Source organism: Bradyrhizobium neotropicale (genome assembly GCF_001641695.1).
Classification (GTDB): Bacteria; Pseudomonadota; Alphaproteobacteria; order Rhizobiales; family Xanthobacteraceae; genus Bradyrhizobium; species Bradyrhizobium neotropicale.
In genome coordinates, this window is record NZ_LSEF01000090.1 from 1 (window position 1) to 115,343 (window position 115,343).

The window sequence follows — 115,343 nt, forward strand, 5'->3', positions numbered from 1 at the left end:
CTAGTGGTTCATCACAGTGGTTTTGACTCTTTGGCGGCAACTGGATAGGCGCGACCGAGTTTGGCGCGGGCTTTGTCGGTTGTGAACATCCATTTGATGCGGTCTCGCGCCTTGTTTCGCTGCCGTTGCCATGCTGCGATTTCTTTTCGAAGCCTTTTGGGATCGTCGATGCGACGGCCGAGACACTGGCGCTGCAGCACGCTGATCTCGCACTCGACCATATTGAGCCAGCTGGCGTGTTTCGGGGTGTAGTGGAACTCGAGGCGGCGCAGGATGCGACGGGCCTCGGCAGGCGCAAATGCCTGATATAGCGCGCCGGCCGTATGAATCGACAGATTGTCCTGCACCACACGGATGCAGGCGGCATTGGGATAGTGGACGTCGACGAGTTCGCGCATGCAGTGCGCGTAGTCGACCGCGGCGCGGTGGTCTGTAACCTTGACATTGCGCCAGCCGCGATGCGGATCGAAGGTGACGAAGAGATTGACGGTACCGTTGCGGCGATATTCGTAATCGTAGCGCTCGCGCTGTCCCGGTTGGGCAGGGATCGGCTGGCGTACCTCGCCGATCAGCTGGACTGGGGTCTCGTCGAAGCAAACCAGGGGCCGCTCGGGATCCGGCGCCTCGGCGTAGAGATCGAGCACATCCTCCATCCGGGCGACGTATTCGCCGTCGACATGAGGAATGCACCACATATCCCGGCGCCACGGCTTGAGGTCGTTGTCGGCCAGCCGGCGGCGCACGGTCTCGCCCGACAGGCTGGCGTGATCGGTGAGCTTGACCATCGCGTCGGCCAGCAATGTCAGCGTCCAGCGTTTGCGGCCGGCGGGCGGCTTGGCGCATGCCGTCGCCACCAGCAGGGCCTCTTCCTTGCCTGTCAGCTTGCGTTCCGCGCCCGGACGCGGCTCCTCACTCAAGGCCCGCTCCAGATTGCCTTCTACGAAACGGCGTTTGGTCCGGCCGACGGTGGAAAGGCTGACCCGGACGGTTCGGGCAATCTCCGCGTCGCAGCTGCCTGAATCGGCCGCCAGCACAATCTGAGCCCGTTTGAGTTTGCGGGCGGAATGCGTGCCGCCGCCGAGCATTGCCGTCAGTTCGTCCCGCTCGGCTTGGCTCAATTCGACCCGATAACGTACATTCATGCTTCGCCTCCTTGTCGGAGGCCGGGACGAATCCAGCTATGAGTCAAAAATCAGGCGCGCACTTCACCGAGAAGCAGGGACACTATCTCGCTTTCATCCATACCTACTCGTACATGTTCGGACAGCCGCCCGCCGAGGCCGACATCCAGCGGCATTTCCGCGTCAGCCCGCCGTCAGTCCACCAGATGATCCTCACCCTCGAACGCAACGGGTTCATTCGTCGCCAGCCCGGCGTCGCTCGAAGCATCGAGATCCTCTTGCCACCCGAAAAGTTGCCTATCCTCGGATGGCTCGGTATCAAAACGTCAAAATCACTGTGATGAACCACTAGATTGTGACAAACAACAGGAGTGGCACATGAGCGATCCCGGTAGTCGCAAGGAACCTGCAACGCGGAGCACGAACACGCAGGGCGTGGACATGAAGCTCGAGGTGGCAGTGCTTCCCGTTTCCGACGTCGATCGCGCAAAACGCTTCTACAGCGAGCTCGGCTGGCGGCTCGACGCCGATTTCACCAGGGCGGATGGCTCGCGCGCGGTGCAGCTCACACCGCCGGGCTCGCCGGCCTCGATCCAGCTCAACTCCGCACCGCTATACTATCTCGTCGTATCCGACATCGAGGCGGCACGCGCCGAGCTCAAGGCGCGTGGCGTCGACGTCAGCGAAGTCTTTCATCGCGGCGCGAAAGGCCGCATCAGAGGTCCGGATCCGGAACGGCCGAGCTACGGCTCGCTCGCGACCTTCAGCGATCCCGATGGAAATGCCTGGCTGGTCCAGCAGGTCACGAAGCGGTTGCCTGGACGCGTGGACGGCGACACGACCTTTGCGTCGTCACGCGACCTTGCGAGCGCGCTCCGCCGCGCGGCGGCCGCCCATGGCGAGCATGAGAAACGGACCGGCAAGCACGATGACAACTGGCCGGACTGGTATGCCGACTACATCGTCCGCGAGCAGGCCGGACAGGACCTGCCCGAGTGAGCCGCGTCGCCGCGTGATCCTTCGTCACGCAAACTGCTCGATCAATAGCCGCCGCACGTCGCCCACGACCCTCGCCTCGTTTGGCCGCGGCGGCAGGATGGAGAACTCCGCCTCGCCCATCTGCGGCAGATCCTCCTGCGCGTAGCGCTGCGCGCCGGCGGGGACAGCCGAGGCGTTGAGACAGGTCACGCCGAGCCCGGCCGCGAGCGCCATGTGCAGGCCGGCCACGCCGGAAGCATTGAGCACGACGTCGAACTTGACCTTGTGCCTGTTCAGCGCTCGCACGATCGCTTTCTGCATCGAGCAGGTGTCGGGCAGGACGACCAGCGGCAGCCTTGCCGTCTTGGCCTTGGCGAAGGATTCGTGCGCGATCCAGATCAGCGGCTCGCGAGCGATCAGGATTTTGCCGTCGCTGCCTGCGCGTCCCTGCCGCTTGCCGTCGACGAGCCGCATCGAGATGCCGATGTCGAAATCCTCCGGATCCTCCTCGATCAGCGCGCTCTTGCGCACGGACACGTGGAGGCGCAGCCGCGGATAGCGCGCGCGGATCCGCGCCAGCACCTCGACGATCTCAGCGGGACGAAAATAGTCGGTGATTGCGAGCCGCAGCTCGCCGGCGATCTCGACGCCCTGGACGTCCTGATAGGCGATCTCGGACAGGCCGATGAGCTGGCGCGCATGCGCGAGCAACCGTTCGCCTGCGGGCGTCGGACTGACGCCGGCCTTGGCGCGCACAAGCAGCACGCGGCCGCACGTCTCCTCCAGCTTGTGCATCTGCTCGCTCAGCGCCGATTGCGAGCGGTGCAGCCGGCGCGATGCCGCGGTGAGGCTACCGGCGTCGCAGATGACGACGAAAGCATGCAGCAAATCGAGGTCGAGGCGCATGGTCGGTCTCGTCGAATGATCCATCGGATAGGCCGATGGATCATATCACATCTTCCGGCTTTTCCGATAGATTGCGCCGCCCTACCCTGGCCATGTCATCCAACAGCTATTCGGAGACCTCCATGCCCGGCATCCAGCTCACCATTCCGGGACACGCCGACCAGGCGCTGAACCGTCGCCTCGCCGCGGAACTGACCGCGCTCGCCTGCGCCGTGCTGCGCAAGAAGCCGGAGCGGACCATGGTCATGATCCGCAACATCCCGCACGAGCAGTGGTTCATTCACGCCAAGTCGCTCGCCGACCACGGCAAGAATTCGTTCCGCCTCGAGGTGACCATTACCGAGGACACCAACACCAAGGACGAGAAGACGCTCTACCAGAAGCGGGCCTTCGACCTCTTGTCCGAACTGATCGGCAATTTGCATCCGCACTCGAACGTGCACATCATCGATTGCAAGGCATCGTCCTACGGCTATGGCGGCCTCACCCAGGAGCATCGCTATCACGTGCAGGATGCGGCGGCATGATCGTGGCGATCGTGTCGTTCGACCTGCCGCCGCAGACCTCGCGCGAGGATGCCGTCGCGCTCTACAACAAGACGGCCCCGAACTGGCTCGCCAATCCCGACCTGGTCGAGAAGTATTACTTCTTCGATGCGGAGCGATCACTCGGCGGCGGCGTCTACATCTGGCGATCGCGCGAGGCCGCCGAGCGCTGGCATGGCGAGGATTACCGCAAGATGATCCGGTCGCGCTACGGATCGGACCCGCGCATCGACAATTTCGACGCGCTCCTCCATGTCGACCCGCGTCACGCGACGCTGACGCAGCTCGTGGCGGAATGAGGCCTGCATCGCGTGAATTTGATTCAATTGAGTCCATTGCCGTCAGAGAAGCGTTTCCCGTCGTCAACAAGCATCTTGACGGATTTAGCCGTCCTTAATGACTGGCGCTCGAAGGTGCTGACAAAACGGGAGCACGAGCATGCGTCTCTTGGTCTTCGGATTGGTCGCCGCCGCCGTCGTAGGTTTTGGTGCCTACGACCAGTACGACAAGAAGGCGAATTATCAGCGCGTCAATGCGCATATCAGCACCGTGACCGATCAGTGCTATCTGGAGAAGGTCGAGCGCGGCGTTCTCTCCAAGACGACCTCGACCTCCGACCTCGTTCGCTGCGATCTGGCCGCGATCCTGACGCGTGACCACCCGAAGTGGCAGGGGTATGAGATCAAGCACAAGATCGAAATCCAGTTCGCCTACATTTCTCCGGTCGACGGTGCGACGCATATGTCGAGCCTGAGGATGTCCGCCTTCCCCAATGGCCAGCCCTTGCGCATGGGGGACGTGCTTCAGGTTCTTGCGTCCAAGACCAAGGCGGACAAGACGCGCGCGGCCTGATCGGCGGAACGCTCGTCGTTCCACAGGCCTCCAGTCAGCTCTCCATAAAGGAGGGCAAAAAATCCGAGACGTCGTGTCGGACTGGCAACACCTCGTTCGTCCTCGGGGCATGATCGGGTAATCGACGTCAACGTCGGCCCATCAATGCAAGAGGATGAACGATTATGCCCAGCACTGTACGCCTGCACCGCGTTTTGGCGACCAGCCCGGAGAAGATCTATCGCGCCTTCCTCGAGGCGGATGCGCTGGCGAAGTGGCTTCCGCCCAATGGCTTTGCCTGCACCGTCCATCACCTCGAGCCCAAGGTCGGGGGCACATTCAGAATGTCCTTCCGGAACTTCACGACGGGCAACGGCCACGCGTTCGGCGGCGAATATCTCGAGCTCGTTCCGGGCGAACGGCTGCGCTACACCGACAAGTTCGACGACCCCAACCTGCCCGGCGAAATTCAGGTGACCGTGACGCTGAAGAAAGTCTCTGTCGGCACCGAGCTGAACGTCACACAGGAGGGCATTCCGGACGTCATTCCGCCTGAGGCTTGCTATCTCGGCTGGCAGGAGTCGCTGCGGAACCTGGCAAGGCTCGTCGAGCCTGAGATCAATCAGTAGCGTCCCAGGCGGAGCCAGCGCCTCGTCCTTCGAGACCGCTCCGCGGTCTCTTCAGGATGAGGCTAAGCGGCATCAGCGCCCGTCGAAACTGCGGCCACCGCACTCCGTCCTCATCCTGAGAGCCCGCCAAAGGCAGGCGTCTCGAAGGATGGCCGCAGAAGCGGTCTTCAAATCCGAAAGCCCTGTCCGCAATCGGGGCGAGCAATCGAGTCTGGTCTCATTGCGCTTACGCGCCTGCCCTCGATTTGACCCCGCCGGCTGCAGCCCAGCGGTCCGGGTCCGGACTGTGTCCGATCAGCGCGAGGCCGTAGGCGATCGATTCGAACTGGTCTCCCGACATCAGCCGTTCGTTGCCGAAGCGATCGGCGAACAGCCGCCGGACGGCGGGCACGAACGAGGTCCCGCCGGTCAGGAACACCTTTTCCACCTCGCGGGCGGTGATGCCCGCTTCGCCCAGCACCTTGTCGACGGTGGCCCCTAACCGAGCGATATCGTCGGCAATCCAGGCGTCGAAGTTCTTCCGTGTGATGGTCGAACCAATGTCGACCCCGCCGCCCTTGAAGCGGAAGTCCACCTGATCCTGCGCCGACAGCGCGACCTTGGCGTCGGACACCGCACGGTATAGCGAAAAGCCGAGGTCGAGATCGACGATGGTGATGAAATCCTCAAGCAGAGCCGGCTTCAGCGCGGTGCGTGAAAGCTCCCGCAGCTCGCGCAGATCGCCGTTGCTCTTCATCATCGCGAGCTGATGCCAGCGCGCGAGGTTGGTGTAGTGGCTGTTGGGAACCGGCAGCACCTTGTCGAACGAGCGGAAGCTGGAGCCCTTGCCCAACCGCGGCGAGACGACGTGGTCGACGATGCGGTAATCGAACGTGTCGCCCGCGATGCCGATGCCGGCATGGCCGAGCGGCTCGGCGCGCAAGGTGCCGCCTGCGCGCGAGAACCGCATCACCGAGAAATCGCTGGTGCCGCCGCCGAAATCCGCAACCAATACGGTGGCATCGCGCTCCAGCCGGCGGGCAAAGGAGAACGCCGCTCCCACCGGCTCATAGACATAGCGCGCGTGGCCGGCGCCAAGGCGTTCGAACGCGGCCCGATAGCGCTGCATCGCCAGCGCCTCGTCCGGATTGCCGCCGGCGAAGCGCACGGGACGGCCGACCGTGATGTTGGCCGTCTCGAAGCCGAACCTGTCTCCGCCATGGCGCGCCAGCGTCCGCAGGAACGCCGCGAGAATATCCTCGAACTTGTAGCGCTGCCGGAACACCTGGGTGGAATTGAAGCTGCTGCTCGCAGCGAAGGTCTTGAACGACTGGAGGAAGCGGTAGATGTGGCGTCCTTCGAGAAACTGCTCGATCGCCCACGGGCCACCTTCAGCCTGAGCGCCGGCTCCTGGCCGGTCCTCCCAGAAGCACAGGGCCGACACGTAGACGCTGTGCCGCTGTCCGCCATAATCGAAGCGAATGGCCTCGACCCGGCGGTCGTCCGACGCGAGCGCGATGACCGTATTGCTAGTTCCAAAATCGATGCCGATCGAGACGGCGGACGAGGCGCTCGACATGAACCACTCTGACAGTTGGTGGGAAAAAGGGGGCAGACCACTAGCGGCTTTGAATTACCCTGCCAAGACCCCGGTCCATTGCCGTCCGATCGGAACCCGCACCCACGGCGATGCCGGTTCACTTCAAGCGGCCCCCCCCTGCTTCCACGCCTTTCTGCGGCGGTGGACGGCATTTTGTAGCCCGAACACCCTTCATTTCGACAGCTTTCAGCAGCTTTATGCCCGAAATGGCCCTGTTAACGCATGATTATGCTGCAATGCGGGAGAGCACATGCTGCCATGCAATGGCATGCATGGACACTGGCATCTGGTATACATAGATTATCCCTTGAAATGAGACAGCAATGTTGGCTGTCTCCGAGAAAGGGAATTCCGATGTCCAAGTCCGCTTCCGTCGCCCTCCAGCCTTCCTCTTCGCTGCTCGCCCGCCTCATCGCCACCCTCGATCGCCTCCTGATGGCGAGCGCCGAGATCTCGAATCGCAACGGCGACCTGCCGCGCTTCGGCCTGTAAGCATTCGCTTTTCCCGCAATTCGGGAAGCGGCGCCGGTTTCAGACCCGTCAACATGCTACTTTTGATGAATGGCCCCGCACGACGGGGCCATCTCTATTTGTGCAGTCCCTGAGTCACTGCCGCGGGCCAGGAAAGTCCTGCGGCATTTGCGCACGGTGACCGGACCAGCGCTTGAACCTTGGCATAATGAATACAAGAATGCCGCTCCAGCGCTCGCATAAAAAATAGAGGCGCCACGGGAGGCTTTATGACGGACATGGTGCAGGCAACGGCCCCTACAGCCGCGCGCGTCAGCGATACGTATCGCTGGGCGCAATTGGCGATTGGTGTAGCGGCCATGGTGATGATCGCCAACTATCAATACGGCTGGACGTTCTTCGTCCCCGACATCCAGAAGACGTTCGGCTGGGATCGCGCCTCGATCCAGTGGGCCTTCACGCTGTTCGTCCTGTTCGAGACCTGGCTCGTGCCGATCGAAGGATGGTTCGTCGACAAATACGGCCCGCGCATCGTCGTGCTCGTCGGCGGCGTGCTCTGCGCGATCGGCTGGGTGATCAACGCCAAGGCCACCACGCTCAACGGCTACTATCTTGGCATGATCATCGCGGGCATCGGCGCCGGCGGCGTCTACGGCACCTGCGTCGGCAACGCGCTGAAATGGTTTCCCGACAAGCGCGGTCTTGCCGCCGGCATCACGGCGGCGGGCTTCGGTGCGGGCTCCGCGCTGACCGTTGCGCCGATCCAGGCCATGATCAAGGATAGCGGCTTCCAGTCCACCTTCCTCTATTTCGGCCTCGGCCAGGGCATCATCATCTGCATCCTCGCCTTTTTCCTGCTTGCGCCGAAGCCGGGCCAGGTGCCGAACGTGGTGGCGAATGCCGCGCTGGCGCAGAGCCGGCGCAACTACCAGCCGACCGAAGTTTTGCGTCAGCCGATCTTCTGGCTGATGTATTTCATGTTCGTGATCGTCGGCGCCGGCGGCTTGATGGTGACGGCGAACCTGAAGCCCATCGCGGTCGACTGGAAGGTCGACAGCGTCCCGGTCACGCTGATCGGCATGACCATGACGGCGGTGACGTTCGCTGCGACCATCGACCGCGTGCTCAACGGCCTGACGCGTCCGTTCTTCGGCTGGATCTCCGACATGATCGGGCGCGAGAACACGATGTTCATCGCCTTCGGCATGGAGGGCATCGGCATCTGGATGCTCTACCTCTGGGGCCACGACCCGGTCTGGTTCGTGATACTATCGGGCTTCGTGTTCTTCGCCTGGGGTGAGATCTACTCATTGTTCCCCTCGACCTGCACCGACACGTTCGGCGCGAAGTTCGCGACCACCAATGCCGGCCTGCTCTACACCGCAAAGGGCACCGCCGCACTTCTTGTTCCCGTGGCCAATTATGTGCAGCAGACCTCGGGCCATTGGGACAACGTGTTCATCATCGCGGCCGGCGCCAACATCCTGGCCTCCCTGCTGGCGATCCTGGTGCTGAAACCCTGGCGCAGGACGGTGGTCGCGCAATCGTCGGCATGATCCGTCTTTAGCCAGCCTTCGCGCGAAGCGCCCGGCCCGAGCGGCCGGGCGCTTTCGTTTTGGCCGAATACCATCCGATTCCACAAATCCGAAGGGAACCGCGCACTTTCTTTGCAGGCGGGCGCAGAATAGGGCTTGCATTCTGGGATATGGTATACCAAGCTGCGCGCCGCGCTTGCGACGATAAGCCACAATATTTGCGACATCAGGTCATCTTGGCAGCCTGCGTCGCCACCAGACAGGCGCTTTTGGGAGGTTGTTGATGATTTCCAGCACCGAGGGCGCCGTCACTGCTGCGCCCCTTCGTACCGGTTTCCGTTGGCTCCAGCTCGTCATGGGCATCGTCTGCATGGCGATGATCGCCAACCTGCAATATGGCTGGACGCTGTTCGTCGATCCGATCGACGCGGTCCACCATTGGGGACGGGCGGCGATCCAGCTCGCCTTCACCATCTTCGTCGTCACCGAGACCTGGCTCGTGCCGATCGAGGCGTGGTTCGTCGACAAATACGGCCCGCGCATCGTCATCATGTTCGGCGGCGTGATGATCGCGCTCTCCTGGGTTCTCAATTCCTACGCTGACTCGCTCACCGTGCTCTACGCGGCCGCGGTCGTCGGCGGTATGGGCGCGGGCGCGGTGTACGGCACCTGCGTCGGCAACGCACTGAAATGGTTTCCCGACCGCCGCGGCCTTGCCGCCGGCGCGACCGCCGCGGGCTTCGGCGCCGGCGCCGCGCTCACCGTGGTGCCGATCGCGAGCATGATCGTATCCAGCGGCTATCAGAACGCGTTCTTCACCTTCGGCATCGGTCAGGGCCTGATCGTCTTCGTGCTCGCCTTCTTCATCCAGCCGCCGCGGATTTCGATCCCGCCGAAGAAGAAGCAGCTCAACCTGCCGCAGACCAAGATCGACTTCACCCCGCCGCAGGTGCTGCGCGCCCCTATTTTCTGGGTGATGTATCTCGTCTTCGTCATGGTCGCCTCCGGCGGCCTGATGACCGCGGCGCAGATCGCCCCGATCGCGCACGACTTCAAGATCGCCAACACGCCGGTGACGCTCGCCGGCTTCCAGATGGCAGCGCTGACGTTCGCGATCTCGCTCGACCGCATCTTCGACGGCTTCGGACGCCCGTTCTTCGGCTTTGTCTCCGACACGATCGGCCGCGAGCACACCATGTTCATCGCCTTCGGCACCGCGGCGCTGATGCTGCTGACGCTATCGGCCTACGGTCACATCCCGGTGGTGTTCGTGCTGGCGACCGCCGTTTACTTCGGCGTGTTCGGAGAAATCTACTCGCTATTCCCCGCAACCTGCGGCGACACCTTTGGCTCGAAGTTCGCAACCACCAACAACGGCATGCTCTACACCGCCAAGGGCACCGCCTCGCTGCTGGTGCCGCTCGCAAGCGTGATCTCGGCGACCTACGGCTGGAAGGCCGTGTTCGTGGTCGCGGTGGCCCTGAACGCCACGGCCGCGCTGATGGCGCTGTTCGTAATCAAGCCGCTGCGTCGCTCCTTCATCCTCGGCAAGGAGGCCGAGAGTGCGAGCACTGCGACCGGCAACGCCAAGACCGAGACGGCGTAGCGGCCACACCTCTTGTGATCGGTCGGAAAGGGGCGCAGCATTGCGCCCCTTTTCTTTTTGGCCTGCATCGGCCGCGAGAAACGTCAGTATCGCTGCCGCAAGATTTTTCGGATCAGCCAAATCCAGCGCTTGACGATTGGCATAATGTATACCAGAATTTCACCCAGACGTTCACCCAGGGAGGTCGCAATGTTGGTCGGAAATATTCTGCGCAAGAAGACGTCGCGCGTTGTCACGGTGCGAATGAACGAAACGGTGGGTATCGCCGCCAAGCTGATGCGCGCCAACAACATCAGCGCGCTGGTGGTCAAGGACGTCGTCCGCTCCGAGGGCAACACCGCGGTCGGCATGTTCACCGAGCGCGACGTGGTGCGTGCCGTCGCCGAGCACGGCGCCAATGCCATCAACATCAAGGTCTCGCAGCTCGTATCGGTGCAGCAACTCGTCTCCTGCACGTCGACCGACACGATCGAGCACATCCGTCACCTGATGAACCGGCATCACATCCGCCACCTGCCGGTGATCGACGAGTACAGCCTGATCGCGGTCGTCAGCATGCGCGACATCGCGGCCGCCGTCGACGAAGCCACCAGTTCCACCCCGCAAGCGGCTTAAGGCAGCCGCACCATTCCCCTGCGACTTCCGGCCCCGGCTCGGACCTGTCCGAGCCGGACCGGGCCTTGTCGTGCCCAAAAAACCCGTTCCTGCTCCCCCGCGAGGATTTCATGAAGATCTGCATCTACGGCGCCGGCGCGATCGGCGGATATCTCGGTGTTCAGCTCGCGCGCGCAGGCGCCGATGTCAGCCTGGTCGCGCGCGGCGCTCATCTCGCTGCGATGCGCGAGCGCGGCCTGAGGCTGCTCGCCGGCGGAGAGGAGCACGTCGTCCATCCGCGCTGCACCGACAACGCCGCTGAGCTCGGCGTGCAGGACTACGTCATCATCACGCTGAAGGCGCATTCGATCACCGGCGTGATCGAGAAGATGCAGCCGCTGCTTGGACCGCACACCCGCATCATCACCGCGGTCAACGGCATCCCGTATTGGTACTTCTACAAGCACGGCGGGAGTTACGAGAACTCGATGCTGGAGAGCATCGACGCCGGCGGGCGGCAGTGGCGCGAGCTCGGGCCCGAGCGCGCCATCGGCTGCATCGTCTATCCCGCGACCGAGATCGAGGCACCCGGCGTGATCCGCCACGTCTACGGCAACAATTTTCCGCTCGGCGAACCCTCCGGCGAGATCACCTCCGACGTGCAGCGTCTCGCCGACCTCTTCGTCAAGGCCGGCATGAAGGCGCCGGTGCTCGACAACATCCGGGACGAGATCTGGCTGAAGCTTTGGGGCAATGTCTGCTTCAATCCGATCAGCGCCCTCACCCATGCAACCCTTGACGTGATCTGCACCGACCCCGCCACCCGTGCGCTGTCGCGCGCGATCATGCTGGAGGCGCAGACCATTGCCGAGACCTTTGGCGTCAAATTCCGCGTCGACGTCGAGCGGCGCATCGAGGGCGCTCGCAAGGTCGGCGCGCACAAGACCTCGATGCTGCAGGACCTCGAGCGCGGCCGCCCGATGGAGATCGATCCGCTCGTCACCGTAGTCCAGGAGATGGGCCGCCTGACCGGCATCGCCACGCCCGCGCTCGACTCGGTGCTGGCGATGGTCACCCAACGCGCCCGCATCGCCGGCCTCTATGACGGCGTCTCGGTGCCGGCCGATCCGCGCGCACTCGCGGTGGCGTGATGGCTGACGAGATGACCAAATGGCTCCGCTTCCGCCATGGCGGGGCAACCTCCTTCGGTACGCTGACGCCGTCAGGCATCAGCGTTCATGACGGCGAGATGTTCGGCCGCAACGCAGCCAGCGGCAGGACGCTGTCGCTGTCCGAGGTCGAACTGCTCGCGCCTTGCGCGCCCAGCAAGATCGTCGCGCTCTGGAATAACTTTCACGCGCTCGCGGCCAAGCTCAACCAACCCGAGCCGCCGGAGCCGCTCTATCTCTTGAAGGCCACGACCAGCATCACCGCGCCCGGCGCGGTGATCCGCCGTCCCTCCTATTACGACGGCAAGACGACCTATGAGGGCGAGCTCGGCATCGTCATCGGCAAGACCTGCGCCCGCATCTCGCCGGCCGAGGCCGACGCCTTCATCTTCGGCTACACCTGCGTCAACGACATCACCGCCAACGACATCCTGACGAGCGACCCCACCTTCGCCCAGTGGGCGCGGGCCAAGGGCATCGACGATTACGGCCCGTTCGGTCCGATGATCGCGACCGGCCTCGATCCCGCAAAGCTCATGGTGCGCACCATCCTCAATGGTGCGGAGCGGCAGAATTATCCGATCTCCGACATGATCTTCAGCGCGCAGGAGCTGGTCAGCAGGATCTCGCACGACATGACCCTGCTCCCTGGCGACCTCATTGCCGTCGGCACCTCCGTCGGCGTCGGCGTGATGAAGGAGCAGGTCAATACGGTGACCGTCGCCATCGACGGCATCGGCGAGCTGACGAACGAGTTTCGGCTGTAACGTATTTCTTGCGCGCCATCCCCTTCCCGTCATTCCGGGGCGCGACGAAGTCGCGAGCTATGATGCGCAATTGCGCATCTGAGAATCCATAACCACGACCGCGGATTGGGGCAGACATCGCGCGGCGCCGATCTCGCTCCGCAACCTCTGTCTGTGGCTATGGATTCCGGGCTCGGCGCTGCGCGCCGCCCCGGAATCACGACTGAGACTTGATGACGGGCGCCGAACAATTCAGGAAAACCCGGCAATCTCCAAAGGCGGTGCACCGATCGGTCGCTCTCGGCCGACTGTGGATCGCGCCTGCCGGAAACATCCCGCAAGCCGCGCACCCCTTGATCTCGGTTCCGCTCTCCAATAGCAACTACAGCGTTACTGGCGCCGCGTGAGGAATTCACGATGTGGCTGTTTTTCCTGCTTGCCTGGTTCACCCTGTTGGCCGTTATCGCGGTCTTCGCCCAGCAGGCGCTCGGTTACGACGTCGTCCACCTGCCGGCCATGTTCGCGGGCCTTCCCATACCGCAGCGCATCACGACTGGCGCGATCCTCGCCGGGGCGCTGGCGCTGATCGGCACATCGGCTTTCCGGATTTCGCGCCAGGACCGGCGTCTCCAGACGCTGCGCGACCGCCTCAAGAAGACGCGCGAGGACGTCGTCGCCGCCCACGCGCTCCAGAACCACCTCGACGCCACTGTCCAGCACCTGATCGAGAGCGATCCAAGGGAGGCGGTTTCCGCGCTGCACGGCAAGTTGGGGGAGACCGAGCAGCGGGCCCAGCTCCAGCAGGGCCGCAACGAATCCGCCGACATGCACGACCAGCTCGCCGAAATCCGCCGCCGCCAGCAGGGGCTGCGCGAGATGGTCGGCAAGGTCGCCGACCAGCGGCGTGCCGTCGAGCCGGTCTTCACCGAGATCCGCGACCGCCAGAACCAGCTCGAACGAGCCCTGCTCGATCTCGAGACTGACGACCGCAAGAACAACCTCGCCGACCGACTGAAGGACATCGAGCGCGACGTATCAAAGCTTCTGTCGCGGGTGAACTCGGTCCAGGACACGTTTGCGAGCTTAAACCAATTCAAGGAGGGCCTGGCGAAATCCCATGCCGAGCTCGCGCCGCTGCGCGCGCCCGAGACCGGCATCAACGCGCTGATCAGCGAGCTGAGCCTCAGCTACGACAGCCTCGCCAAGACCATCGACGAGCTCGAGACCAGCGGCGAGGCCCCACTCAGCGCGCGCGTCGAAACGCTCTCGAAGGATAAGCTCGAGGTCGAGCAGCGCATTGCCCGCATCGACGACAGCTTCAACATCCTCAAGGCGATCCGGCTCGATTTCGAGGAGCTCGGCCAGCGCCGGGCTCAGCTCGAACGCTCGCTGGCGGAGGTCGAAACCGATTCTGACGGCAAGAACCTCGCCGAACGTCAGAACGCGCTGAACGACTTCGTCATCAGGTCGCGTCAGCGCCTCGGCGCGTTGCAGCAGACCTTGGCGACGCTGAACGTCTTCAAGGCCGAGTTGACGAAGTCGCAGGCCGACCTCGTCCCGCTGAACGCTCCCGTCTTCGGTATCGAGGCCATGATCGCCGATGTCGGGGCCACCCACGACCTCCTCGCCAAGACGATCGGCGAGATCGAGGCCAATGGCGGCGTGCCGCTCGCATCGCGCGTGGAGGCGCTCTCTCAGAGCAAGCGCGAGGTCGAGGACCGGCTCGCCCGCATCTTCGACAACTTCAACGCACTCGATGGCCTGCGCAAGGACATCGGCGGCATCTTCACGACGATCAGGAACAGCCTGAACCGGATCGGATGAGGCGAGGTTCTCGCACGCCTCAAGCTCGAACCGGGATCGATATGCGGACGACCAACGTACGCACATTGAGTAACCTGGCTGATCTCGTTTCCCCACCCATGCGCTTCATCCTCGGATTCCTCTCCGCCCTCCTCGGCATGCTCGCCGGCTGGTCCGCGCTTGCAGCGCTGGTGGTCATGCTGGCCGGGCCGGACCGCGATGGCGGCATCGCCATGGGCGCCTTCTTCAACATCGGCCCGGTCGGCGGCGTCACCGGCTTGATCGCCGGCATCTGGCTGTTCATGCGCTTCGGCCTCATCCGAAACGCTGCGCCCCCCGCTGCGGAGGCCCCCGACGCTGCGCCTCACCCCAAGACGCGCCTGTCCATTCCCTTTGCCGTCACGGTTCTGCTCATCGCAGCAAGTCTCGCCTGGTGGGGCTGGTACGAATTCATCCGCTCGCCCAATCTCACGCACGGCTTCATGACGCTCGAGCTGCAGTTCCGGCTTCCCGCTGGCATGACCCTGCCGGACAACAGGGAGGACGTGCAGATCGAGGTCGAGGAAGCGCGGGGATATGCGACCGCCATGTTGCCGGCGAACTGGCGCGCGCATGATGGCGACCGTGCAGCGATCATCGCCACGGCGTCGTTGATGTACAAGACGCGCCACCGGGTCGTCAGCCTGACGCTCCCGGGCACTCCAACGCAAACCTGGCCGATCGATCTTCCTTCCGATCCGGATCCAACGCCCGGCTATTCACCCTGGCGCATTGCGAGCGAGCCATCGCCCGCGAAGATCGAGATGCATTTCCGCCTGACTGCCGACCGCTAGCTGCGGCGCGGTGGTGCAATGGCGGCAAATATCACACACTTTCCGCACGCCCGACATATGCCGCCAACTTGTCCCGCAGGCGCCGCACTGTGGACGCATTCCGACGCCCATCTGTGAGGTGGGTCTGGGGGCACGGCACTGCTGTGTTTGGACTAACCTTCAGGGGAATGACTGTGAAGAAGATTGTATTTGTCGTGGGCGCAACGCTTGCCCTGGTGACGGCCGCGAGCGCCGCGGATCTGCCGCGCCGGCAGCCCGTGCCCGTCTATCCGGCGGGACCGGCTCCGATCGGCAAGATGCCGATTGGCAAGAGCCCGATTGGCAAGGCCCCGATCGGCAAGGCGCCCGGCCCGGTCGTCTCGCGCTACTGACGCGCCGCATTCCAACGCTCAATCTGAGTGAACGGCCGACAGTCGAAGGGGCTGAACGTGACGAACAGATCTTATCAATCGGGATCCTGCCTGGTCGCGGGGTTCGCCCTTGCGGCCATGATCTCGTGCACGACGCCATCGGCTTCGGCCCACGAAGCGAGCAAGCGCATCGCCGATGCGAATGCGCTTGTCTCGAACGACGGCGGATCACGACCCGCGCCGCAATCGACGAGACGGCCTGTCGCGCGAGCGGAGAAAGGCCCCTACTACGTCGACTTCCGCGCCCGTACTGCGGCGAGCTGGGGCCACGCCTTCGTCTGGTACGGCAAAACCAGCGAGCGCGCCGTCGAGGTCGCGGGCCTCACGCCGGCCGGTGACACGCTCGCCTACGTGATCGGGCATCTGACCTGGGTGCCGTCCGAAACCGGCGCGAGCTACGGCGATCTCGATCCGGAATATCTGACCGCGAGCTACCGCGTCTATCTCAACGAGGCCGACGCCAAGCGCGTCTTCGCCTATATCAAGCAGTTGCAGGCAAACTCACCGGTCTGGAATGCCGAGACGACCAACTGCACCGGCTTCATCGGCGACATCGCCGAGTTCATGGGACTGAAGGTCCCGTATCGCTGGCAGCGCCCAGAAAACTTCGTCAACCGCCTCAAGGAAATGAACGGCGGCCGGCAGATGGTACGACTTTCGCCTGAGCAGTAGCTTTCGGACGCCTACGCCGCCCGGGGCAACACCGGCACCCACACTCGTCATTGCGTGCGTAGCGAAGCAATCCAGAATCTCTCCGCGGTGGCAGCCTGGATTGCCTTGCTGCGCTCGCAATGACGACGTCGACGCAGCGACTGAGAACGGGGAAACGGTAGCGCACGTCACACGCATCCCATCACCGAACACCGCACAGCCCCAAATTATCCGCCCCACGGAATCACCCCTATCCCCCTGCATGATCGCCCTGCCCGCACCGCACGGCGCCGCAATAGACTTTTGCCGACCCGGGCGGCATCCTGCCGCGGACATCAGCGATAACAGAGCCTGCGAAACGCACAGGCGGGGGAAACAGACCATGTTGCAGACCCGGTTCACGAAACTCGTCGGCGTCCAGCACCCGATTGTCCAGGGCGGCATGCAATGGGTCGGGCGCGCGGAGCTGGTCGCCGCCGTCGCGAACGCCGGCGCGCTCGGCTTCATCACCGCGCTGACCCAGCCGACGCCGGAGGACCTGACCAAGGAAATCGCGCGCTGCCGCGACCTCACCGACAAGCCGTTTGGCGTCAACCTCACCATCCTGCCCGCGATCAAACCGCCGCCCTACGCCGAATACCGCGCCGCCATCATCGAGAGCGGGATCAAGGTGGTCGAGACCGCCGGGAACAAGCCGCAGGAGCATGTCGACGAATTCAGGAAGCACGGCGTCAAGGTCGTGCACAAATGCACCAGCGTCCGCCATGCTCTCTCGGCCGAGCGCATGGGCGTCGACGCCATCTCGATCGACGGGTTCGAGTGCGCCGGACACCCCGGCGAGGACGACACGCCAGGCCTGATTCTGATCCCGGCCGCCGCCAACAAGATCAAGATCCCGATGATCGCCTCCGGCGGCTTCGCCGACGCCCGCGGCCTCGTCGCGGCGCTGGCGCTCGGCGCCGACGGCATCAACATGGGTACCCGCTTCATGGCGACCCGGGAAAGCCCGATCCACCAGCTCATCAAGGAGAAGATCGTCGCCAATGATGAGCGCGAGACCGAGCTGATCTTCCGCACCATGCGCAACACCTCGCGCGTCGCCAAGAACGCGGTCTCGACCAAGGTGGTCGCCATGGAGAAGGAAGGCGCCAAGTTCGAGGACATCCGCGAGCTCGTCGCAGGTGCCCGCGGCAAGATGGTCTATGCGACCGGCAATTCCGACGAGGGCATCTGGTCGGCCGGCCAGGTGCAGGGGCTGATCCAGGACATCCCGACCTGCGCCGAGCTCGTCTCCCGCATCGTGCGCGAAGCCGAAGCCATCATCAGGAACAGGCTGGAAGGCATGATCGTTAGCAAGCAACGTGAAGCAGCCGAGTAAGCCCTGCAACGATCGCGGAGCTTTCTCCCTTTCCCCGCCGGAGAGGTAAAGCGACATCACTCTTTGCTTGAACAAGTTTGTAACGCGCGCGAGGCCACACATGAAGGCTTACGTCTACGGTCCTGATGGAGCTAGGATTTCCGACGTTGCTCAACCAACACCTAAAGGCACGCAAGTGCTGGTCACGGTCCGCGCCTGCGCCCTGAACCGCGCCGACACCGGCATGCGCAAGGGCCACGCCCACGGCGCGGCCGGCGGCGTCGGCACCGTGCTCGGAATGGAATGGGCGGGCGAGGTCGCCGCGCTCGGCCCGGATGCAAAGGGCGTCAAGGTCGGCGACCGCATCATGGGCTCGGGCGCCGCGGCGTTCGCCGAATATACGCTGGCGGATCACGGCCGCCTGTTCCGCGCGCCCTCCAACATGAACTTCGAGGAAGCCGCCACCCTCCCCGTCGCGCTGGCGACCATGCACAACGCCGTCGTCACGGTCGGCGGCGTGCAAGCGGGACAAGCCGTGCTGATCCAGGGCGCAAGCTCGGGCGTCGGCCTGATGGCGATGCAGATCGCCAAGCTGAAGGGCGCAAAGCTCGTGATCGGCTCGTCGACAGACGCCCACCGGCGCAGCCGGCTGACCGACTACGGCGCCGACCTTGCGATCGACTCCTCCGACCCCGGCTGGGTCGACCAGGTGCTGAAGGCGACAAACGGCGAAGGCGTCGACCTGATCGTCGACCAGGTCTCCGGCAAGGTTGCGAGCCAGAACCTCGCCGCGACGAAGGTCAAGGGCCGCATCGTCAATGTCGGCCGGCTCGGCGGCACCCATGCCGATTTCAACTTCGACCTGCACGCCGCCCGCCGCATCAACTACATCGGCGTCACCTTCCGCACCCGCACCATCGAGGAGATCCGCGAGATTTTTGAGGAGGTTCGCAAGGACATCTGGAGTGCGGTGGAAGCGCGGAAGCTGCAATTGCCCATCGACAAGGTGTTTTCGTTCGACGACATCGACAAGGCGTTCGAGCACATGGAGGCCAACAAGCATCTCGGGAAGATTGTCGTGACGCTGTGAGGCGTGACCGTCATTCCGGGACGATCCACAGATCGGCGGTCTTGTAGGGTGGGCAAAGCGAAGCGTGCCCACCATAAGCGGTTGATTGAGAGACGTTGGTGGGCGCGGCGCTACGGCGCCTTGGCCCACCCTACGAGCTCATTCAATTCGGAACAGTTCGCAGCATATCCGCTCCTGCAACTCACTTGCGACTAGAGTTGTGAACTGCGGCTTGATGTTCGGCTGCGGCCTGCTAAATCCCCCGCCATGACCTCCCAGCACAGCAAGACATCGGTCGCTGCGATCTCGATCTTCGCCAGCGGCGGCATGGCGGCGGCCAAGTTCGTGGTCGGCTTTGCGATCGGCTCGCTCGCGCTGATCTCCGAAGCCCTGCACTCCTCGATCGACCTGGTCGCGACCATCATCACCTGGGCGGTGGTGCGGGTGTCCGACAAGCCGGCGGACGACGAGCATCATTACGGCCACGGCAAGCTCGAGAGCATCTCCGCGCTCGGAGTCACCGCCCTGCTCTACGTGCTGGCCGGCGGCATCCTGGTCGAGGCCTATAGCCGCCTGCGCGAGGGAACCTCGCCGCCGACGATTTCGGCCGTGCCCTTCGTCGTGCTCGTGATCGACATCGTCGTCAATCTCTGGCGTGCCCGGGCACTGCACCGGGCCGCGCGCGAGACGCGGAGCCAGGCGCTCGCCGCCGACGCGCTGCATTTCGCCTCCGACGTCATGGGCTCATTTGCCGTCATCGTCGGCCTGATCCTTGCCGGCCTCGGCTTCTGGTGGGGTGACGCCGCGGCCGCGGCCGCCGTGGCCGTGATGATCGCGGGGCTCGGCCTGCGCATGGCCGGCTCGACGGTGCAGACGCTGGTCGACCGCGCGCCGGAAGGTGCGCAGGACAAGGCCACGGCGGCGATCCGAAGCGTCCCCGGCGTGATCGACGTCGAGCGGCTGCGAGTGCGCATGGTCGGGGCCACCACGTTCATTGACGCCATCGCCAAGGTGCCGCGGACCTATCCGATCGACCGCGTCGAGGACATCAAGCGCAACGCCCAGGCCGCCGTCGGCAAGGCGTTCGGCGATGCCGACCTCACCTTCACCACCGTCCCCGTCGCCCGCAACAACGAGACCGTGCGCGACCGCATCATGGTGATCGCGCGCAATTCGGGCCTCGCCGTCCACCACGTCACGGTGCACGACCTCGGCGCCAAGCTGATCGTCGGCATCGACCTCGAGGTCGACGGCGAGATGCAGCTCGTGGCCGCCCATGATGTCGCCAACACGCTGGAGCGCAACATCAAGGAGGAATTCGGCGAGGACGTCGAGGTCGACGTCCATATCGAGCCGCTGGAGCCGGAACTGCCGTTCGGCGTCGACGCACCGCCGGAACGGGTGCAGACCATCGCAGCCGCGCTCGCGGGCTACGCGCGCGACGGCGAGATCCATGACATCCACAATGTCCGCGTCCGCAACACCGATGCCGGCGAGGTCGTTAACTTCCACTGCCGCGCGGTGCCCTCGATGAGCGTGATCAAGGTGCACGAGCAGGTCGACGCGATCGAGCGTGCGCTACGTCGCGCCTTCCCGAGCGTGAAGCGCGTGATCAGTCACGCCGAGCCGCCGCGCGCGTGAAGCAGAGCGTACGAAGAGTCACACGTTCTCGTTTCGGACTCGCCGCGCAGCTCAGTTTGCGTACGCGCGACGCGCCAACTCTCCATTGGATAAGAATTATTTCGCGTTAACGATTCGTTGACTCTCGACAGGCCGCGAAAACTGGATTCAAATCGCTGTGATTCGGAAGCGAGCGGGGGCTTCATTCCGAATTGTGGTGCAGCAATATCTCCTGGGGGCCTAAGGCATGGCGCGTGCTGACGCCGCGAACGCGTGCGCTCAATCCGATTCGATCAAGGGATTGGCGCAATCGATCGCGAAACCTGCCTACCACCGGCTGCTGATCGCCGAGCCGGCGCTGCGCCGCGCCGTGCCTACCCTCATCATCGCCTTCCTCATCACCATCTGCCTCGGCGCGTTCGTGCAGGTCGTCGACCAGACTCGCCAGAAGCGGCTGGTGATGCGCCGCGACATCTCCGCGCTCGCTGACCTGCTCGCCGAGCGCATCGACCGCCTCACCTCCGTCCGCATGGAGCGGCTGAAGAACATCGAGAACCTGCCGACGACGCTGCCCGATCTGATCCCGTCGTGGGGCACGGCCTCGGGCCGCCACGTCATCGTCACCTCGGCCGGCGTCGACCGCCGCATCCTCGCCCGCATTCCGGTCGACACCGATCCGGCCGGCAACGACCGCCTGCTCGATGCGATCACCACGGCGCAGCTGGTGGCGACGCCACCGCGCGACACCAACGTCTCCGACATGACGCTGCCGAACGGCAACGCCGCGATGGTGACCTCGCGCCCGATCCGGTCGCTGCCGGGCCTCGTCACCGTGATCCAGGAGCGCAACGAGCCGATCTGGGGCTCGGACGCGGCGCTCTCTGTGACACTGTCGGCGACCACCGGCTTCGTCGTCCTGATCCTCGGCTTCGCCTTCCACTGGCAATCGACCCGCGCCCGCGAAGGCGACCTGATCAACGACGCCGTTCGCGGCCGGATCGACACCGCGCTCAACCGCGGCCGCTGCGGCCTGTGGGACTGGGACTTGTCGCGCGGCCGAATCTTCTGGTCGCAGTCGATGTTTTCGATGCTCGGCCTCGACGGCCGCAACGAGCTCCTCACCTTCGGTGAGGTCAACGCACTGGTGAAGTCCGACGACATCGACCTGTTCGCGATCGCCGACCAGCTCATCTCGGAAAAGATCGACCACATCGACCAGACCTTCCGCATGCAGCATGTCGATGGCCACTGGATCTGGCTGCGCGTCCGCTGCGAAAAGGTGCGCGGGGCGACCGACTCCAGCGTGCATCTGATCGGCATCGCCGTCGACATCACCGAGCAGAAGAGCCTCGCCGAGAAAACCGTCGAAGCCGACCTGCGCCTGCGCGACGCGATCGAGACCATCCCGGAGGCCTTCGTGCTGTGGGACGCGAGCGACCGCCTCGTGCTCTGCAACTCGCATTTCCAGCGCCTGCACAAGCTGCCCGACAGCGCCGTCATCCCCGGCACGTCCTACGAGACCGTGCTCGAGGTCGGCCGCATGCCGGAAGTGCGCACCCGCCACAACGAGACCGCAAGCCAGGGCCCGGGCGCACGCACCTTCGAGGCGCAGCTCGACGACGGCAGCTGGCTGCACATCAGCGAGCGCCGCACCAAGGACGGCGGCTACGTCTCGGTCGGCACCGACATCACCCGCATCAAGGAGCACGAGCAAAAGCTCGTCGACAACGACCTGCGCCTGCGCGCCACCGTCATCGACCTCAAGCGCTCCCAGGCGGCGCTGGAGCGCCAGGCGGTCGAGCTCGCCGACCTCGCCGAGAAATATCAGCGCGAGAAGACCCGCGCCGAGGAAGCCAACCAGACCAAGTCGAAATTCCTCGCCAATATGAGCCACGAGCTGCGCACGCCCCTCAACGCGATCATCGGATTCTCCGAGATCATGGGCAGCGGCATGTTCGGCGAGCTGGGCTCGGAGAAGTATCAGGAATACTGCCAGGACATCCTGACCAGCGGCCATTATCTGCTCGAGGTCATCAACGACATCCTCGACATGTCCAAGATCGAGGCCGGCCGCATGAAGCTCGACATGGAGGAGCTCGACCTGTCGCGGGCACTCGCGGAATCGCTGCGAGTGGTCTCGGGCCGCGCGCAGGACAAGCAGCTGACGCTCGATGCCGACATCGCGAAGTCGATCTCGGTCGTCGCCGACCGCCGCGCCACCAAGCAGATCATCGTCAATCTATTGTCCAACGCCGTGAAGTTCACGCCTGATGGCGGGCGCATCGTGGTACGCAGCCGCCAGCTCGAGGACAGGATCGTGCTCATGATCGCCGACACCGGCATCGGGATCGCGCCGCACTCGCTGGCCCGGCTTGGACGCCCGTTCGAGCAGGTGGAGAGCCAGCTCACCAAGACCTATCACGGCTCGGGACTCGGGCTTGCGATCGCCCGCTCGCTCGCGCAGCTCCACGGCGGCTCGATGCGTCTGCGCTCGAAGATCGATGTCGGCACCGTCGTGCGCGTCACCCTGCCGCGCGATGCCAAGATCGCCGCACGGATTTCGGCGGCGGCGTGAAACCGCTCTAAACCTGCAGTCCCGGCGCCACCTCGCGCGCGACATTGACCAGCGCTGCGATCAGCGGCGTCATCGGGTCGCGCTGCGGGATCACCATGCCGATGCTGTAATTGACATCGGGGTCGACGATCGGGATCGAGCGGACGGTGTCGGACAAGCCGAGCGTCTCGGCAAGCTTGGCCGGCATCACGCTCGCCCAGCGCCCGGTCTTGACGTGGGTGAACAGCACGAGCAGCGAGTTCGAGGTCAGCGTCGGCGTCGCCTCCGCGCCGACCGAGCGCAGCGCGCGGTCGATGATGCGGCGGTTCTGCATGTCGGGCGTCAAGAGGCAGAGCGGCACCTGTCCAACCTCTGTCCATGTCACGGTCTCGCGGTCGCCGAACATCGCATCCGGCGCGGTCAGGAGGCGATAGCTCTCGTTGTAGAGCGGAATGGTGCGCACCTTGCCGATCGGCTCGTTCTCGATGTAGGTCAGCCCCGCATCGACCTCGAGATTTTCCAACAGCCCCAGCACTTCGGACGACGTGGTGGACTGGATGCGGAAGCGCACGTCGGGATGCCGCGCGCGGAACGGCGTCGTCAGCGAGGCGACCATGCCGAGCACGGTCGGGATCGCTGCGATCCGTATCTCGCCCGAGAGCTTGTCCTTCAGCGAGTTGATCTCCTGGCGCATCGCGCGCGCATCGCCCACGATCCGCCGCGCCCAGTCCAGCGCGCGCTCGCCTTCAGGCGTGAAGCCCTGAAAGCGGGAGCCGCGCTGGACCAGCATCACGCCCAGAATCTCCTCGAGCTGCTTCAGCCCGGTCGACATGGTCGGCTGGGTGACGCCGCAAGCCTCCGCGGCCCGTCCGAAATGCCGCTCCTTGGCCAGTGCCAGCAGCAGTTCAAGCTTGTCGATCAAGCGTCCGTCCCCTTGTCCGTCCCTTTGGGTTTGCGCGTGGCATCCAAGCTAGCACGCCCGGGCTGCACCAACACGCAAAAACCGGCAGCCAATACAAGTTTCATTACCATTCCGTATCGACCGATTACGCTCGTCAATCGATCCGAATTCCCGATCGCAGCATGAGACGGCTTTATTGATTTTCAAATGATTCCAAATACTCATGGGCTGTCGGACACCGAATTGAGAATGAAGAATGACAGCGGTTTACGAACCTTGGGATGAAACGCGCGGCGCCGAGATCATCGCCGAACACGCTCAGCAGGAGGGCGCGACGCTGGTCATCCTCCATGCCCTCCAGGAGGCGTTCGGCTACGTGCCGGAGGCCGCCATTCCGATGGTGGCGCAGGCGCTCAATCTGTCGCGCGCCGAGGTGCATGGCGTCTTCACGTTCTATCATGATTTCCGCCACAAGCCGGCCGGCCATCACGTGCTGAAGCTCTGCCGCGCGGAAGCGTGCCAGGCCGCGGGCGGCGATGCGCTGGCTGCACGCGCCGAGACGAAGCTTGGCGTATCGCTCGGCAACACCACGGCCGACGACCGCGTCACGCTTGAACCGATCTACTGCCTCGGGCTGTGCGCGACCGCGCCATCCGCGATGCTCGACGGCCGCCTCATCGGCCGGCTCGATGAAAAGCGTCTCGACGCGCTGGTTGCGGAGGCGCAGCGATGAAGATGCGGATTTTCGTCTCGCGCGATGCAGGTGCGGTTGCCGTCGGCGCCGACGAGGTCGCGCTAGCGCTGGAGCAGGCTGCGGCGAAGCGCGGCCTTGCTGTCGAGATCGTCCGGACCGGCTCTCGCGGGCTGTACTGGCTGGAGCCGCTGGTCGAGGTCGCGACGCCGCAGGGGCGCATCGCCTTCGGGCCGGTCACCGATGCCGATGTGCCCTCCCTGCTCGACGCACTCGCCAGCAACACGCCGCATCTGCTGCGGCTCGGCGCGACCGACGAGATCCCGTGGCTGAANCCCGCCTCACCTTCGCCCGCTGCGGCGTGATCGACCCGCGCTCGCTCGACGACTATCGCGCCCATGGCGGCTACCAGGGCCTGGAGCGTGCGCTGTCGCTCGGCGCGGACGCGATCCTCACCGAAGTCACCGCGTCCGGCCTGCGCGGCCGCGGCGGCGCGGGCTTCCCGACCGGCATCAAGTGGAAGACGGTCGCGCAAGCGAAGGCCGATCGCAAATTCATCGTCTGCAACGCCGACGAAGGCGACAGCGGCACCTTCGCCGACCGCATGATCATGGAAGGCGATCCCTTCCTGGTCATCGAGGGCATGACCATCGCCGCCATCACCGTCGGCGCGACCAAGGGCTACATCTACATCCGCAGCGAATATCCGCATGCGGTCGAGGCCATGAACGCGGCCATTATTGCGGCCAGGCGCGGCGGCTATCTCGGCGCCAATATCGGCGGCTCGACCCAGAGCTTCGATCTCGAGGTGCGGGTCGGCGCCGGCGCCTATGTCTGCGGCGAAGAGACTTCGCTGCTGGAGAGCCTCGAAGGCCGCCGCGGCATCGTGCGCGCAAAGCCGCCGCTGCCGGCGCATCACGGCCTGTTCGGCAAGCCGACGGTGATCAACAACGTGCTGTCGTTCGCCGCTGTCCCCTTCATTCTCGCCGAAGGCGCCAAGGCCTATGCGGATTTCGGCATGGGCCGCTCGCGCGGCACGATGCCGATCCAGCTTGCCGGCAACATCCGCTATGGCGGGCTGTTCGAGACCGCGTTCGGCGTGACGCTCGGCGAGCTCGTCGACGACATCGGCGGCGGCACGTACACGGGCCGTCCCGTTCGCGCGGTGCAGGTCGGCGGCCCGCTCGGCGCCTATTTCCCGCGCGCGCTGTTCGACACTCCGTTCGACTACGAAGCCTTCGCGGCGCGCGACGGGCTGATCGGCCATGGCGGCATCGTCGTGTTCGATGACAGCGTCGACATGCGCAAGCAGGCGCGTTTCGCGATGGAATTCTGCGCCGTCGAGTCCTGCGGCAAGTGCACGCCGTGCCGGATCGGCTCGACCCGCGGGGTCGAGACCATCGAGAAGATCATGCGCGGCGAGCGCGTCACGGAAAACCTCGCGCTCGTCGAAGACCTCTGCAACACCATGAAATTCGGCTCGCTCTGCGCACTCGGCGGCTTCACGCCCTACCCCGTGCTCAGCGCATTGAAGCATTTCCGGGAGGACTTCGTCCCGGCGCCGACCACGCTTCAGGCCGCGGAATAGGAGAACGACAATGTCTCTGATCGAAGAAATCGACTTCGGCACGCCGCGCTCGAAATCGGAAACCATGGTCACGCTGACCATCGACGGCAATCAGGTCACGGTGCCCGAGGGCACCTCGATCATGCGCGCCGCGATGGACGCCGGCCATCAGATCCCCAAACTCTGCGCGACCGACATGGTCGACGCCTTCGGCTCCTGCCGCCTTTGCCTGGTCGAGATCGAGGGACGCGCCGGCACGCCAGCCTCCTGCACCACGCCGGTGATGCCAGGCCTCGTCGTGCACACCCAGACCGAGCGGCTGAAGAAGCTGCGCAAGGGCGTGATGGAGCTCTACATCTCCGACCATCCGCTCGACTGCCTCACCTGCGGCGCGAATGGCGACTGCGAATTGCAGGACATGGCCGGCGCCGTCGGTTTGCGCGACGTGCGTTATGGCTACGAGGGCGAGAACCACGTCTTCGCCAAGTCCAACGGCGACGCGAACCCCGCTTGGATGCCGAAGGACGAGTCCAACCCGTACTTCACCTACGATCCCTCAAAATGCATCGTCTGCTCGCGCTGCGTGCGCGCCTGCGAGGAAGTGCAAGGCACCTTTGCGCTGACCATCTCGGGCCGCGGCTTCGACAGCCGCGTCTCGCCCGGCATGAGCGAGAGTTTTCTGGGCTCCGAATGCGTGTCCTGCGGTGCCTGCGTGCAGGCCTGCCCGACCGCGACGCTGACGGAGAAGTCCGTGATCGAGATCGGCCAGCCCGAGCATTCGGTCGTCACCACCTGCGCCTATTGCGGCGTCGGCTGCGCCTTCAAGGCGGAGATGCGTGGCGAAGAGGTCGTGCGCATGGTGCCGTACAAGGACGGCAAGGCCAATCGCGGCCATTCCTGCGTCAAGGGCCGCTTCGCCTGGGGCTACACCAACCACAAGGAACGCATCCTCAAGCCGATGATCCGCGAGCGGATCGAGGATCCCTGGCGCGAGGTGTCGTGGGACGAAGCGTTCTCGTTTGCCGCCACCAGGATGCGCGGCATCCAGAAGAAGTACGGCCGCGACGCCATCGGCGGCATCACCTCGTCACGCTGCACCAATGAAGAAACCTATCTGGTGCAGAAGCTGATCCGCGCCGGCTTCGGCAACAACAACGTCGACACCTGCGCCCGCGTCTGCCACTCGCCGACCGGCTATGGCCTCGCCACCACCTTCGGCACCTCCGCTGGCACGCAGGATTTCGACTCGGTCGAGGACACCGACGTGGTCGTCGTCATCGGCGCCAACCCGGCCTCTGCCCACCCCGTCTTCGCCTCGCGGCTGAAGAAGCGGCTGCGCCAGGGCGCGAAGCTGATCGTGATCGATCCGCGCCGCACCGAGATGGTGGAATCGCCGCACGTAAAGGCGCTGCACCTGCCGCTGATGCCCGGCACCAACGTTGCCGTCATGACGGCGCTGGCGCATGTCATCGTCACCGACGGTCTCGTCAACGAAGCCTTCGTCCGCGAGCGCTGCGACTGGAGCGAGTTCGAGGAATGGGCCGCGTTTGTCGCCCAGCCGAACAACAGCCCGGAAGCGACCGCGATCCTGACCGGCGTCGATCCCAAGGTGCTGCGCGAAGCGGCGCGGATCTACGCCACCGGCGGCAACGGCGCGATCTATTACGGCCTCGGCGTCACCGAGCACAGCCAGGGCTCGACCACCGTGATCGCGATCGCCAACCTCGCGATGGCGACGGGCAATATCGGCCGTCCCGGCGTCGGCGTGAACCCGCTGCGCGGCCAGAACAACGTGCAGGGCTCCTGCGACATGGGCTCGTTCCCGCACGAGCTGCCCGGCTATCGCCACATCGCGGGCGACGCCGTGCGCGAACAGTTCGAGGCGCTGTGGAACGTCAAGCTCAACCCGGAGCCGGGCCTGCGCATCCCCAACATGTTCGACGCCGCGGTCGAAGGCACGTTCATGGGCCTTTACGTGCAGGGTGAGGACATCCTGCAGTCCGATCCGAACACCTCGCACGTGGTGGCGGCGCTGTCCGCGATGGAATGCGTCATCGTCCACGACCTCTTCCTGAACGAGACCGCGAACTACGCCCATGTGTTCCTGCCCGGCTCGAGCTTCCTCGAGAAGGACGGCACCTTCACCAATGCCGAGCGCCGCATCCAGCGCGTGCGCAAGGTGGTGACGCCGAAGAACGGCATGGCCGATTGGGAGGTCACCATCGGCCTTGCCAAGGCCATGGGCTTCGAGATGAACTACAATCATCCCTCCGAGATCATGGACGAGATTGCGGCGCTGACGCCCACCTTCGCGGGCGTTTCCTACGCCAAGCTCGAAGAACTCGGCTCGGTGCAGTGGCCCTGTAACGAGAAGGCGCCGGAAGGCACGCCGGTGATGCATATCGACGGCTTCGTTCGCGGCAAGGGCAAGTTCGTCGTCACCGAATATGTCGCGACCGACGAGCGCACCGGCCCGCGCTATCCGCTGCTGCTGACCACGGGCCGCATCCTCAGCCAGTACAATGTCGGCGCGCAGACGCGGCGCACCGAGAACGTGGTCTGGCATGCCGAGGATCGGCTCGAAATCCATCCGCACGATGCCGAGCAGCGCGGCGTGCGCGACGGCGACTGGGTGCGGCTGAAGAGCCGGGCTGGCGAGACCACGCTGCGCGCGGAGATAACCGACCGCGTCGCGCCCGGCGTCGTCTACACCACCTTCCATCACCCTGACACGCAGGCCAACGTGATCACGACCGACTATTCGGACTGGGCAACCAACTGCCCCGAATACAAGGTCACGGCTGTGCAGGTCTCGCCGTCGAACGGCCCGTCCGACTGGCAGAAGGCCTATGATGCTCAGGCGCGGCACTCCCGCCGCATCGCGCCGGCCGAGGCTGCGGAGTAGCGCATGCACGTGCCGGTCCAGGCCATCGATCGCGAGATCTGGCGCGACGGCGCGCCCTCCGAAGGGGCGCGTCTGATCCCGGAGGAAACCCCGCTGGCGCTGACCTACAATGGCGGCACCTATGCCGTCATGATGGGCACGCCGCAGAACCTGGAAGACTTCGCCGTCGGCTTCAGCCTGAGCGAAGGCATCGTCAACTCCGTAGACGATATCCAGTCGCTCGAGGTGGTCCGCCTCGACGAGGGGATCGAGCTGCGCATGTGGCTGGCATCGGAGAATGCCGGGCGCATCAGCGAGCGCCGGCGGCACATTGCGGGGCCGACCGGCTGCGGCATCTGCGGCATCGAGTCGATTGCGGAAGCGGTGCGGCCCGCGGCTGTGGTGCCCGAGGGACAGAGCTTCACGCCCGAGCAGATCATGGCGGCGATGCAAGCCATCGCGCCGCTGCAATCGATCAACCTGCAAACCCGCGCCGTTCACGCCGCCGCGTTCTGGTCTCCTGCCGGCGGCATCGTCGCCCTGCGCGAGGACGTCGGCCGCCACAACGCGCTCGACAAGCTCGCCGGCGCGCTGGCGCGCAGCCGGACGAATGCGGGTGGCGGCATGGTGCTGGTGACGAGCCGCGTCTCGGTGGAGATGGTGCAGAAGACCGCCGCGATCGGCGCCCCGGTGATGGTCGCTGTCTCCGCGCCCACCGCGCTTGCGGTCCGTACCGCGGAAGCCGCCGGCATCACGCTGATTGCCATTGCCCGCCAGGACGGGTTCGAAGTGTTCACGCATGGCAGCCGGGTTGTCCCCCGCCATGCCACGGAGGTTGCCGATGTCGCCTAACCGCCTGATCTACATGGCCAACCAGATCGGCACGTTCTTCCGGAGCCAGGGCCATGACAAGGCCGTGCCGGGGATCGCCGAACACATCAAGAAGTTCTGGGATCCCCGGATGAAGCGCGCGATCTTCGCGCATCTGGACGCCGGCGGCGCGGGACTGGATCCGAACGTGCGCGAGGCGCTCACCTCGCTGAAGCAGGCTACTGCCGTTCCAGCAGCGCCGTAAACACGCGCCGCACCTCGCCTTGCGTCTCCTTCACGCGCGCCTCCAGCGATGAGAAATCCGGCGCATCGCCGGCCCGCGCCATCACGCGCTGAAGATCGACACCGGCCGTTTCCGGCTTGAAGCGGTCGCTGACGCAGAGCCGCAGGATTTGCGTCAGATCGTGATAAAGCCGCGCTGCGGCGCGCAGGATCTCGGCCTCCGATTGCGCGAGTACGCCGAGCTTCGCCGCATTGTCCAGCACCTGCATCGTGCTGACATCGAGAATCTCCGGCTTGGCGTGGGCGTGCACGAGCTGGAGATATTGCGCGATGAAGTCGATATCGACCATGCCGCCGGCGGCATATTTGAGGTCCCAATAGTCGGTCTCGCCCTTCTCCTGCGCGATCGCGCGGCGCATGTCGGCGACGTCGCTGGCGATGATCGCCACGTCGCGACGCCGCGCCAGGACCTCGCGGATGACGCGCTCGATCCGCTCGCGGAACTCGGGCGATCCCGACACCACGCGCGCGCGCGTCAGGGCCATGTGCTCCCAGGTCCAGGCTTCACTGGCCTGGTAGTCGGCGAAAGACGCGATGCTTGACGCAACCGGGCCGGCACGGCCTGACGGACGGAGCCGCATGTCGATCTCGTAGAGCACGCCGTAATTGGTGCGCGTCGTAAAGGCGCTGATCAGGCGCTGGGTGAAGCGCGCGAAATAATGCGCCCCCTGGAGCGATTTGGGTCCGTCGGAATCCGGATTTTCGCTGTCGAAATCGTAGAGCAGGATCAGATCGAGATCGGAAGACGCCGTCATCTCGCGGCCGCCGAGCCGCCCCATGGCGATGATCGCGGTCTCCTGGCCCTTGATCCGGCCGTGCTGGGCGGCAAAGCGATCGGCGACGAGGCCATGCACGGTGTAGACGATGCCCTCGGCAACGTCTGCGAACGCGGTGCTCGCCTGCTGCGCCGAGACGGTGCCAGAGAGAATGCGCGTGCCGATCAGGAACAGGCTCTCCTGCCCGAACAGGCGGAGGCGATCGAGGAACTCCTCGTAGGAATCGGCGTCCCGCACCGTCGCGGCGAGCCGAGCTGACAATTCCTGCTTGTCCGGCATGGCGCCGAAGAAGCGCGGATCGATCAGGCCATCCATGAGCTGCGGCTGCCGCGCCAGCATCTCGCCGAGCCGCGGCGCCGCGCCCAGCACCAGGGCCACGAGAGCGACGAGGTCACGGTTCTGACTGAGCAGCGTGATCAGCCGCCCGCCGCGCTGCAATGCCTGGAGGAAATGATCGAAGGCCGCGACCGCGCGGTCCGGCTCCTCGGCGTGCGCAAGGCCGTCGATCAGGGCCGGCACGAACTCGACGAAAGCGCTTCGCGTCTGTTCGTTGCGGAACACGCGATAGTCGCCGGTGATCCAGTCGCGCACGGTCTGCGCCACCGCTGCAGGCTTCTTGAAGCCGAGCCCTGTCAGGTGCTGCAGCAGGCGCGGATCTTCGGGACCGGCACGATAGTCGATGGCCGGCAGGTTTGCCGTGCCGTTCGAATCGTCGCCCTCGAACAGCTTTTCATAGTGCCCCTGCACGATTTCGAGCTGACGCAGGAGATCGCGGGCAAAGGCGGCGCGATTCTCATAGCCAAAGAACCAGGCGAAGCGCTCGACTGCCTCCTTGTCCTCGGGAAGCGCATGGGTCTGCTCGTCGGCGATCATCTGGAGGCGGTGCTCGACCCGGCGCAGAAATTCATACGCCGTGGTGAGCTCGTCGCGCGCCTCGCGAGTGATCCAGTTGCTGGAGGCGAGCACGTCGAGCGCCGCGAGCGTCGGCCGCACCCGCAGCTCCGGATGGCGGCCGCCGGCGATCAATTGCTGGGTTTGCGCAAAGAACTCGATCTCGCGGATGCCGCCGCGGCCGACCTTCACGTTATGGCCTTCGACCGCGATCTCGCTCTGGCCGCGATAGGTCTGCATCTGCCGCTTCATGTCGTGGACGTCGGCAAGCGCGGCGAAGTCGAGATGCTTGCGCCAGACGAACGGCGCGATTTCAGCCAGCAGCGCCTCGCCTGCCCTCGAATCGCCGGCGCAGGCGCGCGCCTTGATCATGGCGGCGCGTTCCCAGGTCCGCCCCTCCCGCTCGTAATAGTTCAGTGCGGCGTCGCGCGAGATCGCCACTTGCGTCGAGGACGGATCGGGGCGCAGGCGCAGGTCGACGCGGAAGACGTAACCGTCGTAGGTACGCTGCTGCAGAATGCGCGCCATCCCCTGCGTCACCCGGACGAAGAACGGCTGCGGCTCGATGTCGGGTGCCAGTGTCGTGGCCTCGGGATCGAAGAACACGATGAGATCGATGTCGCTGGAATAGTTCAGCTCGCCGGCACCCATCTTGCCCATCGCGAGCACGATCAGGCCGCAGCCCTCTTCCGGCGCCTCGGGATTGGACGGCGAAAGCTTGCCGCGTGCGGCTTCCTGTCGCAGCATGAACTGGAGCGCCGCCTGCACCGATGAGACGGCGACGTCGGTCAGCGCCGCCGTCACCCGCATCACCGGCCAGATCCCGCCGATGTCGCACAGCGCGATCAGGAGCGCCGTCTCCGCCTTCATGCGGCGAAGCACGCGCATGACCTCGGCTTCATCGGCCGCAGCAAACACCGCGCTCCTCGCCCCTTCGATCAGCGCGGCCAAATGCGCGTCGGGATCGCATTGCAGGAGCCGGATCAGGCGTGCCGGATCGGCGCGCACGAGATCGAACAGATAGGGCGAGAATTCGGCGATGCCGGCCAGAATGTCCTTCGCGAACGGACGGGCGAGCTGTGCCTCGATACTGGCCGATTGTGCCGGCTCGAGCTCGGCCAGCCAATTCGCGAGGCGTTCGTCGGTTGCGGAAGCGGCAATATGGGGGGCTTCCGCGAAGCGTGCGGCCAGCCTCTCACCATTCTTGTCCGCGTTTCCCGGCGCGGAGAGGTTCATGCCACCTTCTGTGGCACATCCTGCATTGGGGGAGCAACCCTGTCGCCGGCGCCAGCGCGGGCCGGCAGAACCAGCGTGGCGACGAGGCCTGGCTGAGCATCACCCAGCCGCAGTTCACCGCCATGCAATGTCGCTACCGCCGATGCCAGGCTGAGACCGAGCCCGGAGCCCGGCAAGGTACGGCTCGCCTCCAGCCTGACGAACCGTTCCACGACGTGCTTGCGGTCGGCCTCGGGGATGCCGGGGCCGCGATCGGCGACGCTGAGCAGAACGTGGTCGTCCTCGCGCCTGGCCTCGATGGTGATCTGCCGGCTGTCCATGCTGACCACGGTTCCCGCAGCCTGGGCTGCCGGCTTGCCGTATTTGATCGCATTCTCGACCAGATTGGCGAGCGCCTGGCTGATCAGTTCGCGGTTGCCGTGAATGGGCGCCGCCTCCGCCTTGACCTTCAAGGCCATGCCGTCGTCCTCGGCAAGCGGCTCGTAGAGCTCATGAATGCCATTGGCGACCTCGGCGGCATCGAAGTCGTCCATGTTGCCGCGCGCCTGGCCGGACTCGGCACGCGCGATCATCAGGAGGGCGTTGAAGGTGCGGATCAAGCCGTCGGATTCCTCGATGGTCCGCTCCAGCGCCGCGCGGTAGTCGGCCTCGCAGCCCGACTTCGCCAGCGCCTCCTCGGCGCGGTTGCGCAGGCGTGTCAGTGGGGTTTTGAGGTCATGGGCGATGTTGTCGGAGACCTCCTTGAGGCCCGCCATGAGCGCTTCGATGCGCTCCAGCATGGCGTTGAGGTTCTCCGCGAGCCGATCGAGCTCATCACCGCTGCGGCCCACCGGCAGCCGTTCGCTGAGATCGCCGGTCATGATGCGCTGGGCGGTGCCGGTCATCGCGTCGATGCGCCTCAACACGCGTCGCGCGACGAAGATGCCGCCGCCAAGGCCCAGCACGACGACGATCAGGATCGACCATTGCGCCGCCTTGGCCACGATGCCGAACAGCCGCCGCCGCTCGTCGAGATCGCGGCCGATCAGGAGGCGGAATCCGTTCTCCAGTTCGGTGACACGCACCAGCGCGCGATGATCGCGGTCGTCCGCATCCTCGATCCGCCGATAGGCCGTCTCGGACCAGCCGGGTGTCGCCATCACACCGGGCGCCAGCGAGCCGACATTGCCGGCAATCGCCTGCCCGGTCGGCGTGGTGACGAGATAGAGGTTTGCGCCCGGCCGTAGCGCGCGGTACTCGATCGCGAGCACGAGGCCGCGCAGGCCGCGGCGGCCATAGATCTCGTTGATCTCCGAGGTTTCGGCGTTCACCGTCTGCGTGATTTCCTCGGTGATCAGCCGCCGCGTATTCCAGGCGAAATAGGCAAGCAGCGAGGCCGCGAACAGCGCGAACAGCAGCAGATAGACCAGCGTCAGCCGGAATGCCGTGGTGCGGACGAGTTTACCGAATGCCGTCACGGATCATGTACCCCGCGCCGCGGATCGTGTGCAGCAGCGGCCGATCGAAGCCCTTGTCGATCTTGGAGCGCAGCCGCGAGATGTGCACGTCGATCACGTTGGTCTGCGGATCGAAATGATAGTCCCAGACGTTCTCCAGCAGCATGGTGCGCGTCACCACCTGGCCGGCATGCTTCATCAGATATTCGAGCAGGCGGAATTCGCGCGGCTGGAGTGTGAGCTCGTCCTTGCCGCGGGCCACGCGATGCGAAAGCCGGTCGAGCTCGAGATCGCCGACGCGATAGACCGTGTCCTCGGCCGGACCGCCGCGGCGGCGCGACAGCACCTCGACGCGCGCCAGCAGCTCGGCGAAGGAATAGGGCTTCGGCAGATAGTCGTCGCCACCGGCGCGCAGACCCTTGATGCGGTCATCGACCTGCCCGAGCGCGGAGAGAATCAGCACGGGCGTCGGGTCGCTCTTTTCGCGCAGCGCGCCGATCAGCGACAGGCCGTCGCGCTTGGGCAGCATGCGGTCGACCACCAGCACGTCGTAATCGCCGTTCTCGGCCATGGATAGGCCTTCCTCGCCGTCACCGGCGTGGTCGGCAATGTGGCCCACTTCGCGAAACGCCTTCACGAGGTAGTCGGCGGATTCGCGGTCGTCTTCAATGATGAGGAGGCGCATCGTGCGATCGGCGGCGGTCAAGGAGGTCAACCCTTTATGAACATGGCGCGAGCGGCACTCGCATGCAAGCCGAGCGAAACAGACTTGGGTCGAGAAAAAGGGGGGCGGTGAAGCTGGGGGACCTCACCGCCCTAGGCCCTTCCGACGGAGGGGGGCGTATTCCACCGGAAGGTAGATAGGGGGAGCAAGCATTGCGCTGCTCCCCGGAAGGGCGCCGACGGCGGGGGCGACTGATGCCGGCGACACCCTTCATTTCGTAAGCCTCCTGGGGTTAGCCCTTGGCGAGGGGCACCGCGACGAAGCGCGACTGGCCGCCGCTCTTCACGCGCATCAGGACGCTGTTCTTGTTGTCGGTCCGCGCCGCGTTGATCGCTTCGCGGACGTCGCCGGCAGTGCTCACGCTCTTGCCGCCGACTTCGAGAATCACGTCGCCTTCCTTGAAGCCGCGTTCGGCCGCGGCGCTCTTCGGATCGACTTCAGTGACCACAACGCCTTCCTTACCGGCACCGGCCACGGAGTCGGCGGGCGCAACGGTCATGCCGAGCTTGGGCACGTCGGTGCCGCGGCTCGCACCCTTGCCGCTGTCCTTGTCGGTGTCAGCCTTCGCCTCGACCGTGTTCGGCAGCTGACCGAGGGTGAGGTTCACGACCTTGTCCTGGCCCTTGTGCAGGACGTTGAGCTTCACGGTCGCGCCCGGCGCCATGCCGCCGATGGTGCGGGCGAGCTCGCGCGCGTCCTTGACGGATTCGCCGTTGACCGCAGTGATCACGTCACCGGACTCGATGCCGGCCTTCGCAGCCGGACCGTTGGCCTGCGGCTCCGCCACCAGCGCGCCTTCGGCCTTCTTCATGCCGAGGCTGTCGGCGATGTCGGACGTCACGGGCTGGATCTGCACACCGATCCAGCCGCGGCTAACCGAGCCCTTGTCCTTGAGCTGGGCGACCACGCTCTTCACGGTGTTGGCCGGAATCGAGAAGGCGATGCCGACGCTGCCGCCGGAGGGCGAGTAGATCGCGGTGTTGACGCCCATCACCTCGCCATCGGTGTTGAAGGCCGGACCGCCGGAATTGCCCTTGTTCACGGGCGCGTCGATCTGGATGAAATCGTCATAGGGGCCGTTGCCGATGTCGCGGCCGCTCGCCGAGACAATGCCTGCGGTGACGGTGCCGCCGAGGCCGAAGGGATTGCCAACCGCGAGCACCCAGTCGCCGATCCGCGGCTTGCCGTCGGCAAGCTTGGCGAACGCGAAGTTGGAGCCGCCCTCGACCTTGATCAAAGCGAGGTCGGTGCGCTGATCGGTGCCGATCACCTTGGCGGTATAGGTCTTGCCGTCGTCGGTCGTGACCTCGACCTTGTCGGCGCCGTCGACCACGTGGTTGTTGGTCACGGCAAAGCCGTCAGCCGAGATGAAGAAGCCGGAGCCCTGGCCCTGGACGACGCGGCCACGACCACCCTTCAGGCCGGGGAAGCCATCCGGACCGCCGAAGCGGCGGAAGAAGCGCTCCATCGGCGAGCCGGGCTGGAACGGCGTGGAATCGTCGCCGTCATCGTTGCTCGCGGTCTTCTCCTTGATGTTGACCTTCACCGAGATCACCGAGGGCTTCACGCGCTCGACGATGTCGGCGAAACCGACCGGCCGTTCGACCTTCCGGACCTCGTTATTGACCTGCGCATGCGCCGGGCTGGAGAACAGGTCGGCCGGCGAGTGCGTCGGGCTGAAGCCATAGACGGCGACGCCGAGACCGGCGACGACCGAAGCCATCAGCGCGATTTTGCGGGCCGAGAAGACCGACCGGCGCGGCTGCCGGTAGGACGGAAGGTTCGAAAGATCGGGACGGTCGTTCATGCAGAGCTCTCCAGGGCCTTGAAATCCTTGTGATGCCTGAGGGTGGCATCCTACGGTCCTGAAGATGGGGTCTTCCGCCTTACCGTGCGCTGGCGGCGGGGTTAAACTTTCGTAATGAAGGGCCGTGCGGATGCGGCAGTTTAACGCAGGCAAAAAAGCTATGCTTCCACAGGAACTTAGTCGGGTTCCTATAATCGGCGCCGAAGTGGCCTGCTCCGTCTCTTTAGCCCGCCCTGACGCTGACGATGAATTCGTCGACTTCGCGCTTCAAGGTTTCCGCCTGCTGCGACAAGTCGACAGCGGAATCGCGGGCCTCTGCGGCCATGCGCCCGGTCTCCGCCGAGGTCGAGGTGATCTGGACGATGTGATTGGAGACGTCGAGCGTCCCGTGAGCCGCATCCTGCGCGTTGCGCGTGATGTCCTGCGTGGCGTTGCGCTGCTGGGCGGTGTCGACCTCAATGCCGGACATGATCGACGAGATATCCGACAGCGTCCTCGAAATGCCGTCGATCGCGCCGCGCGTCTCGGCGGTGATGCCCTGGATGCTGGCGACATGAGAGGTGATCTCCTCCGTCGCCTTGCTGGTCTGGTGTGCGAGGCTCTTCACCTCGGAGGCGACCACCGCGAAGCCTTTGCCGGCCTCCCCTGCCCGCGCAGCCTCGATCGTCGCATTGAGCGCAAGGAGGTTGGTCTGCGACGCGATCGCCTGCACGAGTTGCACGACCTCGCCGATCTTGTCGGCGGCGTCCGTCAACGTGTGGATGGTGTCGCGGCTCTTCTCGGCCTGCGCTGCCGCACCCTCGGCGCGCTGGGTTGCATCCGTGACACGGCGGCTGATCGTGCCGATCGAATTGGTCATCTCCTCGGCGGAGCCCGCAACCGTCTGGACGCTGGCGCTGGCCTGGCTCGCGGCGCTCGCCACCGCGTTGGCCTTGCTACTGGTCTCGTTGGCCGCGCGCGACAAAGTCTCGGCATTGCGCTTCAGTTGCACGGCCGAGGACGCCACGCTGTCGACGACGCTGGCGACGAGCCCGTTGAAGCTCTTGATCCGGGCGTCGAGATATGTCGACCGCTCGGCCTGGTGCTGCGCCTCCTGTAACTGCTGCTCGGTGAGCCGGCGCCGCTCGATGCCGTTGGTCTTGAAGACCTCCAGCGCCCCGGCCAAAAGGCCGATCTCGTTCGAGCCGCCCAATCCCGGAACGGGCGTGTCGAACTTCTGGTCGGCGACCTCGCGCATGGCATGCACGATCGCCGCCAGCGGGCGCAGAATGCCGTTGCGCACGGCAAACCAGGTCGAAAGACAGATCGCGAAGGCGATGACCGCGATCGCGCCGCAGGCGACCAGGAAATAGGAGAACGCGGTCTGCGCCTGCTGATAGATCTGCATCGCGTGGTCCCGCGAGGGGCCGCTCAGCGCGGCGAAATCGGACGAAAGGCTGGTGATCTCGTTGTTGAGATAGAGCACCGCGACAAATCCGGTGCCTCCGCCGATACCCAGCAAGAACAATAATGCCGCGACGACGGCTCCAACCAGGAAACGGATCGTCAGGTTGCTGTTGGCGAACATCGGAAGGACTCTAAGTCTGGAATCGAATCTCGCGACAAGCTTCCAGACAAAGGTCAACAGAACATGAAACGCGCTACCTTGCGCAGCCTACGTATCATTGCGTAGCTAGCGCGACGTCGCATCGTCCGACATCAAGGCGGCAAGGCGCGACTTTTCGTCGGGCGTGAGCGGCGGCATTGGTATATCTGCACCACTCCGCGAGCGCCGCCGAATTTGCAGCCACAGCGCCAGACCGCCACCGCCGAGCAGAACCGGTGCGAGCAGCCAGAGCAGCAAGGTTTGTCGCTCGAAGCGCGGCTTGAGCAGCACGAATTCGCCGTAACGCGCGACCAGGAAGTCGAGCACCTGCGAATTGCTGTCGCCGGCCGCGATCCTCTCGCGCACGAGCAGCCGTAGGTCGCGCGCCAGCGGCGCATCGGAATCGTCGATCGACTGGTTCTGGCAGACCATGCAGCGCAGCTCCCGCGACAACTCGCGCGCGCGCGCCTCCTTCGCCGGATCGGCCATGATCTCATCGGGCTGTACTGCGCGGGCCTCCGGCATCCCCAGCAGCGCGAGCGCAATGAGCGCGACAAACATCCGACGCATGACGATCACTCCGCCGGCTGCAGGCTTTGCTTCGCCCGCGCCGGCTTCGGCGCACCGACGCGCAGGCGACGGTCGGACAGCGACAGCATGCCGCCAAACGCCATCAGCACCGGTCCCCACCAGATCAGCAGCACCAGCGGCTTGTGATAGATGCGCACCGCGACGGCGCCCTCGGCAGTGACGTCACCGAGCGAGATGTAGAGCTGGCTCGCGCCGCGGGTCAGCAGCGCGGCCTCAGTGGTCGAGGAGCCACGGGTGGTGAAGCTGCGCTTTGACGGCGTCATCACGCTGAGGGTCTCGCCGTCGCGGCTGACGTTGAACTCGGCGATCATCTCGCGGAAGTTCGGCCCCTGGCGCTGAAACAGCCCGTCGAGCTTCAGATCGTAGCCGGCGAGATGCGCGACGTCGTTCTGCTTCATCGTCGCGATGTATTCGCTGTTCCAGGTGGTCTCGCAGACGATCCCGAGCAGCGCGACGCCGAGGCCGGCATGCGCAAACGCGGCGCCCCAGGCCGAGCGCGGCAGGCCGCGTGCCCGGTGCAGCGTCGTCGCGAACGGCAGGCGGAACAGGCCGGTCCGTTCGGCGAGGTCCGTGACCGCGCCGGCGATCACGAAGATGCCAAGCCCGATCGCCAGCGGCGCGAGCGCACTGCCGCCGCGCGCCCAGCCCCACGCGACGGCGACGGCGACGAGTCCGGCGACGCCGGCCGCGAGCAGACGCTGGGTAACGCCGAGCAGATCGCCCCGCTTCCACGCCAGCATCGGCCCGAACGGCACGGCAAGCAGCAACAGCGCGAACAGCGGAACGAAGCTGAGATTGTAGAAGGGCGCGCCGACCGACATCTTGAAATCGGCCAGCACTTCCATTGCCAGCGGATAGAGCGTGCCGAACAGCACGACCGCGCAGGCCACCGTGAGCAGCAAATTGTTGAGGACCAGCGCACCCTCACGCGAGATCGGCGCGAACAGGCCCCCCTGCTTCAACGAGGTGGCGCGCCCCGCGAACAGCGACAGGCTGCCGCCGATGAAGAGACAGAGGATCAGCAGAATGAACACGCCGCGCGTGGGATCGTTGGCGAAGGCGTGGACCGAGGTGATGACGCCCGAGCGCACCAGGAAGGTGCCGAGCAGCGACAGCGAGAAGGTCAGGATCGACAACAGGATGGTCCAGACCTTCAGCGCGTTGCGCTTTTCCATCACCAGCGCCGAGTGCAGCAGCGCCGTGCCGGCGAGCCACGGCATCAGCGAGGCGTTCTCGACCGGATCCCAGAACCACCAGCCGCCCCAGCCGAGCTCGTAATAGGCCCAGTAGGAGCCCATGGCGATGCCGAGCGTCAGGAATATCCAGGCCACCAGCGTCCAGGGCCGCACCCAGCGTGCCCAGGCCGCGTCGATCCGGCCCTCGATCAGCGCCGCGATCGCGAAGGAGAACGAGATCGAGAATCCGACATAGCCGAGATAAAGCATCGGCGGATGCACCGCGAGGCCGATGTCCTGCAGCACCGGGTTGAGATCGCGTCCCTCGATCGGCGGATTGGCGATGCGCAGGAACGGGTTCGAGGTCATCAGGATGAAGAGGTAGAAGGCGCTGGCGATCCAGGCCTGCACGGCCAGCACATGCGCGCGCAGCGACAGCGGCAGATTGTTGCCGAAGATCGCGACCAGGCCGCCGAACAGCGCCAGGATCGATACCCAGAGCAGCATCGAGCCTTCATGGTTTCCCCACACGCCGGTGATCTTGTAGATCAGCGGTTTCATGGAGTGCGAATTCTCGTAGACGTTGGCGACGGAGAAATCCGAGCTCACATGCAACATGACGAGCGCCGCGAACGATGCACCGACGAACAGAAGTTGCGCAAGCGCGGTGGAGCGCGCGACGTTCATCAGGGCAGGATCGCGCAGGCGCGCACCAATCAGCGGCACGAAGGACTGGATCAGCGCGAGGCCAAGTGCCAGCACCAGCGCATAGTGTCCGGATTCCGCGATCACCGCACCGCTCCCTGCGAATTGCCCTGCGCGGTCGTCGCCGCAGGCTTGACACCATCAGAAGCTTTGGCGCCGTAATCGTCCTTCCAGTGGCCCTGCTTCTTCAGGGCATCGGCGACGTCCTTGGGCATGTAGGTCTCGTCGTGCTTGGCGAGCACCGTGTCGGCCTTGAACACGCCGTTGGCATCGAGCGCGCCTTCGGCGACGACGCCCTGCCCTTCGCGGAACAGATCCGGCAGGATGCCCTTGTAGGCGACCGGAAGCTTGGCGCTGCCGTCGGCGACCTCGAAGGTCACCGCGAGATTGTCGCCGCGCTGAAGCGAGCCGGGTTGCACCAGCCCGCCGAGGCGAAACCGCTTGCCGGGTGCGAGGTGCTTCTCCGCGACCATGCTCGGGGTCGAGAAGAACACGATGGAGTCCCGCAAGGCATTCAGCACGAGCGCGGCGGCGAGCGCGAGCACGGCGAGCGAACCGCCGATGATGGTCATACGTCGCTGCTTGCGCGTCATGGCGTGTCTCTTCTCCGCTCGTCCCGTCCCGCAATCATCATCCGTCGAGCCCGAGATTCTTCAGGCCTTCGTTGAGCTGGCGCAGCCGCTCGGCGTCATTGGCCACAGCCTGGCGGGCGTCGGTCGAGGCGCCCATCGCCTTGTCGCGATCGCCCATCACGAGATAGGCACGGACCAGGCGCAGCCAGCCGTCGACATCGTCGCCGTTCTGCTTGAGGCGGGTGGCCAGGCGCTCGACCATGCCGCGGATCATCGCGCTGCGATCGCCCTCGCTCATGTCCTTCGCGACCGCCATCGTCTCGTCCGACAGCGCCGGCACGGCGCTGCCGCCGCCGACCCGCGCCAGCGAGGATTGCACCAGGGACCGCCACGGCGCATCCGCCGGCGCCTTCGCAAGCAGCGCCCGCCAGATATTCGCCGCATCGTCCTTGCGGCCGTCCTGCTCGGCGGCGAGCCCGAGGAAGTAGTTCGCCTTGGGATCGTCGGCGTTCAGGCCATGCGCGCGTTCGAATTCGGTCTTGGCCTCAGCGGTCACGACGCCGCCGGCAGCGGCCGAGAGCGCTTCGCCGAGATCCGACCGGCGCTCCGCGCTCTCGCCATTGTAGGTGAGCGCGTTGCGATAGGCGCGCACCGCATCGTCGTAGCGGCCGAGCCGCTCCAGCACCGGCGCGAGCACGTTCCAGCCGCGACCATCGGTCGGATTCTTTTCCAGATGCTGCTCGACCTGCACGACGAGGTTCTCGAGCGATTGCGCCATTCCGGGCGCGCGGTCCCGCTGCGCCAGCGGAAAGTCGCGAAGCGCCGGCGAACCAAGCGGGATGTAGACCGCGATCGCAACCAGCGGCAGGCCAATGAGGGCAAGCACGGCCGCCGCGCGGCGCCATTTGACGCTCGATTTCGGTGCCGCCGCAGGCTCGCTGCCGGCAGCCGCCAGCAGCCTGCGGCTGATCTCGACACGCGCGGCCTCTGCCTCCGGAGCCGCGATCAGTCCGGTCGTAAGGTCACGCTCGATCTCGACGAGTTGGTCCTTGTAGACCGCGACCTCGCTGCCTTGATTTTCAGTGTCTTGCCGCTCAGCGCGACTGCCACGGCCGAGCGGCCAGAGCACGGCGAAAATCGCCGCGACCGTCATCAGCGCGAACACGAACCATAGTGTCATCAGGCAAGCTTCCGGCAGCGCGCAATCCGCGCCCATCGGTGGCTTTACACCACGGCTGGAGCATGCGGCAATTGACAATTGTCAATTTGGCGCGACGGTCGCAGTCCCGAAACAGTGAAAATCCAACAACTTAGCCGATTTCGAACTCTGCGCTCTGGGCGGCGTCCTCGCCGTGCCCGTTAAGGGCCTTCAGAAAGTATGTTCCCGGCTTGATGGTGTCGGGCAGCCTGATGCGCAACGCGCCGACGGGAACCGGGGATGCAATGGTCGTGACCGGATCCGGCAGTTGCTGGCCGCTCGCCTTCTCGACCAGCACCACCTTCGCCCTGACCATTAATCTCCGATAGGTCGCCGAGATCACGCGATTCTCAAGTTCAACAAAGCTGATAATCGGTTTCATGCGCCCACAAATAGAAATTCCCAAAATGTGCACGAAACCGTACGGCCCGCCACCGACAGCGTCAACTACAAATTGTGATTACAAAAATATGCGCCTAAATCAGCTCGCGCGCGACGATTTGCGCTCGCCGGTCAGCGCGTTTTCCGCGGCCCGGCTCATCAGCGACGCATAGTCGTCGCCGAACAGAACCTCGCAGAAGCGGATCGCGGCCTGAACCTGCTGCTGCCGGTAGGCGCGGACCTTGTGATCGGCGGCGCGCAGCGACTGCACCAGCGATTCCGTCGACCGCTCGACATATTGCTGGAGGTCGGAGAACGTGCGCAGCGTCACCTCGTTGATCGCGAGCTCGCTGGCATAGTTGCGGCAGGTGGCGACGAAATCGATCAACGCGGCCGCCTCCTCCACCTCGGTGCTGTCGACCCGCGCGCCCGGGGGAATGTCCTTCTCGGCACGCTGGCGCAGGATGCGGCGGACGCGGCCGGGAACGCTGTCGATCTCCGATTGCAGCGCGTTGGAGATATCCGCACGGATCGAGGTCAACTGCTTGCCCCAGGCGGAATCGTTGCGTAGGTCGAGCTCGGTGCGCAGGCCGCGCACGCCGTCGTGCAGCGCCTTCAGGTTGTCGGCGACGGTGTCGAAACGCCCACGCTTGATGTCCATGCGCAGGATGGCGGCAAGGCACGACAGGTCGTGCAGCGCGATGGTGACGGCCACGCCATACGGCGTGGCCGCGACGCGGATCTCGTCGTCGGAGGCGGCAATCTTGATTGCGAGGCGAATGATCTGCCAGGGCGCGGTCATCCGCTGGATCACCATCGACAGCGCGAAGGGCAGCATCTGAGGCGTCTGCAGCACGGGGATGTTGAGTGCCGCCGTCACCGAGGCGATCTGGGATTCGCCGAACGCGCGCAGGAAGCGCGGCAGTTTTTCGTTCAGCGTTACCATGGCCTCGCGGACGGTGAGCACCGCGCCGATCGAATAGAGATCCTCGATCACGCTGGGCGCGCCGACACGGGCGAGCGCGCGCGACTTGTCGCCGCCGCCGGGCCCGATCAGTTCGGCGATGGCGTCGGAGGCCGCCGCCTGCAGCTTCAGCGCGAGAGCTTCGACCTGGCCTGCATTGTCGGTCGGCAAGCGCGCCAGTGTCGCCTCGAATTCATTCAGCTTGGCCGGGGCGCCGTCGCGGCCGAGCCACTGCCAGATCGGGTGCAGCGAGGAGCGGCGGATCTGCCCGACCCGGATCGGCGCGCCGGCCTCCACGAGGAACGGTTCCAGCGGCTGGAACAGGAGCCGCGACAGGTCGTCAGTACGGGCGGGCGCGGCCTCCTCGGCCTCCGTCTTGCGCACGATCTTGCGCAGCTGCTCGAGCACGAGGGTGGCGACTGCCGTATCCTGGCCGCGCTCCAGCGCACGCTCGAACTCCCGCATCAGCAGCGCCTGCGACTGCGGCGGGAGCTGCGCGAGATACTCTCTCAGCCGCTCGATCGATGTCTGGCTCATACGCCCGGTAATGCACGGTAAAATGGCGGACGTGGGATGCGTCCGAGCGCGATCATAGGAGGTCGCGCCTTAAGAAGCCGTTTAGGAAGTTGGGTAGGACGTCCCGTCTTTCTCCAGGCTGGCCCCCGCCGAGACGAAAAAGCATGATAGGACAAGCACTAAATGCCGGGGAGCACCAGCTCCGCCCGCAAACCGCCGATCGGTGCGCTGCCGAGGGAGAGAGAGCCGCCGTAAAGCCCGGCCAGATCGACCACGATCGACAGACCCAGCCCCGATCCCGGCTTGGATTCGTCGAGCCGCTGGCCGCGCCGCGAGACCTGGGCGCGCTCGGTCTCGGACAGGCCGCGACCGTCGTCATCGACGAGGATGCGGAGACGCGGGCCCGCGCCGGACTGGTGTGGCGTCTCCACCAGGACCTCGATGAAGACCCGGGAGGCTGCCCATTTGCAGGCATTGTCGACGAGATTGCCAACCATCTCCTCCAGGTCCTGGCGCTCGCCGCGAAATTTCGCGGATGGGTCGGCCTTGGCCTCGACGATGATGCCGCGGTCGCGATGGATCTTCTCCATGGTCCGCCGCAACGCCTCGATGGCGGGCGCGACGTCGGTCACGGTGGCGACGACCGAGACCCTGGCCGCGATGCGCGCGCGCTCCAGATGATGGGCGACCTGGTCGCGCATCACATCGGCCTGCTCCATGACCTTGGCCGCGAACGGCTCGGCTGCGTGCACGCCGGCCTCGTTGACGATGACCGAGAGCGGCGTCTTGATCGCATGCGCGAGATTGCCGACATGAGTGCGCGCGCGTTCGACGATCTCGCGATTGGCATCGATCAGTGCATTGGTCTCACGCGCCAGCGGCGCGATCTCGACCGGAAACTCGCCTTCGAGCCGCTCCGCACGCCCGGAGCGAATGTCGGCGATCGCCTCCGATATCCGCTTCAGCGGTGCAAGACCGAAGCGGACCTGGAACACCGTGGTCAGCAGCAGCACGATGCCGAGCGCGGTGAAGGTGCCGCCGAGGTAGTAATCGAAGCTGCGTGTCTCGTCGAAGATCTCGGTCGCATCGCCCGCGACGCTGACCAGATATTTGCCGTCCGCGCCCAGATCGACCGGCCGCTCGACCATCCGCAAATTCTGGCCCTCGGGCCCGTCGACATAGGCGAGCCGGATGCCGGCAGCGGTGAGCTCGGCGCCCTGCTCTTCCAGCTTCGGCAGCTTCTTGTCCCACAGCGAGCGTGACGAGCGCACCTCCGGCTTCTCGGTATCGGTGCGCGTGATCTGCCAGTACCAGCCGGACAGCGGCAGCTCGAACAGGGGCTCGCCGAGCGACTGGAACTGGCGGTCCGGCGGCTCGTCGGGGGTGGCGACCTCGGCGATGAGCGTGCGGAGATAGAGATTCAGGCGGCGGTCGAAGGCGCGCTCGGTGGCGTTCTTGTAGACCGAGGACAGCGCGACGCCGGTGATCGCCAGGATCACCACGAGCCACGCGGTCGCCGACAGGAACAGGCGGTTCGCAAGCGAGCTAGCGGCCATCGGAATGGTCCCGGGAGGCGCAGGACGGCGAGTCGTCAGGGGTCATGGCCGAGCAAGAGCCTCGTTCCGCCGCCCGGTCAAGCCTCGGATGTTGCGAGCCCCAGGCTTCAGCTGCCGTTGGCTGCCGGCGGGGTCAGGAGATAGCCCAAGCCGCGGACGGTCTGGATGATGTCGACGTCGAGCTTCTTGCGGATGCGGCCGACGAAGACCTCGATCGTATTGGAGTCGCGGTCAAAGTCCTGGTCGTAGAGGTGCTCGACGAGCTCGGTGCGGGAGACCACGCGACCGGAATGGTGCATGAGGTAGGCCAGCAGCCGATATTCGTGCGAGGTCATCTTCACGGGATTGCCCGACACGCTGACGCGGCCGGTTCTCGTATCCAGCGTGACGGGACCGCAGCTGAGCTCGCTCTGGGCATGGCCGGTCGAGCGGCGCAGCAGCGCGCGAATGCGAGCCAGAACCTCCTCGAGATGGAAGGGCTTTGCGACATAGTCGTCGGCGCCGGCGTCGAAGCCCTGGACCTTGTCGCTCCAGCGGTCGCGCGCGGTGAGGATCAGCACCGGCATGGTTCGGCCATTGCGACGCCAGGCCTCCAGCACCGAGATGCCGTCCTTCTTCGGCAGACCGATGTCGAGCACCACGGCGTCATAGGGCTCGTTGTCGCCGAGATAGTGTCCCTCCTCGCCGTCGAAGGCGCGATCGACGACATAGCCGGCGTCGCTCAGCGCCTTGGTAAGCTGGCGATTGAGATCGGGGTCGTCCTCAACAACGAGCAGGCGCACGCTTCTCTCCAGCAATGGTTCGACGGGATCGACGGCAGAAGATCCACGTCAAGATGATCAATTCCGGCGTGAACTGAATATGAACGCCGGGAACCGGGAAACGTTACTTTTTCGTCATAAACGATTTTCACGCCTTGACGCGACTGCGCCCGCCAGGCCAGCGGACGANGCCGATGGCTTGGCGGGCGCAATTTGCCGCGTTACGCGGCGAGTCGGAAGGTCGAACCTCCTGTCGATCGCGGTCCCTCAGGTCCGGAAGAACACGAACCAGATGACGGCGAGGATCAGGATCGCCAGCCCGGTCGAGATGGCGAGCAACGCCGCCACGGACGGGCCAGGCTCGCCCTGGCGCGCCTCGGTCGGGGTTTCGATGATCTGATGTTGGTCTCGCGTGGTTGCCATGGTGACCTCGATCTCTGGCTGGCACGTCCGATTGCCGCGATCTCCTCGCGGCCTCAAGCCCTTGGGGGGCAACGCCCGATCGTAAACGATGTTCCGGGCGGACTGCCCTCGCCCGATGGCAACCAGAGCCGGCGCCCGCGGTTAACGTCGTTGCAAGATTCCGTGGCGCCGCTTGCTATGATTCGCGGAACAGCGATGGTATTCTTGTGGGCTGTCCCTGTTGCGTTTGGAGTAACCCATGGCCCCCCGAGCCAATTGGAAGGGTTTTTTGCGCCTCTCGCTCGTGACCTGCCCGGTCGCGCTCTATCCCGCCACTTCGGATACCGAGAAGGTCTCGTTCAACCAGATCAACCGCAAGACCGGCCACCGGATCAAGTATCTCAAGGTCGACGCCGAGACCGGTGACGAGGTGACCTCCGAGGACATCGTCAAGGGCTACAAGGTCGACACCGACACCTATATCGAGGTCACCAAGGACGAGCTCGACGACATCGCGCTCGACTCGACCCACACGATCGAGATTGACGAATTCGTGCCCAAGGCCGACATCGACAACCGCTATCTGATCCGCCCCTATTATCTCGTGCCGGACGGCAAGGTCGGCCACGACGCCTATGCGGTGATCCGCGAAACCATCCGCAGCATGAACAAGGTCGCGATCGGCCGCGTGGTGCTGACCAACCGCGAGCACATCATCGCACTGGAGCCGCTGGAGAGCGGCCTGATGGGCACGCTGCTGCGCTACCCCTACGAGGTGCGCAGCGAGTCCGAGTATTTCGACGACATCCAGGACGTGAAGCTCACCAAGGACATGCTCGACCTCGCCAAGCACATCGTCGAGAAGAAGTCCGGCGCATTCGAGCCTGAGCTGTTCGAGGATCATTACGAGACCGCGCTGATCGACCTCATCAACAAGAAGCGCAGCGGCATGCCGATCACGGCCAAGGCCACGCCGAAAGCGGGCGGCAATGTCATCAACCTGATGGATGCGTTGAAGAAGAGCCTCGCAAGCGAAAAGGAAGCGCCGCCCGCAGCCAAGGCCGCCAAGGGCAAAAAGCCGAAGAAGCGCGTCGAAGGCCAGCGCGAGATGCTGCTGCCGATCGCTGGTAAAGGCGGCAAGGAAGCTGCTGCGGCCAAGGAAGCCCCGAAGAAAGCCGAGAAGCCCGTTCGGACGACCGCGCGGACGAAGAAGGCCGGATAGCAGCAGCAGCCGAGGGGCAAAGCGCGTCGTGATATCTCCTGCGGACGGGCCGGCCTGACATGCCCTGGTCGGCGCCGTTCGATGATCCCATTTCCCTGCGAGGCGGGCGCAAGCTGCGGACGCTGCAAGAGGCGGCCGATCACATCATGCAACTTCCCGAGGACGCGCAGCACGCGAGCCACTGGCAGACCGCGATCGAGACTCTGATCAATGCGGCTGAGACCGGGGGCGGTTGGATGATGTTTGCCCGCATCGCGATGTTGCGGGCGCTGAACAAGGACGTTCCTCGCAAGTGAGCCCTGCCCGGCCGGCGCCGTTCTGCGGGGGCTGGCCGATATCGTGGCCCCTGGCCGCCCCCTTGAAGAACAGCCTCAACAATCCGTTAAGCGGCGCCGTCGTTTTGCGCGCCCGGCTTCACCATCGTGAGGCGCCACGTAGTCCTACGGAAGACAAAATTAACCGTCGGTTCCCGCCCAGCACAGCAAGGTCGCGCCGTTAATTGTGTCAAGGTTCGCATGCCGTGCAGCAGCAGAACACCAGAAAAAACTACATCGGCATCGTCAATGACGGGACCGAGGAAGAACGGGCCGCCGACAGTGCGGCGTGGTCGCAGCCACGTGTGATGAGCTATCTGGTCGACCGCCTCGCAGCGGCGCTGAGACGCCCCGGCAAGGGCACGCCGGGACACTCGATCACCTCCTGAGACGCCCCGAATCAAATCCACCCGAATTGGGTGACGAAGCCTTAAGCTAATCGATGGCAACATGTGCCGGAGCAGGCGGGGACGACCCGAACCTGCTTTTTTCACGCGCGCAAAAAAGTTAATGGATCAATTTACCTTTCCGAAAACGGCGCCAGCGTACGTTAGACGCACGAATAGGAGTTGACGATGCCTTTGCTCAGGTCCTTTTTTGCCGATGAAAGTGGTGCCACCGCCATCGAGTATTGTCTGATTGCCTGCGGTATTGCGCTCGCGATCGTTACGGTCGTGAACGGCACCGGAAGCGCGCTCCTGAACAACAAGTTCAACTCGATCAACTCGGCCACGAAGTAACCGTCGTAGCCGGCACTCCCCACTCTCGTCTTCGCGAGCGCAGCGAGGTAACCCAGAGTCATGCCGCAGAGGGATTCTGGATTGCTTCGCGGAGCCTGTCATCGAGCTGCGCTTCGCGCGGACCCGTTGGCTCGCAATGACGAAGCATAGGTAACGGCGCTTCTCTTTCCAGCGCGACCCCGCGACACGGCCCGCGCTCGCGAACCCGTGAACAGACTTCGTCAACGGCGCGGAACGAAACAATGGCGCCTCGGATCGAAGCCGCTTTCGAGCGACCACGAAGTCACCGGAAAACATCACCGAGCTACGATGCGAATCGTTCCGATTGGGAGAGGCAACAATGCGGTCGCATCAGGCTTTCGTCGCTCCGGTAGTCATCCTCAGTTTCTCGCTGCTGAGCATCGCCACCCTGGTGATGGTCGGGGCTTGGTAATCCTTGGGTCAAACGTCCATGCGTGAAGAATTCACATCGCTCGCTTTTCTGGCCGTGACCGTCGCAGGCGTCGCTCTGCTCGGGTCAGGCCTGCTCGCACTCGTCTTCGTGGGATAGGCCGCGCGGCGACCTGAAGCCGCGCATTGCGAGCCAGACCATCTGCAGGCTCGCGGCGCATAGCTGACCTACCGCAGCCCGCCCGCGCCCGCGCTTTACGCTTCTCCAGATTCCTGATCCTCTCTCCTCCAAATCGGCCGGACCAACCGGCCTGCCCAGGGAGAGAGACGCCATGAAGCTCGGCACTGCGATCGCGGAAATCATGAAGCGCGAGGGCATCGAGATCCTCTGCGGCTATCCCGTCAACCACCTGATTGAGCACGCGGCCAAGGCCGAGATCCGCCCCGTGATGGTGCGCCAGGAGCGCGTCGGGATCCACATGGCGGACGCGATCTCCCGCGTCACGTCGGGACGCAGCATCGGCGCGTTCTGCATGCAGCATGGCCCGGGCGCGGAGAACGCCATGGGCGGCGTCGCGCAGTGCTTTGGCGAGTCCGTACCCGTGCTGGTGCTGCCGATGGGCTATCAGCGCCGGCTGTCGCATATCGAGCCGAACTTCAACTCCAGCGAGGTGATGAAGGCGTTTGCCAAATCGTCCGAGCCGATCATCCTGGCAGCCGAGGTCGCCAACATTTTCCGCCGCGCCTTCACCAAGCTGAAGAACGGCCGTGGCGGGCCCGTCATCGTCGAGATTCCCTCCGACATATGGAACGAGGAGGTGCCGGAGCCGCTCAACTATACGCCGGTGCTGCGCACCCGCTATGGCGCCGATCCTGTTCATGTGAGTGAGGCGGCGGCGCTTCTCGTCAATGCGAAACGGCCAGTGATCTATGCTGGCCAGGGCGTCCACTATGCGCAGGCCTGGCCGCAGTTGAAGCAGCTGGCCGAACGGCTGGCGATTCCGGTCACGACCAGCCTCGGTGGGAAGTCGTCGTTTCCCGAAACCCATCCACTCTCGCTCGGGTCCGGCGGCCTCGCGGTGCCGCGCGCTGTGCCCAAATTCTTGGGCGAAGCCGACGTCATCTTCGGCATCGGCTGCTCCTTCACCGAGACCAGCTTCGGCATCGCGATGCCGAAGGGCAAGACTGTCATCCATTCGACGCTCGATCCGAACCATCTCAACAAGGATGTCGAAGCGAGGGTTGGCCTCGTCGGCGACGCCGGCCTCGTGCTCGATGCGCTGCTGGAGGAGATCGGCAGGACCGTCACATCGGATCGCGACGCCTCGGCCGTCGCCGCCGAGATCGCCGCCTCGCACAAGGAGTGGCTTGCGAAGTGGATGCCGAAGCTCACCGGCAACGACGCACCGCTGAGCCCCTATCGCGTGCTCTGGGACCTCCAGCACACCGTCGACCTCCACAACACCATCATCACGCATGATGCCGGCAGCCCACGCGATCAACTCTCCCCGTTCTGGAAGGCGGTCGAGCCCCTCTCCTATCTCGGCTGGGGCAAGACGACGCAGCTCGGCTACGGCCTCGGTCTTGCGATGGGCGCCAAGCTGGCAAAGCCCGACAAGCTCTGCATCAATGTTTGGGGCGATGCCGCGATCGGCTTCACCGGCATGGATTTCGAGACCGCGGTGCGCGAGCGTATTCCGATCATGTCGATCCTGCTCAACAATTTCTCGATGGCGATCGAGCTGAAGGTGATGCCGGTCTCGACCGAGAAATACCGCTCGACCGACATTTCCGGCGACTACGCCGCCATGGCGCGCGCCTTCGGCGGCTATGGCGAGCGGGTGACCAGGCCGGAGGACATCGTTCCCGCGATCAGGCGCGGCATCCAGAAGACGCAGGAGGGCGTGCCGGTGCTGCTGGAGTTCATCACCAGCAAGGAGACCGAGGTGTCGCGACCGGGCACCTGAGGCTTGCTTGAGGCCCCTTGGCCGCGCGAGCTTTTGGCGCTAAAGGCGCGGTCGTGGGACCGGCCGCATCGGACGATCAATGACAGCGCTTTCCGAGGACATGGCTGCCGCGCTGAAGCGCAGGATCGACGAGCTCGAGCAGCAGCTCAAGTCCGGCACGGCCGAGACCGCGCGGCTGGCCGACGAGAAGCGACAAGCTCTCGAACGGCAGGCCGCAACGGCCGACATCCTGAAGGTCATCGCCGCCTCCCCCTCCGATGCGCGACCGGTGTTCGAGGCGATCGCGTCCAGCTCCAAGCGCCTGCTCGACGGCTTTTCCGCCACCGTGCTCCAGTTCATCGGCGATGAGCTCCATTTGGTCGCCTACACACCGACGAGCCCCGAAGCCGACCGAGGATTGAAGGCGTCGTTCCCGCGACGGATCGCGGATTTTCCGACCTTCGAACTGGTTCGCGGCGGCGAGACGATCCAGTTTCCCGACAGCGAAGCCAACGACGTCCCGCAACTCAACCGGGATCTGGCGCGACTGCGCGGCTTCCGCAGCGTGCTGTTCACGCCGCTGATGAACCGGGGCACGCCGGTCGGCATGATCAGCGTCACGGGCGCCCAGCCAGGCGCGTTCGACGCCGAGCACGTGCAACTGCTCCAGACCTTCGCCGACCAGGCCGTGATCGCGATCGAGAATGCGCGGCTCTTCAACGAGACGCGGCAGGCGTTGGAGCGCCAGACCGCCACTGCCGACATCCTGAAGGTGATGGCGGCCTCGCCCGCCGATGTGCAGCCGGTGTTCGACGCCATCGCCGCCAACGCCAACCGCCTGATCGGCGGCTTTTCCACCGCGGTGCTGCGCTATGTCGACGGCGCCGCGCATCTGGCGGCTTTCACGCCGACCGACCCGGCCGGCGACCGCGTGCTGCAGGCATCGTTTCCGGTGCCCTTCGCAAAATTCCCGGCGTACCAGCTCGTGGCGAATGGCGCGGCAGCGCAACTGCCCGACACCGAGCTCGAACCGGCCGCGCGGAACATCGCGCGCGCCCGCGGTTATCGCAGCATGCTGTTTGCTCCGCTGATGAGCGAGGGCCAGGCCATCGGCGTCATCATCGCGACGCGCAAGGCCACCGGCGCATTCAGCGAGCATCATGTCCGCCTGCTGCAGACTTTCGCCGACCAGGCAGCGATCGCGATCAAGAACGTCGCGCTGTTCAACGCGACGCGAGAGGCGCTGGAGCGCCAGACCGCGACCGCCGACATCCTCAAGGTGATTGCAGCCTCGCCATCGGATGTCACGCCGGTGTTCCAGGCCATCTCCGACAGTGCCAAGGCGCTGATCGGGGGACATTCCTCCGCCGTCACCCGCGTCATCGACGGCATGCTGCACCTGGCCGCCTTCACCACCGACAATGACGGCGGCAACGAGGATCTGCTCCGCTCGTTCCCGGCACCGCTGTCCGCGTCCGGCATTCATAGCCGCGTCGCGACGAGCGGACAGTTCGCCTTCCGCACCGACATGCAGAGCGAGCCCGACCTCACCGTCGCGATGCGGGAGCTGGCGCGCACAAGAGGCTATCGCAGCATTCTGGTGGTTCCGATGCTGCGCGATGGCGTTGCGATCGGCACCATCGGCGTGACGCGACCCGAGGCCGGTCACTTCCCGGACAAGGCGATCAATCTGCTCAAGACCTTCGCCGACCAGGCCGTGATCGCGATCGAGAACACGCGGCTGTTCAACGAGGTGCAGGCGCGAACGCACGAGCTTACCGAGTCACTGGAGCAGCAGACCGCGACATCGGAGGTGCTCGGCGTCATCAGTCGATCGGCCGGCGATCTCGCGCCGGTATTCGAGGCGATGCTCAGCAAGGCAATGCAGCTCTGCGGCGCCAGTTTCGGCGTGCTCAATACCTACGATGGCACGCAGTTCAACTCGGCCGCCACTTACGGCCTGCCCCCTGCCTATGATGAATTCCGGCGCAAGGCGCCCCTCAACTATGGTCCGGCCACCGCGCCCGCGCGCCTTTTGAAGGGCGAACCGTTCGTCGAAATTGCCGACCTGCTGGAGTCGGACGCCTATCGCAGCGGAGAGCCGAACCGTCGGGCGCTGGTCGATCTCGGCGGCGCACGCTGCCTGCTTGCGGTGCCGCTGCTCCAGGACGAGCGCGTGGTCGGCAACGTCATGATTTTCAGGCAGGAGAACCGGCGCTTCTCGGAGAAGCAGATCACCTTGCTGAACCAGTTCGCGGCGCAAGCCGTGATCGCCATCGAGAACGCGCGGCTGCTCAGCGAACTGCGTCAGCGCACCGAGAATCTGACCGAGGCGCTGCAACAACAGACGGCGACTGCCGACGTGCTCAAGGTTATCAGCCGCTCGGCGTTCGACTTGCAGGCCGTGCTCGATACGCTGGTCGAATCGGCGGCGCGACTATGCGAAGCCGAGATGGCGGCGATTACCCGCAAGACCGGCAATGCCTATTTCCGGGCGGGCTCCTACGGCTTCCCAACCGAATTCGTCGAGTTTGTAAGAACTCTCCCGGTCCGTCCAGACAAGCGCACCATCACGGGCCGGACTTTGCTCGGCGACAAGGTGGTCCATGTCACCGATGTGCTCGAAGATCCCGATTACTTCTTTGAAGGCCAGGAATTGAGCGGCAATCCGCGTAGCTTCCTCGGTGTACCCTTACTGCGCGAAGGCAGCACGGTTGGCGCCATTGTCCTCGCACGTCGCGCAGTCCGGCCGTTCAGCGAAAAGCAGATCGAACTCGTTACCAGCTTCGCCGACCAAGCCGTCATCGCGATCGAGAATGTGCGCCTCTTCGACGAAGTGCAGGCCCGGACCAAAGAGCTTGCAAAGTCCCTCGACGATCTGCGCGCCGCGCAGGATCGCCTGATCCAGACCGAGAAGCTCGCATCGCTCGGCCAGCTCACCGCCGGCATCGCGCATGAGATCAAGAACCCGCTCAACTTCATCAACAATTTCGCCGCGCTCTCTGCCGAGCTCGCCGATGAGGTGAACCAGGTGCTCGCGGCCGTCACGACGGTCACGGGGGACGTTCGCGCCGACATCGACGAGCTGACCGGCCTCCTGAAGGACAACCTGCAGAAAGTGGTACAGCACGGCAAGCGCGCCGATTCCATCGTCAAGAACATGCTGCTGCATTCCCGCGGGGGCAGCGGCGAGCACGGGCCGGCCGACATCAACGCGCTGGTCGAGGAGAGCCTCAACCTCGCCTATCACGGCGCACGCGCGGAGAAGCCGCAATTCGATGTCACGCTGCAGCGCGATCTCGATCCCGAGGCCGGAACGGCCGAGATGTTTCCGCAGGAAATCGCCCGCGTGCTGCTCAACCTGATCTCGAACGGCTTCTATGCGGTGACGAAGCGCGGCAGCGAGGCCGGCGGGGGTTTCGAACCCACGCTCAGTGCCTCGACCCGCGACCGCGGCAGCCATGTCGAGATCCGCATCCGCGACAACGGCATCGGCATCCCACCTGAGGTGAAGGAGAAGATGTTCAATCCCTTCTTCACGACCAAGCCGGCCGGCGAAGGCACGGGGCTTGGCCTTTCCATCAGCCACGACATCATCGTCAAGCAGCACGGCGGCACGCTCGATATCGAGACCGAGCCCGGCGAGTTCACCGAGTTCACGATCCGGTTGCCGCGAAAGAGCATTTTTTCGGACAAGGACAGAGGATAGCCGTATCGTCGGGTCTGCGGGTTGAGGAAGATCGTCGCTCGATGGGTGCATTCAAAAATCTGGCTTGGCTCATTCGGCGGCAATTGCTCTCGCTGTCCGGCGTCGGCCTTATGCTGGGCGCCCTGTTCTTCGCGGCTGCGCTGACGCCGACGCTGATCCCGCGGAGCTATCTCACGCAAGGCGTCCTCGCCGGCGCCTGCTTTGCGATCGGCTACCTCGCCGGCATCGTCTGGCGCTGGCTGTGGCACTATCTCGAATTGCCCGAACCTTCGGCGCGCGCAAGAGCGATCGCCAATGCGCTGGTCGCGGCCGGCTGCCTGCTCGTCGTCATCATCTATCTGCGGCGAGCCTCCGAATGGCAGAACTCGATCCGCGCCGTCATGAACATGGCGCCGGTCGAGACCGCGCATCCGCTCAAGGTCTGCGGCATCGCCCTGGTCACGTTCGTCGTGCTGCTGATGCTTGCGCGGCTGTTCGCGCTTGTCGCTCGCTTCCTTGCCGCGCGCAAAGGGCGTTTCGTCCCGAGAAAGATCGCAAACGTCCTCGGCGTTCTCGTGGCGGCTCTGCTGTTCTGGATGATCGCCAACAACCTCCTCATCCGCACGGCCTTCCGCGCACTCGATTCGTCCTTCCGCGAATTCGACGCACTTCTCGAGCCCGAGCGGCCGCAACCGACGGCCCCCGGGAAGACGGGAAGTCTGGCGTCGCTGGTGAAGTGGAAGCAGCTTGGGCGTGCGGGGCGCGAATTCGTTGCCTCGGGTCCGACCGCAGCGGAGATCAGTGCCGTCACGGGGCGGCCCGCGCAGGACCCCGTACGAGTTTATGTCGGCCTCGGGGGCGGCAACACGGCGCAGGCGCGCGCCCGGCTTGCGCTCGACGAGCTCAAGCGCCAGCACGGATTTGAACGCTCGGTCCTGATCGTCATCACGCCGACCGGCACCGGCTGGGTCGACCCCGCCGCGATGAATACGGTCGAATATCTCCACCATGGCGACGTCGCGAGCGTTGCGGTGCAATATTCCTATCTCAACAGCCCGCTATCGCTGCTGTTTCAGCCCGAATTCGGCGCGGAAGTCGCGCGCGCGCTGTTCTCTGAAATCTACGGCTACTGGACGAGGTTGCCGAGGGACAGGCGACCGAAACTGTACTTGCACGGGCTCAGCCTCGGCGCCATGAACTCGGAAAAATCCGCGGAGCTGTTCGAAACGATAGGCGATCCGATTGCCGGCGCGCTGTGGAGCGGGCCGCCGTTCGAGAGCCGCATCTGGCGCTCGGTCACTGCGAACCGCAATCCGGGCTCGCCGGCCTGGCTGCCGGAATTCCGCGACAGCCGCTTCGTCCGCTTCATGAACCAGAACGGGCCGACGGTGCCGGCGGATGCGCCCTGGGGCGCGCTGCGCGTCGTCTATCTGCAATATGCCAGCGACCCGATCGTGCTGTTCTCCTACCGCGACGCCTACCAGGCCCCGGCCTGGATGGCAGCGCCGCGCGGGCCCGACGTGTCACCGGAGCTGCGCTGGTATCCGATCGTCACCATGCTGCAACTCGCGCTCGACATGGCGGTCGCGACCAGCACGCCGATGGGCTTTGGCCATGTCTACGCGCCCGAGCACTACGTTGATGCCTGGGTCGCGGTCACCGATGTGCATGACTGGTCCGCCGGCGCGCTGGCGCGGCTCAAGACCCAGCTTGCGGCGCAGGCGCGGAAGGCATCCGAGAGCAGCGCCGACGACAACCCCTATGCCGATCGTGGCGGTTGAGGCCCTACTCCGCCATCTCGACGGGCGGTACGCTGGTGGGCCCCGCCAGCGGCCGCTCTTCCATCAGAATCAGGCAGAGCGCGGCGGTGGCCATCATCGCCGCCGCGGCGCCGAAGACGTAGCGGAACGCGACCATCATGTCGGCCGAGGGAATCGCATTGACCGCAGCGTGATGCTCGCCTGCGAGCGGAATGTCTGCCCCTAGCGCGATCAGCAGGATCGCGGCGAAGGCCGCGACCGTGAACGAGGACATCAGCGAGCGGAAGAAATTCATCGCACCGGTGATGGTGCCGACTTGTGCGCGGACAACCGAGTTTTGCAGCGAGACGACGCACACCGGGAAGGTCGTGCCGAGCCCCAGCGCGAACGCGGCCATCAGCAGCAGAAGCCCCCACAGCGGCAACGTCAGGAACGTGAGGCCGAGGCCACAGATCGCGGCCCAGGAGGTGCCGACGACGGCGACGCGCTTGTAGTGCTTGGCGCGCGCCATGGTGCGGCCGGCGATGGCCGCGCCGCAGGTCGAGACCGCAGCGAGCGGGATCAGTGCGAGCCCCGCCTCGCTGGCGCTGAGGTGATAGACCGACTCGTAGTAGAGCGGGAGCTGAACCGTGAGACCGGTGATTGCGCCGAGCGCGCAGCCGCCGGCCGTCAGCGCATAGGGCGCGACCGTTCCGCCGAGCAGCGGCAGCGGCAGGAACGGCTCGTCCGCCCGGCGCGCGTGCCAGACGAAAGTGAACGCCAACGCGACCGCCCCACCCACCATCGCAAGAACGGTCGGCGAGAGCCACGGGAAGCGCGTGCCGCCCCAGGTCAGCACCAGCATGAAGACCACCGCGGACGCCATCAGCAGCACGCCGCCGAGCCAATCGACCTCGCGCCGGTGGTGGAACACCGGGATCTTGTTCATTTTCGGAAGCAGCAGCGCCAGCGCCGCGGCCGCGAGCGGCAGGTTGATCCAGAAGATCATCGACCAGTGCAGATGCTCGGCGAACACGCCGCCGATGACGGGGCCGAGGATGCCGCCGACCATCCAGACGCTGGAGAAATAGGCTTGGTACTGGCCGCGTTCGCGCGGTGAGACGACGTCGGAGATCACGGTCTGCACGACCGGCATGATGCCGCCGCCGCCGAGGCCCTGCAGGCCGCGCGCCAGGATCAGCATCGGCATGCTCGGCGCGATCGCACACAGGATCGAGCCAGCCACAAAGAGACTCAGCGAGGTGATGATCATGGCGCGCCGGCCATAGATGTCGCTCAGCGTCCCGAACACCGGTGCAACCGCGGTCGAGGCGAGCAGATAGGCCGTGATCACCCAGGAGAGGTTCGAGACGTCCTGGAACTGGCGCCCGATGGTCGGCAGCGCGGTCGCCACGATGGTCTGGTCCAGCGACGCCAGGAACATCGTCAGCATCAGGCTGATCACGATGGTCCGCACCTCGTCCGTCGGGAGCGGAACTGGCGGCGCGATGGAGGGCGCGTCGCTGACGCTGATGACCTCGGACGGAAGGCGGGAGAGCTCTTCGGCGATGTCGTCGGGCAACGCCTGGATGTCGGCAGATTGGCTCGTCTGCCGTTCGAACTTGTTCATGTCGGTCGGACGTCGGGTAGCGGCGCAACGCCGCGAAGGATTCGTTCTGCCCTGGTAATCTAGACAGCGAACTTCTTCTCGGGCAGGCGCTGCGGCGCATGGGTGCATCCCACCCCCTGGTCATCCCGAAGACGTGATCGCTTCACACCGCGGTTAGGCCTGAGACGTCGCTTTCAGTCCTTCGGACGTCGCTTGAGGCGTGCCCGTTTCGGCAGCTGCGCCGGCCACTCCACGATGTGGTCCTCGAGCTCCTCGTCCGGGATGTCCTCCTCGCTGCCCTCGACCCGGCCGCGCACGGAGACGCCGGCCTCATGAACGGTGTTGGGATCGCCGGAGACCAGCGGGTGCCACCAATAGAGGTCGCGCCCCTCCGCGACGAGCTTGTAGCCGCAGCTCGGCGGCAACCAGTTCAGGGTGCGGACGTTGGCAGGGGTCAGGCGGACGCAGTCCGGAACCTTGTCCGAGCGATTCGGATAGTCCTTGCAGGCGCAGGTCCCGGCGTCGAGCAGCTTGCAGCCGACATGGGTGAAGTAGATCTGGCCGGTATCCTCGTCCTCGAGCTTGTTCAGGCAGCAGCGGCCGCAACCGTCGCAGAGGCTCTCCCACTCAGCCTCCGACATCTCTTCCAACGTCTTGGTTTTCCAGAAGAATCCTTCCTGGTCTGAAGGTCGTTTGGGAGCTGCGGTCATGCGCCTCAACAAGATTCAAAAGAGCTACGGCCAATTCCATCTAGGGCGAGGGCCGATACGGCTGCAAGCAGCGCCCGCGCGGCCCCGTAAAGAAACGGGGTCAATTAGGCCTGTTGTTCAAAATCGCGAGCGTAGCCATTGGTTTATAGGCCCCGCTCGGTTAGAACAAACCCTCAAGTCCCCCTCGGACGCGAACCGGGCGCCTTGGGTTTGCCGCAACACTCCCGCAAGACGTCTCGATGCCGCCCCGGCCGGGTGCTTGAACGCTTTCGAACCGAGCCTCAAGGGTTCTAGGTGCGCCAGATCATACCACCGCAGTGGAAGACCAGGGTCCGGAATTTCTTCCTGGATCTCGATGCGCGCATCGACTCCTCGCTGTTCTCTTCGGCCAAGGGCATTCGCGAGCTCTATGAGCGCTACTCGACCTTCATGGATCGCTTCTATGTCGGGCGGTGGAAGCGCTGGGTGTTCATCGAGCCGCTGTCGGAAGCCGCAACCCTCGGGCTCGGCGGCCTGGTGCTGCTGCTCGCGCTCGCCATCCCCGCGTTCCGCGAGACCGCGGACGAGGATTGGCTGAAGAAGTCCGACCTCGCGGTGACCTTCCTCGACCGCTACGGTAACCCGATCGGCAGCCGCGGCATCAAGCACAACGACTCGATCCCGCTGGAAGACTTTCCGGACGTGCTGATCAAGGCGACCCTCGCCACCGAAGATCGCCGCTTCTACGACCATTTCGGCATCGACATCGCCGGCACCGCCCGCGCCCTCGTCACCAACGCACAGGCCGGCGGCGTCCGCCAGGGCGGCTCCTCGATCACCCAGCAGCTCGCCAAGAACCTGTTCCTGAGCAACGAGCGCACCATCGAACGCAAGATCAACGAGGCGTTCCTCGCGGTCTGGCTGGAATGGCGCCTGACCAAGAACGAGATTCTCAAGCTCTATCTCGATCGCGCCTATATGGGCGGCGGCACCTTCGGCGTCGACGGCGCGGCGCATTTCTACTTCAACAAGTCGGCGCGCGACGTGACCCTCGCGGAAGCCGCGATGCTCGCCGGCCTGTTCAAGGCGCCGACCAAATACGCACCGCACATCAACCTGCCCGCCGCGCGCGCCCGCGCCAACGTCGTGCTCGACAACCTCGTCGATGCCGGCTTCATGACCGAGGGCCAGGTGTTCGGCGCCCGCCGCAACCCGGCCTTCGCGGTCGACCGCCGCGACGAGGCCTCGCCGAACTACTATCTCGACTACGCCTTCGACGAGATGCGCAAGCTCGTCGACACCTTCCCGAAGTCCTACACCGAGCGCGTCTTCGTGGTCCGCACCGCGATCGACACCAACGTGCAGAAGGCCGCCGAGGAGGCGATCGAGAACCAGCTCCGCCAGTTCGGCCGCGACTATCACGCAACGCAGGCGGCGACCGTCGTGTCCGATCTCGACGGCGGCATCCGCGCCATGGTCGGCGGCCGCGACTACGGCGCGAGCCAGTTCAACCGCGCCACCGACGCCTACCGCCAGCCCGGCTCGTCGTTCAAGCCTTACGTCTACACCACCGCCCTGTTGAACGGTTACACACCGAACTCGGTCATCGTCGACGGCCCGGTCTGCATCGGCAACTGGTGCCCGCAGAACTATGGCCACTCCTATTCCGGCTCGGTGACGCTGACGCAGGCGATCACGCGCTCGATCAACGTGGTGCCGGTGAAGCTGTCGATCGAGATCGGCCGGCGGGAGCAGCCGAAGGCGCCGAATCCGGCCAAGATTGGCCGCGCCAAGATCGTCGAGGTTGCACGCCGCTTCGGCATCAAGGCGCCCCTGCCCGACACGCCGTCGCTGCCGATCGGCTCCGACGAAGTCACCGTGCTCGAGCACGCGGTGGCCTACGCGACCTTCCCGAACCGCGGCAAGGCCGTGACGCCGCACTCGGTGCTGGAGGTGCGCACCGGCGCCGGCGACCTGGTCTGGCGCTGGGACCGCGACGGCCCGAAGCCGCGGCAAGCCATTCCGCCGAACATTGCCGCCGATATGGCCGGCATGATGAGCCACGTGGTCAGCGAAGGTACCGCGCGCCGTGCTGCGCTCGACGGAATCCCGACCGCGGGCAAGACCGGCACGACCAATGCGTATCGCGACGCCTGGTTCGTCGGTTACACCGGCAACTTCACCTGCGCGGTCTGGTACGGCAATGACGACTACTCGCCAACCAACCGCATGACCGGCGGCTCGCTGCCGGCGCAGACCTGGCACGACATCATGGTCGCGGCCCATCAGGGCGTCGAGGTCAGGGAAATTCCCGGCATCGGCATGGGCCAGAAGCTGCCGCCGCAGCCGGCGGCCGCCAACGCGCAAGCCAATGCGGCGCCAAAAGTGCTGGAGACCAAGCCCGGTCCGCCGCCGGTATTGACCAAGCGCGGCGCCGATATCCTGGTGCGCGTCGAGAAGCTGCTCGACGACGCGGCCAAGACCGCGACAAAGACGACTTCCGACGACACGACGAAGACGGCCAAGCCGGCCTCGTCATCGAGCGCGCTCGCCTTCCCGCAAAATTATGCGGCGGAGGAGAATGCGAACTCGTCCGCTCCACGCAAGAACTGATCGTTTTCCCGTGCGGCTGATCATTATCACATTGACTGCGCTTCTGCTCGCGACCGTTGTCGGCGTCGGCGCCACCTGGATGACGACGACGCGCGGCACCGACATCGGCGCGCTGACCATCGGCGCCTGGACCGCGCGGCCCCGCACCGGCACCGCCGACGTCGACCCCTACTCGCGCGCCACCATCGTGCGCAACGGCGAGCTACCGATCGGCACCGGCGACGGCGTCGCCTTCACCGCGATTGCCGACGACAAGAAGAAGGCGCTCGACGGCCGCTGCGATGTGGTTGTCTCCGGCGTGACGCCGCCGGCGCGGTTCTGGACGCTGACGCTCTATGACCGCAAGGGCCATCTCGTCGCCAACTCGCTGCAGCGCTACGGCTTCACCAGCCAGGAGATCGTCCGCCAGTCCGATGGCTCGTTCGAGATCCGCATCGCCTCGCGCTCCCGCGCCGGCAACTGGCTGCCGACCGGTGGCATCGAGCGCTACGCGCTGATGCTTCGCCTCTACGACACGCCGGTGGGTGTTGCGACCCGCACCCAGCGCGATGCGCCGATGCCCACGATCACCACGGTGGGCTGCTCATGATCCGGCTGCTGTTCACCATCGTTGCCGGCATCCTCCTGGGCCTCGTGGTCCATCTGGTCAGCGTGCTAGCGCTGCCGCGGATCGCGACGCAGGACGCCTATTCGCGGCTGACGCCCATGACCAAGCTCAATGCGGTCACGCAGCTTCCTCTCGCCGACCCCAATACGTCGCCGATGCCGTTCATGGATCCGGCCTTTGCCCTGGCGATCTGCCGCTACGATCTGTCGGGCGGGCCGCTCAAGCTCACGGTGCCGGTAAGCCAGGCCTATACCTCGGTGTCGTTCTACACCCGCAACGAGATCGCCTATTACGCGATCAACGACCGTTCGGCGGGCAAGAAGGTGATCGAGCTCGACCTGATGACGGAAGCGCAGCACAACGAGCTGCCCGAGGACGAAGAGGTCACGGCAGCCGACCGCCTGATCATCGATTCTCCGAGCGCAACCGGCCTGATTGTGATGAAGGCACTCGCCGCCGAGCCCGGCCTCTTGCCGCAGGCGCAGGCTTCGCTGGCGGCCGCGACCTGCGCGCCCCAGACCGAGCCGCCTACCAAGGCCGAGACGCCGCGCAGCCGGCGCTGAGCGGACCGTCTCGCAGCGCTTGCCCGGAAATCCGCAAAACAACCCCATGCAAAGTAGAAGGGGCAGAAGAGCAGACCTATTTTGTTCGTTTGAGTTCGGTCGGGTTCGGACGGTCCCCGCCCAGCAATTCTCTCAGCTTCTGCACAAGTTGATTGGCCGCCTGCTCATCAACCAGAAAGTCATAGTGTCCTTTCTGCGTGACGAGGGTAACCGTTCCCAGAAGCTCATGAGGAGAATCCTGGGCTGGTTGGACCCCGCATTCCAATACGATGAGGTCGATAATGTCGTCGCTCATGTTCAGTGGCGGATCGCGCATCGTGCGAATTGTCCGATTTCAATGAGCCATGATGCAGCCAACTCGGCAAATCCTGGTTGCTCAATTGAGCATTCTCGGGTCGTGGCGGTCTCCGCACAGCAACTCTCTCAGCTGGTGGACGAGCTGACGAGCCGCTTCCTCGTCGACCAGGAAGTCATAGTGCCCTCTCTGAGTGACAAGGGTAACCGTCCCGAGAAGCTCATGAGGAGAATCCTGAGCCGCCAGGACCCCGCTTTCCAATACGATCAAGTCGACAATATCGTCGCTCATGTTGAGTAGCGGATTGGGCATAGCCGAATGTCCAATTTTGACGAGTCACAATGTATCCAACTCAGCAAATCATAGTGATGGCCGGCATCGAGCTTTTACAGGCCGGGTAGCTTGGGTCCGGATTCCTGTCGGATTTTTCCCGGACGCTTTCGACCTAGGAATCCGCGATCTCGCCCCGGCGTCCCAAGGCTCTTCGGAAGCCGAAACATGACCCGCGCAACTCTCAGATGTATCGCCGCGCCTGTTAGAAAAGGACAAGCGAGGATCGTCCGCAAGCGCAGAACACTGACCGTGGTCAGTAACCAGTGAGACTTTGTGAGAGTTATCAAGGGCTGACGTCGGTCGAGAGCCGCGAAAAAACTTCCAGGGATCAGCGAGACAGCTTCCCGACTTCCGCACGCGCGATTGCCGTGTTTGTCAGTCCGCGTCCGTGAGGTCACAGCCAGACCACGGATTGCACCGCTCTGGATCTGCGGCGCAAGCAGGACGGGCCTGCCTACGATGACCGCAACTTCTCCGCCGAGAAGGGCGGTGACGGACTGCGCATCGCCGCGATACGGCACATGCACGCGCAGCGGCGCATGTCGAAGCGAAACGCGCGCAAGGCTCCTAGCCGCGGACGCTGACGGAACGTCCGTAGGGCGGCTGCGCCGCGACCGGCGGATTGGCGGTCTGCGCGGCGAGTTCGCCGATCAGGCGGTCGGCATCGGCGGCCATGGGATCTGGCGCCTGGATCACCAGCCGCTCCAGACCCCAGCGATAGGACGAGACGCGCTGCTCCAGGCACTGCTGCACCCACTGGATGATCAGCGAGTTCTCCTGCATGCGCGCGATCGCGTCTTCCCTTTCCCTCGGCGAGAGCTCGGAGACACGCGCCATGCTGGCATTGCGCTTCTTGTCGAGGTCGATGACGCGGATCGCGCTGGCAAAGAACGGCTCGAAGCGGGTGATGTCGTTGCGCACGTCCTCGATGAGCTGCGCATAGCGCGAGGAGTGCGTGCGATGCGGCTCGTCGATCAGCGTGCGTCCGTACATGGTGCGGTCGAACACGACCTTCTGCCGCCAGGGCGACGGCAGCGCCTGGTAGTCGCCGAACACGCTCTTCCAGGCCGGGCGCGACAGCGGCGGCTCGATCAGGGGATAGGCGAGATCGCGAAGCTGACGTTCTTCCTCGGTGAGCTGGAATTGAGACGCTCTCAGTCCGACGCTGGAGGTGACTTCGGCGCCAAGCCAGCGATGCATGTCGTCGCTGCGCATGTCGGCACGGGTGCGGCCGAAATCGCCGCCGCTGCAGCCCGCAAGCGCGGCGCCGATCAGCGCGAGCAGCACGGCCGATGAGAGAGACCGGATCTGGCGGATTGATTCCGGCATTGCATGAATGCCGGATCTAGCGACGGCGACGACGGCGCCCCGGCGCTGTGCCCTGTTCCGGCCCACGACCGCCGCTGGTCTCATCCGTCTCGCGCTCGATGCGGATCACGGGAAGGATCAGGACCGTCCCCGTTTCCGTGCGCGGCGCCACTTCCCCCGACGAGGCGAGCCGGCGACCGGCCGGAAATTCGATGATGGTCCCCATGTCAGCTCTCTTCAATTGCGGCGCGACCGAAGGCGGTGCTGCAACATGGCGTCAATTAAGATCAGGACATGGTTAACGGGGTGTAAACATGGCGTTCGGACCGTAACCGCACGGGCATGCCGCACCGTCCCGTTGCGGCACGACAACACCTTGAATTGCGCGGGGCGTTTCACATCTCGTTTTCCTTAACGAGCCTTTAAAGGAACCCGCGATAGGCTTCGCCCCAAGGACCCTTCCAAGTTGCGTACGCCTCAATGACCAAGTCGCTGTTTCCCGGATTCGACGGGCTGATGACCCTCTCCCGTCGCGAGGGCGTCGATATCCGCCCGACGCTGCTGCGCGTGCTGACGGACCTCTATGTCCAGACGAGCCGCCACAACGACGACGAGGAGCGGCAGTTCGTCGAGCTCGCCACGCGCCTGATCGACCAGGTCGACGACGCAACGCGCGCCGCGGTCAAGGCGCGGCTCGCAATCTATCCCGCAACGCCCGCGCCGATCATGCAGAAGCTTGGCCTGACGGCCGCGCAGGAAGGCCGCCGGATCCCGCTTGCACGGGAGATCCCCGCGCCGCCGCAGGCGCCCGCGCCCATGCGCACGCCGACCGATGCGGAATTGCGCATGGCCTCGAACATGGCGATGCAGCCGATGGACGCCGCCGAGATCCACGACATGTTCTTCCGCGCCAGCGCTTCCGAGCGCGCCCTGGTCCTGCAGAACCTGGCGCAGACGCCGCTCAAGGCCGCGCCGCGGATTCCAACCGTGCGCGCCAAGCGCGCGATCCAGATCCTGGAGATGGCGGCAATCGCCAACGACGCCGAGAACTTCACCCTCGAGCTCGGTGACAGCCTGATCCTGTCTTCGCGCGTCGCGGCTGAGATCGTCGACGATCCCGGCGGCGAAGCGCTGGCGGTCGCCGCGCGCGCGCTCGACATGCCGAGCCCCAACTTCCAGCGCATCCTGCTGTTCTTCAAGCCGGAGATCGGAACGTCCGTGAACGCGGTCTACCGGCTGTCGCGGCTCTACGACCGCTTGAGCGACCGCTCCGCGCTGGTAATGTTAGCTGCCTGGCGCAGCTCGACGCTCGCCGTCACGCACGCCAAGTACCAATCCTCGCTGCATGACGGTGAACGCCAGCGTGCGCGTTCGAGCGCAAACCAGCCGCGGCCGGCCGTGCAGCCCGGCTCGAGCCCCGCGGCGCGGACCGGCACCGGCGGCTCGTTGGATCGCTGATTTGCTCGCGCCGGCTTCCGGAAGCGGTGGCGCTGAGTGTGGGACACGCGACGCGTCCCAAGCTCGTCATTGCGAGGAGCCCCTGCGACGAAGCAATCCAGAGTCCCTCCGCGGAGAGAGTCTGGATTGCTTCGCTGCGCTCGCAATGACGGTTGGCGCTAGTTACGCCTTCGCGAGCTCAAGGAAATGCCGCCCCGCGCGGTCCTCGGTCTCGACGATCCAGGCATCCGGGTCGAAGCGGATCTCCTTGGTCAGCCGCTCTTCGACGGCCTGCTCAGTCTGGGGCTGCGGAGCAACGGGCATGAAGAAGCGATCGACCGGCCGGCCGTCCTCATAGACGGTCTGCGGCGCGGGCGCGTACAGCATCGCATTGCCATCGAGCAGCGACACCTTCACGAACACCGCGCCCGCCTCCTCGGCGCCGCGACGACGCACCGCGCCGAACACGCCTTCGGTTTGGCACCGGCGCAAGTAAGCCGCCACCCAAATGCTGGATTTCAATCTCATGAGCATGAAGGATAGGCCAGCGCCGCGATCGACACCAGCCTCCGCGCAATGATGACGATTATTCGACGGGATGCCCGATCGCGGCCGCGAGCTCGCGCAGCAGGCGCTCAGACACCTGGCCGGTGACAGCCATGCGATGCTCGCGCTCGAACTTCTGGATCGCGGACTGGGTCTCCCCGCTCATCGTGCCCGTGACCTTCAGCTGGCCGTAGCCATATTCGGACAGCGCGCGCTGCACGCCGGCGATGCGACGTGCCGCAGGGCTCTGCTGCACCGGAATCGGCGCCGGGGGGCGGGCAACGGCGACGGCAGGCGGTGTCGGCGCAGACGTCGTGGCCTTCACCAGATTGGTCAGGGGATCGCCCGATCGCGGCGTCGACGCGGTTGCCTCGACCGGCTTCTCCGGCGCCTTCTCGGCGGGCTTCGGCTCGACGCGAAATTCCGTCGGCTTCGGCTCGAGCGGCGACATGTCGGCGCCGACCGGACGTGGACGCGGCAGCGGGCTCGACAGCGCGGCAGACGACGGCGCAGGCAGATTGATCACGGTGCCGAACATCGGCGCCGGATGCCGGCCGGTCTGCAGGAACAGCGCGTTGGCGACGATGGCGCAGACAGCGGCAACGGCGACGAAGCCGGCCAGCGTGTCCTTGGGGCTGTGCAGAAGGACCCGCATCACAAGATTGCGCTCGGTCTCGATATCGACAACCGCGGCCTTGGCGCCACGGCGGCGCGGAGCAGCATCGTCCTTTGCAGACTTTCTAGGCACTTTTCTTCACCAGAGCAGGTTGGTCCAGAGTTTGGTCTTGAATTTCCTGGCGCGGCGCCGGCGTCAACGTCGCGATCTTGCTCTCGGACGGCTTGACTTGCGGCGACGTGTAGACGAGCGGCAGCTTGACCGTGACGGCCGTTCCCTCGCCGAGCCTGCTTTGTACCGTCAATTCGCCGAGATGCAACGCCACGAGGCTCTTCACGATCGAAAGACCGAGGCCGGTTCCTTCATGGCGACGCTGATAGGTCTTGCCGGCCTGGAAGAACGGCGCGCCGATGCGCTTGAGATCATCGGGGGCGATGCCGACACCGGTGTCGCTGATGCGAAGCGTGAGCTGCGACGCCGACGCTGATGCGGCAACCATGACCTGACCGCCACGCTCGGTGAACTTGATCGCGTTGGCGACGAGGTTGAGCACAACCTGTTTGAAGGCACGCGGATCGCCGTCCATCATCGGCAGGTCCTGCGGCGCATCGGTGATCAGATCGATGCCGTTCTCCCGCGCTTTGAGCGCCAGCAGATTGCAGCAGTGAAGCAGCGCGGCGCGCGGCGCGAACGGCTCCGACGAAATCTCGAAATTGCCCGACTCCATCTTGGACATGTCGAGGATGCCGTTGACGACGGACAAGAGATGCTGGCCGGAATCATTGATCAGCTGCGCATATTCCTTGCGCTGGGCCGCCCCTAACATCAGCGTCTGCTCCTGCGCGATCATCTCCGAGAAGCCGATGATGGCATTGAGCGGCGTGCGCAGCTCGTGACTCATGGTGGCGAGGAAGCGCGTCTTGGCGGCATCGGCGGCTTCGGCGGCGCTGCGCGCCTCTTCGAGCGCCTGCTCCTGGGTCTTGCGATCGGTGACGTCGCGCATCACGGCAACGACCTCGGCTTCGCGCGCCATGTCGCGAGCGGACTCCTGCTCGAGCGGCCGGCAACGCATCTCGACCCAGACGAAATCGATTTGACCGCGCTCGGATCCAGCATGCTCGCGCCGCAGCCGGAACTCGACGCTGCGCACCTCGCCACGGGCGGCGTCCGACAATGCTGTCAGGTAGGCCGGACGATCGGCGACATGGACGCGGTCGAACAGGCCGTGGCCGAGCAGTTGCGCAACCGGCATCCCCAGCATGGTCTCGGCCGCGGGTGAGATGAACTGCACCGCGCCGTTGCGCCGATGCCGCGAGATGACATCGCTCATGTTGCGCGCGAGCAGACGGTAGCGCTCCTCTTCGCGCGACAGCAGCGTGACGCTGGTGCGCGCCAGCGACTCAGCACCGAAGGCGAGGCCCGCTGCGTAAAGGGTCGCCGAGGCGACGCCGAATGCCATGTAGACGCCGCGTTCGGCAACGCCCAACTCTGCCGGCGGCAGCCAGCCGAGCTGGCTGACGAGGATCAGTATCCCCGCGCAGGACAGCGCGAGCAGCGAGGCGAAGGCCGCGACGCGGCGCGAGGCCGACAGTGCGGCTTCGAGGGGAACCACGACCAGCCAGACCGCGGCAAAGGACTCAATACCACCGGTTGTGACCGCGACCGCCATGATCAGGCCGGCGAGCGCCAGCGACGACAGCACATGCGCGCCTTCGTAATGGCCCGTGCGCGACAAGAACCACGACAGCAAGATCGGCGCGATCAGCCACGCGAATGCGGCGGCCTCGATCGCGCTCGGCGCGCCGCGCATCGCAAGATAGACCGGAAAGGCGGCAAAGGCGGCCAGGCTGCCGAGCAGCCGCGGCGCCATGAAGGCACGATGGCGCGCTCGCGTCAGCGCATCGTAACGCGCGGAGGGATGCAGCAGCGCATCGAGACAATCGCGGATGATACTCAAAACTGTCACGGGTCTCGCGCTTCGGCTCATTCGTCGAAAAGACGCGCCGGAACGCCTCCTTGTCGTTGAGCCACCGTGTCAGAGTGACATTAAACGAACGCTAAGGCGGCCGCCCTCGCCGCCGAACACCGTGTCATCGCGGACATTTTTAGACGATTTGACGACGTCTTCCGTAGGGATGGTGAACGCGGGGTTTCGCGTCCGCCCTCATGGTTTCGAATTGGTGGACGCGCGAGCGCAGTGTGCCGCCGTCAATCGAAAATTTACGACACCGTCGGCGGCCAAGAAATTTGCGTCAATTCTCGAAGAATTAAGCTCAAGGCAATCACTTGCGATTTATCGAGGATTGCTAGGTCGAAACGCGCGCGGGCATCGCCGCGGGCGGGATCTAACATACAGGTCGCAAGATGCGCTTTCTGCTTCGCATCACATTCTGGCTCGGGCTGGTGCTGGTACTCCTGCCGCGGGACAAGACGCCCGAATCGGAGAAGCTGCCGCAGATCGGCGCTGCCGATGCCGTGCAGGCTGCGACCGCGGCTGTCTCCGACGCGACCCAGTTCTGCAAACGTCAGCCGGCGGCCTGCGAGGTCGGCGGACAGGCGGCGACCATCATCGGCCAGCGGGCGCAGGACGGCGCGCGCAAGCTCTACCAGATGATCAACGACAAGAAAGAGCAGATTACCAACGGCAAGAATGACAAGAACGAGAAGAAGGCGCCCGATCACACCGGCTCGATCGCGATGGCCGGCGAAGGCGATACGGCCGCGAGCGAGGCGCCGCGCGACACCCTGACCCAGGACGATCTCGCGCTGGAATGGCGGGGGCCGGGACCAGCGAATTAGCGCCCAAACCCTATCGATTTCGCTGCTTTGCGTCCCTATATTGGCGGGAACAGGGATTCACGGGCCGATATGACGACGATTGACGAGATCCGAGACAATTTCGAGATTCTGGACGATTGGGACGACCGCTACCGCTACGTCATCGAGCTCGGTCGTACTCTGGAACCGCTGCCGGAGGCGGAGCACTCGGCCGCGAACAAGGTGCAAGGTTGCGTCAGCCAGGTCTGGCTATCCAAGCGCATCGAACGCGGCAACGGCGCCCCGGTCCTGAAATATCTCGGCGACAGCGACGCGCATATCGTGCGCGGGCTGGTCGCGATCCTGCTTTCGCTCTATTCCGGCCGCACGCCGCAAGAGATCCTGTCGACCGACGCCATCGCGGTGTTCGACGAATTCGGCTTGCGCGACCACCTGACGCCACAGCGCTCCAACGGCCTGCGCTCGATGGTCGAGCGCATCCGGGTCGATGCGAAAGAAGCACTCGCGGAAGCTTCCTGAAGCGCGATGAACATCGCGCTTCAGGCTAGTGTTTGAGCATGATCTCGCCGGAAAACCGCGGCACACTTTTCCGGATCATGCTCTCGCAACGCTACTTCCGCTTCCGCTGCTGCTGTCCGAGCCCCATCTGCTTCGCCAGCTGCGAGCGCGCCACCGCATAGTTCGGCGCGACCATGGGGTAATCGGCCGGCAGGCCCCATTTCTCGCGGTATTGCTCCGGCGTCATGTTGTACTGGGTGCGCAGATGGCGCTTCAGCGACTTGAAGCGCTTGCCGTCCTCCAGACAGACCAGATAGTCCGGCGCGATCGACTTCTTCAGCGAAACCGCCGGCTTCGCCGGCTCGAGCGGCGCCTCGGTTCGGCCCGAGGAGACCCGCACCAGGGCGCCATGCACCTGGCTGATGAGGTTCGGAATCTCGCCGGCCGGCGTCGGGTTGTTGCTGAGATAGGCCGACACGATGTTCGCCGTCAGCTCGATGAAATTTTTGCCGCCGGCATCCGACATGGCTCGCCCCCTCCATAAAGCTGGCTTCGTCGCAGTGGATTGGCAACGTCCAAGTATTCTCTGTCAACAATACGTTCGGCTGAAATACGACGACTGGCGAATAAGGGCTGGTTACTGGTGGGCTGACACGAACTGCGGCGCTTTACTTGCTCGATGAAGAGCGTCAGGAGCGCTGGTCCAGATGGGCGCGCAGCTCGTCAATCGAGGCGAAGCGCATCATGCCTTCCGGCATCTGCGCTTCGATCGACCCGTCGGAATAGAGCGAATAGGCCATGCCGTCGACGATGCCGGACTTGAGCACGGTGACGGGCGGCTGCTCGGCCGGCGGTGGAGGCTCGGGCGCAGGCGGAGGCGTCGGGGCAGCAGGCTCGGTGAAGATCGAGGGCGTGCGCGGCGGTGGCGCCGGGCGACGCGACGCGGGAGGCTCCGGCGGCCGCATCCGGTCCGGCTTCGGCCAGGCATCGTCGAAGCTCGCGGGCGGCGTCTCCGGCGGAGCGGGGGTCGCGGGCTCCGCATGGGGGTACGGCGGCAGGCCTTCGGCAGCCTTCGCCTCCGCGCGCTCGCGCTCCTTGCGCGAGGTGGAGGCGAACAACAGATTGCGACGGCGCGGCGCCTCGGGCGCCACCGGCGGAGGCTCCTCCGGCGCCGCAGGAGCCTCGACGCGCGACCGCTCGCGTGCGGCAGCATCGTCCAGCCATGGCGGCGGCGCGGCAAATGGAGGCGGCGGCATCGGTTCGACCTTCATCGCCGGCGAAGGCGCGAGGTCTGGGGCAGCCGTTCCTGGAGGCACGAGTCCCGACGGCAGCACGGGCCGGACTCGAACGTCCAATGGCGCGACCGAGCCCGCGAGGCGCCGCGCGATTCCCTGCAGCTCCAGCACCACGACGTAGAGGCCGGCCAGTAACATTCCGGAGCAGACGCCAATCGTGCCGGCGATTATGAGGGTGCTGCCGAGGCTGAAATCCCTGACGGAGTAGCCAAAAAGGACCGTAAGGAGGCCCGCCAGGACGGCGAAGATCCCCGCGATCAACAATGCCAACGTCATCGAATACACCCCCGGCCGCGCACCGACGCGCGACAGCTAGGCCACGATACCGTCATATTGCGTTCCTCGCCAACGGCCAATTGCCGCCACCGTTCCTTAAAGGAAGGAAATCAGAGACTTATTCACATTCCCTTCAGCATCGGTTCGTTAGCTTCAAGGTGCTTCCAAAGTCAGGGATTGCTGCGTCGCATCAGGAATTTAGCCATAATGCCCAATTACTTGGTAATGGAACTGCGCTATAGGGATTCCGGGGAACAGGCCCGCGCGCACCAGCTGGGCCAAGAGGGGATTCCGGGTCACCAATAGCCATGACGTCCATTACGACCTCGGCGATCGATACGCCTGCGCGGCGCTCGATTGAACGGACTTGCGATGATCTCGCGATGCTGGTGCTGGCGATGGTCAGCGTCATCGCGGGCCTGACGTTCCGCGACTATGGGCTCGGCTGGGACGATTACACCCACGCCGAATATGCCGACCTCCTGCTGCGCATGTTCGGTTCCGGCTTCAAGGACACCGCGGCGCTGTCCTTCGCCAACCTTTATATGTATGGCGGCGGCTTCGACATGGCAGCCGCTCTCCTGCACAAGATCCTACCGCTCGAGCTGTTCGAGACGCGCCGTCTGGTCGGCGCGATCGTCGGCGTCATCGGACTTGCCGTGACATGGCGGCTCGGCCGCCGCATCGGCGGACCGCTCGCAGGACTTGCGACGCTGCTCCTGCTCGCGCTCTGCCCGATCTTCTACGGCCACATGTTCATGAACCCGAAGGATGCGCCCTTCGCGGTGGCGATGATCATCCTGATGCTGGGCCTGGTGCGGCTCGCCGAGGAATATCCGCAGCCCTCGCCGCGCACGATCCTGATCGTCGGCCTCGGGGCCGGCCTGTCGATCGGCACGCGCATTCTCGGCGGCCTCTCGCTCGTCTACGCGATGATCGGTTTCGTGCCGCTTTTCCTGGAAGAGCTGCGCATCGAAGGCGCGCGCGAAGCGGTCCGCCGCTTCGCCCATGTCGTCTATGTGCTGCTGCCCGGCCTCGTGCTCGGCTATCTCGTGATGGGCCTGATCTGGCCATGGTCCATCATGCAGCCCGGCAATCCCTTCGAGGCCCTGACCTATTTCTCGCACTTCTTCGAAAAGCCCTGGAAGGAGATGTTCGACGGCGCGATCGTGTCCGTGCCCGACATGCCCTGGTCCTATCTGCCGACGCTGTTCGCGCTTCAGCTTCCCGAGGTGATGCTGGTGCTGATGACCGGCGCCGTGATCGGCACCTTCGCCCTGCTGCCGCGCCGCGAGGTTCCTGCGCGCCGCAAGACCATTCTCCTGATGCTCACGCTCGCGGCAACACTGCCGCTGGCGATCGCGATGGTGAAGCGGCCGGCGCTCTACAACGGCATTCGCCATTTCGTCTTCGTGATTCCGCCGATGGCGGTGCTCGGCGGCGTCGCCTTCGCCTGGGCCATGGAACGCCTGCGTGCCAACCACCGCGCCTGGCAACCGGTCGTGCTCGCCACCTTCTGCTTCGGCCTTGCGCTGCCGCTCGCCGAGATGATCCGGCTGCATCCCTATCAATACACGCACTTCAACCACATCGCCGGCACCGTGCGCGCCGCCGACGACCGCTTCATGCTCGACTATTGGGGCCTTGCGCTGAAGCAGGCCTCGGACGAGCTGCGCGAGCAGCTGGTCGAGCGTCAGGAAGTGCCGCCGCGCAATCGCAAATGGAAGGTCGCGGTGTGCGGCCCGCAGCGGCCGGCGCAGGTCGCGCTCGGGCCCGATTTCACCATTGGCTGGGATTCCAATGCCGCCGATTTCGCGATGACGCTCGGCGAGTTCTACTGCAAGGGCCTCACCGCCCCCGTCATGGTCGAGATCAAGCGCGACGACGTGGTGTTCGCCCGCGTCTACGATATCCGCGGCCGCAGCATTTCCAGCCTGCTGTCGATCCCGGCGCCGTAGTATTTTTTTCCGATCGGCCGTTGCTGCAGATGGAACGTCATCCAGGCTTCCGCAGCCCGGCTGGAGCGAAGCGAAATCCGGGACAGCAGGACTCCCCGCATGCCGCTCCGCTCCATGCGGGCTACGCTGAACTGCCGCGCTCTGGGCGCCTTGCCGCCGACATCGGCCGCGACTACGCTCCCTCCCCGCAACAACGATGTTCGGAGAGACCAACCATGTCGCCAGCGGAAGCGCGCCTGAAGGAAGTGCCGTCGAACATGACGGAGGCCGAGTGGCAGCAACGGGTCAATCTCGCCGCCTGCTATCGCCTCGTGGCGCTGTACGGCTGGGATGATCTGGTCGACACCCACATCTCGGCACGGGTGCCGGGTCCCGACCATCACTTCCTCATCAACCCCTACGGGCTGATGTTCGACGAGATCACGGCGTCGAGCCTCGTCAAGGTCGACCTGCACGGCAACCAGCTCACCGAGAGCGAGTACAGCATCAACCCCGCCGGCTTCACCATCCATTCGGCGATCCACGAGGTGCGCGAGGACGCGATCTGCGTGCTGCATCTTCACACGCTCGACGGCACCGCGGTCTCCAGCAGCGCGGAGGGCCTCTTGCCGCTGAACCAGACCGCGCAGCTCGTCACCCACGACCTCGCCTACCACGACTATGAAGGCATCGCGCTCGATCACGACGAGCGGCCGCGGCTGCAGAAGGACCTCGGCGACCACAACCACATGCTCCTGCGCAACCACGGCACGCTGACGGTCGGCCGCTCGGTCGCCTCCGCCTTCGAGCGCATGTATCACCTCGAGCGCGCCTGCTCGATGCAGGTGCGCACGCGCGCGCTGGGCACGCCGGTCTATCCGGTCGACGAGGTCGCGATCGACAAGAACACCGAGCTGTTGTCCAACCGCGATCGCGCCGAGCTGCGCGCCACCAACCTCGTGTGGCCGCCTCTGCTGCGCAAGCTCGACCGCGTCAACCCGGGCTACCGGACTTGAGATTTTCGGGAATTGTTGTAGAGTAGCCTTCAACTACCTCTGCACGATTTGGAATGAAACGCCGTCCAATCCCGGGCGGCGTTTTTATTTTGTGCGCTCTTCGTAGGGTCGGCAAAGCGAAGCGTAACCCACTACTTTTGTCGCCGCGCGAGAAGAGGTGGGTTACGCCTAGCGGACTGCGCTTCGCGCAGCCGCAGGGCTAAACCACCCTACACACGGCGCCCTATTTCACATCCGCCAGCGCGGCGAGGATGCGGGCCCAGGAGCGGATACCCTTCTGGAAGCTCTTCAGGTCGTACTTCTCGTTCGGCGAGTGGATGTTGTCGTCATCCAGCCCGAAGCCGACCAGCAGCGAATCCAGCCCGAGCGTGCGCTTGAAGTCGGCGACGATCGGGATCGAGGCGCCTGAGCCCATCAGCACGGTCTCCTTGCCCCATTCGTCGGTCAGCGCCTTGCTGGCGGCGGCGAGCGGCTTCATGTTCCAGTCGAGCGCGACCGCGGGCGCGGCGGAATGGTCGCCGAACTCGACCTTGCAATCCCTCGGAATCCGCGCCGACACGTAATCGCGGAAGGCCTTGCGGATCCTCGCGGGATCCTGCCCCTGAACCAACCGGAACGACACCTTCGCCGACGCGTGCGACGGAATCACCGTCTTGGAGCCTTCACCGATATAGCCGCCCCAGATGCCGTTGACGTCGCAGGTCGGACGCGTGGACGCCTGCTCGACCAGGAGCCTGCCCTTCTCGCCGGCCGGGATCGACAGCCCAACCGGCTTGAGGAACGTCTCCGGCGTGAAGGCGAGCTTCTTCCACTGCTCCAGGACGTCCGGCGGCGTATCCTTCACACCATCATAGAAGCCGGGAATGGTGATGCGGTTGTCGTCGTCGAACAACCCGCCGAGAATTTTGGTCAGCAGGCGGATCGGATTCATCGCGGTGCCGCCGAACACGCCGGAATGCAGGTCGCGATTGGCGGCGGTGATCTTCACCTCTTCATAGAGCAGGCCGCGCAGCGACGTCGTGATCGCCGGCGTGTTCGGGTCCCACATGCCGGTGTCGCAGACCAGCACATAGTCGGCCTTGAACTCGTCCTTGTTGGCTTCGATGAACGGCACGAAGTTCTTCGAGCCGACCTCCTCCTCGCCTTCGATCAGGAAGGTGATGTCGATCGGCAGCGAGCCCGTCACCTTCTTCCAGGCGCGGCAGGCCTCGACGAAGGTCATCACCTGCCCTTTGTCGTCCTCGGCCCCGCGCGCGACGATGATCTTGCGGCCATCGGCGTGATCGGTGACGACGGGCTCGAACGGCGGTCGGTGCCAGAGATCGAGCGGATCGACCGGCTGCACGTCGTAATGGCCATAGAACAGCACATGAGGCCGCCCGCCCACCTTGCTTCTGCCGACAACGGCGGGATGACCGGCGGTCGGCCGGACCTCGGTCGCGACGCCGAGGCTTGCGATGTCCTTGGCCAGATGCTCAGCCGCGGCCTTGCAATCCTTGGCGAAGGCCGGATCGGCCGAGATCGACTTGATCCGCAGCAGCGCGAACAGGCGCTCGAGGCTGTTGTCAAAATCCTTGTCGATATGGTCGAGCACGGACTGGAGCTGCGCGTTGGACATTGGCGTGTTCCTGATTGCGGGCCTGCGGTTTTAGCCCTGCTGCGGCGCCGGGACCAGCGCAACGGGCGGATGGCGGATGTGCCAGGCGAGCGCACCAGCGAGAACAGAAGCTGCCACGAAATTGTTACCCCAGGCCTGGATCACCAACGGAAAGAGCGGCAGCGACAGCAGCATCAAGATTCCCGCAGCGCCCAGCGCGATCCAGGTTCCCAGCCTGACACTCGGCCTTTCGTCAAAGGCGGCGCGATGCATCAGCACCGTCATCGGGAAGAACAGCCACATGAAGTAGTATTGCCGCGCCAAGGGCGAGGCGACTGTCATCAGGCAGAAAAGGATGCCCAGCTCCTCGGCATCCGAACGCGCGGTTCGCCGCCGCTGCGACGGCATCACGGCGAGGAAGCCGAGCCCGAGCGCGACCGAGACCGCGAGCACGATCCAGTTCGCCGTCTTGTAGTCGACGTCGATGACATTCATCGTGCGCGGCGGCTTGGCGGGATCGTCCTGATTCCAGTTGATCGGTCGCACCAGCCGATGGGTCATCGCAATGACGGACTGGTTGACCCACGACCAGTTCTGCTCGTCGCGCTGGCCAAAACCCTTTTCGGAGCTCGAGCCGACCATGCCCTGATACCACGTCTTCAGTTCGGCCGCGTTGCGCTCGAAGCCGCGAATGGGCCCCGGCACGGCATAGAGAAGGATGCCGGTGAAGGCGATCATGCTGACAACGGCAGCCCACTGCCGCCGCCAGACGAGATAAGGCAGCACCGCGACCGGAAACACCTTGATGGCGGTGGCAAGCGCGAACATGAAGCCCGCGAGCCAGGACCTCTGGTGCTGCAGGCTCCAGAAGCCGTAGAGCATCATCGCCAGCAACAAGAGGTTCGGCTGGCCGAGATCGAACATGTCGAACACGAAGGTCACGGTGACGACAGCCGGCAGCGCCTCCAGCCAGCGGCCGGGCGTGCGGCCGGAGCCGGTCATGGCATTCGAGAATATCCCCGTGTACCACCACGCCACCGCGTTCAGGATCGACAGCACGACGTAGAGTGGAATCCTGCCGAACCAGCTCGGGATCGCGAGCAGGATCGCCGGCAGCGGCGGGTAGATGTATTCGAACGGCTGCGTGACGTCGGGATAGAGCGCCCCGCCCTGCAGCACCTGCTGGCCGGCCCAGTACCACAGCCCATAGTCCTTGGTCTTGCCGTGGCCGAATATCTCGGGGACCAGCACGTCGGCGGTCAAGAGGACGCAGCAGAACAGGAAAAGCAGATCGAGCGGAGCGCGTAGCGACGGACGTCTGAGCGCGCCAAGCTTATTGGGAGAATGGGTCGCGGTCACAATGCCTTCGATCTGCAGCCAGCAAGGTGTCGATATATGTCTATTAAAACTCCGGCCGCAAGTAGATCCCTCTCCCGGCTGGCGGGTAGAGGCGAATTACGGCGGCATAAGAGTCGCTTCAAAAAATGTCCGACCCTGCCTACCGGCGCAGCAATCCGCCGAGGGCACCGCGAACGAGCGCGCGGCCGACCGAGCTGCCGAGCTGGCCGCCAACCGACTTGCCGAGGTCGGCCACGACGCCGCCGACCACCTTATCGGTGACCGTGCGCGTCACGTCGCGCGCGATGCGCTGGCCGGCTGTCAGCCGGCCGCGTCCGGTGTTGGTGCCGAAGATGGTGCCGACGATCGAGCCGATCTGGCCGAGGATGCCGCCGCCCTCGCCTCCCGTGCCGTCCGCCGCCGGCGCGGTGCCGGCGATGCGCTTCTGCAGGATCTCATAGGCGGATTCGGAATCGATCGCGGTGTCGTATTTGCCCTTCACGGGGCTTGCATCCATGATCGTCTTGCGCTCCTCCGGCGTGATCGGTCCGATGCGCGCCGATGGCGGCCGGATCATCACCCGCTCGACCATCGCCGGCGTGCCATTGCCTTCGAGGAAGGACACCAGCGCCTCGCCCTTGCCGAGCTCCATGATTACCTTCGCGGTGTCGAGCTTCGGGTTGGGCCGGAAGGTCTGGGCGGCGGCGGCGACCGCCTTCTGATCACGCGGAGTGAAGGCGCGCAGCGCATGCTGCACCCGGTTGCCCAATTGCCCGAGCACGCGATCGGGCACGTCGATCGGATTCTGCGTCACGAAATAGACGCCGACGCCCTTTGAGCGGATCAGGCGCACCACCTGTTCGATCTTGTCCATCAGCGCCTTCGGCGCGTCATTGAACAACAGATGCGCCTCGTCGAAGAAGAACACCAGCTTCGGCTTGGGCAGGTCGCCGGCCTCCGGCAGCTCCTCGAACAGCTCCGACAGCATCCAGAGCAGGAATGTCGCATAGAGCCGCGGGCTCTGGAGCAGCTTGTCGGCAACGAGGATGTTGACCATGCCGCGTCCGTCGCGGTCGGTCTTCATGAAGTCCTTCAGCGTCAGCGCCGGCTCGCCGAAGAACTTCGTGCCGCCCTGGTTCTCGAGCACGAGGAGCTGGCGCTGAATGGTGCCGACGGTGGCCTTGGTGACGTTGCCAAAACCCTGGGCGGCTTTCCTGATGGGCGCGAGCGGATCCTCCTCCGCGTCCGGCCCCTTCTTGCCGCTGTCCGGCACGATCGCGTCCAGAAGCGCCCGCAAATCCTTCATGTCGATCAGGGCGAGCCCGTTGTCGTCGGCAACACGGAAGGCGACGTTGAGCACGCCTTCCTGCACGTCGTTGAGATCGAGCATCCGCGCCAGCAGCAGCGGCCCCATCTCGGTCACGGTGGCGCGGACCGGGTGGCCCTGTTCGCCGAACACATCCCAAAACACCGTCGAGAACTGGTCCGGCTGGAACGTCAGTCCCATGTCAGCGGCGCGCTTGAGAATGAAGTCCTTGGCCTCGCCGACCTCGGAGATGCCGGAGAGGTCGCCCTTGATATCGGCTGCGAACACCGGAACACCGGCGCGCGCAAATCCTTCCGCCATGACCTGCAGCGAGACCGTCTTGCCGGTTCCGGTTGCACCGGTGACGAGGCCGTGGCGATTGGCGAGTGCCAGCGTCAGCCAGGCTGGCTCGTTTCCCTTGCCGACGAAAATCTTGTCGTCGGTATCGCCGAGCTTGCTGTCCTGTGCCGTCATAAGTCTCTTGCCTCGTTTGCCTCGGCATGTTCGCGTATTGAAACGCAAACGCACCAGTTCCGTAGTTTAACGCATGTTGTGAGCCGATTAAAACGGTTCAACGCGCCGTTCGTATGCGACATTGTCGGAAGATGAGTGCATCTCATCCGCCAAAAGTCGGAATGACCAGTTCGCACCGCGGCAATTTTTCGCTGATTCCATCTCCGCTCTTGCATTGCTGCAACACTTTTCGCGCGATTGGAGATGAATCGCGACGCCGCCTGCGTTCGTCGCTTGAATTTCGCATCGCACCGGCTCAAGATCATTCCGGAAAATAAAACTCCGGCATGTGAACCGGCTGAGGGGCAGGCCATATGGACGAGCTGATCGGACGGCTGGCGACAAACGCCAGCATCGATAGTGCTGTCGCTGAAAAAACCGTCGGCATTATCCTGGGCTTCCTCCGCAGCGAGGGGCCTTCCGATAGCGTCCAGGCGCTGATCGAACAGATTCCGGGCGCAGAAGCGGCGATCGAGGCGTCCAAGAGCGGCGGCGGACTGTCGCGACTGATGGGCGGCGGCCTCATGGCGGTCGGCACGCGCCTGATGAGCCTGGGGCTCGGCATGTCCGACATCCAGAAGGTCGCCCGTGAACTTTTTCGCTTCGGCCGAGACAAAATCGGAGCGGATCAGATGGGCAAGATCATCGCGGGGACGCCGGGCCTCAGCCAGTTCGCCTGAAGCGCGCAGTGCATATCGAGTAGCATGACATATCCCATCTCCGATATTGAGGGTCTGCCGGCCTTCGCCGCCAGCAAGCTGAAGGCGCAAGGTATTCGCACCACCGACGCCCTGCTCGAAGCGGCCAGCACCGCCAAGGGCCGCAAGACGCTTTCCGCCAAGACCGGCATCAGCGAGCAGCAATTGCTGGAATGGGCCAACGTCTCCGACTACATGCGCATTCCCGGCATGGGCAGGGCCAAGGTCGGCCTGGTCCGCGCGGCCGGCGTCACCACCGTGCGCGAGCTCGCTTATCGCAACCCGGCAAGGCTGGCCCAGAGCATGCGCGAAGCGAACGAGAAGAAGAAGCTCGTCCGCATCCTGCCGTCGGAAAAGTCGGTCGGCGACATCATCGCCAAGGCCAAGAAGCTGGCGCCGAAGATTACATATTAGAGCCAACGCTCGCACTATACGAACGTGGGCAACGGCCCTCGCGATCGTCGTGAAGCACCCAAGCACCCCCAGCATCATGGCCGTGCTTGACGACGGAGCGTATGGCGGCAAATACCATCCAGATCGTCATTGCGAGCGCAGCGAAGCAATCCCGGGTCTTTCCGCGGTGAGTGTCTGGATTGCTTCGCTGCGCTCGCAATGACGGAGCCAGGGTACCCCATCCGTCTTGACTCCCCCTGCCCGACCGCGCAAATCGGGCCGCATGAACACCTCGCCCTCCCCATCCGTCGCGCCGGCCGCCTCTGCCGGGCTTGGTGTGCTGCGGACGCTGCTCGGACGGCCAATCCCGGCGGTGATGGGCGTGCTCAACGTCACCCCGGATTCCTTTTCCGACGGCGGGCAGTTCATCACGCCCGACCTGGCGCTGGCGCGGGCGCGGGCAATGATCGCTGATGGCGTCGACATCATCGACATCGGCGCCGAATCCACCCGCCCCTACACGGGTGCCCAGCCGGTGACCGCGGCGGACGAGCTCGGACGCTTGAAGCCGGTGCTGGCCAGGGTGGCGGCGCTCGGCGTGCCCGTGTCGATCGACAGCATGAAGGCAGAGGTCGTGGCTTTCGCGCTCGACCAGGGCGCTGCGATCGCCAACGATGTCTGGGGCCTGCAACGGGACGCCGGCATGGCGCCGCTGATCGCCGCGCGAAATGTCCCCGTCATCGTCATGCACAATCGCGACAGTGTCGATCCCGCCATCGACATCGTGCAGGACATGATCGCATTCTTTCAGCGCTCGCTCGACATCGCGGCGAAGGCCGGCATCGCGCGCGACATGATCGTGCTCGATCCCGGCATTGGCTTCGGCAAGACGCCCGAGCAGAGCATGACGGCGCTGGCGCGGCTCGACGAACTCGGCACGTTCGGCCTGCCGATTCTGGTCGGCGCCTCGCGCAAGCGCTTCATCGCCTCGGTGTCGCCGTCGGAGCCGCAGGAGCGGCTCGCCGGCTCGATCGCCGCCCATCTCCTTGCCGCACAGCGCGGCGCGAAGATCATTCGCACCCACGACGTCGCCGAGACCCTGCAGGCCTTGCGTGTCGCGGCCGCAATCGAGAGCAAGCAATGACCGATACGATCTTCGTCACCGGCCTGTCGATCCATGCCCGCCACGGCGTGATGGACCACGAAACCGAGGTCGGCCAGCGCTTTGTGATCGATCTCGAACTCTATACCGACCTGTCGGAGCCGTCGCGCACCGACCGGCTCGCCGATACGGTGTCTTACGCCGAAGTCGTGGCGACCACGACGGCAGCGTTCAAGAACACCAACTACAAGCTGCTGGAGCGCGCGGCCGGCGCGGTCGCCGACGCCATCCTGTCGCACTTCCCGCGCATCCGCGCGGTGAAGGTCACCGTGCACAAGCCGCATGCCCCGATCGCGGCGATCTTCGACGACGTCGGCATCATGCTGACGCGGTCTCGGCATCCCTGATGGCGAGCGCCCTGATCGCACTCGGCGGCAATGTCGGCGATGTCCGCGCGACGTTCAAGAAGGCGATCGCCCATATCTGCGGCATGGCGCAAGCCGCACTGATCGCCCGCTCGGCGGATTATGCGACCCCGCCCTGGGGCGACGCAGACCAGGATCCCTTCATCAACGCCTGCATTGAGATCGAGACGAGCCTCGATCCGCATGCGCTGCTGTTCGTGCTGCAGAAGGTCGAGCAGAAATTCGGCCGCATGCGGACCCGGGAGCGGCGCTGGGGGCCGCGCACGCTCGATCTCGACATGATCGCCTATGACGATGTGTCGCTGCAGACGCCCGACCTGACGCTGCCGCATCCGCGCCTGTTCGATCGCGCCTTCGTGCTGGTGCCGCTCGCCGAAATCGCGCCGGACCGCGTGATCGGCGGCATCCGTGTGCGCGACGGGCTGGCCAGCATCTCAACGCAAGGAATTGAGCGGCTTTCGGATACCGGCTAACAAGAAAACAACCGTTTGCAGGGACGGCTGGCCGTGGCAATTTCGCCGCCGAACAACAAGGATTTTTGGGACCTAATGACCTCCGTGACTGACGACCTGCCGCTTGCGGCCGAGTTTCCCAAGGCGCAGTACGAGGACTGGCGCAAGCTGGTCGATGGCGTGCTGAAGGGCGCGCCGTTCGAGAAGCTGGTCGGCAAGACCTATGACGGGCTCAAGATCGATCCGCTCTATCAGCGCGCCAAGGACGTGGCGCCCGTGCCAGGACGGCCCGCGGCGGCGCCGTGGCAGATCATGCAGCGGATCGATCATCCCGACGCCGTACTCGCGAACGCGCAGGCGCTCACCGATCTCGAGAACGGCGCCACGGGGCTCGCGCTCGCGTTCGCCGGCGGCAATGGCAGCTACGGCTTTGGCCTGGAACCGACCGCGGATGCCGTCGCAAAGGTCTTGAAAGACGTTCATCTCGATGCCGGCATCGGCATCGAGATCCAGGTCGGTCCGCAATCGCGGATGGCGGCGATCCATGTCGCCGAATACGTCAAGGGCAAGGGCATCGATCCCGCCGCCTGCGACATCCGCTTCGGGCTCGATCCGCTCGCGGCCGGCGCAGCGTGGGGCCACAGCCCCTACACCTGGGAGGAGATCGTTCCGGCCGTCACCGGCGCCATCAAGGGCCTCGCCGCGCTCGGCTTCAAGGGGCCGTTCGCATCAGGCGACGGGCGCGTGATCCATGATGCCGGCGGCTCGGAGGTCCAGGAACTCGCCTTCGTACTTGCCTGTGGCGTCGCTTACTTGCGCGCGATCGAAAGCGCTGGCGTTCCGCTCGAGCAGGCGCAGGGCATGGTCTATGCGCGGCTCGCCGCCGACGCCGACCAGTTCCTGACCATGGCAAAATTCCGCGCGCTGCGGCTGCTCTGGGCACGCATCGAGCAGGCCTGCGGTCTGACACCCAAGCCGCTGTTCGTCGCCGCCGACACCGCCTGGCGCATGCTGACGCAGCGCGATCCCTATGTGAACATGCTGCGCGCGACCATGGCGACATTCGCCGCGGGGCTCGCCGGGGCCAACGCGATCACGGTGCTGCCGCACACGCTGGCGCTTGGGCTACCCGATCCCTTTGCGCGGCGCGTGGCGCGCAACACGCAGCTTCTGCTGCTTGAGGAAAGCAATCTCGCAAAAGTCTCTGATCCCGCGGCCGGCGCCGGCGGCATCGAGACGCTGACGGCGCAGCTTAGTGAAGCGGCCTGGGCGCTGTTCCAGGAGAGCGAAAGAGCCGGCGGCGCCTTTGCCGCGCTTCAGCAAGGTCTTTTCCAGGGCAAGGTCGCGGCCGCGCGCAAGGCGCGTGAGGCCAACATCGCAAAACGCCGCGACGTGCTGACCGGCGCCAGCGAGTTTCCGAACCTGCATGAGAGCGTGACGGTCGTGCTCAAGGCTACGCCGGTCGCGCTGCCGCCCTATGGCGAGCAGAAATACAAGTTCGAAGCGCTGCCGCCGATCCGGCTGGCGCAACCGTTCGAAGCGCTTCGCGACAAATCGGATGCGGCGTTGAAAGCGCACGGCACGCGGCCGAGGGTGTTCCTGGCCAATCTCGGCACACCCGCCGATTTCACGGCACGCGCAACCTTTGCGAAAAGCTTCTTCGAAGCCGGTGGAATTCAGGCCATCGATAGCGAGGGCTTTGCCGATCCAGCCGAGCTTGCGACCGCCTTCAAGGCCTCCGGCGCCGGGTTCGTCTGCCTTTGTTCCAGCGACAAGGTCTATACGGGCCAGGCGGAAGCCGCGGCGCAGGCCCTGCAACAGGCCGGCGCAGCACATATCTATCTGGCTGGCCGTCCCACTGATGCCGAGGCGGCCGTGCGCGCGGCCGGCGTCAGCGGCTTCATCTTCGCAGGCGCCGATGCGCTTGCGACGCTGCAAGACGCCTATCGACGGATGGAACAGTGATGACCGAAGCAGGCAAACCAGTTCTCACCGGCGGCTGCCAATGCGGCGCGGTGCGCTTTGCGGTGACGGCGGCACCGACCCGGATCTCGATCTGCCATTGCCGCATGTGCCAGAAGGCGAGCGGCGCTCCGTTCGCCTCCTTTGCCGACATCAACAAGACCGATTTCGCCTGGACCAAGGGCTCGCCCTCGGCGTTCCGCTCCTCCTCGATCGCGGAGCGCGATTTCTGCCCGGCCTGCGGCACGCCGCTCAGCTTCCGTCGCATCGATGGCGACCGGGTCGAGATCATGACCGGCGCCTTCGACCACCCCGATCGGGTGGCACCGACGCGGCAGTATGGAACCGAATCCCGCCTCGGCTGGGTGGTTGGCATCGCCAATCTGCCGAGCCAGACCACGCAGCAGAATTACGGACCGGAGAAGATGGCGACCATCGTCAGCCATCAGCATCCGGACCATGATTAGCTTACGCGCTCACCTCTGATATGGTTGGAACCATGAGCCGCATTCCCAATTTCGCCGATGTCGCCTTCGAAAGGGCTGCGAGCGCCGCACCGACCGGCAGCGCCGAGCCCTGGCTGACGCCCGAGGGCATCCTGGTCAAGCCCGCCTATGGCGAGGCCGATCTTGCCGGCGTCGATTTCCTCGAGACGTTCCCGGGCGTCGCGCCCTACCTGCGCGGCCCCTACCCGACCATGTATGTCAACCAGCCCTGGACGGTCCGGCAATATGCCGGCTTCTCCACGGCGGAAGACTCCAACGCGTTCTATCGCCGCAACCTCGCGGCGGGACAGAAGGGCCTCTCGGTCGCCTTCGATCTCGCAACCCATCGCGGCTACGATTCCGATCATCCGCGCGTCGCCGGCGACGTCGGCATGGCGGGCGTCGCGATCGATTCCATCTACGACATGCGCACGCTGTTCGCGGGCATCCCGCTCGACCAGATGAGCGTGTCCATGACCATGAACGGCGCGGTGCTGCCGATCCTCGCGCTGTTCGTTGCGGCCGCGGGCGAACAGGGCGTGCCGCCGGAAAAACTCTCGGGCACCATTCAGAACGACATTCTGAAAGAGTTCATGGTGCGCAACACCTACATCTATCCGCCCGCGCCCTCGATGCGGATCATCTCCGACATCTTTGCGTACACCTCGCAGAAAATGCCGAAGTACAATTCGATCTCGATCTCCGGCTATCACATGCAGGAAGCCGGCGCGACGCAGGATCTCGAGCTCGCCTATACGCTGGCCGACGGCGTCGAATATCTTCGCGCCGGTCTTGCCGCAGGGCTCGACGTCGATCGCTTCGCGCCACGGCTGTCGTTCTTCTGGGCGATCGGCATGAACTTCTTCATGGAAGTCGCCAAGATGCGCGCCGCGCGGCTGCTCTGGGCAAAGCTGCTGAAACCATTCGGGCCGAAGGACCCGCGCTCGCTCTCGCTGCGCACGCATTGTCAGACCTCGGGCTGGTCGCTGACCGCGCAGGATGTCTTCAACAACGTGATGCGCACGACGGTGGAGGCAATGGCGGCCACCCAGGGCCACACCCAGTCGCTGCACACCAACGCGCTCGACGAAGCCCTGGCGCTGCCGACCGATTTTTCGGCACGCATCGCTCGCAACACCCAGCTCTTCCTTCAGCAGGAGAGCGGCACCACCCGCATCATCGATCCCTGGGGTGGGTCCTATTATGTCGAGCGCCTCACGCGCGACCTCGCCGCCAAGGCGTGGAGCCATATTCAGGAAGTCGAGGAGCTCGGCGGCATGGCGAAAGCCATCGAGGCCGGGGTGCCGAAGCTGCGCATCGAGGAGGCGTCCGCCAAGACGCAGGCGCGCATCGATGCCGGCAAGCAGGCGGTGATCGGCGTCAACAAGTACAAGCCTTCAGACGAAGTGCCGATCGAGATCCTGAAGGTCGACAACACCAACGTTCGCCGGCTCCAGATCGACAAGCTGACGCGGCTCAAATCCGAGCGCAGCCAGAAGGACGTCGACGCCGCGCTCGCCGCGCTGACGCGCTCGGCCGGCGAAGGCAACGGCAATCTGCTCGCGCTCGCGATCGACGCGGCGCGCGCGAAGGCGACCGTCGGCGAAATTTCGGACGCGATGGAGAAGGTGTTCGGCCGGCACCGCGCCGAGATCAGGTCCATCACCGGCGTCTACAAGCGGGAGGCGTCCAGCATGGGTAACCAGGTCGAGAAGGTGCAGGCGCTGATCGATGCGTTCGAGGAGGCGGAAGGCCGCCGCCCGCGCATCCTCGTCGCCAAGATCGGCCAGGACGGCCACGACCGCGGCCAGAAGGTGATCGCCTCCGCGTTCGCCGATATCGGCTTCGACGTCGACATCGGGCCGCTGTTCGCCACCGCCGACGAAGCCGCGCGACAGGCGGTCGAGAACGACGTCCACATCCTCGGCGTCTCTTCACTCGCGGCCGCCCATCTCACCGCCGTGCCGGAATTGAAGGCGGCCCTGAAGAAGCAGGGCCGCGACGACATCATGATCATCGTGGGCGGCGTGGTCCCGCCGCAGGATTATGACGCGCTCCATGCAGCCGGCGCCGAAGCCATCTTCCCGCCGGGCACAGTGATTGCCGACGCCGCCGAGGAGCTGATCCGCAAGCTCAACGCCCGGCTCGGGCACAGCGAGGCGGCGGAGTAGTTCACCGCCGCTCGGCACTCTGCATCAAACCGGCAGGCCCGTTGCCGCGACCAATCTTCACGACCCGGTGTTCGCACCGGGCGTTCTGCACCGGTTCATCCTGTGATGTTATGCCGTGGCAGATGTTCGGCCGCCGCCCTGGCGGCCTTTCGGAAGGCGCATGAAAATTCATGAATACTGATGTGACACACCATCGTGCAACTGCGCGCGCAGGGCTGCTCCTGCACACGATCGCGATCCTCTCGGCTATCGCTGCGATCTCCACAGCCTCCCCCACCTACGCCGCCGATCCCAAGCCCGACGCCGAGATCAAGACCAAGAGCATCGAGGCGCGCGTGCTGCTCGACGACAGGATCAAGGCGGATGCGGCGCTGGCGGCGGATTGCCTCGCCGAAGGCAAGAAATGGCTCGACAAGAACGCGACTGAATCTGCCGCCTCGCGCAAGCAGGACCCGCAGTTCTTCAAGGACGGCGGCTGGGATTTCGAGCGCAAGTACACCATCCGCTCGGTCGTCGCCGACCGCTATGTGAGCGTCCTGCGCCATGACTACATGGATACCCACGGCGCCCACCCCAATTCCGACGTGAACACGATCCTGTGGGACAAGACCGAGAACAAGCGCATCTCGATCCGCCCGTTCTTCACCGAGACCGCCGACAACGGCCCGACCATGAAGGCGATGGTGAAAGCCGTGATCGCCTCGCTCAAAATCGAAAAGAAGAAGCGTGACACCAGCGAGACCGCGACCGACGAGTGGTTCAAGGACGTCGCGCCGAGCCTGCTCAAGATCGGCGCGGTGACGCTGGCGCCATCGACTGAGGCAGGCAAGAGCTCCGGCCTCACCTTCCACTATCCGCCCTACGCCGTCGGCCCCTACGCCGAGGGCGAATATGTCGCCTTCGTGCCCTGGGAGACGCTGAAACCGTACCTTGCGGCGGATGGCGCGCGCATCTTCGGCGGCGCACGGCCGAAGGGCGATGAGGATGACGGTCAGTGACCACGCTTTGAGCTGCACGTTGTTGCTCACAAGGCAGTGGTAGCGCTACCTTGCGGCGGCGCTGCAAAGCCGACTAGAATGCCGCCATCGACAAGAGCGCCCGACATTACGGGCGCCGCTGGGAGGCATTCATGTCCAAGCTCACCCGCCGCGCTTTCGCGGCCTCGTCCGCTGCTGTCGCAGCATCCGCCGCTTTCGGTTTCAAGCCCGCGCTCGCGCAAGCCTATCCGGCACGGCCGGTCACCGTGATCGTGCCCTGGGGCGCCGGCGGCGGCACGGATGCCACCGCGCGCATTGTCGCAGCACTGCTGGAAAAGGATCTCGGCCAGCCCTTCAACGTCGTCAACCGCACCGGCGGGTCTGGCGTGGTGGGTCACACTGCGATCGCGACTGCCCAGCCGGACGGCTACACCATCGGCATGCTCACCGTCGAAATCTCGATGATGCACTGGCAGGGCCTGACCGACCTGACGCCGCGGAGCTACACCCCGCTGGCGCTGATGAACGAGGACCCGCCGGGTATCCAGGTCTCGTCCTCCTCGCCCTACAAGACGGTCAAGGACCTCGCCGACGCGATCAAGGCCGCGCCTCCCGGCAAGTTCAAGGCCTCCGGCACCGGCCAGGGCGGCATCTGGCATCTCGCGCTGGTCGGCTGGATGCAGGCGATGGGCCTGCCCGCCAACCAGGTGGCCTGGGTGCCCTCGAACGGCGCAGCACCTGCGATGCAGGATCTCGCCGCCGGCGGCCTCGACCTCACCACGTGCTCGGTGCCGGAAGCCCGCGCCATCATCGAGGCGGGCAAGGCGAGAAGCCTTGCCATCATGGCGCCCGCGCGCAATCCGATCTTCCCCGACGTGCCGACGCTGAAGGAGTCGATGGGCGTCAACTACGCCACCGGCGCCTGGCGCGGCATCGGCGCGCCGAAGAACCTGCCGCCGGAGATCACGGCAAAACTCACCGCGGCGCTGAAGAAGGTTTACGACTCCGCCGAGTTCAAGGATTTCATGAGCAATCGCGGCTTCGGCACGGTGTGGGGCGACGGCGGCCAGTTCGGCAGCTTCATGGACAAGGGTGACGCTCAGATGGGCGAAGCGATGAAGGCTGCCGGCCTGACGAAGGCGTAATCTCGCATCGGCTCACCGGCATGATCTCGGGCCCGCACACTCTGCTCACCTCTCCCCGCAAGCGGGGAGAGGGAGAACTTCTCTCATAGGACTCCTCCCATGCGTCTTCCCGACTCCGTCACGGGATCGTTTCTCGTCGCACTCGGCGCGGCGGCGGCCTATGGCGGCTGGATCCTGCCGCCGGTGCCGGGCCAGCCGGTCGGCCCCAACGTATTTCCGCTCGTGATCGGTGTGGGCCTTGCGCTGTGCGGGCTCGCGATCGTGTTCGGCATTGGCCATTCCTTCGAGGAGGAGGAAGAGCTGATCCCGATCGAGGACGGCCAGGCCGCCGCCGCGCCGCCACCGCAAAACAAGCTCTACAGCCTGCGCGCCTTGCTGCCGCCGGCACTCTTGCTGTTCTACGTCTTCGCAGCCGACCGGCTCGGATTCATCATCACCGCGGCGGTCATGGTCTACGTGACCTCGACCGCGCTCGGCGCGAAGTGGAAGCTCGCGCTGCCGCTCGCGGCGCTGTCACCCTTCGCCATCCATCTCATCTTCGGCAAGCTGCTGCGCGTGCCGCTGCCCGCCGGCCTGTTGCCGACGCCCTGGTGATCCATGCTGAAAACCCTGATTGATGCGTTCGCGCTGATCTCCACCTGGGAGGTCGTCATCGCGATGTTCGCAGCCTCCGTGTACGGGCTCGTCATCGGCTCACTGCCGGGCCTGTCGGCGACGATGGCGACCGCCCTGCTCGTCCCCGTCACCTTCTACCTGTCGCCGATCGCGGCGATCGCGACCATCGTCGCGGCGTCCTCGATGGCGATCTTTTCCGGCGACATCCCCGGCGCGCTCTTGCGCATTCCCGGTACGCCCGCCTCTGCCGCCTATGCGGACGAAGCCTACGCCATGACCCGAAAGGGCCAGGCCGAGCTCGCGCTCGGAGCCGGCGTGTGGTTCTCCGCGGTCGGCGGCATCGCCGGCGTGCTGTCGCTGATGATCCTGGCGCCGCCGCTGGCCGAGATCGCGCTGTCGTTCTCGACCTTCGAATATTTCTGGCTTGCCCTGCTCGGCCTGATGTGCGCGACGCTGGTGGCGCGCTCCTCGCCGGTGAAGGCGATCGCCGGCATGTTCATCGGCCTGCTCGTCTCCTGCATCGGCATCGAGAATCCCGGCGGCGTGCCGCGCTTCACCTTCGGCATCACCGATCTGTTCGGCGGCATCGAGCCGATCCCGGCGCTGGTCGGCGTCTTCGCGGTGGCGCAGGTGATGCGCGCGATGCTAACGCCCGAGCCGCCGCCGCTGCCGCGGCGAAAGTTCGGGAGCATCATGGCCGGCCAGTGGTCGCTGACCAGGAAATACCACTGGCAGATGACGCGCGGGAACATCGTCGGCATCATCATCGGCGTGCTGCCGGGAGCGGGCGCCGACATGGCCGCCTGGGTCTCATACGCGATGTCGAAGCGCTTCTCCAAGGAGCCGCAAAAGTTCGGCACCGGCCATGTCGAGGGCCTGGTCGAGGCGGGCGCCAGCAACAATGCCAGCATCGCCTCGGGCTGGGTGCCCTCGCTGCTGTTCGGCATACCCGGCGACACCATCGCGGCGATCGCGATCGGCGTGCTCTACATGAAGGGGCTCAATCCGGGCCCGACGCTGTTCACCGAGAAAGCGTCGAGCATGTACGCGATCTATCTGATGTTCATCATCGCGAACATTCTGATGATCCCGCTCGGCATCGCCATGATCCGGGTCGCGGCCTACATCCTGCTGGCGCCGCGCTCCACCGTGATGCCGATCATCATGCTCTGCTGCGCGGTCGGCTCGTTCGCGATCGGCAACAACATGTTCGGCGTCGTCACCGTCGCCGCCTTTGGCGTGATCGGCTACGTGATGGAGGCAAACGGCTATCCCGTGGCCGCCATGGTGCTCGGCATCGTCATGGGCACCATGGTCGAGCAGGCCTTCGTCACCTCGCTGATCAAGTCCGACGGCAGCATCTTGCCGTTCTTCGAGCGCCCGGTTGCCGCGATCCTCGCCGCCATGGCGATCGGCGCGCTGCTCTGGCCGGTGATGGTGTGGGTGTGGCGGAAGGTGAAACCGGCACAGACGGCGGCGGCAACATCGCGGTGATATGGGGCGAGCAGCCCTCGCCTGCCCCGCCGGGGCGTTGTAAAGCAGGGCATGACTGAGAAGAAGCCCTCGCTGGACACCCAATCCCTCGCACGCGACCTCCGCGCGGGTCACCGCGCCGCGCTGGCGCGCGCCATCACGCTGATCGAGAGCCGGCGCAGCGACCATCAGGCACTGGCGCGCGCGCTGGTGCAGATGCTGTTGCCCGAGACCGGCAAGGCGGTTCGCGTCGGCATCACCGGGTCGCCCGGCGTCGGCAAATCCACCACCATCGATGCGCTCGGCACCTACCTGATCGAGCAGGGCCACAAGGTCGCGGTGCTGGCGGTCGACCCGTCCTCGGCGCGCAGCGGCGGCTCGATCCTCGGCGACAAGATGCGGATGGCGCGGCTCTCGGCCTCCGACCACGCCTTCATCCGCCCCTCGCCGTCCTCCGGGACGCTCGGCGGCGTCGCTGCGAAGACCCGCGAGGCGATGCTGCTGTGCGAGGCGGCCGGCTTCGACGTTGTGCTGGTCGAGACTGTCGGCATCGGCCAGTCGGAAACGGCGGTCTGCGACATGACGGACTTCTTCCTGGCGCTGATGCTGCCGGGCGGCGGCGACGAGCTTCAGGGCATCAAGAAGGGCCTCGTCGAGCTCGCCGACATGATCGCGATCAACAAGGCCGATGGCGACAATCTCAAGCGCGCCAACATCACGGCCGCCGACTATCGCGGCGCACTGCACATCCTCGCGCCCCGCTCGGAGCACTGGCACCCGCCGGTCGTCACCTATTCGGCACTGACGGGCAAGGGCATCGCCGAGCTTTGGCAAAAGATCCTGGATCACCGCAAGGCAATGGGCGCATCCGGCGAGTTCGCGGCGCGACGGCGCGAGCAGCAGGTGAAGTGGATGTGGTCGATGCTTGAGCAGCGCATGCTGGCGCGGCTGCGCACCGAAGCATCCGTGCGCACGAAGGTCAGAAAGATCGAGGCCGAGGTCGCAGATGGTCATCTCACCCCGGCCCTCGCCGCCGAGCATATCCTGGAGTTGCTGCAATGAGCGCAAAGCTCCGCATCCTCCTCACGGGCTTCGGGCCCTTTCCCGGCGCGCCCTACAACCCGACCCAGCCGCTGGTCGCACGATTGGCGCACCTGCGCCGTCCGGCACTCGATGATGTCGAGATCGCAAGCCACATCTTCCCGGTCACCTATGCCGCGATCGACCGGCAACTGCCGGAGGTGCTCGCGAAGGTGAAGCCGGACGCGCTTCTCATGTTCGGCCTCGCAGCACGCACGCCCTTCCTTCGGGTCGAGACCCGCGCGCGCAACGCCGTCACGATGCTCTGGCCCGACGCCGCCAATACGCGCTCGCGCAAGCGTGCCATCGCCGGCAATGCGGACGCGATGATGTTCGGTCCGCACACGGCAAGGCTGCTGCGCGCTGCACGCTTCACCGGCATCGACGCGCGGTCTTCTCGCGATGCCGGCGCCTATCTCTGCAATTATCTGAGCTGGCGCGCGATCGAAGGCGTGAATGCCGGCGGGCCGCGGCTGGCGGCGTTCATCCACATCCCCCTGCTCGCGCGCAGCGGCGCGGTGCGGCGCAAGGGGTTTCCTCGCATCACGCTCGAGGAGCTCGTGGATGCCGGAGAAGCGATGCTGATGGAGATGGTGCAATTGGCGCGGAAGACGCGGAACACGCAGCCGTAGGGTGGGCAAAGGCGCGCTTGCGCCGTGCCCACGACGCATCCAGATCCGCGGCGACGACGGTGGGCACGCTTCCGCCTTCGCTCTTCGAGCTACGGCGGACAAGTCGCTTTGCCCACCCTGCGGCACTACGGCACCTCGCTTGCGTAAACATTTAACCCTACCTCGAACAATCCTTCCGGTCCCGGCCGCCCTGCCGCATTTCTGCGCTACCTAATTCGCGCGGACGCTTCCCGCGTCCGCCGGAGGACGCATCATGGACCTCAACCGCCGCCATCTCATCGGAGCTTCTGCCGCAGGCGTTGCGGGCGCGCTGGCCGTGCGTGCCGACGCCGCGCGCGCAGCGCCACTGACGTCGCTGCTCGGCCGCGACGCCACGCAATATGGGGTGCGGCCCGGCAGCGGCGAGGACCAGACGCGCGCGCTCCAGCGCGCGATCGACGAGGCCGCGCGGGCGCAAATGCCGCTCGCCTTGCCGCCCGGCGTCTACCGCACCGGCCTGTTGCGGCTGCAAAATGGTTCGCAATTGATCGGCGTCCGCGGCGCGACCAAGCTGGTCTTCACCGGCGGGGCCTCGGCCATCCAAAGCGACGGCTCCGATGCGATCGGCCTCACCGGCATCAGGTTCGACGGCGGCGGCATCCCGCTGCCGACGCGGCGCGGCCTGATCCACTGCCTCGGCGGACGCGACGTCCGCATCACGGATTGCGAGATCACGGGCTCGGGCGGCAGCGGCATCTGGCTCGAGCAGGTGTCGGGCGACATCTCCGGCAACATTTTCACCAACATCGCCGTGACGGCCGTGGTCTCGTTCGATGCGAAGGGCCTCAGCGTCTCGCGCAACACCATCATCGGCACCAATGACAACGGCATCGAGATTCTGCGCACCGCGGTTGGCGATGACGGCACACTGGTCGCCGACAACCGCATCGAGGACATCAAGGCCGGCCCCGGCGGCTCAGGCCAGTACGGGAACGCCATCAACGCCTTCCGCGCCGGCAACGTCATTGTGCGCGGTAACCGCATCAAGAATTGCGACTATTCCGCGGTGCGCGGCAATTCGGCCTCGAACATCCACATCACGGACAACAGCGTCAGCGACGTGCGCGAGGTCGCGCTCTATTCCGAGTTCTCGTTCGAGGCCGCCGTGATCGCCAACAACACGGTGGATGGCGCCGCCGTCGGCGTCTCCGTCTGCAATTTCAACGAGGGCGGCCGCATCGCCGTGGTCCAGGGCAACATCATCCGCAACCTGATTCCGAAGCGGCCGATCGGCACGGCGCCGGATGACGATGCCGGCGTCGGCATCTACGTTGAGGCGGATTCGTCGGTGACCGGCAACGTGATCGAGAACGCGCCGTCCTACGGCATCGTCGCCGGCTGGGGCAAATATCTGCGCGACGTCGTGATCTCGGGCAACGTGATCCGCAAGGCGCTCGCCGGTGTCGGCATCTCGGTCGTGCCCGGCGCAGGCACGGCGCTCGTCAACAACAACATGATCTCAGAGACCCCGCGCGGCGCCGTGGTCGGGCTCGACCATGCGCGCGTGGTGACGGGGGATTTGTCCGCGGACGGCGCCCAGCGCTTTGCGCAGGTGGTAATCGGCGGGAATGCGGTGCGGCGGTAGATGCGCAAGCAGTCTGCTCGCTGCGCCTTGGCGCGGCGGGCCGATGGCCGTTCATCCTTCGAGGCTCGCCCTGCGGTGCTCTGCACTGCAGGGCGAGCACCTTAGGGTGACGGGGCGAGAAACGGCGGTCTTCCTCCCGACGCTAAAACGCGTTGCGCAGCAGCGGGTATCTGGCTTCGATGCCGTCAAGGCTGAGGGTGAATTCGACGACGCGCTCCGGTGCTGCGACGACGTCGGCGGCGGGCGGCGAGAAGGTCGGCAGGAACGTCGCAATCCGCGCGCCCGGTGCGGTTGGAGCGGCCGGTGCGATGGGAGCGAGGGGTGCAATTGGAGCGATCGGGGCTTCGGTAATCTCGGCGAGCACGTCCGGCGTGGGGTCGAGTGCGACCGGCACGGCCGTTTCACGCGCGATGTGCACGGCCTTCGGCTGCACGGTCTGGGCCTGCTCGCGCGGAGCCATGCGCGGCATGGTGGCCGGAGACCAGCCGAACGCGGGCGTCACGCTCGCCGCGGCCGCCTGCACGTCCCCGCCAATCGCAATCGCGCGCCAAGTCTGGAGCGCGCGCTTGGCTTCCTGGATGTTTTCGAGGAATGCGAGCTCCGAGTGATAGCGGCGCCAGCGCCCGGTCTCGAACATTTCGGTGAGATGTCCCAGCCGCTGCTCGGCGAGCGCGCACCAGCGCTCTGCAACGTCGCGGCGGCAAGCCACGCCTTGGCGATGTGTCATGAACCAGCCCGTCAGGAGAAAATACGGACGCGGGGGACGCAACGCTCACGAATCAATTTAGACGCGACATGAATATTTTGTGGAAAAGTTTTGACTTGTCCAGCAACGACGCGGTCTTCGTCGTCAAACACCGTAGTCGTGCGGAGATTTTGTGTGATTTGGAGTCAAGCTTCACACAAGCATAGCGGTCTTGCGGCGTAGCGGCAGAAGCAACGACGAGGGACCGCCATCGCCAGCTCAACCAGAAGCTGACCGGAGCGGCGCTTCAAGAAAGCAACCCCCAAAAGAAAAGACCCGTCCGGGGGGACAACCGGACGGGTCGAGCCATATGGGCGCTTGGGGTGGATGGGCGCTCGCGCCTGATATGACCTATGGGGAGGGATGACCGCTCCCACATATTTTGGTCGTGGCAGCGGGCTGAACGTTCAACGCGGGGTTCGATTTTTTAACCTTCTCGCCGCGTGCAACTTTGTCGCAAGCGTCTATCGCGCTGCCGGCCTATCCGTCTGGGAAACCGTCGATTTATCGTCCGCGCTCGACAGCGATGGCTGCTCGATCGCGCGGATTCCAGGCTCCTCGCGACGCCCCTCGCCGCCTTCACGTTTTGTTGTACCGGACGCGGCGGCAACGGGGCTCGCATTGTCGGACGGAATGGCCGTCACAGCCGCGTAGGCGTCGGCCTCGCCGTCGCCGAACAGATCATCACGACCGGGTGAACCGAGGTCGTGCGCAGTCTTCGCGAGCGTCATGCGCAGCGCTTCCGGCTTCAGAGCGTTGTTGCGCTCCAGGAGCAGGGCCGCGACGCCGGAGACATAGGCAGCCGAGAACGAGGTGCCCGACGTCATCTGATACTTGCCGTCCGGCGCCGGCAGGAAGATGTCGACGCCGGGCGCCGCAAGCGCGATGTAGTTGCCGCGGTTGGAGGCGGTGAACAGCTTGTCCTGCTGATCCGTCGCACTGACCGCGATCACATTGGGATTGGCGGCGGGATAGAGCGGCGGCGATTTCGCACCGGCATTGCCCGCGGCCGCGACCAGGACGAGACCGCGTGCGGCAGTTGCCGCGATGGCGCGCTCGATCACTGCGTCCTTCGGACCGGCAAAGCTCATGTTGACGATCTGCGCGCCGTGCTCGGCGGCGTAGTTCAGCGATCGCAGGATGATGTAGGAAGAGCTCTCGGCGCCGCCCGTGGTGCCACCGAAGGCGCGGATGGCGATGATGCGCGCTTCCGGCGCGCTGCCCATCAGCCGCCCATGGGCGACGATGGCGCCGGCGATGCCGGTGCCGTGGACATGCGGGCCTTCGGAGCTGCCGAGCGCATCGAAATTGTCGGCGATGGAATTGGCGAGTTCGGGATGCTTCGCATCGATCCCGGAATCGATCACCGCGACCGTGACGTTGGCGCCGTGCACCAGCGCGTGGGCCTGCGGTAGCCGGAGCTTCGCCAGCGCATATTGCGCGGGATCGCCCTCGGTCGGCGCCGCCACCTTCTGGTCCTGGAGCAGGTAGCGATAGTTCGGCTGGAGCGAGCGCACGCTGCCGTCGGCGGCGAACTCGCGCCGCACCGTGTCATAGGGCCGGCCGTCGGCGATGCGGAAAAGGCCGACCGTGGCGCCAATCAGCGGGAAATTCTCCGAGGCGACGCGCCTCAAGCCGTGCCGCCGGGCCAGCTCGTCGGCCTCGGCCAGCGAGAGCGCGCCGTCGATCTCGGCGACGAACTCGTTGGCGAAGGTGCGCGGGTTTGCGGCGACGGGCGTGTTGTTGCCGCGCCCCTTGCCGGCGCTCTTTTTGCCCGACTTGCCGCTGCCGCCGCCATCCCCGTTCGACTGCGCGAGGCACTCGCCGTCGGCGTCACGATAGGGCGCGGTGCAGGCGGGATAGAGGTTCGGCGAGTAGCGCACATACGGCCGCACCGGGATCGGTCCCATCCGCGCCGACAGCCGGGGCGTGGTGCCGCCCCCGTTCGGGCCGCGGTCGACGCTCATGGCCCTTGCTGCAATGCCCGGACTGATGGTCGGCGTACGCGAGGGAACACTGATCGTGGGCGTGCGCATGATCGCCTGCGCATGGGCGACCTCGATGTCGAGCGAGGTGGCAAGGAGAAGCACGGCGCCCACGGATGATGCGCAGGCCCCTGCTCTCACCCCGCTCTCGAATTTGCGCGTCATCGGCTCGAGGGCGCCCTTAGGGCGCCGCAACGGCGAGGTTGACGAACTTCTCGCGCTGCATCCGGCCGAGCAGCGCGGTCAGCTCGTCCTGGCTCATCGCCTTGTCGAACTGAAGGCGGAACATGCCGCCCTTGGCACTGTCGATGATCGAGGCCTGGTAGCTGTCGAGCAGCGACGTGATGTCGGCCACCCGCGCCTCCGGCGTGAAGCGCACCAGCGCACGCGCTGGCGTCGCAGTGGATCCGCCGAGCTCGCGCGTAATCGGGGCGGTCGAGAGCGACGCCGTCTGGAAGGTTGAAGGTTGGGTCTTCATCAGCACCGCGCCGATGATGCCGGCTTGCAGTACCAGCGCAATCGCGCCGAGGCTCGCCGACCAGGCCAGAGTGCGCGGCGACAGGCCCGCGAAGAAGGTCGAGATCCGCGCCGACAGCGGCAACGAGCCGGTCGTGCGCGAGGGCTCGGCGTCGATCGCCGAGAACAGCTTCTGCATCGCGCGCGCCGACGGTGCGCCGAGGCTCTCGTTCAGATGGATCGTCTCTTCGTACTCGCCGCGGATCGCGGCATATTGCCGGGCGAGCTCGGGATCACGCGCGAGCGCTTCTTCGACGCGGCGGGCGTCGCGCGCATTCAGCGTGCCGGCGGCATGCCACGGCAGCAGCATTTCAATTTCACTGGGCTCTTGCTCCAGCATCTTCTTGCTCAAAGCCATCATGGCCAGCCTCGCTCAACGCCGGCTGCCTTCAGCAGTTCGGCCAGTTTCTTGCGCGCATAGAACAGGCGCGTCTTTACCGTGTTCTCCGGTATTCCGACGATCTCGGCCACCTCCTCCACGGACTTCTCGTGGTAGTAGACAAGATCGACGATTTCCCGATGTTCCGGCGAAAGTGACGTCAGGCACTCCCGCAACGCTTCACTGGTATCCTTCTTCTGCACCGCCGTTTCCGGATCGTCGGACGAATCCTCGATCGCGTTGGCAGCTTCGTCGTCCAACTCGAGGTCCTTCCTGCGCCGGAGCGCAGACAGGGCCTTGAATCGGGTGATTGCCAGCAGCCAGGTGGAAACAGCGGATCGGCCCTCGAACTTGCCGGCCTGACGCCAGACGTCGAGAAACACCTCGCTTATGAGGTCCTCCGCCACCTGTTCGTCGCGCACGAGCCTGAGCCCGAAGCGATACACCCTGACATGATGCCGCCCGTACAGCACCTGCATGGCGAGCCGGTCGCCTTGAGCGATCCTGGCGATCAGGACCTCGTCCGAAGCCGCCTGTGTCACGCTCAAAGGCCGTCTCGCAAGGTTGGTCGGGTCGAAACGGCGGACGGTTCGACGGGAGGCGCAAGATTCTTCAGCTTACCGCAGACATACGGGGCCCTGTGTGATCTACCCCACATACGCGTATTTTCCTTTCGCCGCCCGCGGCGGTTGGCCGCCCTGCTCCGTATCGGTAACATAATACTGAAAAACTTTCCTGCGGAGTGCCTGTCGGGCGCACGCGGCCCGACCAAAGCTCGATCCATGGCAGCAGCCCTGCACGACGTATGTCTCACGAACCCCTGCTTTGGCTCGACCGATCGTCAACGATCCCTAATCGCTCACTAAATTTCGTGTCGGATCAAGGCCATTTGCCAGCGCAACGAGCCCGGATTCGCAAGGCGAGGATACCAAACCTAAAGGCTTGCCACGTAGATTTTTGGACCGACACCCACCAACGGCGAGAGCATGAGCACGGCCGCGACGTCCCTCCCGGACCGGAATGCCGCAGAAGCCGCGGAGCTTGCGCGGGCGCCCGACGCGACGGCGCCGGAGGTGCGCGCGCGACGGATGCGGCAGCGGCGGCAGATGTATGTCGGCCAGGTCGTGAGCTATTCGCTCGGCGCGTCGGTCCTGCTGCTCTACGCCCATGACGGCGCGATTTCGATGGCCGTGCCATCGCTGTTCTGGTTCGGCGGCCTGATGATCATCGGCACGTTCGCCGTGCTGTCTGAATCCGGCTTCGGCGACCAGTTCGAGGACCATTACCTCACCGTCTTCCAGATCTCGGCGCATATGGCGCTGCAGATGATCTTCCTGCTCGCGGTGCCGACGGTCGGGGTCGCCTTCATCAGCGTGCTGTTCCTGATCTTCGCGTTCGGCACGCTGCGCATGACCTCGCGCCAGGCGATGCTCACCTGGAGCCTGGCGACCGCCGGGCTCGCATTCGTCTTCCTGGTCTCGGACCTGCCGATCGGACTGCCCGTCGCAACGCGTCTCGAGCGGACCGCCTCGATGCTGTGTTTCGTGCTCGTGATCGGCCAGTGTGCCTTCCTCGGCCTGTTCGGCAGCACGCTGCGCAAGATCCTGTACCGGCGCAGCATCGAGCTGAAGGCCGCCTATCAGCGCATCGAGGAGCTCGCCGAGCTCGACGAGCTCACCGGCTCCTATAACCGCCGCTGCATCATGCGGCTGCTCGACGCCGAGATCGAGCGATCGCGCGAGACGGCAAAATCCTTTGCGATCGCGCTGATCGATCTCGACTGGTTCAAGCGCATCAACGACGCCCACGGCCATCCCGTCGGCGACGAGGTGCTGCGCACCTTCGCGATCACCATTTTCGCCAATATCGGTCCGGAAGACCGCTTCGGCCGCTACGGCGGCGAGGAATTTTTGCTGCTGCTTCCGAACACGCGAGCCGACGCCGCCGCGCGGATGCTCGAGCGGCTGCGCGGGATCGTCGCCGATCTCGACTGGAATACATTCTCCTCCGGCATGAACGTGACGATTTCCGCCGGCGTCGCCTCGCTGCGCGACAACGATACTGCCGACTCATTTCTCGCGCGCGCCGACAGCGCGCTCTATTCCGCCAAGGCGCAAGGGCGCAACCGAATTGCAACGAGCTGACCATTCCATTGCCGCCGGTCGCGCAGAAGCCGCCGGACCAAACGCTCCAGGACAGGGCTATGAGATCCAAATCCGCCAAGCCTTCCGAAAACCTGCTCGATGAATTGCAGGCCGCGCTCTCGCACGGCACGGTCGCACGCCGGGTGGAGACGCTGCGCCGCGTCACCGACCTCTTCATCAACAACGCGGTGGATTATTCCGACCAGCACGTCCGCCTGTTCGATGACGTGTTCCAGTGCCTGGTCGAGCGGATCGAGACCTCGGCCAAGGCGCTGCTCGCCGACCGCCTCGCCCCGATCGGAGCTGCGCCGCCAAGGATCATCCGCACGCTGGCACTCGACGATGTCATCGACGTCGCCGGTCCTGTGCTGTCGAAGTCGGAACGGCTGGACGAGGCCACCCTGATCGAGATCGCGCGCAGCAAGAGCCAAGCCCACCTCAAGGCAATTTCGTTGCGGCGGGTGCTCTCGGACGCGCTCACCGACGTGCTGGTGGCGCGCGGCAACGACGACGTGGTGCAGTCGACCGTCGCCAATCCGGGCGCCCGGTTCTCCGAGGGAAGCCTTACGGACCTCGTCACGCGCGCCGAGCGTGACGACGACCTCGCCACCTGCATCGGCCTGCGGCCCGACCTGCCGCGCCATCATTACCTGAAGCTGGTCGCGAAGGCTTCGCTGAGCGTGCGCAGGAAGCTCGAGGCCGCCAATCCGGAGCTTGCCGGCGAAGTCGCCAGCGTGGTTCAGGAAGCGACCCAGCGCGTCCGCGCCGCCGCCATGACCAGGCAGACCGAGATGGCGCGCGCGCTGGTGAAGTCGCTGCACGAGGACGGCCGCCTCAACGAATACCAGGTCATGACCTTTGCCGAGCAGGGCAAGTTCGACGAGACCAACGCCGGGCTGGCGGCGCTCGCAGGCGTCGCGGTCGAGACCGCCGAGAACATGATGGTCGAGAGCCGCAACGAGGGTGTGATGATCCTCGCCAAGGTCGCGGGCATGTCGTGGTCGAGCGTGCGCGCGATCATCGCCATGCGCGAAAAGCTGTCCGGCGGTGCACAGACGGACATGCTGACGCTGCGGGATACCTACGATGCCTTGCGTAGCTCCACCGCGCAGCAGGTGCTGCGCTTCCATCGCATGCAGCAGAACACGACGTCGCTGGCCTGAGCCGGCGCGCTAGTAGCGCAAGACCTTCGATCCCGCGAGCGCGCCGACCGCGGTCACGAGCGCGGTCGCAATCGTGTACCAGGTCGCGACGAACAGCGGCGAGTCGTCGGTGCAGTGCGAGGCATAGAGCGTCGCGGCGAGCCCCGCCGACAACATGCCGGCCAGCGCGCCGGCGAGCGCGGGACGCGACGGTGCGCCGTGGCGCAATCCGAACAGCGCGCCGGCAAGCAGCGGCAACGACATCGCAGGGATCGCCGACAGGCAGACCCTGGAGTTCTTGCCCACCATCCGCAACGTCATCGGCATCGCAGGCGCCATCATCATCTCGCCGCCGATCGCGACCGCAAGCAGTCCGACGGGAAGCAGCAGCAGCCAGCCCCAGCCGCGCATCAAGGCTTCAGGACGCGACAGATGCAGGCTGATGATGATCGCGGGGATCGCGAGCGACAACGTCACCGCGAACTTCATGTCGAAGAACGGGTTATGCATCGCGCTCATCACATCGGGCCGCACGCCGAGGAAGGTCGCGAAGATCAGGATCGACAAGGGAGCCGCCACCAGCAGCGCCATCGTCAGCACCGCGCCGACGCGCGGCGCGCGATGGGCATTGTCGGCGGCGAGCGTGCGAATGAGTTGATCGGTATCCATGACTAACGGTCCCGCAGTTTGGCCGTGAGCGCGGCAAGGCCCCGATGCAGCGCGACGCGCACCGCACCTTCGCTCATCGAGAACTTTGCCGCCGTGTCCTTGATCGAGGCGCTATCGACCGCGATCGACTGCAGGACGTCACGCTGGCGCTGCGGCAGGGTGTTGAGTTGGGTCGCGACCTCGCTCGCCGAAGCCGTCTCCTGCGGCGCCTCGCCAGGCAGCGTCTCGGCGAAATCGTCGATGTTGACGAAGATGCGCCTGCCGCGTCGCCGGAGAGCGTCGATCAGCTTGTTGCGGGCGATCGCGAACAGCCAGGGGGCGAAGGGGGCCTCGCTATCCCAGGTGTGCCGCTTCAGATGCACCGCCAACAGAATGTCCTGCACGATATCCTCGGCCTGGTCGGGAGGCTGCCCGGCCCGCGCCAGGCCGCGCCTCGCGGCAGCGCGCAGCACAGGCGTGATCGCCCTCAACAGGCGTTGATACGCCGCATCATCGCCTGCCATGGCCGACCGCATCAGGCCGGTCCACTCGTCCTCACGTCCGCGCACGCGCGCCCCTCACCATGCAATTCGGCCGTTCTTTCAATTTGTTACGCCCGCACCTCACGATCACGAAGTCGTGATCGATGCGCCATCCCCGTCCGCAAAGGCCCGGGAGGCTCATAACACCGATCGCTCCCGCTGGCACCCGGCGGCAGCCCGCGAGGCGGCGGTTTGCCCCGTTTTTGCCCGGTGTAGCCCGAAGATTCCCATTTTCCGCCCCGCTGTGGTCACGCGCCGGCGTCTCTGTTCGCCCCGGGACGGGCCAATTGGGGAGATCGTCAACATGATGAAAGCCAGCGGGCGCGCGGCCTTGATTCTTCTGGCCGGACTTTTCTTGCTGTTCGGAGGCGCTGCACAGGCCGCGCCGGATGCGACCACCAAAACGGACAGCGCGAGCAAACAGGCCGACGAGGTCAAGCCCAGCAAGCACCGGCGCCACGCCTCGCACCGCAGCAGCAGCAAGACGGAAAAATCCGCCGACGACAAGGCCGACAAGAAGGACACGGCAAAGGCAGCCGATGCAAAGACCAACAGCGACGCGCCGGCCTCCAGCCAGATGCCGCCGACCGTCGCCAATGCCAACGCGCAGCTCGCTGCCGCCGACACCCCAACCGCCGCCGCGGCCACCGCGATGACCAACCGGGCCAACGACAATGTCCAGGCTGCCGCCGACGACTCAGCCGCCCCCGGTGCCGAGAACCAGGTGGTTGCGCCTGACCAGCTCAACGACGTCGATCGCGCCCTGCAACAGGACAACCCGCCCGCGCAGAAGGCGGTGATTGCCGCCACCGACGCGCAGCCGCGTCCGGCGCCGGTGATGGCCGCGAGCAGCCAGCAGAGCTCGGCCTGGGACCAGAGCTCCCTGATCGGCAAGATCTTCATCGGGTTCGGCGCGTTCCTGACGCTGGCGTCAGCCGCGCGCATGTTCATGGCCTGACGACCTGTTCCGGGCGCGCCACCCGCGCGTCCCGCCTTTGGCCCCTTGAAGCCCACCGCGCCAGCGGGCAAATTGCCCGCTCAATCAAAAGCGTGGGTGGAGCATGAGCACGTTCGAACACATCATCGTCGAAAGCAAAGGCGCGGTCGGCATCGTCAAGCTGAACCGGCCGAAGATGCTCAATGCGCTCTCGTTCGGCGTCTTCCGCGAGATCGCGGCAGCCGTCGACGATCTCGAGGCCGATGACGCCATCGGCTGCATCGTCGTGACCGGCAGCGACAAGGCCTTTGCCGCCGGCGCCGACATCAAGGAGATGCAGCCGAAGGGCTTCATCGACATGTTCTCCGAGGATTTTGCCGCGATCGGCGGCGACCGCATCGCGCGCTGCCGCAAGCCGACGATCGCCGCCGTCGCAGGCTACGCGCTCGGCGGCGGCTGCGAGCTCGCGATGATGTGCGACATCATCATCGCGGCCGACACCGCAAAGTTCGGCCAGCCCGAGATCACGCTCGGCACCATTCCGGGCATCGGCGGCACACAGCGCCTGACCCGCGCAATCGGCAAATCCAAGGCGATGGATCTCTGCCTCACCGGTCGGATGATGGACGCGGCGGAAGCCGAGCGCTCCGGCCTCGTCAGCCGCATTGTGCCCGCCGACAAGCTGATGGACGAGGCGATCGCTGCCGCCGAGAAGATCGCCTCGATGTCGCAGCCTGCCGCCGCGATGGCCAAGGAGGCGGTGAATCGCGCCTTCGAGACCACGCTCGCCGAGGGCATGAGCGTCGAGCGCAACCTGTTCCACGCGACCTTCGCGCTCGAAGACCGCTCGGAGGGCATGGCCGCGTTCATCGAGAAGCGCAAGCCGGTGAACAAGAACCGGTAGGGCAAGCACCGGCAAGGGAAGCACCGGTAAGGCTGGTGTAAGGCTTCAGCCGCTTCCTATGGAATCGCTGTGACGCAGCTGCAACAAGCACGGATTTCATGGGGGTATTGCCCGCGGCAGTTTGCCTGCGGGACCGGCGCTGGTTAAACAGGTATGAGGGCCGCCGTCGGCGGGGGCGGACAGCCGGGGTTTTGCGGGAATACATGATTGGGCATGCCGCCAGAGCTGGTCGCGTCGTGACGCGACATCGATCGGGCGTCGGTCCTGTCTTGGCGACATGGACCGCGCTGGCACTTTGCTGTGCCCTGCCCGCAACTGCCGGCGCAGAGGCCCTGCCCGAGGCCCTGGTCAAGGCCTACCAGACCAACCCGCAGCTCAATGCCGAGCGGGCCCGTCAACGCTCAACCGACGAGAACGTGCCGCAGGCGCTGGCCGGCTACCGGCCGCAGATCGTGGCGAGCCTGAGCGCCGGCCTGCAGACGGTGCGCAACCTGCTGCCCGACAATACCATCCAGACCGCGACGCTGAAGCCCTGGACCATCGGCGTCACCGTGACGCAGACCCTGTTCAATGGCTTCCGGACCGCCAACAACGTGCGGGTCGCAGAGCTCCAGGTGCAGTCGGGCCGCGAAGCGCTGCGCAATGTCGGCCAGGGTGTGCTGCTCGACGCTGTCACGGCCTACACCAATGTGCTCGCCAACCAGTCGCTGGTCGAGGCACAGCGCTCCAACGTCGCCTTCCTGCGCGAGACGCTCGCCGTCACCCAGCGCCGCCTCAATGCCGGCGACGTCACCCCCACCGACACCGCGCAGGCCGAGGCCCGCCTCAACCGCGGGCTCTCCGATCTCAACGCCGCCGAAGTCGCGCTTGCGGTAAGCCAGGCGACCTACGCGCAGGTGATCGGCAATCCGCCCGCGCAGCTTCGCCCTGCCGAGGTCGTCGACCGCTATCTGCCGAAGAGCCGCGAGGATTCGATGGCGATGGCGATCCGCGAGCATCCGGCGGTGATGGCCGCCGGCTTCGACGTCGACGTCGCCTCGACCAATATCCGCGTTGCCGAAGGCGCGCTGCTGCCCAGCGCCAGCATTCAGGGCAGCGCCAGCCGCAGCCGCGACGCCGACCCGTCACTCAGCACCTTTGCCACCGACCAGGCCTCGATAGTCGCCAACGTCACCGCGCCGATCTATGACGGCGGCACGGCCGCCTCACAAACCCGGCAGGCCAAGGAGGTCACGGCGCAAAGCCGGCTCGTGCTCGACCAGGTCCGCAACCAGGCGCGCACCGCCGCGGTCAGCGCCTGGGTCGCCAATGAAGGCGCCAAGATCGCGGTCTCGGCTTCCGAGTCCGAGGTGAAGGCGGCGACGGTCGCGCTGCAAGGCGTGCAGCGCGAGGCCGCCGGCGGGCAGCGCACCACTGTCGACGTTCTGAACTCGCAGGCCGACCTGATCCAGGCCAAAGCGCGCCTGATCGGCGCGCTGCGCGACCGCGTCATCGCCTCCTACACGCTGCTCAGCGCCGTCGGCCATCTCGACGTCAAGACCTTGAACCTGAGCACGCCGGACTACCTGCCCGAGGTGCACTACCACCAGGTCCGCGACGCCTGGCACGGGCTGCGTACGCCGTCGGGGCAGTGATTCATTAACTGCACTAGCAGTGCGCCTGCACTTTGCGGCTGGCTCGCTGCTCTACCTCCGCTAGAGTATCCGCCACATATTCGCGTCGGTCTGCCGAGGCCATTTGATCTCCAGAATTCTTCGCGGCGCGGCCAAACTGTGCCTGATCGTTGTGTTGCTGATCGTCGCCGCTATCGCGGCATTTCGGATTGCAGCGGCCGCGCGCGAGACGGCGGGCCGCGGCGATCTCGCGCCGTCGACCGGGCATTGGGTTGCGACCCGCTCCGGCGATGTCTTCATCCAGGAGAAGGGGCCCGCGAGCGGCACGCCGGTCGTGCTGTTTCACGGCACGGCCGCCTGGAGCGAACTATGGCGCGCGACGACCGATGCGCTTGCGGCCGCCGGCTATCACGTCATAGCGCTCGACCTCCCGCCGTCCGGCTTTTCGGACCGGCCCGGCAGCTACACGCGACAGGATCAGGCCGAGCGGGTGAACGACGTGCTGGCACGGCTCGATGCGCAGCCTGCCATCATCGTCGGACATTCCTTCGGCGCGGGAGCGGCGACCGAACTGGTGCTGCACTTTCCCGAGCGTGTGCGCGCGCTCGTGCTGGTCGACGCGGCGCTCGGCCTGATGGCGACGCCATCGGACGCGCCGGCGCTGCTGCAGCCGAAATGGCTGCGCGAAATACTGGTGTCGCTGACCGTCACCAATCCCTTTGCGACAAAGATGCTGCTGAAGTCGCTGATCGCGAAGAAGGAGCGCGCGCGGCCCGAATACGTCGAAATCCTGCAGCGTCCCCTCACCCGGCAGAACAGCACGTCCGACGTCGCCGACTGGCTGTATTATTTCGCTGGCTCGGATCGCGGCGCAGAGAGTGCCGACCGCAGCGCCTATCCACGGCTGAAACGGCCCGTCGCCATCCTCTGGGGCGAGATGGACACGGTGACGCCGCTCGAGCAGGCGCGCGATTTGAACGCCCTGCTGCCGCAGGCGCACTTAACCTTGCTGCCGGGGCTCGGCCACATCCCTCAGATCGAGGATCCCCAAACCTTCAACGACGCCCTGCTCAAGGCGCTTGTGACACTCTAGACTTGGAAAGATTCGAGAGGCCACCGGAGAGACCATGGACATCATCAGATTGTGCGCCTTTGGCTATGCGGCGCTGCTCGGCTTCGTGATCCTGACCGGTTACATCCCCCTTTTCATCGACCAGAACGACATGATCTTCGGTCTGTTCCGCCGCACCTGGTACGCCGATGGCTTGCATCTGGTCTCCGCGCTCTGGGCGCTGGCGGCAGCGCTGACCTCGCGCCGTGCATCCGAACTGTTCTTCCAGCTCTTCGGCGTCTTTTATTTCGCTGACGGCGTGCTCGGTCTCCTCACCGGCTCCGGCTATCTCGACTTCGGCATCCTCATAAATGGCGTCCTGAACCTGCCGCTCTCGACCCGGATCTTCGCCAACGCGCCGCATCTCGGCCTCGGCGGCGTCGCCATCCTGATCGGCTATCTGCTCGTCCCGCGCACGCGCCCGGTCCATGCTTAAGCGCCTGCGCCGCTTCATACTGACGCTGCTTGCGCTGGTCGCCGTCGCGATCCTCGTGCCGCTCGCCTATATCGAGGGGACCTGCCAGCCCACGTCGCAAGCTGCTCCAGCGGCGACGGCCGCGAGCGCGCTGCCGCCGATCACGGAGAAAGGCTACCGCCGGCCGCTCGACAACACCTATTTTACCTTCCCGGAATGGTACATCGTCTATTCCTTCGAGGATTTCGGCCGCTTCCTCGATCACTCCACCGAAAGCCAGTTCGGCTATCTCCGCCACATCCTCGGCTTCTGGCGCAGCTTCTGCACCATCAACCGTGCGATGCCGGCCGCAACGGAGTCCCGCTTCGACGTCAAGCTGATGATCTATGTGATCGGGATCAGCTACTCGACCGAATACGCCATCAAGGGATTTTACGAGAACACGGTCGGCCGCCTGTTCGAATGGATCCGCGGCGATCACCTGACGCCGCAGGACGAATATGCACGCACGGTGCTGCAGGACTACGCCGCGTTCCTCTACACCGTGCCCTGGTTCAAATATCCGTTTCGCGACAAGCTCGATGGTCTCGAGGCGATCTCGGCGCCGACGCCGAGCAATTGGCGCACCCGGGAGCGCGACTTCGCGCTCGGCACCGAATATTTCATCAAGATCGGCTACGCGCGCGCGATCCAGGCCGCGCTCGATGCCTCCGATGACGACGAGCCACGCGACATCATGTTCGTCGTGCAGACGCTGCCGCCGGAGACGCTGGCCGCGGAGCCGCGCATCACGCCGATCCGCAACCTCTCGCCCGACTGGCAATTGGTGCAGGCCCCACGCTACAAGGCCCTGACGGAAATCCTGAGCAAGCTGCTGGACGGCGGTCACGGCCTCGCCGAGATCGCCGGCAATCACGACATCCTCATCACGGTGATCGCGCCGAAAGATGCGGTGCTCGACGTTTCCGACACGACGGAACTATTTTCGCTGGATCTCGACGCCAAGCCCGGCTTTCGCCGGGCCGGCCTCAAGGCTAGGATCGACCGGCTGATCGAGATCAAGCGCGGGTTGACGGCGAAGGGTGTGAGCCTTGAGCACTTCTATGATTACTAGCCGGACAGGACTGCGCCCGCTCGGCAGGATCGCACTTGCGATCCCGCTCGTCGTCGCCGGCTGGCTCGTGCTCGTCGTCGCCCTCACCTTCGGAACTTCACCGGGCCGCTCGCTGGCCGTGATCGGGCCGCAGGCGCAGGCGATTGCGGCGGTCGCGAGGGCCAACGGGCGCGTGCTGGCGTCCAGCGCCTATGTCACGATCGCCAGCTCCGACGCCGCCGACTTCGTCAGCCGGCTCTACAATGCGGGCGCCCTGCTCGTGCTCGATGCCGAACAGGCCGGTGGCTGCAACGGGCTTGCGCCACGCCGCGAGCGAAGCTGACACACTCAGCTCACGAGGCGTATTTCTGGTACATCGTGTTGGTGAACAGCCCCGCCGGGTCATATTTGCGCTTGGCAGCAAAGAAGTCGTCGATCTGCGGATAGGACTTCTTGAGCTGCTCGCGCGAATAATAGAGCTGATACGGCAGAAAGAAACGCCCCTCATTGGCGATGGTGAGATCAATCAGCTCTTCCGTCGTCTTCTTCATGCGGCGGTTGCCCTCGTCGTCGGCGGGCTGATTGATATAGAGCACCAGCGAAAAGGCGGGCTCCGGGGAATAGGTCAGGAAGTTATCTTCCTTGTGGACGACACGCACAGATGCATTCAGCAGGTTGGTGTTGTTGGCGAGCATGATCTTGCGCATGCCGTCGACGAAGGCGACGAAGTTTTTGCGCGGGATGAAGTATTCGTGGAGAATGTCGGTCTCATCCGGCAGAGCGTTGCGCAAGTACGGCACGGAATCATGCATGGGATTGTTGCGGCTGACGAGGCAGGCTTCGCCCGACGCGATCGCCTGGGCGCGGGTTACCGTGCAGCTCTCCATCCGGTGCTCGATATGCTTCTCGGACAGCCACTTCAGCTCCTGGAAGAATGGCCCCTGCTTGGACAGGTTGATCGTGAGGCGCCTGAGCTTCGTGCTGCTGACCTCGCCCAGCGCCTCGATCGCGAAATCGCTGCCGTCGGCCTTGGTGTAGGTGTAGAGCAGCATTTCCTGCAAGAAACTGCTCGGCGCGGTCGAGAGGTGACCGTACATCAGGCCGATATTGGTGTCGTTCTCGATCTCGCCGGAGAACAGCGCGGGAAACGCCTTATAGTCGAGCACGCGGCGGCCGGTCTGATAGACTGTGTTGTCGGCGATATCGAGCTCGGCCTCGACGATGACGCCGAACAGGCCGTAGCCTCCGACCACGAGGTTGAACAGTTCCGTGTTCTCCGTCGGCGAGACGGTCCGGATCGAGCCGTCGGCCAGCATGACCTTCATCGCCTTGATCGAGCGCGCCAGCGCGCCAGCCTGGTGATCCATGCCGTGGGCATTGACCGAGATCGAACCGCCGACGCTGAAGATGTCGGTCGACTGCATGGCGCGCACGGCAAAGCGCGGATGCAGCGCGATCTGGATGTCGTGCCAGGTCGCGCCCGGCTGCACGGTGACGCTGCGCGCGGCCTCGTTGAGCGTGATGCGGTTGAACGCGCGCATGTCCAGAACGATGCCGCCCTTGCGGAAGGCCTGCCCGCCCATGGAGTGGCGCACGCCCGCCGTCGTGATCGGCAGCTTGTTGTCGCGGGCAAACGCCAGTGTCCTGGCGATATCGTCGACGCTGTGCGCCTCGACCACGCCATAGATTTCGGTGCGGTTGAGACAGCTCGCATCGTTGATGCTGCCGCCGAGCTGCGACCATTTCACGCCCGGAAGCGGCGCGATCGCCCTCACCTTGTCCAGATCGATCTTGCCCTGCTCGCCAATATCCTCCGCCGCCCGGCAATCCTTCGGCCCGGTGGGGTCGGCCGCCAGCGCCTGCAATTTGCGGAAGCCGTAGACGCCGAACAGCGCGACAAGCACGGCCGCGGCGGAGACGCCTGTTTTGAATTTTCCAAAAGATTTTTGCATGAAGTGATTCCGGTGGGAGGATGATGATCCGGGCGCGCGGATCATTAGTCAAACCGGCCGTCGCCGGGTTCAATGCCGCGATCCTGCCGGCCAAATCCTGAAGAACTCCTTGCAACGCTCACCAGCCATGCGGCGGCGAGACGAAGAAGGCCCCGAGCGGACGTGATAATCTCCCCAATCAGAACAATAAGCGGGGAGAGAAATCATGCTCAACCGACGCAGCGTCCTGCTTGCATCCCTTGCCGCCGGAGTAGCCATGACCAGCAAAGCCCACGCCAAGGCGGCGCAGCCCGCGACGCCGGTCAATTTCGACGTCCCGCTGCACGCCTGCGACTGCCACACCCATATCCATGGCGATCCCGAGAAGTTTCCGTTCTTTGCCGGACGCGTCTATACGCCGGAGCTGGCGTCGCCGGATGAGATGGCGGCGCTGCACAAGGCGCTGCGTATCGAGCGCGTGGTGATCGTGACGCCGAGCGTCTACGGCACCGACAACGCCTCCACCCTGTTCGGCATGAAGGCGCGCGGGGCGGCCGCACGCGGGGTGGCCGTGATCGACGACAAGACCACGGAAGCCCAGCTCGATGCGATGCAGCAGGATGGCTTCCGCGGCATCCGCATCAATCTTGCTACCGGCGGCATCAGCGATCCCAATGTCGGCCGGGCCCGCTTCACCGCGGCGATCGAGCGCATGAAGGCGCGCGGCTGGCACGTGCAGCTCTACACGACGCTGCCGATGATCACGGCAATCAAGGATCTCGTGCGGGCCGCCCCCGTGCCGGCCGTGTTCGACCATTTCGGCGGTCTCGAGGCCTCGCTCGGGCTGGAGCAGCCGGGATTTGCCGACCTGATCGAGCTCGTCAAATCCGGCAAGGCCTATGTGAAGATCTCCGGGGCCTATCGCTCGTCAAAGCTCGCGCCCGATTATCAGGACATGGTGCCCTATGCGCGGGCGCTGATCGCGGCGAATCCGGACCGCATCGTCTGGGGCACCGACTGGCCGCATCCGGATTCGAGTCGCGTCGAGGGGCGCAAGGCCACCGACATCGCGCCGCTCTACCAGATCGACGACGGCCGGCTACTCAACCAGCTTCCGATCTGGGCGCCGGACGCGGACGTGCGCAAGAAGATCCTGGTCGATAATCCGGCGCGGCTCTACGGGTTCTAACGCTCTCAGCGCGCGCGGCGCGAGAAGAAGGAGATCAGCACCGGCAACGTCACCAGGATGACGACCGGCGCCAGCATCATGCCGGTGACGACGACGACCGCCAACGGCTTCTGCACCTGCGAGCCAATGCCTTCCGACAACGCGGCAGGAAGGAGGCCGACGCCAGCGACCACGCAGGTCATCAGCACGGGCCGAAGCTGCAGCTCGCCGGTCCGGACCACCGCGGTCATGCGGTCCATGCCTTCTTCGATGAGCTGGTTGAACTGCGAGATGATGATGATGCCGTCCATCACGGCGATGCCGAACAGCGCGATGAAGCCGATCGCCGCCGAGACGCTGAACGCCGTGCCTGTGATGACGAGCCCGAGCACGCCGCCGAAGATCGCCATCGGGATCACGCTCATCGCCAGCAGCGTGTCGGTCATCGAGCTGAAATTGAACCAGAGCAGGATGGCGATCAGCGCCAGCGAAATCGGCACCACGATCGACAGCCGCCGAATCGCGTCCTGGAGGTTGCCGTACTCACCAACCCATTCCATGTGGGAGCCGGGCGGCAACTGCACCTGGTCGGCAATCTTCTGCTGCGCCTCGCGGATCGCGCTGCCGAGGTCACGCTCGCGCACCGAGAACTTGATCGGCAGGTAACGCTCCTGCTGCTCGCGATAGATGTAGGCGGCGCCGGAGACGAGGCTGATGGTTGCGACCTCGCTCAGCGGGATCTGCGTGACGGTGCCGTTCGGCCCGGGCGCGCCAATACGCAAATTCTGGATCGCCTCGGCGCTCTTGCGGTATTCCGGCGCAAGGCGGACGATGATCGGGAAATGGCGATCGCTTCCGGGCTCGTAGAGGTCGCCCGCGGTGTCGCCGCCGATCGCGACCTTGATGGTGGCGTTGATGTCGCCGGGCGCAAGGCCATAGCGCGCGGCCTTGGCGCGGTTGATGTCGATCTGGATGGTCGGCTGTCCGAGCGATGTGAACACCGCAAGGTCGGTGACGCCCTGCACGGTCGCCAGCACCGATTTGATCTTGTTGGCGGTGTCGGTCAGCGCCTTGAGATCGCTGCCGAACAGCTTGATCGAGTTCTCGCCCTTCACGCCGGAGACGGCTTCGGAGACGTTGTCCTGGAGATATTGCGAGAAGTTGAACTCGACGCCGGGGAAGCGGTCGTCGAGCTGCTTGAGCAATTGCGCAGTCAGCTCTTCCTTGTCATGCGTGCCAGGCCACTCGCTCGCGGGCTTGAGTGGCGCGAAGAACTCGGCGTTGAAGAAGCCGGCCGCGTCGGTGCCGTCATCGGGGCGGCCGTGCTGCGACACGACGGATTCCACCTCGGGCCGGCTGCGGATCAGCTTGCGCATCTCGTTGACGTAGGTGTTGCCCTCCTGGAGCGAGATGGTCGGCGGCAGCGTGGCGCGGATCCAGAGATTGCCCTCTTCCAGCTTGGGCAGGAATTCGAGGCCGAGCAGGCGGCTGAGCGCCAGCGTCATCACGACGATGCCGATCGCGCCGCCGAGCACGATGGTGCGGTTGGCGACGGCCCAGTTCAGCACCGGCATGTAAATCCGGTGCAGGAACAGCATGACCTTGGTCTCGGTCTCCTGGACATGCGCGGGCAGGATGATCGCGGACAGCGCCGGGGTCACCGTGAAGGTCGCGAGCAGACCGCCGGCGAGCGCATAGGCATAGGTGCGCGCCATCGGTCCGAAGATGTTGCCCTCGACGCCCGAGAGCGTGAACAGCGGGAGGAAGGCCGCGATGATGATCGCGGCGGCAAAGAAGATCGAGCGCGAGACGTCGGCCGCAGCGCTGAGGATGGCGTGGCTCTTCATGCCGAACAGCGTCTCGTTCGACACCTGCTCGAATTCGGACAGCGGCGTGGTCTGGGTCAGGCGGCGGAAGATCGCCTCCACCATGATGACGGTGGCGTCCACGATCAGGCCGAAGTCGATCGCGCCGACCGACAACAGGTTCGCGGATTCCCCGCGCAGCACCAGGATGATCACCGCGAAGAACAGCGCGAACGGAATGGTGGCGCCGACGATCAGCGCGCTGCGTAAGTCGCCGAGGAATATCCACTGCAGCAGCACGATCAGCAGGATGCCGACCACCATGTTGTGCAGCACCGTGTGGGTGGTGAGGTCGATCAGGTCCTTGCGGTCGTAGATGCGCT

Annotated in this window: 104 protein-coding genes and 3 pseudogenes (1 of these 107 running past the window's edge); 66 read left to right on the forward strand and 41 right to left on the reverse strand. The window is 65.2% G+C overall.

The features are described from left to right. Positions 1-11: 11 nt before the first annotated feature. Positions 12-1,142: an IS630 family transposase gene (locus AXW67_RS29140; RefSeq protein ID WP_063675747.1), complete on the reverse strand. Its 1,131-nt coding sequence runs from the start codon at positions 1,140-1,142 to the stop codon at positions 12-14. A 38-nt stretch (positions 1,143-1,180) separates the two neighbouring features. On the opposite strand from AXW67_RS29140, the gene AXW67_RS29145 reads away from it, so the two are divergent. Both AXW67_RS29145 and AXW67_RS29150 read left to right on the forward strand, forming a co-directional pair. Beyond that, on the forward strand, positions 1,181-1,462 hold the full coding sequence (locus AXW67_RS29145) for a LexA family protein (RefSeq protein WP_063675745.1): 282 nt from the start codon (positions 1,181-1,183) through the stop codon (positions 1,460-1,462). A 37-nt stretch (positions 1,463-1,499) separates the two neighbouring features. Next, complete coding sequence (locus tag AXW67_RS29150; protein WP_063680677.1) at positions 1,500-2,120, forward strand: VOC family protein; 621 nt, start codon at positions 1,500-1,502, stop codon at positions 2,118-2,120. Positions 2,121-2,144: 24 nt separating this feature from the next. On the opposite strand, the gene AXW67_RS29155 is transcribed toward AXW67_RS29150, so the two are convergent. Further along, positions 2,145-3,005 carry a LysR family transcriptional regulator gene (locus AXW67_RS29155; RefSeq protein ID WP_063680957.1) on the reverse strand — a complete coding sequence of 287 codons (861 nt, stop codon included), beginning with the start codon at positions 3,003-3,005 and terminating at the stop codon, positions 2,145-2,147. A 122-nt stretch (positions 3,006-3,127) separates the two neighbouring features. On the opposite strand from AXW67_RS29155, the gene AXW67_RS29160 reads away from it, so the two are divergent. From AXW67_RS29160 to AXW67_RS29175, 4 genes are all read left to right on the forward strand, one after another. After that, on the forward strand, positions 3,128-3,532 hold the full coding sequence (locus AXW67_RS29160; RefSeq protein WP_063680958.1) for a tautomerase family protein: 405 nt from the start codon (positions 3,128-3,130) through the stop codon (positions 3,530-3,532). Then, positions 3,529-3,849 (forward strand): hypothetical protein, encoded by a 321-nt coding sequence (locus tag AXW67_RS29165; protein WP_063680678.1) that lies wholly within the window; start codon positions 3,529-3,531, stop codon positions 3,847-3,849. The genes AXW67_RS29160 and AXW67_RS29165 overlap by 4 nt, the downstream gene beginning before the upstream one ends. Before the next feature lie 139 nt (positions 3,850-3,988). After that, the gene (locus AXW67_RS29170; protein ID WP_063680679.1) at positions 3,989-4,402 is read left to right on the forward strand and encodes a hypothetical protein; all 414 of its coding nucleotides are present in this window, start codon (positions 3,989-3,991) and stop codon (positions 4,400-4,402) included. 164 nt (positions 4,403-4,566) lie between these two features. Next, on the forward strand, positions 4,567-5,010 hold the full coding sequence (locus tag AXW67_RS29175; protein WP_063680680.1) for an SRPBCC family protein: 444 nt from the start codon (positions 4,567-4,569) through the stop codon (positions 5,008-5,010). 226 nt (positions 5,011-5,236) lie between these two features. Here the strand turns inward: AXW67_RS29175 and AXW67_RS29180 are convergent, their stop codons facing one another. Then, positions 5,237-6,568, reverse strand: coding sequence for an Hsp70 family protein (locus AXW67_RS29180; protein WP_063680681.1), 1,332 nt, complete (start codon positions 6,566-6,568; stop codon positions 5,237-5,239). A gap of 375 nt (positions 6,569-6,943) precedes the next feature. On the opposite strand from AXW67_RS29180, the gene AXW67_RS43350 reads away from it, so the two are divergent. The 14 genes from AXW67_RS43350 (at position 6,944) to AXW67_RS29245 (ending at position 23,028) form a co-directional block, all read left to right on the forward strand. Next, positions 6,944-7,081, forward strand: coding sequence for a hypothetical protein (locus AXW67_RS43350; RefSeq protein ID WP_198024658.1), 138 nt, complete (start codon positions 6,944-6,946; stop codon positions 7,079-7,081). Positions 7,082-7,329: 248 nt separating this feature from the next. Further along, on the forward strand, positions 7,330-8,616 hold the full coding sequence (oxlT, locus tag AXW67_RS29185; protein ID WP_063680682.1) for an oxalate/formate MFS antiporter: 1,287 nt from the start codon (positions 7,330-7,332) through the stop codon (positions 8,614-8,616). Positions 8,617-8,878: 262 nt separating this feature from the next. After that, the gene (gene oxlT, locus AXW67_RS29190; RefSeq protein WP_063680683.1) at positions 8,879-10,201 is read left to right on the forward strand and encodes an oxalate/formate MFS antiporter; all 1,323 of its coding nucleotides are present in this window, start codon (positions 8,879-8,881) and stop codon (positions 10,199-10,201) included. A gap of 189 nt (positions 10,202-10,390) precedes the next feature. Then, positions 10,391-10,816: a CBS domain-containing protein gene (locus AXW67_RS29195; RefSeq protein WP_063680684.1), complete on the forward strand. Its 426-nt coding sequence runs from the start codon at positions 10,391-10,393 to the stop codon at positions 10,814-10,816. Positions 10,817-10,926: 110 nt separating this feature from the next. Further along, positions 10,927-11,946, forward strand: coding sequence for a 2-dehydropantoate 2-reductase (locus tag AXW67_RS29200; RefSeq protein WP_063680685.1), 1,020 nt, complete (start codon positions 10,927-10,929; stop codon positions 11,944-11,946). Next, positions 11,946-12,731, forward strand: coding sequence for a fumarylacetoacetate hydrolase family protein (locus AXW67_RS29205; protein WP_082908093.1), 786 nt, complete (start codon positions 11,946-11,948; stop codon positions 12,729-12,731). Before AXW67_RS29200 ends, AXW67_RS29205 begins: the two co-directional genes overlap by 1 nt. 396 nt (positions 12,732-13,127) lie before the next feature. Continuing rightward, positions 13,128-14,534: a hypothetical protein gene (locus AXW67_RS29210; protein WP_063680686.1), complete on the forward strand. Its 1,407-nt coding sequence runs from the start codon at positions 13,128-13,130 to the stop codon at positions 14,532-14,534. A gap of 98 nt (positions 14,535-14,632) precedes the next feature. Further along, the gene (locus tag AXW67_RS29215; RefSeq protein WP_063680687.1) at positions 14,633-15,346 is read left to right on the forward strand and encodes a hypothetical protein; all 714 of its coding nucleotides are present in this window, start codon (positions 14,633-14,635) and stop codon (positions 15,344-15,346) included. Between the two features lie 167 nt (positions 15,347-15,513). After that, complete coding sequence (locus tag AXW67_RS29220) at positions 15,514-15,717, forward strand: hypothetical protein (protein ID WP_035683840.1); 204 nt, start codon at positions 15,514-15,516, stop codon at positions 15,715-15,717. A 117-nt stretch (positions 15,718-15,834) separates the two neighbouring features. Continuing rightward, positions 15,835-16,428 carry a hypothetical protein gene (locus AXW67_RS29225; protein ID WP_430648738.1) on the forward strand — a complete coding sequence of 198 codons (594 nt, stop codon included), beginning with the start codon at positions 15,835-15,837 and terminating at the stop codon, positions 16,426-16,428. A 361-nt stretch (positions 16,429-16,789) separates the two neighbouring features. Then, the gene (locus AXW67_RS29230; protein WP_063680688.1) at positions 16,790-17,785 is read left to right on the forward strand and encodes an NAD(P)H-dependent flavin oxidoreductase; all 996 of its coding nucleotides are present in this window, start codon (positions 16,790-16,792) and stop codon (positions 17,783-17,785) included. A 100-nt stretch (positions 17,786-17,885) separates the two neighbouring features. Beyond that, complete coding sequence (locus AXW67_RS29235; protein WP_063680689.1) at positions 17,886-18,854, forward strand: quinone oxidoreductase family protein; 969 nt, start codon at positions 17,886-17,888, stop codon at positions 18,852-18,854. A gap of 246 nt (positions 18,855-19,100) precedes the next feature. Continuing rightward, on the forward strand, positions 19,101-20,474 hold the full coding sequence (locus AXW67_RS29240) for a cation-efflux pump (protein WP_063680690.1): 1,374 nt from the start codon (positions 19,101-19,103) through the stop codon (positions 20,472-20,474). Positions 20,475-20,700: 226 nt separating this feature from the next. Beyond that, positions 20,701-23,028 (forward strand): PAS domain-containing sensor histidine kinase, encoded by a 2,328-nt coding sequence (locus tag AXW67_RS29245; RefSeq protein ID WP_027550514.1) that lies wholly within the window; start codon positions 20,701-20,703, stop codon positions 23,026-23,028. Positions 23,029-23,035: 7 nt separating this feature from the next. Here AXW67_RS29245 and AXW67_RS29250 read toward each other — a convergent pair whose 3' ends face one another. Further along, the gene (locus tag AXW67_RS29250) at positions 23,036-23,929 is read right to left on the reverse strand and encodes a LysR family transcriptional regulator (RefSeq protein WP_027550513.1); all 894 of its coding nucleotides are present in this window, start codon (positions 23,927-23,929) and stop codon (positions 23,036-23,038) included. 235 nt (positions 23,930-24,164) lie between these two features. Between AXW67_RS29250 and AXW67_RS29255 the strand changes: the two genes are divergently transcribed. The 6 genes and pseudogenes from AXW67_RS29255 to AXW67_RS29275 all read left to right on the forward strand — a co-directional run bounded on the left by AXW67_RS29255 (position 24,165) and on the right by AXW67_RS29275 (position 30,125). Beyond that, positions 24,165-24,641 carry a formate dehydrogenase subunit gamma gene (locus tag AXW67_RS29255; protein WP_063680691.1) on the forward strand — a complete coding sequence of 159 codons (477 nt, stop codon included), beginning with the start codon at positions 24,165-24,167 and terminating at the stop codon, positions 24,639-24,641. Then, a pseudogene (locus tag AXW67_RS44455) lies at positions 24,638-24,933 on the forward strand (formate dehydrogenase); the annotation flags it as partial. The gene AXW67_RS29255 and the pseudogene AXW67_RS44455, both read left to right, overlap by 4 nt. A 1-nt stretch (position 24,934) precedes the next feature. Beyond that, positions 24,935-26,187, forward strand: a pseudogene (locus tag AXW67_RS29260) (complex I 51 kDa subunit family protein); the annotation flags it as partial. A gap of 10 nt (positions 26,188-26,197) precedes the next feature. Continuing rightward, entirely contained in the window at positions 26,198-29,071 is a 2,874-nt protein-coding gene (fdhF, locus tag AXW67_RS29265; protein WP_063680692.1) for a formate dehydrogenase subunit alpha, read from the forward strand. 3 nt (positions 29,072-29,074) lie between these two features. Beyond that, the gene (gene fdhD / locus AXW67_RS29270) at positions 29,075-29,902 is read left to right on the forward strand and encodes a formate dehydrogenase accessory sulfurtransferase FdhD (protein WP_063680693.1); all 828 of its coding nucleotides are present in this window, start codon (positions 29,075-29,077) and stop codon (positions 29,900-29,902) included. After that, positions 29,892-30,125, forward strand: a complete 234-nt coding sequence (locus tag AXW67_RS29275) for a formate dehydrogenase subunit delta (protein WP_063680694.1) — start codon at positions 29,892-29,894, stop codon at positions 30,123-30,125. The genes fdhD and AXW67_RS29275 overlap by 11 nt, the downstream gene beginning before the upstream one ends. On the opposite strand, the gene AXW67_RS29280 is transcribed toward AXW67_RS29275, so the two are convergent. The 14 genes from AXW67_RS29280 to AXW67_RS43355 all read right to left on the reverse strand — a co-directional run bounded on the left by AXW67_RS29280 (position 30,100) and on the right by AXW67_RS43355 (position 47,460). After that, entirely contained in the window at positions 30,100-33,066 is a 2,967-nt protein-coding gene (locus tag AXW67_RS29280) for a bifunctional [glutamine synthetase] adenylyltransferase/[glutamine synthetase]-adenylyl-L-tyrosine phosphorylase (protein WP_063680695.1), read from the reverse strand. The genes AXW67_RS29275 and AXW67_RS29280 overlap by 26 nt on opposite strands. Beyond that, a complete protein-coding gene (locus AXW67_RS29285; RefSeq protein WP_063680696.1) occupies positions 33,063-34,523 on the reverse strand; it encodes a sensor histidine kinase in 1,461 nt (486 codons plus the stop codon). Before AXW67_RS29285 ends, AXW67_RS29280 begins: the two co-directional genes overlap by 4 nt. Continuing rightward, positions 34,507-35,187, reverse strand: coding sequence for a response regulator transcription factor (locus AXW67_RS29290; RefSeq protein WP_035683899.1), 681 nt, complete (start codon positions 35,185-35,187; stop codon positions 34,507-34,509). The genes AXW67_RS29285 and AXW67_RS29290 overlap by 17 nt, the downstream gene beginning before the upstream one ends. A 271-nt stretch (positions 35,188-35,458) precedes the next feature. Next, positions 35,459-37,033: a Do family serine endopeptidase gene (locus AXW67_RS29295; protein WP_027550504.1), complete on the reverse strand. Its 1,575-nt coding sequence runs from the start codon at positions 37,031-37,033 to the stop codon at positions 35,459-35,461. 223 nt (positions 37,034-37,256) lie between these two features. Further along, positions 37,257-38,600 carry a methyl-accepting chemotaxis protein gene (locus AXW67_RS29300; protein ID WP_063680697.1) on the reverse strand — a complete coding sequence of 448 codons (1,344 nt, stop codon included), beginning with the start codon at positions 38,598-38,600 and terminating at the stop codon, positions 37,257-37,259. Positions 38,601-38,705: 105 nt separating this feature from the next. After that, positions 38,706-39,188: a cytochrome c-type biogenesis protein gene (locus tag AXW67_RS29305; protein WP_063680961.1), complete on the reverse strand. Its 483-nt coding sequence runs from the start codon at positions 39,186-39,188 to the stop codon at positions 38,706-38,708. A gap of 5 nt (positions 39,189-39,193) precedes the next feature. After that, positions 39,194-41,176, reverse strand: coding sequence for a heme lyase CcmF/NrfE family subunit (locus AXW67_RS29310; protein ID WP_063680698.1), 1,983 nt, complete (start codon positions 41,174-41,176; stop codon positions 39,194-39,196). Continuing rightward, positions 41,173-41,682, reverse strand: a complete 510-nt coding sequence (gene ccmE, locus AXW67_RS29315; RefSeq protein ID WP_027550500.1) for a cytochrome c maturation protein CcmE — start codon at positions 41,680-41,682, stop codon at positions 41,173-41,175. Before ccmE ends, AXW67_RS29310 begins: the two co-directional genes overlap by 4 nt. Before the next feature lie 37 nt (positions 41,683-41,719). After that, a complete protein-coding gene (ccmI, locus tag AXW67_RS29320) occupies positions 41,720-42,841 on the reverse strand; it encodes a c-type cytochrome biogenesis protein CcmI (RefSeq protein ID WP_063680962.1) in 1,122 nt (373 codons plus the stop codon). 130 nt (positions 42,842-42,971) lie between these two features. Further along, a complete protein-coding gene (locus AXW67_RS29325) occupies positions 42,972-43,241 on the reverse strand; it encodes a hypothetical protein (RefSeq protein WP_063680699.1) in 270 nt (89 codons plus the stop codon). Between the two features lie 99 nt (positions 43,242-43,340). Next, positions 43,341-44,741, reverse strand: coding sequence for a hypothetical protein (locus AXW67_RS29330; protein WP_063680700.1), 1,401 nt, complete (start codon positions 44,739-44,741; stop codon positions 43,341-43,343). A gap of 158 nt (positions 44,742-44,899) precedes the next feature. Then, positions 44,900-46,276: a sensor histidine kinase gene (locus tag AXW67_RS29335; protein WP_063680701.1), complete on the reverse strand. Its 1,377-nt coding sequence runs from the start codon at positions 46,274-46,276 to the stop codon at positions 44,900-44,902. A 107-nt stretch (positions 46,277-46,383) separates the two neighbouring features. Further along, on the reverse strand, positions 46,384-47,058 hold the full coding sequence (locus AXW67_RS29340; RefSeq protein WP_027550495.1) for a response regulator transcription factor: 675 nt from the start codon (positions 47,056-47,058) through the stop codon (positions 46,384-46,386). Positions 47,059-47,304: 246 nt separating this feature from the next. Continuing rightward, positions 47,305-47,460 (reverse strand): hypothetical protein, encoded by a 156-nt coding sequence (locus AXW67_RS43355; protein WP_198024657.1) that lies wholly within the window; start codon positions 47,458-47,460, stop codon positions 47,305-47,307. A 238-nt stretch (positions 47,461-47,698) separates the two neighbouring features. Here AXW67_RS43355 and ku point away from each other — a divergent pair, with 238 nt between their 5' ends. The 7 genes from ku (at position 47,699) to AXW67_RS29375 (ending at position 57,520) form a co-directional block, all read left to right on the forward strand. Then, positions 47,699-48,661, forward strand: coding sequence for a non-homologous end joining protein Ku (ku, locus tag AXW67_RS29345; RefSeq protein ID WP_027550494.1), 963 nt, complete (start codon positions 47,699-47,701; stop codon positions 48,659-48,661). Positions 48,662-48,720: 59 nt separating this feature from the next. Further along, the gene (locus AXW67_RS29350; protein WP_027550493.1) at positions 48,721-48,957 is read left to right on the forward strand and encodes a hypothetical protein; all 237 of its coding nucleotides are present in this window, start codon (positions 48,721-48,723) and stop codon (positions 48,955-48,957) included. A 224-nt stretch (positions 48,958-49,181) separates the two neighbouring features. Further along, positions 49,182-49,364, forward strand: a complete 183-nt coding sequence (locus AXW67_RS29355; protein ID WP_063680702.1) for a hypothetical protein — start codon at positions 49,182-49,184, stop codon at positions 49,362-49,364. A 186-nt stretch (positions 49,365-49,550) separates the two neighbouring features. After that, positions 49,551-49,715 carry a Flp family type IVb pilin gene (locus tag AXW67_RS29360; RefSeq protein ID WP_063680963.1) on the forward strand — a complete coding sequence of 55 codons (165 nt, stop codon included), beginning with the start codon at positions 49,551-49,553 and terminating at the stop codon, positions 49,713-49,715. Positions 49,716-50,416: 701 nt separating this feature from the next. Next, positions 50,417-52,072: a thiamine pyrophosphate-requiring protein gene (locus AXW67_RS29365; RefSeq protein ID WP_283806471.1), complete on the forward strand. Its 1,656-nt coding sequence runs from the start codon at positions 50,417-50,419 to the stop codon at positions 52,070-52,072. A 79-nt stretch (positions 52,073-52,151) separates the two neighbouring features. Further along, a complete protein-coding gene (locus AXW67_RS29370) occupies positions 52,152-55,760 on the forward strand; it encodes a GAF domain-containing protein (RefSeq protein WP_063680704.1) in 3,609 nt (1,202 codons plus the stop codon). A gap of 41 nt (positions 55,761-55,801) precedes the next feature. Further along, positions 55,802-57,520: an alpha/beta hydrolase gene (locus tag AXW67_RS29375; RefSeq protein WP_063680705.1), complete on the forward strand. Its 1,719-nt coding sequence runs from the start codon at positions 55,802-55,804 to the stop codon at positions 57,518-57,520. 4 nt (positions 57,521-57,524) lie between these two features. Here the strand turns inward: AXW67_RS29375 and AXW67_RS29380 are convergent, their stop codons facing one another. Together AXW67_RS29380 and AXW67_RS29385 are read right to left on the reverse strand one after the other, a co-directional pair. Beyond that, entirely contained in the window at positions 57,525-59,108 is a 1,584-nt protein-coding gene (locus tag AXW67_RS29380) for an MDR family MFS transporter (RefSeq protein WP_063680706.1), read from the reverse strand. A 173-nt stretch (positions 59,109-59,281) separates the two neighbouring features. Then, a complete protein-coding gene (locus tag AXW67_RS29385; RefSeq protein ID WP_063680707.1) occupies positions 59,282-59,797 on the reverse strand; it encodes a YcgN family cysteine cluster protein in 516 nt (171 codons plus the stop codon). A gap of 294 nt (positions 59,798-60,091) precedes the next feature. Between AXW67_RS29385 and AXW67_RS29390 the strand changes: the two genes are divergently transcribed. Genes AXW67_RS29390 through AXW67_RS29400 form a run of 3 tightly spaced genes read left to right on the forward strand, consistent with a single transcriptional unit; the run spans position 60,092 to position 63,559 of the window. Continuing rightward, on the forward strand, positions 60,092-62,389 hold the full coding sequence (locus tag AXW67_RS29390) for a transglycosylase domain-containing protein (RefSeq protein WP_027550486.1): 2,298 nt from the start codon (positions 60,092-60,094) through the stop codon (positions 62,387-62,389). A 10-nt stretch (positions 62,390-62,399) separates the two neighbouring features. After that, positions 62,400-62,978, forward strand: a complete 579-nt coding sequence (locus AXW67_RS29395) for a DUF1214 domain-containing protein (RefSeq protein ID WP_027550485.1) — start codon at positions 62,400-62,402, stop codon at positions 62,976-62,978. Further along, on the forward strand, positions 62,975-63,559 hold the full coding sequence (locus AXW67_RS29400) for a DUF1254 domain-containing protein (RefSeq protein WP_027550484.1): 585 nt from the start codon (positions 62,975-62,977) through the stop codon (positions 63,557-63,559). The genes AXW67_RS29395 and AXW67_RS29400 overlap by 4 nt, the downstream gene beginning before the upstream one ends. A gap of 76 nt (positions 63,560-63,635) precedes the next feature. On the opposite strand, the gene AXW67_RS42285 is transcribed toward AXW67_RS29400, so the two are convergent. The 5 genes from AXW67_RS42285 to AXW67_RS29415 form a co-directional block, all read right to left on the reverse strand. Continuing rightward, on the reverse strand, positions 63,636-63,854 hold the full coding sequence (locus AXW67_RS42285) for a hypothetical protein (protein ID WP_145927951.1): 219 nt from the start codon (positions 63,852-63,854) through the stop codon (positions 63,636-63,638). Between the two features lie 81 nt (positions 63,855-63,935). Then, positions 63,936-64,166, reverse strand: coding sequence for a hypothetical protein (locus AXW67_RS42290; protein WP_145927952.1), 231 nt, complete (start codon positions 64,164-64,166; stop codon positions 63,936-63,938). Positions 64,167-64,240: 74 nt separating this feature from the next. Beyond that, the gene (locus tag AXW67_RS44460) at positions 64,241-64,714 is read right to left on the reverse strand and encodes a tripartite tricarboxylate transporter substrate-binding protein (protein ID WP_347336766.1); all 474 of its coding nucleotides are present in this window, start codon (positions 64,712-64,714) and stop codon (positions 64,241-64,243) included. Positions 64,715-64,754: 40 nt separating this feature from the next. After that, the gene (locus tag AXW67_RS29410) at positions 64,755-65,516 is read right to left on the reverse strand and encodes a hypothetical protein (protein WP_063680709.1); all 762 of its coding nucleotides are present in this window, start codon (positions 65,514-65,516) and stop codon (positions 64,755-64,757) included. Between the two features lie 16 nt (positions 65,517-65,532). After that, positions 65,533-65,721 (reverse strand): hypothetical protein, encoded by a 189-nt coding sequence (locus AXW67_RS29415; protein WP_027550481.1) that lies wholly within the window; start codon positions 65,719-65,721, stop codon positions 65,533-65,535. A 254-nt stretch (positions 65,722-65,975) separates the two neighbouring features. Here AXW67_RS29415 and AXW67_RS29420 point away from each other — a divergent pair, with 254 nt between their 5' ends. Beyond that, entirely contained in the window at positions 65,976-66,953 is a 978-nt protein-coding gene (locus AXW67_RS29420) for a DUF2336 domain-containing protein (RefSeq protein ID WP_063680710.1), read from the forward strand. A 162-nt stretch (positions 66,954-67,115) separates the two neighbouring features. Here the strand turns inward: AXW67_RS29420 and AXW67_RS29425 are convergent, their stop codons facing one another. The 3 genes from AXW67_RS29425 to AXW67_RS29435 are packed head-to-tail and all read right to left on the reverse strand — an operon-like array spanning position 67,116 to position 70,081. Continuing rightward, positions 67,116-67,460: a DUF1491 family protein gene (locus AXW67_RS29425; protein ID WP_027550479.1), complete on the reverse strand. Its 345-nt coding sequence runs from the start codon at positions 67,458-67,460 to the stop codon at positions 67,116-67,118. 58 nt (positions 67,461-67,518) lie between these two features. Beyond that, on the reverse strand, positions 67,519-68,226 hold the full coding sequence (locus AXW67_RS29430; protein WP_063680711.1) for a peptidoglycan-binding domain-containing protein: 708 nt from the start codon (positions 68,224-68,226) through the stop codon (positions 67,519-67,521). Next, the gene (locus AXW67_RS29435; protein ID WP_145927953.1) at positions 68,219-70,081 is read right to left on the reverse strand and encodes an ATP-binding protein; all 1,863 of its coding nucleotides are present in this window, start codon (positions 70,079-70,081) and stop codon (positions 68,219-68,221) included. Before AXW67_RS29435 ends, AXW67_RS29430 begins: the two co-directional genes overlap by 8 nt. A gap of 377 nt (positions 70,082-70,458) precedes the next feature. Here AXW67_RS29435 and AXW67_RS29440 point away from each other — a divergent pair, with 377 nt between their 5' ends. Beyond that, positions 70,459-70,893, forward strand: a complete 435-nt coding sequence (locus AXW67_RS29440) for a DUF5330 domain-containing protein (RefSeq protein WP_027550476.1) — start codon at positions 70,459-70,461, stop codon at positions 70,891-70,893. Between the two features lie 69 nt (positions 70,894-70,962). Beyond that, the gene (locus AXW67_RS29445; RefSeq protein WP_063680713.1) at positions 70,963-71,391 is read left to right on the forward strand and encodes a SufE family protein; all 429 of its coding nucleotides are present in this window, start codon (positions 70,963-70,965) and stop codon (positions 71,389-71,391) included. 91 nt (positions 71,392-71,482) lie between these two features. Here AXW67_RS29445 and AXW67_RS29450 read toward each other — a convergent pair whose 3' ends face one another. Then, the gene (locus AXW67_RS29450) at positions 71,483-71,896 is read right to left on the reverse strand and encodes a Ros/MucR family transcriptional regulator (protein WP_027550474.1); all 414 of its coding nucleotides are present in this window, start codon (positions 71,894-71,896) and stop codon (positions 71,483-71,485) included. A gap of 163 nt (positions 71,897-72,059) precedes the next feature. Beyond that, complete coding sequence (locus AXW67_RS29455; protein WP_063680714.1) at positions 72,060-72,941, reverse strand: hypothetical protein; 882 nt, start codon at positions 72,939-72,941, stop codon at positions 72,060-72,062. Between the two features lie 308 nt (positions 72,942-73,249). Between AXW67_RS29455 and AXW67_RS29460 the strand changes: the two genes are divergently transcribed. Both AXW67_RS29460 and AXW67_RS29465 read left to right on the forward strand, forming a co-directional pair. Further along, positions 73,250-74,899 (forward strand): glycosyltransferase family 39 protein, encoded by a 1,650-nt coding sequence (locus tag AXW67_RS29460; protein ID WP_063680715.1) that lies wholly within the window; start codon positions 73,250-73,252, stop codon positions 74,897-74,899. A 215-nt stretch (positions 74,900-75,114) separates the two neighbouring features. Further along, positions 75,115-75,894, forward strand: coding sequence for a class II aldolase/adducin family protein (locus AXW67_RS29465; RefSeq protein ID WP_063680716.1), 780 nt, complete (start codon positions 75,115-75,117; stop codon positions 75,892-75,894). Positions 75,895-76,117: 223 nt separating this feature from the next. On the opposite strand, the gene AXW67_RS29470 is transcribed toward AXW67_RS29465, so the two are convergent. The 3 genes and pseudogenes from AXW67_RS29470 to AXW67_RS29480 form a co-directional block, all read right to left on the reverse strand. Further along, a complete protein-coding gene (locus AXW67_RS29470) occupies positions 76,118-77,512 on the reverse strand; it encodes a M20/M25/M40 family metallo-hydrolase (RefSeq protein ID WP_063680717.1) in 1,395 nt (464 codons plus the stop codon). Beyond that, positions 77,460-78,850 (reverse strand): annotated as a pseudogene (locus tag AXW67_RS29475) (glycosyltransferase family 87 protein). Before AXW67_RS29475 ends, AXW67_RS29470 begins: the two are co-directional and overlap by 53 nt. 139 nt (positions 78,851-78,989) lie before the next feature. Then, positions 78,990-80,609 (reverse strand): helicase HerA-like domain-containing protein, encoded by a 1,620-nt coding sequence (locus AXW67_RS29480; RefSeq protein ID WP_063680718.1) that lies wholly within the window; start codon positions 80,607-80,609, stop codon positions 78,990-78,992. 353 nt (positions 80,610-80,962) lie between these two features. On the opposite strand from AXW67_RS29480, the gene AXW67_RS29485 reads away from it, so the two are divergent. From AXW67_RS29485 to AXW67_RS29555, 15 genes are all read left to right on the forward strand, one after another. Then, positions 80,963-81,328 carry a hypothetical protein gene (locus tag AXW67_RS29485; protein WP_027550468.1) on the forward strand — a complete coding sequence of 122 codons (366 nt, stop codon included), beginning with the start codon at positions 80,963-80,965 and terminating at the stop codon, positions 81,326-81,328. A 24-nt stretch (positions 81,329-81,352) separates the two neighbouring features. Continuing rightward, positions 81,353-81,760 (forward strand): DUF4332 domain-containing protein, encoded by a 408-nt coding sequence (locus AXW67_RS29490; protein WP_063680719.1) that lies wholly within the window; start codon positions 81,353-81,355, stop codon positions 81,758-81,760. Positions 81,761-82,022: 262 nt separating this feature from the next. Next, a complete protein-coding gene (folP, locus tag AXW67_RS29495) occupies positions 82,023-82,883 on the forward strand; it encodes a dihydropteroate synthase (RefSeq protein WP_063680720.1) in 861 nt (286 codons plus the stop codon). Next, entirely contained in the window at positions 82,880-83,248 is a 369-nt protein-coding gene (gene folB, locus AXW67_RS29500) for a dihydroneopterin aldolase (RefSeq protein WP_027550465.1), read from the forward strand. Before folP ends, folB begins: the two co-directional genes overlap by 4 nt. After that, positions 83,248-83,739: a 2-amino-4-hydroxy-6-hydroxymethyldihydropteridine diphosphokinase gene (gene folK, locus AXW67_RS29505; RefSeq protein ID WP_063680721.1), complete on the forward strand. Its 492-nt coding sequence runs from the start codon at positions 83,248-83,250 to the stop codon at positions 83,737-83,739. Before folB ends, folK begins: the two co-directional genes overlap by 1 nt. A 75-nt stretch (positions 83,740-83,814) precedes the next feature. Further along, positions 83,815-85,683: a methylmalonyl-CoA mutase family protein gene (locus AXW67_RS29510; RefSeq protein WP_063680722.1), complete on the forward strand. Its 1,869-nt coding sequence runs from the start codon at positions 83,815-83,817 to the stop codon at positions 85,681-85,683. Beyond that, positions 85,683-86,147, forward strand: a complete 465-nt coding sequence (locus AXW67_RS29515; RefSeq protein ID WP_027550462.1) for a GFA family protein — start codon at positions 85,683-85,685, stop codon at positions 86,145-86,147. The genes AXW67_RS29510 and AXW67_RS29515 overlap by 1 nt, the downstream gene beginning before the upstream one ends. 32 nt (positions 86,148-86,179) lie before the next feature. Beyond that, the gene (gene scpA / locus AXW67_RS29520; RefSeq protein ID WP_063680723.1) at positions 86,180-88,336 is read left to right on the forward strand and encodes a methylmalonyl-CoA mutase; all 2,157 of its coding nucleotides are present in this window, start codon (positions 86,180-86,182) and stop codon (positions 88,334-88,336) included. A 170-nt stretch (positions 88,337-88,506) separates the two neighbouring features. Next, positions 88,507-89,334 (forward strand): RsiV family protein, encoded by an 828-nt coding sequence (locus AXW67_RS29525; RefSeq protein ID WP_063680724.1) that lies wholly within the window; start codon positions 88,507-88,509, stop codon positions 89,332-89,334. Between the two features lie 131 nt (positions 89,335-89,465). After that, positions 89,466-90,458 (forward strand): tripartite tricarboxylate transporter substrate binding protein, encoded by a 993-nt coding sequence (locus AXW67_RS29530; protein ID WP_063680725.1) that lies wholly within the window; start codon positions 89,466-89,468, stop codon positions 90,456-90,458. 99 nt (positions 90,459-90,557) lie between these two features. After that, positions 90,558-91,052 (forward strand): tripartite tricarboxylate transporter TctB family protein, encoded by a 495-nt coding sequence (locus tag AXW67_RS29535; protein WP_027550458.1) that lies wholly within the window; start codon positions 90,558-90,560, stop codon positions 91,050-91,052. A gap of 3 nt (positions 91,053-91,055) precedes the next feature. Beyond that, positions 91,056-92,567 (forward strand): tripartite tricarboxylate transporter permease, encoded by a 1,512-nt coding sequence (locus tag AXW67_RS29540; RefSeq protein ID WP_063680726.1) that lies wholly within the window; start codon positions 91,056-91,058, stop codon positions 92,565-92,567. Between the two features lie 51 nt (positions 92,568-92,618). After that, the gene (gene meaB / locus AXW67_RS29545) at positions 92,619-93,608 is read left to right on the forward strand and encodes a methylmalonyl Co-A mutase-associated GTPase MeaB (protein ID WP_063680727.1); all 990 of its coding nucleotides are present in this window, start codon (positions 92,619-92,621) and stop codon (positions 93,606-93,608) included. After that, positions 93,605-94,258, forward strand: coding sequence for a pyroglutamyl-peptidase I (locus AXW67_RS29550; protein WP_063680728.1), 654 nt, complete (start codon positions 93,605-93,607; stop codon positions 94,256-94,258). The genes meaB and AXW67_RS29550 overlap by 4 nt, the downstream gene beginning before the upstream one ends. 253 nt (positions 94,259-94,511) lie before the next feature. Further along, complete coding sequence (locus tag AXW67_RS29555; protein ID WP_063680729.1) at positions 94,512-95,882, forward strand: TIGR03808 family TAT-translocated repetitive protein; 1,371 nt, start codon at positions 94,512-94,514, stop codon at positions 95,880-95,882. 142 nt (positions 95,883-96,024) lie between these two features. Here the strand turns inward: AXW67_RS29555 and AXW67_RS29560 are convergent, their stop codons facing one another. From AXW67_RS29560 to AXW67_RS29575, 4 genes are all read right to left on the reverse strand, one after another. Next, positions 96,025-96,591 carry a TIGR03809 family protein gene (locus tag AXW67_RS29560; protein WP_063680964.1) on the reverse strand — a complete coding sequence of 189 codons (567 nt, stop codon included), beginning with the start codon at positions 96,589-96,591 and terminating at the stop codon, positions 96,025-96,027. Positions 96,592-97,091: 500 nt separating this feature from the next. Then, positions 97,092-98,777, reverse strand: coding sequence for a S8 family serine peptidase (locus AXW67_RS29565; protein WP_063680730.1), 1,686 nt, complete (start codon positions 98,775-98,777; stop codon positions 97,092-97,094). Positions 98,778-98,793: 16 nt separating this feature from the next. Continuing rightward, a complete protein-coding gene (locus tag AXW67_RS29570; RefSeq protein ID WP_027550451.1) occupies positions 98,794-99,489 on the reverse strand; it encodes a hypothetical protein in 696 nt (231 codons plus the stop codon). Beyond that, entirely contained in the window at positions 99,486-100,055 is a 570-nt protein-coding gene (locus tag AXW67_RS29575; RefSeq protein WP_027550450.1) for a sigma-70 family RNA polymerase sigma factor, read from the reverse strand. Before AXW67_RS29575 ends, AXW67_RS29570 begins: the two co-directional genes overlap by 4 nt. A gap of 438 nt (positions 100,056-100,493) precedes the next feature. Here AXW67_RS29575 and AXW67_RS29580 point away from each other — a divergent pair, with 438 nt between their 5' ends. Together AXW67_RS29580 and AXW67_RS29585 are read left to right on the forward strand one after the other, a co-directional pair. Beyond that, positions 100,494-101,651 (forward strand): GGDEF domain-containing protein, encoded by a 1,158-nt coding sequence (locus tag AXW67_RS29580; protein ID WP_063680731.1) that lies wholly within the window; start codon positions 100,494-100,496, stop codon positions 101,649-101,651. 59 nt (positions 101,652-101,710) lie between these two features. Next, complete coding sequence (locus tag AXW67_RS29585) at positions 101,711-102,814, forward strand: DUF2336 domain-containing protein (RefSeq protein ID WP_063680965.1); 1,104 nt, start codon at positions 101,711-101,713, stop codon at positions 102,812-102,814. A 9-nt stretch (positions 102,815-102,823) separates the two neighbouring features. On the opposite strand, the gene AXW67_RS29590 is transcribed toward AXW67_RS29585, so the two are convergent. Both AXW67_RS29590 and AXW67_RS29595 read right to left on the reverse strand, forming a co-directional pair. Beyond that, positions 102,824-103,462, reverse strand: a complete 639-nt coding sequence (locus AXW67_RS29590; protein WP_063680732.1) for an NrsF family protein — start codon at positions 103,460-103,462, stop codon at positions 102,824-102,826. A gap of 2 nt (positions 103,463-103,464) precedes the next feature. After that, the gene (locus AXW67_RS29595; RefSeq protein WP_063680733.1) at positions 103,465-104,010 is read right to left on the reverse strand and encodes a sigma-70 family RNA polymerase sigma factor; all 546 of its coding nucleotides are present in this window, start codon (positions 104,008-104,010) and stop codon (positions 103,465-103,467) included. Positions 104,011-104,287: 277 nt separating this feature from the next. Here AXW67_RS29595 and AXW67_RS29600 point away from each other — a divergent pair, with 277 nt between their 5' ends. From AXW67_RS29600 to AXW67_RS29630, 7 genes are all read left to right on the forward strand, one after another. Continuing rightward, the gene (locus AXW67_RS29600; RefSeq protein WP_063680734.1) at positions 104,288-104,941 is read left to right on the forward strand and encodes a hypothetical protein; all 654 of its coding nucleotides are present in this window, start codon (positions 104,288-104,290) and stop codon (positions 104,939-104,941) included. A 103-nt stretch (positions 104,942-105,044) separates the two neighbouring features. Next, positions 105,045-105,824 carry an enoyl-CoA hydratase gene (locus AXW67_RS29605; protein WP_063680735.1) on the forward strand — a complete coding sequence of 260 codons (780 nt, stop codon included), beginning with the start codon at positions 105,045-105,047 and terminating at the stop codon, positions 105,822-105,824. A gap of 203 nt (positions 105,825-106,027) precedes the next feature. Next, positions 106,028-107,458, forward strand: coding sequence for a TolC family outer membrane protein (locus AXW67_RS29610; protein WP_145927957.1), 1,431 nt, complete (start codon positions 106,028-106,030; stop codon positions 107,456-107,458). 103 nt (positions 107,459-107,561) lie between these two features. After that, positions 107,562-108,530 (forward strand): alpha/beta fold hydrolase, encoded by a 969-nt coding sequence (locus AXW67_RS29615; RefSeq protein ID WP_161491308.1) that lies wholly within the window; start codon positions 107,562-107,564, stop codon positions 108,528-108,530. Positions 108,531-108,564: 34 nt separating this feature from the next. Next, positions 108,565-108,984, forward strand: coding sequence for a hypothetical protein (locus AXW67_RS29620; protein ID WP_027550441.1), 420 nt, complete (start codon positions 108,565-108,567; stop codon positions 108,982-108,984). Continuing rightward, positions 108,977-110,077: a hypothetical protein gene (locus AXW67_RS29625; protein ID WP_063680736.1), complete on the forward strand. Its 1,101-nt coding sequence runs from the start codon at positions 108,977-108,979 to the stop codon at positions 110,075-110,077. Before AXW67_RS29620 ends, AXW67_RS29625 begins: the two co-directional genes overlap by 8 nt. Then, on the forward strand, positions 110,067-110,399 hold the full coding sequence (locus tag AXW67_RS29630; protein ID WP_063680737.1) for a hypothetical protein: 333 nt from the start codon (positions 110,067-110,069) through the stop codon (positions 110,397-110,399). Before AXW67_RS29625 ends, AXW67_RS29630 begins: the two co-directional genes overlap by 11 nt. A 10-nt stretch (positions 110,400-110,409) precedes the next feature. On the opposite strand, the gene AXW67_RS29635 is transcribed toward AXW67_RS29630, so the two are convergent. Then, a complete protein-coding gene (locus tag AXW67_RS29635) occupies positions 110,410-112,008 on the reverse strand; it encodes an FAD-binding oxidoreductase (protein WP_063680738.1) in 1,599 nt (532 codons plus the stop codon). 205 nt (positions 112,009-112,213) lie between these two features. Here AXW67_RS29635 and AXW67_RS29640 point away from each other — a divergent pair, with 205 nt between their 5' ends. Then, the gene (locus AXW67_RS29640; RefSeq protein ID WP_063680739.1) at positions 112,214-113,176 is read left to right on the forward strand and encodes an amidohydrolase family protein; all 963 of its coding nucleotides are present in this window, start codon (positions 112,214-112,216) and stop codon (positions 113,174-113,176) included. 5 nt (positions 113,177-113,181) lie between these two features. Here AXW67_RS29640 and AXW67_RS29645 read toward each other — a convergent pair whose 3' ends face one another. Beyond that, positions 113,182-115,343 carry the 3' portion of an efflux RND transporter permease subunit gene (locus AXW67_RS29645; RefSeq protein ID WP_027550436.1) on the reverse strand. It continues 955 nt past the right edge of the window, so the window shows 2,162 of its 3,117 coding nt (coding positions 956-3,117); its start codon lies beyond the right edge, outside the window; the stop codon is at positions 113,182-113,184.

Coding starts and splice junctions, on each gene's coding strand:
- AXW67_RS29335 (WP_063680701.1), bottom strand. CDS start 46,276: ATGGCCGCTAGCTCGCTTGCGAACCGCCTGTTCCTGTCGGCGACCGCG.
- AXW67_RS29620 (WP_027550441.1), top strand. CDS start 108,565: ATGGACATCATCAGATTGTGCGCCTTTGGCTATGCGGCGCTGCTCGGC.
- AXW67_RS29180 (WP_063680681.1), bottom strand. CDS start 6,568: ATGTCGAGCGCCTCGTCCGCCGTCTCGATCGGCATCGATTTTGGAACT.
- AXW67_RS29280 (WP_063680695.1), bottom strand. CDS start 33,066: ATGAACCTCTCCGCGCCGGGAAACGCGGACAAGAATGGTGAGAGGCTG.
- AXW67_RS29210 (WP_063680686.1), top strand. CDS start 13,128: ATGTGGCTGTTTTTCCTGCTTGCCTGGTTCACCCTGTTGGCCGTTATC.
- AXW67_RS29555 (WP_063680729.1), top strand. CDS start 94,512: ATGGACCTCAACCGCCGCCATCTCATCGGAGCTTCTGCCGCAGGCGTT.
- AXW67_RS29530 (WP_063680725.1), top strand. CDS start 89,466: ATGTCCAAGCTCACCCGCCGCGCTTTCGCGGCCTCGTCCGCTGCTGTC.
- AXW67_RS29290 (WP_035683899.1), bottom strand. CDS start 35,187: ATGCGCCTCCTCATCATTGAAGACGACCGCGAATCCGCCGACTACCTC.
- AXW67_RS29510 (WP_063680722.1), top strand. CDS start 83,815: ATGACCTCCGTGACTGACGACCTGCCGCTTGCGGCCGAGTTTCCCAAG.
- AXW67_RS29605 (WP_063680735.1), top strand. CDS start 105,045: ATGAGCACGTTCGAACACATCATCGTCGAAAGCAAAGGCGCGGTCGGC.
- AXW67_RS29460 (WP_063680715.1), top strand. CDS start 73,250: ATGACGTCCATTACGACCTCGGCGATCGATACGCCTGCGCGGCGCTCG.
- AXW67_RS29540 (WP_063680726.1), top strand. CDS start 91,056: ATGCTGAAAACCCTGATTGATGCGTTCGCGCTGATCTCCACCTGGGAG.
- AXW67_RS29565 (WP_063680730.1), bottom strand. CDS start 98,777: ATGACGCGCAAATTCGAGAGCGGGGTGAGAGCAGGGGCCTGCGCATCA.
- AXW67_RS29640 (WP_063680739.1), top strand. CDS start 112,214: ATGCTCAACCGACGCAGCGTCCTGCTTGCATCCCTTGCCGCCGGAGTA.
- AXW67_RS29240 (WP_063680690.1), top strand. CDS start 19,101: ATGACCTCCCAGCACAGCAAGACATCGGTCGCTGCGATCTCGATCTTC.
- AXW67_RS29155 (WP_063680957.1), bottom strand. CDS start 3,005: ATGCGCCTCGACCTCGATTTGCTGCATGCTTTCGTCGTCATCTGCGAC.
- AXW67_RS29455 (WP_063680714.1), bottom strand. CDS start 72,941: ATGACGTTGGCATTGTTGATCGCGGGGATCTTCGCCGTCCTGGCGGGC.
- AXW67_RS29525 (WP_063680724.1), top strand. CDS start 88,507: ATGAATACTGATGTGACACACCATCGTGCAACTGCGCGCGCAGGGCTG.
- folB (WP_027550465.1), top strand. CDS start 82,880: ATGACCGATACGATCTTCGTCACCGGCCTGTCGATCCATGCCCGCCAC.
- AXW67_RS29370 (WP_063680704.1), top strand. CDS start 52,152: ATGACAGCGCTTTCCGAGGACATGGCTGCCGCGCTGAAGCGCAGGATC.
- AXW67_RS29485 (WP_027550468.1), top strand. CDS start 80,963: ATGGACGAGCTGATCGGACGGCTGGCGACAAACGCCAGCATCGATAGT.
- AXW67_RS29425 (WP_027550479.1), bottom strand. CDS start 67,460: ATGAGATTGAAATCCAGCATTTGGGTGGCGGCTTACTTGCGCCGGTGC.
- ccmI (WP_063680962.1), bottom strand. CDS start 42,841: ATGACACTATGGTTCGTGTTCGCGCTGATGACGGTCGCGGCGATTTTC.
- AXW67_RS29630 (WP_063680737.1), top strand. CDS start 110,067: ATGATTACTAGCCGGACAGGACTGCGCCCGCTCGGCAGGATCGCACTT.
- AXW67_RS29490 (WP_063680719.1), top strand. CDS start 81,353: ATGACATATCCCATCTCCGATATTGAGGGTCTGCCGGCCTTCGCCGCC.
- ccmE (WP_027550500.1), bottom strand. CDS start 41,682: ATGACGCGCAAGCAGCGACGTATGACCATCATCGGCGGTTCGCTCGCC.
- AXW67_RS29420 (WP_063680710.1), top strand. CDS start 65,976: ATGACCAAGTCGCTGTTTCCCGGATTCGACGGGCTGATGACCCTCTCC.
- AXW67_RS29535 (WP_027550458.1), top strand. CDS start 90,558: ATGCGTCTTCCCGACTCCGTCACGGGATCGTTTCTCGTCGCACTCGGC.
- AXW67_RS29625 (WP_063680736.1), top strand. CDS start 108,977: ATGCTTAAGCGCCTGCGCCGCTTCATACTGACGCTGCTTGCGCTGGTC.
- AXW67_RS42290 (WP_145927952.1), bottom strand. CDS start 64,166: ATGCCCAATCCGCTACTCAACATGAGCGACGATATTGTCGACTTGATC.
- AXW67_RS29610 (WP_145927957.1), top strand. CDS start 106,028: ATGATTGGGCATGCCGCCAGAGCTGGTCGCGTCGTGACGCGACATCGA.
- AXW67_RS29400 (WP_027550484.1), top strand. CDS start 62,975: ATGATCCGGCTGCTGTTCACCATCGTTGCCGGCATCCTCCTGGGCCTC.
- oxlT (WP_063680683.1), top strand. CDS start 8,879: ATGATTTCCAGCACCGAGGGCGCCGTCACTGCTGCGCCCCTTCGTACC.
- AXW67_RS29570 (WP_027550451.1), bottom strand. CDS start 99,489: ATGATGGCTTTGAGCAAGAAGATGCTGGAGCAAGAGCCCAGTGAAATT.
- AXW67_RS29170 (WP_063680679.1), top strand. CDS start 3,989: ATGCGTCTCTTGGTCTTCGGATTGGTCGCCGCCGCCGTCGTAGGTTTT.
- AXW67_RS29235 (WP_063680689.1), top strand. CDS start 17,886: ATGAAGGCTTACGTCTACGGTCCTGATGGAGCTAGGATTTCCGACGTT.
- AXW67_RS29195 (WP_063680684.1), top strand. CDS start 10,391: ATGTTGGTCGGAAATATTCTGCGCAAGAAGACGTCGCGCGTTGTCACG.
- AXW67_RS29215 (WP_063680687.1), top strand. CDS start 14,633: ATGCGCTTCATCCTCGGATTCCTCTCCGCCCTCCTCGGCATGCTCGCC.
- ku (WP_027550494.1), top strand. CDS start 47,699: ATGGCCCCCCGAGCCAATTGGAAGGGTTTTTTGCGCCTCTCGCTCGTG.
- AXW67_RS29300 (WP_063680697.1), bottom strand. CDS start 38,600: ATGTTCGCCAACAGCAACCTGACGATCCGTTTCCTGGTTGGAGCCGTC.
- AXW67_RS29375 (WP_063680705.1), top strand. CDS start 55,802: ATGGGTGCATTCAAAAATCTGGCTTGGCTCATTCGGCGGCAATTGCTC.
- AXW67_RS29380 (WP_063680706.1), bottom strand. CDS start 59,108: ATGAACAAGTTCGAACGGCAGACGAGCCAATCTGCCGACATCCAGGCG.
- AXW67_RS29230 (WP_063680688.1), top strand. CDS start 16,790: ATGTTGCAGACCCGGTTCACGAAACTCGTCGGCGTCCAGCACCCGATT.
- AXW67_RS29295 (WP_027550504.1), bottom strand. CDS start 37,033: ATGAACGACCGTCCCGATCTTTCGAACCTTCCGTCCTACCGGCAGCCG.
- folK (WP_063680721.1), top strand. CDS start 83,248: ATGGCGAGCGCCCTGATCGCACTCGGCGGCAATGTCGGCGATGTCCGC.
- AXW67_RS29480 (WP_063680718.1), bottom strand. CDS start 80,609: ATGACGGCACAGGACAGCAAGCTCGGCGATACCGACGACAAGATTTTC.
- AXW67_RS29515 (WP_027550462.1), top strand. CDS start 85,683: ATGACCGAAGCAGGCAAACCAGTTCTCACCGGCGGCTGCCAATGCGGC.
- AXW67_RS29245 (WP_027550514.1), top strand. CDS start 20,701: ATGGCGCGTGCTGACGCCGCGAACGCGTGCGCTCAATCCGATTCGATC.
- folP (WP_063680720.1), top strand. CDS start 82,023: ATGAACACCTCGCCCTCCCCATCCGTCGCGCCGGCCGCCTCTGCCGGG.
- AXW67_RS29330 (WP_063680700.1), bottom strand. CDS start 44,741: ATGAGCCAGACATCGATCGAGCGGCTGAGAGAGTATCTCGCGCAGCTC.
- AXW67_RS29470 (WP_063680717.1), bottom strand. CDS start 77,512: ATGTCCAACGCGCAGCTCCAGTCCGTGCTCGACCATATCGACAAGGAT.
- meaB (WP_063680727.1), top strand. CDS start 92,619: ATGACTGAGAAGAAGCCCTCGCTGGACACCCAATCCCTCGCACGCGAC.
- AXW67_RS29165 (WP_063680678.1), top strand. CDS start 3,529: ATGATCGTGGCGATCGTGTCGTTCGACCTGCCGCCGCAGACCTCGCGC.
- AXW67_RS29360 (WP_063680963.1), top strand. CDS start 49,551: ATGCCTTTGCTCAGGTCCTTTTTTGCCGATGAAAGTGGTGCCACCGCC.
- AXW67_RS29590 (WP_063680732.1), bottom strand. CDS start 103,462: ATGGATACCGATCAACTCATTCGCACGCTCGCCGCCGACAATGCCCAT.
- AXW67_RS29325 (WP_063680699.1), bottom strand. CDS start 43,241: ATGAAACCGATTATCAGCTTTGTTGAACTTGAGAATCGCGTGATCTCG.
- AXW67_RS29350 (WP_027550493.1), top strand. CDS start 48,721: ATGCCCTGGTCGGCGCCGTTCGATGATCCCATTTCCCTGCGAGGCGGG.
- AXW67_RS29445 (WP_063680713.1), top strand. CDS start 70,963: ATGACGACGATTGACGAGATCCGAGACAATTTCGAGATTCTGGACGAT.
- AXW67_RS29150 (WP_063680677.1), top strand. CDS start 1,500: ATGAGCGATCCCGGTAGTCGCAAGGAACCTGCAACGCGGAGCACGAAC.
- fdhF (WP_063680692.1), top strand. CDS start 26,198: ATGTCTCTGATCGAAGAAATCGACTTCGGCACGCCGCGCTCGAAATCG.
- scpA (WP_063680723.1), top strand. CDS start 86,180: ATGAGCCGCATTCCCAATTTCGCCGATGTCGCCTTCGAAAGGGCTGCG.
- AXW67_RS29435 (WP_145927953.1), bottom strand. CDS start 70,081: ATGAGCCGAAGCGCGAGACCCGTGACAGTTTTGAGTATCATCCGCGAT.
- AXW67_RS29160 (WP_063680958.1), top strand. CDS start 3,128: ATGCCCGGCATCCAGCTCACCATTCCGGGACACGCCGACCAGGCGCTG.
- AXW67_RS43355 (WP_198024657.1), bottom strand. CDS start 47,460: ATGGCAACCACGCGAGACCAACATCAGATCATCGAAACCCCGACCGAG.
- AXW67_RS29550 (WP_063680728.1), top strand. CDS start 93,605: ATGAGCGCAAAGCTCCGCATCCTCCTCACGGGCTTCGGGCCCTTTCCC.
- AXW67_RS29275 (WP_063680694.1), top strand. CDS start 29,892: ATGTCGCCTAACCGCCTGATCTACATGGCCAACCAGATCGGCACGTTC.
- AXW67_RS29580 (WP_063680731.1), top strand. CDS start 100,494: ATGAGCACGGCCGCGACGTCCCTCCCGGACCGGAATGCCGCAGAAGCC.
- fdhD (WP_063680693.1), top strand. CDS start 29,075: ATGCACGTGCCGGTCCAGGCCATCGATCGCGAGATCTGGCGCGACGGC.
- AXW67_RS29305 (WP_063680961.1), bottom strand. CDS start 39,188: ATGCGTCGGATGTTTGTCGCGCTCATTGCGCTCGCGCTGCTGGGGATG.
- AXW67_RS43350 (WP_198024658.1), top strand. CDS start 6,944: ATGTCCAAGTCCGCTTCCGTCGCCCTCCAGCCTTCCTCTTCGCTGCTC.
- AXW67_RS29145 (WP_063675745.1), top strand. CDS start 1,181: ATGAGTCAAAAATCAGGCGCGCACTTCACCGAGAAGCAGGGACACTAT.
- AXW67_RS29175 (WP_063680680.1), top strand. CDS start 4,567: ATGCCCAGCACTGTACGCCTGCACCGCGTTTTGGCGACCAGCCCGGAG.
- AXW67_RS29465 (WP_063680716.1), top strand. CDS start 75,115: ATGTCGCCAGCGGAAGCGCGCCTGAAGGAAGTGCCGTCGAACATGACG.
- AXW67_RS29205 (WP_082908093.1), top strand. CDS start 11,946: ATGGCTGACGAGATGACCAAATGGCTCCGCTTCCGCCATGGCGGGGCA.
- AXW67_RS29140 (WP_063675747.1), bottom strand. CDS start 1,142: ATGAATGTACGTTATCGGGTCGAATTGAGCCAAGCCGAGCGGGACGAA.
- oxlT (WP_063680682.1), top strand. CDS start 7,330: ATGACGGACATGGTGCAGGCAACGGCCCCTACAGCCGCGCGCGTCAGC.
- AXW67_RS29600 (WP_063680734.1), top strand. CDS start 104,288: ATGATGAAAGCCAGCGGGCGCGCGGCCTTGATTCTTCTGGCCGGACTT.
- AXW67_RS29450 (WP_027550474.1), bottom strand. CDS start 71,896: ATGTCGGATGCCGGCGGCAAAAATTTCATCGAGCTGACGGCGAACATC.
- AXW67_RS29220 (WP_035683840.1), top strand. CDS start 15,514: ATGACTGTGAAGAAGATTGTATTTGTCGTGGGCGCAACGCTTGCCCTG.
- AXW67_RS29225 (WP_430648738.1), top strand. CDS start 15,835: ATGATCTCGTGCACGACGCCATCGGCTTCGGCCCACGAAGCGAGCAAG.
- AXW67_RS29200 (WP_063680685.1), top strand. CDS start 10,927: ATGAAGATCTGCATCTACGGCGCCGGCGCGATCGGCGGATATCTCGGT.
- AXW67_RS29385 (WP_063680707.1), bottom strand. CDS start 59,797: ATGACCGCAGCTCCCAAACGACCTTCAGACCAGGAAGGATTCTTCTGG.
- AXW67_RS29410 (WP_063680709.1), bottom strand. CDS start 65,516: ATGCCGGAATCAATCCGCCAGATCCGGTCTCTCTCATCGGCCGTGCTG.
- AXW67_RS29585 (WP_063680965.1), top strand. CDS start 101,711: ATGAGATCCAAATCCGCCAAGCCTTCCGAAAACCTGCTCGATGAATTG.
- AXW67_RS29635 (WP_063680738.1), bottom strand. CDS start 112,008: ATGCAAAAATCTTTTGGAAAATTCAAAACAGGCGTCTCCGCCGCGGCC.
- AXW67_RS29415 (WP_027550481.1), bottom strand. CDS start 65,721: ATGGGGACCATCATCGAATTTCCGGCCGGTCGCCGGCTCGCCTCGTCG.
- AXW67_RS42285 (WP_145927951.1), bottom strand. CDS start 63,854: ATGAGCGACGACATTATCGACCTCATCGTATTGGAATGCGGGGTCCAA.
- AXW67_RS29255 (WP_063680691.1), top strand. CDS start 24,165: ATGACAGCGGTTTACGAACCTTGGGATGAAACGCGCGGCGCCGAGATC.
- AXW67_RS29440 (WP_027550476.1), top strand. CDS start 70,459: ATGCGCTTTCTGCTTCGCATCACATTCTGGCTCGGGCTGGTGCTGGTA.